General features: G+C 40.8%; 94 protein-coding genes, 2 tRNA genes and 2 pseudogenes. 66 read left to right on the top strand and 32 right to left on the bottom strand.

Translation table 11 applies throughout. The annotated features are described in order from the left end of the window. Positions 1-187: 187 nt before the first annotated feature. Positions 188-1,147 carry a Fic family protein gene (locus MMP72_RS12585; protein WP_241317798.1) on the top strand — a complete coding sequence of 320 codons (960 nt, stop codon included), beginning with the start codon at positions 188-190 and terminating at the stop codon, positions 1,145-1,147. Here MMP72_RS12585 and MMP72_RS12580 read toward each other — a convergent pair. Then, the gene (locus MMP72_RS12580) at positions 1,144-1,353 is read right to left on the bottom strand and encodes a hypothetical protein (protein ID WP_241317796.1); all 210 of its coding nucleotides are present in this window, start codon (positions 1,351-1,353) and stop codon (positions 1,144-1,146) included. The genes MMP72_RS12585 and MMP72_RS12580 overlap by 4 nt on opposite strands. A gap of 136 nt (positions 1,354-1,489) precedes the next feature. Between MMP72_RS12580 and MMP72_RS12575 the strand changes: the two are divergent. After that, positions 1,490-1,639 (top strand): annotated as a pseudogene (locus MMP72_RS12575) (ankyrin repeat domain-containing protein); the annotation flags it as partial. A 219-nt stretch (positions 1,640-1,858) separates the two neighbouring features. On the opposite strand, the gene MMP72_RS12570 reads toward MMP72_RS12575, so the two are convergent. The 5 genes from MMP72_RS12570 to ribF all read right to left on the bottom strand — a co-directional run bounded on the left by MMP72_RS12570 (position 1,859) and on the right by ribF (position 7,418). After that, positions 1,859-2,401, bottom strand: a complete 543-nt coding sequence (locus MMP72_RS12570) for an NAD(P)H-dependent oxidoreductase (protein WP_241317794.1) — start codon at positions 2,399-2,401, stop codon at positions 1,859-1,861. A 117-nt stretch (positions 2,402-2,518) separates the two neighbouring features. After that, positions 2,519-3,001 (bottom strand): peptidylprolyl isomerase, encoded by a 483-nt coding sequence (locus MMP72_RS12565; RefSeq protein ID WP_241317792.1) that lies wholly within the window; start codon positions 2,999-3,001, stop codon positions 2,519-2,521. Between the two features lies 1 nt (position 3,002). After that, the gene (lspA, locus tag MMP72_RS12560) at positions 3,003-3,533 is read right to left on the bottom strand and encodes a signal peptidase II (protein ID WP_241317790.1); all 531 of its coding nucleotides are present in this window, start codon (positions 3,531-3,533) and stop codon (positions 3,003-3,005) included. Next, the gene (ileS, locus tag MMP72_RS12555; protein ID WP_241317788.1) at positions 3,526-6,363 is read right to left on the bottom strand and encodes an isoleucine--tRNA ligase; all 2,838 of its coding nucleotides are present in this window, start codon (positions 6,361-6,363) and stop codon (positions 3,526-3,528) included. The genes lspA and ileS overlap by 8 nt, the downstream gene beginning before the upstream one ends. A 53-nt stretch (positions 6,364-6,416) precedes the next feature. Further along, positions 6,417-7,418, bottom strand: a complete 1,002-nt coding sequence (gene ribF, locus MMP72_RS12550) for a riboflavin biosynthesis protein RibF (RefSeq protein WP_241317787.1) — start codon at positions 7,416-7,418, stop codon at positions 6,417-6,419. 207 nt (positions 7,419-7,625) lie between these two features. On the opposite strand from ribF, the gene MMP72_RS12545 reads away from it, so the two are divergent. From MMP72_RS12545 to MMP72_RS12535, 3 genes and pseudogenes are all read left to right on the top strand, one after another. Beyond that, on the top strand, positions 7,626-8,759 hold the full coding sequence (locus MMP72_RS12545; RefSeq protein ID WP_241317785.1) for a TDT family transporter: 1,134 nt from the start codon (positions 7,626-7,628) through the stop codon (positions 8,757-8,759). Between the two features lie 64 nt (positions 8,760-8,823). After that, a pseudogene (locus tag MMP72_RS12540) lies at positions 8,824-9,391 on the top strand (5'-nucleosidase). Between the two features lie 341 nt (positions 9,392-9,732). Continuing rightward, the gene (locus MMP72_RS12535; RefSeq protein WP_241317782.1) at positions 9,733-10,989 is read left to right on the top strand and encodes a hypothetical protein; all 1,257 of its coding nucleotides are present in this window, start codon (positions 9,733-9,735) and stop codon (positions 10,987-10,989) included. Positions 10,990-11,245: 256 nt separating this feature from the next. Here MMP72_RS12535 and MMP72_RS12530 read toward each other — a convergent pair whose 3' ends face one another. From MMP72_RS12530 to ubiG, 11 genes are all read right to left on the bottom strand, one after another. After that, positions 11,246-11,857 carry a TetR/AcrR family transcriptional regulator gene (locus MMP72_RS12530; RefSeq protein ID WP_241317780.1) on the bottom strand — a complete coding sequence of 204 codons (612 nt, stop codon included), beginning with the start codon at positions 11,855-11,857 and terminating at the stop codon, positions 11,246-11,248. A 242-nt stretch (positions 11,858-12,099) separates the two neighbouring features. Beyond that, on the bottom strand, positions 12,100-12,900 hold the full coding sequence (locus MMP72_RS12525; RefSeq protein ID WP_241317778.1) for an ATP-binding cassette domain-containing protein: 801 nt from the start codon (positions 12,898-12,900) through the stop codon (positions 12,100-12,102). A gap of 13 nt (positions 12,901-12,913) precedes the next feature. After that, positions 12,914-13,717 (bottom strand): aliphatic sulfonate ABC transporter permease SsuC, encoded by an 804-nt coding sequence (gene ssuC / locus MMP72_RS12520; protein ID WP_241317777.1) that lies wholly within the window; start codon positions 13,715-13,717, stop codon positions 12,914-12,916. Further along, the gene (gene ssuD, locus MMP72_RS12515; RefSeq protein ID WP_241317775.1) at positions 13,714-14,889 is read right to left on the bottom strand and encodes an FMNH2-dependent alkanesulfonate monooxygenase; all 1,176 of its coding nucleotides are present in this window, start codon (positions 14,887-14,889) and stop codon (positions 13,714-13,716) included. Before ssuD ends, ssuC begins: the two co-directional genes overlap by 4 nt. 32 nt (positions 14,890-14,921) lie before the next feature. After that, positions 14,922-15,908 carry an aliphatic sulfonate ABC transporter substrate-binding protein gene (locus tag MMP72_RS12510; protein WP_241317773.1) on the bottom strand — a complete coding sequence of 329 codons (987 nt, stop codon included), beginning with the start codon at positions 15,906-15,908 and terminating at the stop codon, positions 14,922-14,924. A 12-nt stretch (positions 15,909-15,920) separates the two neighbouring features. Further along, positions 15,921-16,898, bottom strand: coding sequence for a sulfonate ABC transporter substrate-binding protein (locus MMP72_RS12505; RefSeq protein WP_241317771.1), 978 nt, complete (start codon positions 16,896-16,898; stop codon positions 15,921-15,923). Between the two features lie 292 nt (positions 16,899-17,190). Further along, the gene (gene argA, locus MMP72_RS12500) at positions 17,191-18,546 is read right to left on the bottom strand and encodes an amino-acid N-acetyltransferase (RefSeq protein WP_241317769.1); all 1,356 of its coding nucleotides are present in this window, start codon (positions 18,544-18,546) and stop codon (positions 17,191-17,193) included. Positions 18,547-18,657: 111 nt separating this feature from the next. Then, positions 18,658-19,044 carry an RcnB family protein gene (locus MMP72_RS12495; protein WP_241317767.1) on the bottom strand — a complete coding sequence of 129 codons (387 nt, stop codon included), beginning with the start codon at positions 19,042-19,044 and terminating at the stop codon, positions 18,658-18,660. Positions 19,045-19,219: 175 nt separating this feature from the next. Further along, positions 19,220-19,966 carry a YciK family oxidoreductase gene (locus MMP72_RS12490; protein WP_241317765.1) on the bottom strand — a complete coding sequence of 249 codons (747 nt, stop codon included), beginning with the start codon at positions 19,964-19,966 and terminating at the stop codon, positions 19,220-19,222. A gap of 27 nt (positions 19,967-19,993) precedes the next feature. Further along, positions 19,994-20,692: an HAD-IA family hydrolase gene (locus MMP72_RS12485; RefSeq protein WP_241317763.1), complete on the bottom strand. Its 699-nt coding sequence runs from the start codon at positions 20,690-20,692 to the stop codon at positions 19,994-19,996. Next, complete coding sequence (gene ubiG, locus MMP72_RS12480; RefSeq protein WP_241317761.1) at positions 20,692-21,405, bottom strand: bifunctional 2-polyprenyl-6-hydroxyphenol methylase/3-demethylubiquinol 3-O-methyltransferase UbiG; 714 nt, start codon at positions 21,403-21,405, stop codon at positions 20,692-20,694. Before ubiG ends, MMP72_RS12485 begins: the two co-directional genes overlap by 1 nt. Positions 21,406-21,662: 257 nt before the next feature. Here ubiG and MMP72_RS12475 point away from each other — a divergent pair, with 257 nt between their 5' ends. Continuing rightward, positions 21,663-22,283, top strand: a complete 621-nt coding sequence (locus MMP72_RS12475; protein ID WP_241317759.1) for a thiol:disulfide interchange protein DsbA/DsbL — start codon at positions 21,663-21,665, stop codon at positions 22,281-22,283. Between the two features lie 55 nt (positions 22,284-22,338). On the opposite strand, the gene MMP72_RS12470 is transcribed toward MMP72_RS12475, so the two are convergent. Both MMP72_RS12470 and MMP72_RS12465 read right to left on the bottom strand, forming a co-directional pair. Then, positions 22,339-22,968: a TetR/AcrR family transcriptional regulator gene (locus tag MMP72_RS12470; protein ID WP_241317757.1), complete on the bottom strand. Its 630-nt coding sequence runs from the start codon at positions 22,966-22,968 to the stop codon at positions 22,339-22,341. A gap of 106 nt (positions 22,969-23,074) precedes the next feature. Next, entirely contained in the window at positions 23,075-23,725 is a 651-nt protein-coding gene (locus MMP72_RS12465; RefSeq protein WP_241317755.1) for a TetR family transcriptional regulator, read from the bottom strand. Positions 23,726-24,037: 312 nt separating this feature from the next. Between MMP72_RS12465 and MMP72_RS12460 the strand changes: the two genes are divergently transcribed. From MMP72_RS12460 to MMP72_RS12440, 5 genes are all read left to right on the top strand, one after another. Further along, positions 24,038-25,078, top strand: a complete 1,041-nt coding sequence (locus MMP72_RS12460; protein ID WP_241317753.1) for a ferredoxin reductase — start codon at positions 24,038-24,040, stop codon at positions 25,076-25,078. A gap of 29 nt (positions 25,079-25,107) precedes the next feature. Then, entirely contained in the window at positions 25,108-26,298 is a 1,191-nt protein-coding gene (locus MMP72_RS12455) for an acyl-CoA desaturase (RefSeq protein WP_241317751.1), read from the top strand. 124 nt (positions 26,299-26,422) lie between these two features. Further along, entirely contained in the window at positions 26,423-27,139 is a 717-nt protein-coding gene (gene rph / locus MMP72_RS12450; RefSeq protein WP_241317749.1) for a ribonuclease PH, read from the top strand. A gap of 313 nt (positions 27,140-27,452) precedes the next feature. Further along, positions 27,453-29,633, top strand: a complete 2,181-nt coding sequence (locus MMP72_RS12445) for a phospholipase C, phosphocholine-specific (protein WP_241317747.1) — start codon at positions 27,453-27,455, stop codon at positions 29,631-29,633. A 238-nt stretch (positions 29,634-29,871) separates the two neighbouring features. Continuing rightward, positions 29,872-30,039 (top strand): hypothetical protein, encoded by a 168-nt coding sequence (locus MMP72_RS12440; RefSeq protein WP_241317741.1) that lies wholly within the window; start codon positions 29,872-29,874, stop codon positions 30,037-30,039. Here MMP72_RS12440 and nadC read toward each other — a convergent pair. Beyond that, entirely contained in the window at positions 30,036-30,881 is an 846-nt protein-coding gene (nadC, locus tag MMP72_RS12435) for a carboxylating nicotinate-nucleotide diphosphorylase (RefSeq protein WP_241317739.1), read from the bottom strand. The two genes, MMP72_RS12440 and nadC, sit on opposite strands and share 4 nt — an antisense overlap. Before the next feature lie 145 nt (positions 30,882-31,026). On the opposite strand from nadC, the gene ampD reads away from it, so the two are divergent. Together ampD and murJ are read left to right on the top strand one after the other, a co-directional pair. Then, positions 31,027-31,593: a 1,6-anhydro-N-acetylmuramyl-L-alanine amidase AmpD gene (ampD, locus tag MMP72_RS12430; RefSeq protein ID WP_241317737.1), complete on the top strand. Its 567-nt coding sequence runs from the start codon at positions 31,027-31,029 to the stop codon at positions 31,591-31,593. A gap of 88 nt (positions 31,594-31,681) precedes the next feature. Further along, positions 31,682-33,232: a murein biosynthesis integral membrane protein MurJ gene (gene murJ, locus MMP72_RS12425; protein ID WP_241317735.1), complete on the top strand. Its 1,551-nt coding sequence runs from the start codon at positions 31,682-31,684 to the stop codon at positions 33,230-33,232. Positions 33,233-33,302: 70 nt separating this feature from the next. Here murJ and MMP72_RS12420 read toward each other — a convergent pair whose 3' ends face one another. From MMP72_RS12420 to MMP72_RS12400, 5 genes are all read right to left on the bottom strand, one after another. Further along, a complete protein-coding gene (locus MMP72_RS12420; protein WP_241317733.1) occupies positions 33,303-33,986 on the bottom strand; it encodes an FKBP-type peptidyl-prolyl cis-trans isomerase in 684 nt (227 codons plus the stop codon). A 61-nt stretch (positions 33,987-34,047) separates the two neighbouring features. Then, positions 34,048-34,755 (bottom strand): FKBP-type peptidyl-prolyl cis-trans isomerase, encoded by a 708-nt coding sequence (locus tag MMP72_RS12415; RefSeq protein WP_241317731.1) that lies wholly within the window; start codon positions 34,753-34,755, stop codon positions 34,048-34,050. A 189-nt stretch (positions 34,756-34,944) separates the two neighbouring features. Next, positions 34,945-37,128: a polysaccharide biosynthesis tyrosine autokinase gene (locus MMP72_RS12410; RefSeq protein ID WP_241317729.1), complete on the bottom strand. Its 2,184-nt coding sequence runs from the start codon at positions 37,126-37,128 to the stop codon at positions 34,945-34,947. Positions 37,129-37,145: 17 nt separating this feature from the next. Next, positions 37,146-37,574 (bottom strand): low molecular weight protein-tyrosine-phosphatase, encoded by a 429-nt coding sequence (locus MMP72_RS12405; RefSeq protein WP_121930426.1) that lies wholly within the window; start codon positions 37,572-37,574, stop codon positions 37,146-37,148. Continuing rightward, positions 37,574-38,674, bottom strand: coding sequence for a polysaccharide biosynthesis/export family protein (locus MMP72_RS12400; RefSeq protein WP_121930425.1), 1,101 nt, complete (start codon positions 38,672-38,674; stop codon positions 37,574-37,576). The genes MMP72_RS12405 and MMP72_RS12400 overlap by 1 nt, the downstream gene beginning before the upstream one ends. Before the next feature lie 315 nt (positions 38,675-38,989). On the opposite strand from MMP72_RS12400, the gene MMP72_RS12395 reads away from it, so the two are divergent. The 18 genes from MMP72_RS12395 (at position 38,990) to pgi (ending at position 58,726) form a co-directional block, all read left to right on the top strand. Continuing rightward, positions 38,990-40,288 carry a nucleotide sugar dehydrogenase gene (locus tag MMP72_RS12395; RefSeq protein ID WP_121930424.1) on the top strand — a complete coding sequence of 433 codons (1,299 nt, stop codon included), beginning with the start codon at positions 38,990-38,992 and terminating at the stop codon, positions 40,286-40,288. A 31-nt stretch (positions 40,289-40,319) separates the two neighbouring features. Further along, positions 40,320-41,270: a Gfo/Idh/MocA family oxidoreductase gene (locus tag MMP72_RS12390; RefSeq protein ID WP_121930459.1), complete on the top strand. Its 951-nt coding sequence runs from the start codon at positions 40,320-40,322 to the stop codon at positions 41,268-41,270. Further along, positions 41,267-41,845: an acyltransferase gene (gene wbpD, locus MMP72_RS12385; protein WP_241317727.1), complete on the top strand. Its 579-nt coding sequence runs from the start codon at positions 41,267-41,269 to the stop codon at positions 41,843-41,845. Before MMP72_RS12390 ends, wbpD begins: the two co-directional genes overlap by 4 nt. A gap of 1 nt (position 41,846) precedes the next feature. Beyond that, entirely contained in the window at positions 41,847-42,929 is a 1,083-nt protein-coding gene (locus MMP72_RS12380; RefSeq protein WP_241317725.1) for a DegT/DnrJ/EryC1/StrS family aminotransferase, read from the top strand. Positions 42,930-42,932: 3 nt separating this feature from the next. Further along, complete coding sequence (locus MMP72_RS12375) at positions 42,933-44,300, top strand: oligosaccharide flippase family protein (RefSeq protein WP_241317723.1); 1,368 nt, start codon at positions 42,933-42,935, stop codon at positions 44,298-44,300. Then, entirely contained in the window at positions 44,287-44,877 is a 591-nt protein-coding gene (locus MMP72_RS12370; protein ID WP_241317721.1) for a hypothetical protein, read from the top strand. The genes MMP72_RS12375 and MMP72_RS12370 overlap by 14 nt, the downstream gene beginning before the upstream one ends. After that, positions 44,864-45,877, top strand: coding sequence for a hypothetical protein (locus MMP72_RS12365; RefSeq protein ID WP_241317719.1), 1,014 nt, complete (start codon positions 44,864-44,866; stop codon positions 45,875-45,877). The genes MMP72_RS12370 and MMP72_RS12365 overlap by 14 nt, the downstream gene beginning before the upstream one ends. Positions 45,878-45,961: 84 nt before the next feature. Beyond that, positions 45,962-47,302, top strand: a complete 1,341-nt coding sequence (locus tag MMP72_RS12360; protein ID WP_241317717.1) for a polysaccharide deacetylase family protein — start codon at positions 45,962-45,964, stop codon at positions 47,300-47,302. Next, entirely contained in the window at positions 47,303-48,628 is a 1,326-nt protein-coding gene (locus MMP72_RS12355) for a hypothetical protein (RefSeq protein WP_241317716.1), read from the top strand. A 6-nt stretch (positions 48,629-48,634) separates the two neighbouring features. After that, positions 48,635-49,615, top strand: coding sequence for a hypothetical protein (locus tag MMP72_RS12350; protein WP_241317714.1), 981 nt, complete (start codon positions 48,635-48,637; stop codon positions 49,613-49,615). Further along, positions 49,599-50,351, top strand: a complete 753-nt coding sequence (locus MMP72_RS12345) for a glycosyltransferase family 2 protein (protein WP_121930415.1) — start codon at positions 49,599-49,601, stop codon at positions 50,349-50,351. Before MMP72_RS12350 ends, MMP72_RS12345 begins: the two co-directional genes overlap by 17 nt. 3 nt (positions 50,352-50,354) lie before the next feature. Continuing rightward, entirely contained in the window at positions 50,355-51,305 is a 951-nt protein-coding gene (locus MMP72_RS12340; protein ID WP_121930414.1) for an NAD-dependent epimerase/dehydratase family protein, read from the top strand. Positions 51,306-51,312: 7 nt separating this feature from the next. After that, on the top strand, positions 51,313-52,329 hold the full coding sequence (locus tag MMP72_RS12335; protein ID WP_241317712.1) for a glycosyltransferase family 4 protein: 1,017 nt from the start codon (positions 51,313-51,315) through the stop codon (positions 52,327-52,329). Then, positions 52,322-52,849: an acetyltransferase gene (locus MMP72_RS12330; RefSeq protein ID WP_241317710.1), complete on the top strand. Its 528-nt coding sequence runs from the start codon at positions 52,322-52,324 to the stop codon at positions 52,847-52,849. The genes MMP72_RS12335 and MMP72_RS12330 overlap by 8 nt, the downstream gene beginning before the upstream one ends. Before the next feature lie 163 nt (positions 52,850-53,012). Further along, positions 53,013-54,887 carry a nucleoside-diphosphate sugar epimerase/dehydratase gene (locus tag MMP72_RS12325; RefSeq protein ID WP_241317708.1) on the top strand — a complete coding sequence of 625 codons (1,875 nt, stop codon included), beginning with the start codon at positions 53,013-53,015 and terminating at the stop codon, positions 54,885-54,887. A 13-nt stretch (positions 54,888-54,900) separates the two neighbouring features. Then, the gene (gene galU / locus MMP72_RS12320) at positions 54,901-55,779 is read left to right on the top strand and encodes a UTP--glucose-1-phosphate uridylyltransferase GalU (RefSeq protein ID WP_241317706.1); all 879 of its coding nucleotides are present in this window, start codon (positions 54,901-54,903) and stop codon (positions 55,777-55,779) included. An 11-nt stretch (positions 55,780-55,790) separates the two neighbouring features. After that, entirely contained in the window at positions 55,791-57,050 is a 1,260-nt protein-coding gene (locus MMP72_RS12315) for a nucleotide sugar dehydrogenase (protein WP_241317704.1), read from the top strand. Between the two features lie 2 nt (positions 57,051-57,052). Then, positions 57,053-58,726: a glucose-6-phosphate isomerase gene (gene pgi, locus MMP72_RS12310; RefSeq protein WP_241317700.1), complete on the top strand. Its 1,674-nt coding sequence runs from the start codon at positions 57,053-57,055 to the stop codon at positions 58,724-58,726. A gap of 65 nt (positions 58,727-58,791) precedes the next feature. Here pgi and MMP72_RS12305 read toward each other — a convergent pair whose 3' ends face one another. Further along, complete coding sequence (locus MMP72_RS12305) at positions 58,792-60,162, bottom strand: phosphomannomutase CpsG (RefSeq protein WP_241317698.1); 1,371 nt, start codon at positions 60,160-60,162, stop codon at positions 58,792-58,794. A gap of 112 nt (positions 60,163-60,274) precedes the next feature. After that, positions 60,275-61,480 (bottom strand): amino acid aminotransferase, encoded by a 1,206-nt coding sequence (locus tag MMP72_RS12300; RefSeq protein ID WP_241317696.1) that lies wholly within the window; start codon positions 61,478-61,480, stop codon positions 60,275-60,277. Positions 61,481-61,907: 427 nt separating this feature from the next. Between MMP72_RS12300 and MMP72_RS12295 the strand changes: the two genes are divergently transcribed. The 17 genes from MMP72_RS12295 to MMP72_RS12215 all read left to right on the top strand — a co-directional run bounded on the left by MMP72_RS12295 (position 61,908) and on the right by MMP72_RS12215 (position 77,237). Then, positions 61,908-62,618 (top strand): GntR family transcriptional regulator, encoded by a 711-nt coding sequence (locus MMP72_RS12295; protein WP_241317800.1) that lies wholly within the window; start codon positions 61,908-61,910, stop codon positions 62,616-62,618. After that, the gene (gene prpB, locus MMP72_RS12290) at positions 62,611-63,492 is read left to right on the top strand and encodes a methylisocitrate lyase (protein ID WP_241317694.1); all 882 of its coding nucleotides are present in this window, start codon (positions 62,611-62,613) and stop codon (positions 63,490-63,492) included. The genes MMP72_RS12295 and prpB overlap by 8 nt, the downstream gene beginning before the upstream one ends. A gap of 297 nt (positions 63,493-63,789) precedes the next feature. Next, positions 63,790-64,950, top strand: coding sequence for a 2-methylcitrate synthase (prpC, locus tag MMP72_RS12285; protein WP_241317692.1), 1,161 nt, complete (start codon positions 63,790-63,792; stop codon positions 64,948-64,950). 1 nt (position 64,951) lies between these two features. Continuing rightward, positions 64,952-67,573 (top strand): Fe/S-dependent 2-methylisocitrate dehydratase AcnD, encoded by a 2,622-nt coding sequence (gene acnD, locus MMP72_RS12280; protein WP_241317690.1) that lies wholly within the window; start codon positions 64,952-64,954, stop codon positions 67,571-67,573. 74 nt (positions 67,574-67,647) lie between these two features. Beyond that, positions 67,648-67,818, top strand: coding sequence for an acetyltransferase (locus tag MMP72_RS12275; protein ID WP_241317688.1), 171 nt, complete (start codon positions 67,648-67,650; stop codon positions 67,816-67,818). Further along, positions 67,818-68,210: a type II toxin-antitoxin system death-on-curing family toxin gene (locus tag MMP72_RS12270; protein ID WP_241317686.1), complete on the top strand. Its 393-nt coding sequence runs from the start codon at positions 67,818-67,820 to the stop codon at positions 68,208-68,210. Before MMP72_RS12275 ends, MMP72_RS12270 begins: the two co-directional genes overlap by 1 nt. Before the next feature lie 253 nt (positions 68,211-68,463). After that, positions 68,464-69,006, top strand: coding sequence for a hypothetical protein (locus MMP72_RS12265; protein ID WP_241317684.1), 543 nt, complete (start codon positions 68,464-68,466; stop codon positions 69,004-69,006). Between the two features lie 115 nt (positions 69,007-69,121). Further along, the gene (locus MMP72_RS12260; RefSeq protein WP_241317682.1) at positions 69,122-69,268 is read left to right on the top strand and encodes a hypothetical protein; all 147 of its coding nucleotides are present in this window, start codon (positions 69,122-69,124) and stop codon (positions 69,266-69,268) included. Between the two features lie 205 nt (positions 69,269-69,473). Continuing rightward, positions 69,474-70,643: a hypothetical protein gene (locus MMP72_RS12255; RefSeq protein ID WP_241317680.1), complete on the top strand. Its 1,170-nt coding sequence runs from the start codon at positions 69,474-69,476 to the stop codon at positions 70,641-70,643. Between the two features lie 260 nt (positions 70,644-70,903). Beyond that, entirely contained in the window at positions 70,904-71,047 is a 144-nt protein-coding gene (locus MMP72_RS12250) for a hypothetical protein (RefSeq protein WP_109441497.1), read from the top strand. A 124-nt stretch (positions 71,048-71,171) separates the two neighbouring features. Next, on the top strand, positions 71,172-71,747 hold the full coding sequence (locus tag MMP72_RS12245) for a DUF4126 domain-containing protein (RefSeq protein WP_241317678.1): 576 nt from the start codon (positions 71,172-71,174) through the stop codon (positions 71,745-71,747). Between the two features lie 148 nt (positions 71,748-71,895). Beyond that, complete coding sequence (locus MMP72_RS12240; RefSeq protein WP_241317676.1) at positions 71,896-72,852, top strand: carbon-nitrogen hydrolase family protein; 957 nt, start codon at positions 71,896-71,898, stop codon at positions 72,850-72,852. Positions 72,853-73,020: 168 nt separating this feature from the next. Then, the gene (locus tag MMP72_RS12235; protein WP_241317674.1) at positions 73,021-73,908 is read left to right on the top strand and encodes a DMT family transporter; all 888 of its coding nucleotides are present in this window, start codon (positions 73,021-73,023) and stop codon (positions 73,906-73,908) included. Positions 73,909-74,644: 736 nt separating this feature from the next. After that, positions 74,645-75,436, top strand: coding sequence for a dihydrodipicolinate reductase C-terminal domain-containing protein (locus MMP72_RS12230; protein ID WP_241317672.1), 792 nt, complete (start codon positions 74,645-74,647; stop codon positions 75,434-75,436). Between the two features lie 133 nt (positions 75,437-75,569). Beyond that, entirely contained in the window at positions 75,570-76,235 is a 666-nt protein-coding gene (locus tag MMP72_RS12225; protein WP_241317670.1) for an RluA family pseudouridine synthase, read from the top strand. Between the two features lie 24 nt (positions 76,236-76,259). Then, on the top strand, positions 76,260-76,745 hold the full coding sequence (locus tag MMP72_RS12220) for a GNAT family N-acetyltransferase (RefSeq protein WP_241317669.1): 486 nt from the start codon (positions 76,260-76,262) through the stop codon (positions 76,743-76,745). Between the two features lie 126 nt (positions 76,746-76,871). Further along, a complete protein-coding gene (locus MMP72_RS12215) occupies positions 76,872-77,237 on the top strand; it encodes a ribonuclease E inhibitor RraB (RefSeq protein WP_241317667.1) in 366 nt (121 codons plus the stop codon). Positions 77,238-77,307: 70 nt separating this feature from the next. On the opposite strand, the gene MMP72_RS12210 is transcribed toward MMP72_RS12215, so the two are convergent. Then, the gene (locus MMP72_RS12210) at positions 77,308-77,775 is read right to left on the bottom strand and encodes an Lrp/AsnC ligand binding domain-containing protein (RefSeq protein WP_241317665.1); all 468 of its coding nucleotides are present in this window, start codon (positions 77,773-77,775) and stop codon (positions 77,308-77,310) included. Positions 77,776-77,912: 137 nt separating this feature from the next. Here MMP72_RS12210 and MMP72_RS12205 point away from each other — a divergent pair, with 137 nt between their 5' ends. From MMP72_RS12205 to MMP72_RS12190, 4 genes are all read left to right on the top strand, one after another. Beyond that, positions 77,913-79,169: a D-amino acid dehydrogenase gene (locus MMP72_RS12205; protein ID WP_241317663.1), complete on the top strand. Its 1,257-nt coding sequence runs from the start codon at positions 77,913-77,915 to the stop codon at positions 79,167-79,169. Between the two features lie 24 nt (positions 79,170-79,193). Continuing rightward, on the top strand, positions 79,194-80,297 hold the full coding sequence (gene alr / locus MMP72_RS12200; protein ID WP_241317661.1) for an alanine racemase: 1,104 nt from the start codon (positions 79,194-79,196) through the stop codon (positions 80,295-80,297). Between the two features lie 10 nt (positions 80,298-80,307). Beyond that, positions 80,308-80,667 (top strand): RidA family protein, encoded by a 360-nt coding sequence (locus tag MMP72_RS12195; protein WP_241317659.1) that lies wholly within the window; start codon positions 80,308-80,310, stop codon positions 80,665-80,667. Between the two features lie 190 nt (positions 80,668-80,857). Further along, the gene (locus MMP72_RS12190; RefSeq protein WP_241317657.1) at positions 80,858-82,291 is read left to right on the top strand and encodes an amino acid permease; all 1,434 of its coding nucleotides are present in this window, start codon (positions 80,858-80,860) and stop codon (positions 82,289-82,291) included. A 74-nt stretch (positions 82,292-82,365) separates the two neighbouring features. On the opposite strand, the gene MMP72_RS12185 is transcribed toward MMP72_RS12190, so the two are convergent. Further along, complete coding sequence (locus tag MMP72_RS12185) at positions 82,366-83,247, bottom strand: LysR family transcriptional regulator (RefSeq protein WP_241317655.1); 882 nt, start codon at positions 83,245-83,247, stop codon at positions 82,366-82,368. A gap of 166 nt (positions 83,248-83,413) precedes the next feature. Between MMP72_RS12185 and MMP72_RS12180 the strand changes: the two genes are divergently transcribed. The 7 genes from MMP72_RS12180 to MMP72_RS12150 all read left to right on the top strand — a co-directional run bounded on the left by MMP72_RS12180 (position 83,414) and on the right by MMP72_RS12150 (position 92,016). After that, complete coding sequence (locus MMP72_RS12180) at positions 83,414-84,931, top strand: CoA-acylating methylmalonate-semialdehyde dehydrogenase (RefSeq protein ID WP_241317654.1); 1,518 nt, start codon at positions 83,414-83,416, stop codon at positions 84,929-84,931. A gap of 11 nt (positions 84,932-84,942) precedes the next feature. Continuing rightward, complete coding sequence (gene mmsB / locus MMP72_RS12175) at positions 84,943-85,833, top strand: 3-hydroxyisobutyrate dehydrogenase (protein WP_241317652.1); 891 nt, start codon at positions 84,943-84,945, stop codon at positions 85,831-85,833. 77 nt (positions 85,834-85,910) lie between these two features. Further along, on the top strand, positions 85,911-87,560 hold the full coding sequence (locus MMP72_RS12170; RefSeq protein WP_241317650.1) for an AMP-binding protein: 1,650 nt from the start codon (positions 85,911-85,913) through the stop codon (positions 87,558-87,560). An 11-nt stretch (positions 87,561-87,571) separates the two neighbouring features. Continuing rightward, positions 87,572-88,699: an acyl-CoA dehydrogenase family protein gene (locus tag MMP72_RS12165; protein WP_241317649.1), complete on the top strand. Its 1,128-nt coding sequence runs from the start codon at positions 87,572-87,574 to the stop codon at positions 88,697-88,699. 22 nt (positions 88,700-88,721) lie between these two features. After that, positions 88,722-89,495, top strand: coding sequence for an enoyl-CoA hydratase (locus tag MMP72_RS12160; RefSeq protein ID WP_241317647.1), 774 nt, complete (start codon positions 88,722-88,724; stop codon positions 89,493-89,495). A gap of 13 nt (positions 89,496-89,508) precedes the next feature. Beyond that, positions 89,509-90,534: an enoyl-CoA hydratase/isomerase family protein gene (locus MMP72_RS12155; protein ID WP_241317645.1), complete on the top strand. Its 1,026-nt coding sequence runs from the start codon at positions 89,509-89,511 to the stop codon at positions 90,532-90,534. A gap of 120 nt (positions 90,535-90,654) precedes the next feature. After that, the gene (locus MMP72_RS12150; protein ID WP_241317643.1) at positions 90,655-92,016 is read left to right on the top strand and encodes an MFS transporter; all 1,362 of its coding nucleotides are present in this window, start codon (positions 90,655-90,657) and stop codon (positions 92,014-92,016) included. Positions 92,017-92,074: 58 nt separating this feature from the next. Here the strand turns inward: MMP72_RS12150 and MMP72_RS12145 are convergent. Both MMP72_RS12145 and MMP72_RS12140 read right to left on the bottom strand, forming a co-directional pair. Beyond that, positions 92,075-92,150 (bottom strand) — tRNA-Gly (locus MMP72_RS12145). A 41-nt stretch (positions 92,151-92,191) separates the two neighbouring features. Next, a tRNA-Gly gene (locus MMP72_RS12140) sits at positions 92,192-92,264 on the bottom strand. A gap of 189 nt (positions 92,265-92,453) precedes the next feature. Between MMP72_RS12140 and MMP72_RS12135 the strand changes: the two genes are divergently transcribed. The 5 genes from MMP72_RS12135 (at position 92,454) to MMP72_RS12115 (ending at position 95,288) form a co-directional block, all read left to right on the top strand. Then, positions 92,454-92,762, top strand: coding sequence for a BolA family protein (locus tag MMP72_RS12135; protein ID WP_241317641.1), 309 nt, complete (start codon positions 92,454-92,456; stop codon positions 92,760-92,762). A gap of 9 nt (positions 92,763-92,771) precedes the next feature. Then, a complete protein-coding gene (locus MMP72_RS12130; RefSeq protein ID WP_241317639.1) occupies positions 92,772-93,164 on the top strand; it encodes a SirB2 family protein in 393 nt (130 codons plus the stop codon). Between the two features lie 82 nt (positions 93,165-93,246). Continuing rightward, positions 93,247-94,089, top strand: coding sequence for a ParA family protein (locus MMP72_RS12125; protein ID WP_241317637.1), 843 nt, complete (start codon positions 93,247-93,249; stop codon positions 94,087-94,089). Positions 94,090-94,098: 9 nt separating this feature from the next. After that, complete coding sequence (locus MMP72_RS12120; RefSeq protein ID WP_241317635.1) at positions 94,099-94,488, top strand: hypothetical protein; 390 nt, start codon at positions 94,099-94,101, stop codon at positions 94,486-94,488. Between the two features lie 209 nt (positions 94,489-94,697). After that, complete coding sequence (locus MMP72_RS12115) at positions 94,698-95,288, top strand: LysE family transporter (RefSeq protein WP_241317633.1); 591 nt, start codon at positions 94,698-94,700, stop codon at positions 95,286-95,288. Positions 95,289-95,311: 23 nt separating this feature from the next. Here MMP72_RS12115 and MMP72_RS12110 read toward each other — a convergent pair whose 3' ends face one another. After that, entirely contained in the window at positions 95,312-95,947 is a 636-nt protein-coding gene (locus tag MMP72_RS12110; protein ID WP_241317628.1) for a DedA family protein, read from the bottom strand. Positions 95,948-96,164: 217 nt separating this feature from the next. On the opposite strand from MMP72_RS12110, the gene MMP72_RS12105 reads away from it, so the two are divergent. Together MMP72_RS12105 and MMP72_RS12100 are read left to right on the top strand one after the other, a co-directional pair. Next, complete coding sequence (locus tag MMP72_RS12105) at positions 96,165-96,581, top strand: DoxX family protein (RefSeq protein ID WP_241317625.1); 417 nt, start codon at positions 96,165-96,167, stop codon at positions 96,579-96,581. Between the two features lie 133 nt (positions 96,582-96,714). After that, positions 96,715-97,083 (top strand): NirD/YgiW/YdeI family stress tolerance protein, encoded by a 369-nt coding sequence (locus tag MMP72_RS12100; protein ID WP_241317623.1) that lies wholly within the window; start codon positions 96,715-96,717, stop codon positions 97,081-97,083. Positions 97,084-97,226: the final 143 nt, after the last annotated feature.

Genomic DNA, 97,226 nt, shown 5'->3' with positions numbered 1-97,226 from the left:
CTCAGAAGTGAAACCTCTTCGCGCTGATGGTAGTGTGGCACTTGCCATGTGAGAGTAAGTCATCGCCAGCTTTTAAATTAAAAACACCCCTTAACCTAACAGTTAAGGGGTGTTTTTTATTGCACGGTTGAAAAATTAAATATACAATTACATTTAGATCATATTTTAATAAAATGAAATACTAATAATGAATCATATTCTAAGTCAAATAAACTTGCACTCAATGATTCATATTAAGACGGCACCTCATAAACACGGTATTAAACATTGGTTTTGGCATAAAAAAAGAGGTATGGTGATTGGAAAATCGGGTTTAATTAAGCCTTTTCCTAAACTTGATTTTATACAAATTTGTGAATTACCAACAGAAGCTATTGATAGGCAAGAAATTCAAATAGGTGATACTTGTTGTATAAAATTTAAAGAATATGATGATTTTATATTTGTATCTGTGATAGGTTTTGATGGAAATGCATTTATTTTCCAAAATAAAAATAGGGAAATTATAGAAAATTTAAAGATCGAATTTTATGAGGTAATTAGTAATAATATCAGCCAAGTTAATGTTCCTCCTGAGGAGAATTTAGTGGGTGCTGAAATAAAAGAAGAGTTGATTTTTTTAGAAAAAATAAATTATCAGAATGCCTCGAACCAATTATTAGGGCATGTATTTGACCCTGATTATTCTATTACTAGAGCAACTTTTTTAAAAATACATTTAATGATTTTTGATGGTATATACAAATGGGCTGGTCAAATTAGATCTAGAGAAGGTGAAGAGCTCGTCATTGGAAATAAGCAATATCCTACGATGAATCCTTTAAGCATAAATACAGCATTAAATGAATTATTTGATGAGGTTCAGGAGATTAATCAAAAAGAAGAAATGGGCAAACATGAACTTGTAATTTTATTAGCAAAAGTCCATACTAGATTAGCATGGATACATCCTTTTAAAGATGGTAATGGGCGCACTATCAGATTATTTTGTCAGTTTATAGCTTTGAAATTTGAATATCTTTTTCATGTGGAAAATATTACTAGAAAAAGAAGATGTTATTATATTTATGCTGTTAGGTCTTCTGTTAATAATAAAAGAAGACCTTTATGTAATTTAATAAATGATAATTTAGAGAAAATTTTTTAATTCAAACTTCTTAATCTAGCAAATTTAGCAACATTATTCCATTGTCTATCAGATGTATCAGAAAACTCTATTTCGAATGAAGCTTTTCCTGAGCGATTGAAACTATTTTTAATTTTTCTATTAATTGAATTAACTTTAACTTGCTCAACAAAGGTCGAGGCCGTATTGCTAAAATTAGATGAATAGCGAATCTTATAAATTTTCATGAAACTCACCAACGATATCGTACATCTTACGATCATATAATTACCCTAATATAGTAGCAAGATACTTTATTAAATTTTTTGTAATTTGAATAGGATTTAGGGTATGAAATTCAATTCTTTCCCTCCATTCCCTGAAGATGATGAAGGCTATAGTGCACTATAAGCAGCGGCTGAGAATGACAATTTAGCTGTAGTAAAGTTACTGAGTATAGGTGCAAACGTGGCATATAAAGGCGAATATATGGCTGAGCATACAGACGTGATTGCATATTTCAAAAGTCTTTAAATTGAAAAATAGAACCTACAGATAAAAAAAGCCCCATCATCCTGACGGGGCTTCTTCATATTTAGTTTATTGTCGTTTATTTCCTATAAACAACCACTTCCTGTGTGTTTTGTTATTCTGAATGAGACTTCCTGTCTCTCTATGATTTGTATATTAAAGCTAAAATTGGGGGCAGTATATTCGTCAATGACCCCGATCACTGTACGCTCAAGCTTACAGTTAAGCTACATGATATTTCTGTAGTTTCTCAATCAGGACTTTCAACCCTTTAATCTCAAATTCATTTGCTTCAAACATTTCTCCTTGATTACGTTTGAAAATATCCCGAATTTCTAGCGTCGCATTGGAATCAATCAGGCCAATTTGTGTACCTACCTGACGGATTTGATCAATTGAGCGAGAGCCATTGGTTGAGCCATAGCCGATGTAGGCAGCAGGTTTACCTTGCCATTCCTTACCTATGTAATCCAATGCATTTTTAAGCGCTGGGCTATAACCATGATTATATTCAGGACTAATCAAGAGAAAAGCATCAGCAGTTGCAATTTTATCGGCCCACTGTTGTTGTTTTGGTTGATCATAAATCCCTGATGCAGGAGGGTGAGCCCCTGCAAAAATAGGAAGATCCCATTCTTTTAAATCGACAATTTCTGTTTGAACGTCCGTTAATTTAAAATCTGTAATCGCTTGGTCTAGCCAATTTGCGATTTTAATCGCAGTGCGTCCTTCACGAACACTGCCAACAATAATATAAATGAGCATGTATGAATTCCTATAATTTATTTGTTTGATGATTTAATTTTTACGAAAATGAGGAGTCTGAATCATCTTATACTTATCTTGAGTGATAAAAAAAGCTCTCATTTGAGAGCTTTTGTATTACATCAGTTTAATGCCTTGCTGACCAGCAGGGGTAACTTTAAAGATTTCAACTTCAAAGGTAATATTTTTACCTGCGAGTGGATGGTTAAAATCAATCTCGGTGATGTCATCATTGACTGATTTTACGATCCCAAACAAGGTTGCTTTGGCCTTGTCTTCGAACTCAATCATATGCCCAACAATCGGACGTTGTTCAAATTTAACGGTATCAAAGGTCTGGATATTTTCAGGGTTCCAAGGACCAAAAGCATCTTCCGGCGGCAAATGTACAGTACGACGGTCGCCTGCACGTAAGCCAAACAAAGCCTTTTCAAACCCAGGTAGCAAATTACCATCACCAATCACAAGACTAACTGGCTCTTCGCGGCCGCGTGTATTGTCAATTTCAACGCCATTTTCAATTGAAACAGAAAAATGCAAATCGACCTTTGATCCATCTTGGATACGCGTTTCTTCGTTTGGTTGGATAATTTCAGTCATGTTATGCATCCTTGTTTTGGTTGCGTTTCTTTTCAAGGAAGAAGGTATCAATTAGCAATAAAATTGTGCCTAGCGTAATCGCACTGTCTGCAATATTGAAGGCTGGGAAGTGGCTGTTTTGATAGTAAACATGGATAAAGTCCACCACATAGCCCAAGCTGACGCGGTCAATTAGATTGCCAAGTGCACCACCCAAAATCAATGCAATTGCCATCGGTAAAATGATCATCTTCTTCGGCATACGCATCAGCCAGAAAATGAAAATGATTGAGACTAAACTCGCCAACGAGGTAAAGAAATAGCGCTGCCATCCACCTGCATCCGATAAGAAGCTAAATGCAGCACCATAATTATGCAGTAATGTCCAATTGAGGAAAGGCAGTACAGGAACAGGATCCGCATAATTTAAATGCGAGCTTGCAATCCATTTTGTCCATTGATCCAACACAATGGCAAGGACGGAAAGTCCAAGCCACAGTAAGTTGTGTGGATAGAATTGAAACAAGCCTGTTTTTGCTTGTGTATTAGGCATACTTTCTCACTTCGCCACAACCAGTGACGTTGACGATACAACGCGCGCATAAACCCGCATGACCAACATGTGTATTTACATCAGGCAATACATGCCAGCAACGTACACATTTTTCACCATCTGCCGCTGAGACTTGGACACGTAAACCTGAAAGGTCTGTGCTTTCACCTTGTTCTGCATAAGGGTGAACGATGACTTGAGAGGTGATCAAGACAAAACGTAATTCATCAGCCAATTGGTTTAACAATGTTTGTAATGCTTCATCTGCCCAAAGCTCTACTTTTGCAGATAAGTTACTACCGATGAGTTTAGCGTTACGCGCTGCTTCAATCTGTTTATTTACTGCTGATTTTACGCTAATCAATGTTTGCCAATCTGCTTCAGACAGTAAGTTTGCTGTTGATGCTGTTGGAATGTCATACCATTCAGACGTAAAGACATATTTTTCAGTTTGTTCTGGAATCAATGGCCAAGCTTCTTGTGCGGTAAAGCTTAAAATGGGTGACATCCAACGAACAAAAGCTTGCACGATATGATACAACGCTGTTTGTGCAGAATGACGTGCTTGCGAATCTGCTTTGGTGGTGTACTGACGATCTTTGATGATGTCGAGATAGAAACCACCTAAGTCATTAATACAGAAGTTGGTGAGTGCATTGGTGACAATATGGAAGTTCATCTCTTCGTAAGCTTGCTGGATGGTTTTTTGTACCTCAGCAGCACGTTGCAGGATATATTGATCTAATGCAATCAGTTGGTCTATAGGTAGCGCATCTGTTGATGGTTTGAAGCCATTGAGGTTCGCCAGCAAGAAACGTAAAGTATTACGAATACGACGATAACCATCTGATGCACGGCTAAAGATTTCCTTACCAGCCGTCATTTCATAACGATAGTCGGCAGAAGCGATCCAGAAGCGTAAGCCATCCGCACCCATATCTTTAATAATGTCTTGTGGGGTAATGATATTGCCCAATGATTTAGACATCTTACGGCCTTTCTCATCGACCACAAAACCGTGGGTGAGTAAGCCTTTATATGGCGCACGTTCATTGATTGCAATTGAGGTGAGCAATGACGACTGGAACCAACCACGATGTTGATCTGAACCTTCGAGATACAAGTCCGCAGGATCTTGTAGATCTTCACGTTCACGCAACACGGCGTAGTGTGTTGTCCCAGAGTCAAACCAAACATCTAAGGTGTCACGAATAGCATTGTAGTGTTCAGCATCTGCACCAATGAAATCACTGGCTTCACGGTTGTACCAGCCGTCAATACCTTCTTGTTCAATCAGTTTAGCCACTTCTTCGATCAATTCAGGCGTACGCGGGTGCAATGCATTGGTGTCTTTGTGCACAAAGAACGGGATAGGTACACCCCATGTACGTTGACGTGAGATACACCAATCAGGGCGACCTTCAACCATGGATTGAATACGGCTTTTACCCCAATCAGGGACAAATTCGATATCATTCTCGATGGCGTTCAAGGCATTTTGACGTAAACCATTGGCATCCATGCTGATAAACCATTGTGGTGTCGCACGGAAGATAATCGGTGTTTTATGGCGCCAGCAGTGTGGATAGCTGTGTTTAATCGGTTGATGTGCCCACAGACGACCAACTGCACCCAATGCCTCAATGATTTGAGGGTTGGCTTTATAGATGTGCTCACCTGCAAAAATTGGCGCTGTTGGTAAATAAACACCATTACCACCTACAGGGTTTTCAACTTTCAATTGATAAAGCAAACCGACTTTATAATCGTCTACACCATGACCTGGTGCAGTGTGAACGGCACCTGTACCACTGGTGGCAATGACGTGCTCACCCAAAATCACAGGCACTTGGCGATCTGTCAGGAGAGGATGTTGCAATAATAGATTTTCGATTGCTGAACCAGTGAAATCAGCGAGTACCACTGGATTTTCCAGCTTGTAACGTTCAATTGCAGACTCAACCAGCTCTTTGGCAAGAATAAAGTTTTGCTTACCGCGTTCAGTGGTTACCTGTACTAACTGATAGTCGATTTCAGCATGGAGCGCCACCGCTTGGTTGGCAGGGAGTGTCCACGGTGTCGTGGTCCAGATCACGATATCGGTCACGTCTTGAACGTCAATCGCAAGACGCGCGCTTAAATCTTTGAGGTCAACCACTGTGAAGCCAACATCAATCGCATCTGATTTTTTGTCTTCGTATTCAACTTCAGCTTCAGCCAGTGAAGAACCACAGTCCATACACCAGTTCACAGGTTTTAAACCGGGTTCGATATGACCTGCTTTGGCAATCGCACCGAGCGCACGGACAATGTCTGCTTCTTGCTTGAAGTTCATGGTGAGGTATGGGTTGTCCCAGTCACCAAACACACCCATACGCACGAAGTCTTTCTTTTGTAGCTCGACTTGGGTGTAGGCATATTCACGGCATGCTTTACGGAAGGTGGAGGCATCCACTTTAACGCCAACTTTTCCGACTTTTTCTTCAACTTTAAGTTCGATCGGCAGACCATGACAGTCCCAACCCGGCACATATGGTGCATCGAAGCCATCTAGGATGCGGCTTTTAATAATGATGTCTTTTAAGACTTTATTGACTGCATGGCCTAAATGGATTTGACCATTGGCATATGGAGGGCCATCATGAAGTACATACTTTTTCTTACCAATACGCGATGTACGAATCTGCTGATAAATGTTGTCGGCATACCACTCTTCTAACCATTTGGCTTCACGCACAGCCAAATTTGCTTTCATGGCAAATTCAGTATGAGGCAAATTGAGTGTGGCTTTATAATCCACTGCATTTTCAGGAGTTTGCTTATCGCTCATGCAAGTTGTCTTCCAGTTTGATCAGTCTAAACTGACAGGTTTTACAATTAAATTTAAAAAGGAAATTCAGGGGTACGATTACGATAATCTCGTAATTGTTGCACATCATCATCAATTCCAGCTTTGAGTGCTTCAAGCGAAGGGTAGTTCAGTTCACCATGTAAATAGTGAAGGAAGGTTACCCGCATCAATAAGCCATACAGATTAGCAGAAACATCAGGGAAATGTACTTCTAATCGCCATTCAGGTTGGGCTTGTTCAATGGCAGGGCGTGTCCCCACATGACCTGCACCAAACAAACTGTCACTTTGGTATCCTGCAATACCCTTTAAGGCGGGATCTGCATGTTTTATTGTGGCTGTGAGTGAAGCATTTTCACACAATACATCAACCGCATAAATGCCATTTAAACAAGGTTTATGACGGTTTAAACGGACATTAATGGTTGGAAAATCAAGGGTACGCCCAATCTGGTCGCCATATTGTACACGGCCTGTGATGCTATAAGAGCGGCCCAATAGTTTTGCCGCTAATGCCAGATCACCCTCTTGAAGGACTTGACGAATGCGGGTTGAACTGACTCGTTCACCATTTAGGGCAATGGTATTTAAATTGGTCACATCAAAGCCATAATCGCGTAAAAATTCGCTATTCCCTTGTCGATCTTTACCAAAATGAAAGTCATCGCCTAAAACGAGGCTTTGTGCATTGAGTTTTAATTTGAGTAGGTCAGCGAATTCTGTGGCATTTAAACTTCTAAAATAATGATCAAACTTTGCAACAGCAATGTAGTCGACCCCCAGCTCTGTTAGATATTCTACTTTTTCACGTAAAGAGCTAATGCGTGGGGGAGCATCATAACCTTTAAAGAATTCAAGCGGTTGTGGCTCAAAAATCATCACTAATGTTTTTAAGCCTTTGGCAGCAGCCAATGTTTTGAGTTGAGCAATCATCGCTTGATGGCCTAAATGGACACCATCAAAATTGCCAATGGTTACCGCAGTTGGAGGTAACTGAAAATTTGGCGATAATGCGTTGAGACGAAGCAACTTCATGGGCGTTAAATACAGTGAATTTTGCAAAGGCTATATATTGCCATATTCTCAGCGTTTCGTCTTGTTGTTGTGTTTTTACGCAGGAAATTTTCAATATTTAAGCCCTGTATATCAATTTATTTGATTCATTAAATAAAAATAAATCAATTTTTCTTATTTAAGAACTCAACTAAGATAACCTCATTGTCGCTTTATATAGAGATAGAGATGAAAAAACCATTTTACCAGCTAGAACAGACGAGAGATGTGATTCGTCATTTTACGCCGAACTGGTTTACCGCAACGATGGGAACAGGTGTGGTTGCTATGATTTTAGCACAGCTTCCTTTCGCATCATCTCTATTGTTTATGCTGGCAACCAAATTGTGGCAATTCAATATCTTGTTATTTAGCATTTTCAGTCTTTTATATATCTTACGTTGGGTGTTGTTTCCAGCAGAAGCCAAGCAGATTTTTACGCATCCCAATATGAGTTTGTTTTTGGGTGCGATTCCGATGGGTCTAGCGACCATTGCCAATGGTTTTCTGAGTTTTGGTACACATCTATACGGTGATATTGCGGTCCAAATTGCAACATATCTTTGGTATATCGATGTGTTTCTGGCGGTGGTGATCGCGTGGATTGTGCCATTCTGTATGTTTAGTTGCCAAGACCATCAGTTACAGCGTATGACCGCAGTTTGGTTGTTACCCATTGTGGCGTGTGAGGTGGCTGCTAGCTCTGCGGGTTTGTTATTACAACATTTAGCGGCTGATCAACATGCGTTATATATTTTGATTACAGGCTATGTGTTGTGGGGGATTTCTGTTTTACCTGCTTTTGCGATCTTAACGATTTTAATGTTGCGTCTAGCCCTGCACCAATTGCCTGAGAAAGAGGTCGCGATTTCGAGCTGGTTATGCTTAGGACCAATTGGGACAGGTGCATTGGCTCTATTGTTATTGGGTGAGCAAGCACCACGTATTATGCAAGCCATGGGCTTTGAAGGGTTAGCGATGTTATTGCCAGCCTTAGGCATTGTGGGGAGTTTGGTACTGTTAGGCTTTGGGGTATGGTGGTTTGGGATTGCGATTTTAACCACACTGCGACATGCACGAACTGGCATTCCATTTAACTTAGGCTGGTGGGGACTGACTTTTCCATTCGGTGTCTTTATCTTAGCCATCTTTAATTTAGCGCATCAGTTACATCTTGATTTTCTACAGTACGTTGCTGTGGTTTTAAGTCTGTTGTTGGTTGGTTTATGGGCATTGGTGATGAAGAAAACGTTGGCAGGAGCGTATAGCGGTCAATTATTTTTCTCTCCCTGTTTGGTCGCCTTACAGCAGAAGATGCAATAATATTTAAGGTGTGCGTAAGCACACTTTTTTTGTGTTTCTATTTTTATTTGAACGAGTCTTTTTTATGAATGCTGATATTGCTCTGATTATGGCTTTGCCGAATGAATCCAAAGGTCTGTTTGAACAGGCGGGGATTGATGTTCATTACAGCGGAATAGGTAAGATTAATGCGGCATTCAAAGCCTTTGATGTGATTCAGAAAACAGGCTGTAAGACGCTCATCAATTTAGGCAGTGCTGGAAGTTCACATTTTGATGCGCATAGTTTGGTTGAAGTGACCACATTTGTGCAGCGAGATATGGATGTCTCCCCCTTTAGGTTTTGCGGTTGGTGTTACCCCAATGGATGATGATATTTCTGCGGAGATTTATGCTCAGCCTCATTTTGAATCTCTTCCTAAAGGGATCTGTGGCACGGGGGATTCCTTCGAAACAGGACAACCCAAAGTCAGCTGTAATTTAGTGGATATGGAAGCCTATGCCTTAGCAAAAGTCTGCCGTAAGTTGGATGTGCGTTTGATTTCAGTCAAATATATTACCGATGGCGCGAATGATACAGCTCATTTGGATTGGGAAGAGAACCTGTTACTGGGGGCACAAAAATTATTAGCGTTGTATCAGGCACATTTTTAAATGCAAAGGTTTAATGTAGTTATGTGTATGGATAAAATAGCGAATATGCTTAAGTTTTGGAAACTAAAGTGTTATTTCGTTTGGTTTCGCATAAGAGATTTTATGTTAAATAACCCGAATCGCGGATAAGGATTTTTCTTTAAAATCATAAGATAAATGTAATTTTATGATTAATTTTTAGTGCTATCAGTCCAAAGCATAGACTTTTTTATGCTAAAAATGATGGATAAGTCTCAAGATGAATAGTGTCATTTCCTTAAGCAGGATTCGGGTTAAATAATTTATTTATTTTTATTTTAAAACCAGTATATTGAATTAAATTTTTTAAAATTCATTATATTATGGAAAAATCCAATAGTATTCATGATGTATTTTCCACAAACACTATCCCACTTAATTATATCGAAAGAAATATTGATAGTATTTTTATTGAAAATATAACTCATGGAAATCATGTAGTTGTTTATGGATCTTCAAAGCAAGGGAAGACTTCATTACGTAAGTATAATTTAAAACCAGACGAGTATATTTCTTTAAATTGTATAAATACATGGTCTTTAGAGGATGTATTTAAAGCAATTTTAAAGGCAGTTGGTTTTGTACAAGATACAGAAGTCAAAACACAAAAAACATCAAAGGCTAGCGGAGGTTTCAATTTTTGGAAAGTTAAAGCAGACGTGGCTAATGAACGCCAAGTAGCAAGAATTGGAAAAGTCTTAGAAATTAATACTCAAGACCCAAATGACATTGTTTCTGTTCTAAAAGAAAGTGGCTTTGATCAAAAAATTATATCAATTGACGATTTTCACTATTTATCAGAAGAGGTTCAAAAAAGTTTTTCTACAGCTTTAAAAGTTTTTCATGATAACAGCCAAATTAAATTTCTTATTACTGCAGTCTGGTCAGGTGATCGCTTATCTATTTTGAATGGGGATTTACAGGGACGAATAACTGCGATAAATGCAGATGTATGGAGTCAGGCTGATTTAAGAGAACTTATAAGCGTTAGTGAAAGCCTCCTGAATATTAAATTTGATGAAAATGCTATCAATGATTTGATTGAAAAAAGTGATGGATTTGTACATATGGTGCAAGCTATTGCACATAATATTTGCTCGCAAGAAGGTATATTCAGAACATTACCTATTTTTAAAAATATTGGTGCATCTACCTCTATCGAACATGAATGTTTATTATATGTGAATGCTAGTTCTAGTCGATATAGACGACTTTTTGAGGAACTCTGTACTTATACGAGTGATACAGAACATGACTTATACCGTTGGCTAATATTTATTTTGGTTTCTAAAATTGAAGAAAAATATTTAAAAAGTGGGCTGTATTACAAAGCAATCTATAGACTCTTAGAAGACAATCATCCTAATTCTTCAACTTTTACAGGTACTACCAAACGTAAGTTTAGAAGTCTATTAGAAAAAATTGTTGAAGTTCAAACTAAGATTAATATTAGCCCTATTGTATTTGATTATGATGAGAATGTTGAAAAATTAGAGATCGTAGATAAATCATTTCTCTTATGGCTTAAGCATCAAGAGAAAGATAGCCTACTAGACTGTATTGATATGTCTCATATGTAGTAAAGTGATTTTGATAATTAAGAATCACTAAAATTAACATAATACGCCTTAAGTGAGATAATTGAAATTTTCTTTTTATATCAATGTTTTAATGTGGGGTGTTCTAGAGTTTAGCGCACTGGAACGATTTTTTCGTGTCCCATAATTTTGTGTAGGCCAACTCAATAACATTCTCACGCATTGAATAAAAAAGCGACTTTGCTAGTCGCTTTTTAGTGTATTTCAATCGCTAAAACTCAGGCTTTTAGAAGAAAATTTAACGAGGCAACACGCCGTACAACATCAAATGAACGGTATGCTCAATGCTACGCTGATACATACTTCGATTGCGTAGGGTTTTACCTGTCACCATTTCCATTTGTGTTGAAAAATCTGCGTAATTCTGAGTAATTGCCCAAATATTAATGATTAATAAATCGGGATCAACTTGCTTGGATAATTTACCCTGTTCTTGCCAAGTCTGAATCACTTTGGTTTTGCGCTTAAATAACTTTTTCAAAGGTCCTTTTAAGATCGGCAAAATGTGCGGTGCGCCTTGAATAATCTCAAGGGCAAATAACCGCGAGGCTTTAGGTTGGTCACGAGAACTCTCGATCTTCTGAATTAAATAGTGAGTCAATGCTTCCGTTGGTTCAAGTTCTGCTTCTAAGGTTTGTAGCGGAGCCAGCCATTTTTGTAAAACGGTGGTGAGCACTTCAACATAAAGAGACTCTTTATTTTCATAGTAGTAAAAGATATTGGACTTATGCATATTAGCGAGCTGTGCAATCTCATCCAAACTGGCACCACTGAACCCATAGACGGAAAAAACATCTAGGGCAGCATTCAGCAGTTGATTGCGCTTTTGTGTACTTTTTTTCTGTTCCATCTGCGAGCTTGATTCAAAAAATGTCTTTGACATTGTAAGATAAATTGTTGGATTTGTGCACAATAACACCATTTTTTTATCGAAAAATGTGTAGTTGTTAGACCAATGGTGACGATGTATTTGATAATTCTTGAAATCTAAAAATACCACTACATATTTTGTAAACAATTCTTTGCTGAATTAAGTCCATAAATGCCATTGTTGATAGATTTTGAGGGTGATCTCATGCCTAAAATGCAGTTTTAGGTCGCTAAAACTGCATCAAGGACTTGTTGTTCCAGCTGCGCAAAGGCAATACTTTTCTTACGTGGACGGGGTAGATTCACCTGAAAACTGTGTGCGATATGCCCTTGATCCAGCAGAATAATCCGATCAGCCAGTTGAACTGCCTCACTGACATCATGGGTGACCAGAATCGCGGTAAAACCTTGCTCTTTCCAGAGACGTTCAATCAGACTTTGCATCTCCAAACGGGTGAGTGCATCTAAAGCACCCAAGGGCTCATCGAGTAATAAGATTCGTGGAGTATGGGATAAGGCGCGTGCCAACGCTGCACGTTGGCGTTGTCCACCCGACAGCTGAGTCGGCCATTGCGTTGCTTTGTCTTTTAAACCCACTTTTTCTAAAAGTGTTTCTGCGAGATGATGCTGGGTTTTGGCTAAACCCAATTGCACGTTTTGCAAAATACTTTTCCAAGGCAGTAAGCGTGGGTCCTGAAACATGACTCGAATGTCATCATTGGTAATGCCTTCACGAAAATGGCGAGCAGACTGAAATTTAATTTCGCCGTAGCTGGCTTTTTCAAGCTGAGCAATCAGACGCAATAGGGTACTTTTGCCACATCCGCTACGCCCTACAATGGCGACAAATTCACCTGCTTGAATATTCAGATCTAAATCTTTTAAAACTTTAACCTCACCATAAAATTTATACAGTTGTTCGATTAGGATATCAGCACCATTTGCAGGAGCGGTTGAGGTTTCTGGTTCGGTAACAGGCTGGACCAAGCTGTCATCATAGAAATTTAAATTTAAGTTACTCATATTGATGTCCTTTTTATTTTTGATAGCCTGCATGCCAGCGCAATAAATAGTGCTCTAACGCTTGAGCGAGTACATCTGCTAATTTGCCAAGCAAGGCATAGAGTAGGATGCCGACCAAGACGATATCCGTTTGTAAGAACTCTCGTGCATTCATGGTCATATAACCAATACCAGACTGGGCAGAAATCGTTTCAGCAACGATCAACAGCACCCACACCAAACCTAAAGAAAAACGCAGACCGACCAGAATAGAAGGCATTGCACCCGGTAAAATAATATCTTTATATAACTGCCAGCGGGTCAGCCCATAGCTTTTACCCATTTCAATCAGTTGCGGATCTACCGAGCGAATACCATGATAGGTGTTGATATAAATTGGGAAAAATACTCCAACAGCAACCAGAAATAGCTTGGCCGTTTCATCGATGCCAAACCATAAAATCACCAAAGGAATTAAGGCCAGCGCAGGGATGTTACGAATCATCTGTAAGGTGGTATCGAGTAAGGTCGAGGCAATACGAGATGAGCCATTAAGCAAACCTAAAATTAGCCCTAAACCACCACCGATCAATAAACCCAGCAAAGCTCGACCCGCGCTGACTTTGACATGTTGCCAAAGCTCACCACTGATCAATAAATGCCAAAAAGCACTGACCACAGCAGTCGGTGCGGGGAGAACCCGACTTTGTAACAAGCCAGTGATCGAGGTGATTTGCCAGATAATGATCAGTAAAATGGGGAAAAGCCAAGGCAATAGACCTTTCCCTAGCGTTTTTGTTCCACGTGAAACATCACCGAAGAGGGTTCTTGCACTCATGCTGTCTCCTTAACGACGGTTTTGGAGTTTTTGACCTCAGGCACGTAGTTATTGGCAATAATTTCTCCGAACGGTCCGGTTAAATGTGGTTGTGCCAGTTTTTCTCGTGTTTGAATCGGTAGTAGTGGGAAGACCAATTCGGCAAAACGAATGGATTCTTCTAAATGTGGGTAGCCAGAGAAGATAAAGGTATCAATGCCTAAGTCTGCATATTCCTGAATTCGTGCAGCCACTGTTTCAGGATCACCGACTAAAGCCGTTCCTGCGCCACCGCGGACTAAACCAATGCCTGCCCAAAGGTTGGGTGAAACTTCAAGTTGATCTTTACGTCCACCATGCAGGGCAGCCATACGTTGTTGACCGACCGAATCCATTTGCGCAAATTTTTTCTGTGCTGCAGCAATGGTGGCATCATCAAGGTATTGAATCAGTTCATCCGCAGCCGCCCAAGCTTGCTCATTGGTTTCACGCACAATCACGTGCAGACGAATACCATAATTCAACGTGCGTCCTTTGGCCGCTGCTTTTGCACGTAAGTGTTCGATTTTTTCTTTCACTGCGGCAGGTGGTTCACCCCACGTTAAATAAGTATCCACTTGCTCAGCGGCAAGCTCAGTTGCTGCCTCTGATGAGCCGCCAAACCATAAAGGCGGATAGGGTTGTTGTATCGGTGGATAGAGCAGCTTGGCTTCATCAACGCTGAGACGTTCGCCATGAAAGGTAAATGATTCACCTATATGCGAGCGGGTGAGAATTTCACGCCAGATTTTTACATATTCTGATGCTGTTTGATAACGGGTACTGTGATCCTCATACAGACCATCACCTTTTAATTCTTGTTCATCTCCGCCTGTGACAAGGTTGAGTAGAATACGACCATTCGACAAGCGATCGAAGGTTGCAGCCATACGGGCAGCGAGTGAGGGTGTGGTGAGACCTGGACGTAGTGCAACAAGGAATTTAAGATTCTGGGTTGCATCGATTAAGCTGGCTGCCGTGATCCAAGGGTCTTCACAAGAACGACCTGTAGGAATCAGCACACCTGCATAACCTAAATTATCGACTGCAACCGCAATTTGTTTCATATAAGCATGATCGACCTGACGAGCACCCTTGCTGGTGCCTAAATAACGACTGTCACCATGAGTGGGGATAAACCAGAAAATATTCATGTCGATGTTCCTTATGAAAATACAATAAGTGATTATTGGGCAGACCAAACACTGTGTTGGATATCAATCTGCGCTGGAATGAGTTGCTCTTGTTTAAATAAATCAGCGATTTGTTGCTGACTCTCTACCACCTCAGTGGTGAGTGTATGCACAGGAGAGGGTTTAGGACGTTTGTCTAGAACACGTTGGGCAACAGGGATGCTCAATCCCGTACTCTGAGCGTAAATCTGTAATGCTTGATCTTGGTGTTGCACAATCCATTGATCTGCAACATTGACACTATTAATCAGTTTCTGAGCTGAATCAGGATGTTTCTGAATGAAGTCAGGGTTGCCAATGTAAAAAGAATAGGTGGTTGGAAAAGCAGTACCATCAACCAAGACCTTGGTATGACCTTGTATTTCTGCTGTACCTAAATAGGGTTCCCAAATGGCCCATGCATCAACGGCTTGTTTATCAAAAGCTGCGCGAGCATCGGCAGGAGGTAACCAAATCGGTTGAATGTCTTGCCACGTCAGACCTGTTTTTTGTAAGGTTTTGGCTAAAAGTTCATGGGCACTTGAGCCTTTTTGGACAGCAACACGTTTGCCTTTTAAGTCCTGAAGTGAATTGATCTTGCCATCTACATGGGTGAGAACGGCTTGTCCAGTTGGTGCCACCACTTCATAAGCCACATAGCTCAACGGCTTTGTTGCCGCTTGGGCGAAAATTGGAGGGGTATTACCGACATAGCCAAAATCGACTGCACCCACGGACAGTGCTTCCAGCATTTGTGGACCTGCTGGAAATTCTCTCCACTCAATTTTGGCATTTGGAAATGCCTGTTCAAACAGCTTTTGTTGTTTGACCACCAATAAATTGAGTGATGACTTTTGAAATCCGATTGACAGTGTTTTGATGCTTTGGTTTTCAGTGGATGAAGTTGTCTTTCCTGTCGTTTGTTCTGGTTTTTGGCATCCACTGAGGGTAAAAGCGGTGATGACTAAACCAATAACTGAAACTTTAGCGAACAACTTCATACTGATCTCCTATTATTTCACTTGGTTTTTTAATACAGCGTCTTGGATGACTAACTGATTCGGAATGAGTTTTTGGGCATAGAACGCATCAGCAACAGCTTGTTGTTCTTGGGCAACCTTTTCAGAAATGGGTTGTACACCAAAGCCCATTCGTGAGATCGACGCTTTTAACACCTCAAGTTCAAGTCCTGTTGGTTTTTCGAGTAACTTCGCGGCATCGTCTGGTGAGTTTTTAACCCAGTCAGTGGTTTGGTTGAGTGTTTGAACAATGGTGTCTAAAACTTCAGGATGACTTTCAGCAAATTTGCGATCTGCTAAGTAGAATTGATAATTGTTGACCAACTGCTCGCCATTGGCGATCACGCGTGCTTGAATTTGATGTTCTGCTGCGGCAAAGAAGGGATCCCAAATGACCCATGCATCCACTGCACCTTTTTCAAAGGCAGCACGTGCATCTGAAGGCGGAAGATAAATCGGTTGGATGTCATTTAAAGTGAGGTTATTGGCTTCTAAAAGTTTGAGTAACAGGTAATGGACGTTTGATCCTTTATTGAGGGCGATACGTTTGCCTTTCAGGTCTTGTATAGATTGAATTGGAGAATTTTTTTGTACAATCAATGCTTCCGCAGCGGGTGCTGGTGGTTGGTTCGCAACATAAACCAAGTTTGAATTGGCCGCCTGAGCAAAAATAGGAGGGGCTTCGCCTGCTTCACCGAATGCTACGCTACCTACATTTAAACCTTCTAACAGTTGAGGGCCTGCTGGAAACTCAACCCATCTTACATTAACGCCTTGAGCAGCAAGGTTTTTTTCTAATTCACCTTTTGCTTTAACAATCGGCAAGATGCCATACTTTTGAAAGCCGATATTGAGTGTTGTGGTTTCTTGCTGCTCAGTTTTTTTTGCACAACCAGCAGCACCCACCATGCCTGCAAGACTTGCAGCAATGAGGGTATGTTTTGCCCATGAACGATTGATAGAAATAGCCATGTTGGTGGTGCTCCCCGCAAAATCAAAAGATTTAAATAAGATGAGCAACTAAACTAAAACTTTTTTTATTGCATAAAAAATAAATAATCAGGCTTTATTTATCTAAAAAAATGCAAAACAGAATAATGAATATGGTTATCGTGATACGGAATGATTAAATGGCTTTATTTATTTTTAAGCTATTGTTTATATATGAATTATTTTTAATGAGGTATTTACTATTCAAGTTGGATATGCAAAAAAGAGCAGTTTGGAGATATCTTTAGCAAAAATAAAAATATCTCCGTTTGTGTTAGGCCAGCACTTTTTTAAAGACCAGCGAGTTACGTTGGTAGTTATAGAGTGCTTGGCGGGCATTCGGTAAATCATCAATATGGGCAGGTACAAAACCATGCTCTAAAAACCAGTGCGCTGTTCGTGTTGTTAATACGAAGAGCTGTTGAATCCCTTGCTGTTTGGCTTTGTTTTCTAAAAATTGTAAGATTTGACTGCCACGATTTGATTTTCGGTAGCTGGAATCAACGGCAACGCAGGCAATCTCAGCCGAACGCGTTTCATTCGGGGCTGATGAAATGGGGTAGAGTGCTGCACATGCCAAGATCATCCCATCGCGTTCAATCACCGCAAATTGTTCGATTTCACTTTCAAGCAGTTCGCGAGAGCGATACACCAAAATGCCTTCTTGCTCGAGTGGGCGAAGTAAATTAATTAAGCCGCCGACATCATTAATATTGGCAATACGCACGTCTTCATAATGTGCATCGGTGATCATGGTGCCAATCCCATCACGGGTAAATAGCTCTTCAATCAATGCGCCATCGTAAGTATAAGAAATCAAATGGACGCGATGCACGCCAGACAAAGACGCCTGTTGTGCTTGTTTGAGATGCAAGGCAAATTCTGGGTAGTTTGGTTGATATTGTTGGATATAGGATTCAAGTTGGCGAGGGCTTAATTCACGCAATAATTGCTGCTTTTCATTCATTAGGCCTTGTTTTTCACCTAAGAAAATCAGCTTATCTGCGTTTAATGCCGTCGCAGTTTTGGTTGCGACTTCTTCTGCCAATAGATTGAAGACTTCCCCAGTGGTTGAGTAGCCTGTTGGCCCCAATAATACGATGTTGTGGTTGTCCAAATGTCGCTGAATCGCATCGGTATCAATTGAACGAACTTCACCTGTCAATTGGAAGTCAACACCGTCACGAATACCATACGGTTTCGCCGTGACAAAATTACCTGAAACCACATCAATGCGAGCGCCGTACATTGGGGAGTTGGCCAATCCCATAGAAAGGAGTGCTTCAATTTCTAAACGAATAGAACCCACTGCATTCATCACAGCAGGCAATGATTCACGAGTGGTCACGCGACGATTGTGATGGAAAGGCGTTTCAATCTTTCTTTCAAACAGGTTTTGATTGATTTGAGGGCGTGCGCCATACACCAAGATCAATCGAATACCGAGAGAATGCAATAGCGCAATATCATGAATGATATGTTGGAAGTTTTGGTGTTGGACGGCTTCACCACTAAACATCAGCACAAAAGTTTTATGGCGATGCGCATTGATGTAGGGTGCAGAATGGCGAAACCAATGTACATAATCTTGCGTTGTACTTTGTGAAGTTTCAGTGAGTTGATTCGCCATGTTGATCTCAGATATACATCAATGAATCTGATTCTAACTAAAAAAACCAAAAGATAAACTGATTCCTAAAACAACAGCTCAATTTTCTTTAGTTTAACAAGTGTAAAGCACCTAGAAACCCATGATACGTACAATACTATTATCATTCGAGTTGACTAATATATAGTCATTATTGATTTTATACCATTGTTGGTCGCGCTCTGGTTTTGGTAGGTTGTTCTCTTTATAATCAACCTTATAGCCATTTCCTCGATAGTGTTGAGGCATGACATAACCTGCTTGCCAGCGATGTTGTTTTAACCGCTCCACGCCACGTTCTTCACGCATACGTCGTTCACGCATACGATTGTCATTATCTGGACGTTCAAAATTGCGACCGTGTTTGTGTTTATTCTCACGTGAATCATCATCACGATCAAAATTTGGACCTGCAAAACTCACCATGCTACTCAACAAGGTGGCTGAACCTAAGACGAAGATAATGAAAAAATTTTTCATGATGCACCTAATATCGGATGTCTCTCATGTGAAAACTGTACCTTAAAAATGCAGAGAAACTGTGAAGACCGATTCATTATTCCATTAAAAAGATGAAGGATCTCTACTCATTTCTCTCAAAAAAGCATGTTAAGGTCAGTGTTCAATGTTATTTAAAATTATTGTAATGAATGAATTACGCTTGAGCATCAATACTTTGCCCATTCATCTCTAAACTATCGTCACCCATGAGGTAAAGATAAGCAGGCATGATGCTATCTGGTGTTGGCAACACTTTAGGATCTTCATCTGGATACGCTTTGGCACGCATTGCGGTACGCGTTCCACCCGGATTAATACAATTAAAGCGAATATTGGGATAACTGTTTTCTAAAGCAAAGATTTTGCTCATGGCTTCAGTTGCAACTTTAGAAACTGAATAAGCGCCCCACAATGCACGCGCTTCACGGCCCACACCTGAACTGGTAAAGATCACAGAAGCATGTTCAGATTTTTCGAGTAATGGTAGTAACGCTTGGGTCATTGCGAAGGGTGCACGTAAATTCACCGCCATAACATCATCCCAAACATCGACAGGATAATTTGCCAGCTCAACGCGATCGCCTAACATCCCTGCATTATGCAAAATACCATCTAAACGTCCGAATTGTTGTTGCAGCGTATCGACCAAAAGCTCATAGTCATGGCTAGATGCTGTAGAAAGTTGCAAAGGCAAAATCGCAGGTTGTGGTGCGCCTAAACCTTCGATTTCATCATAGATGACTTCGAGTTTATTGAGGGTTCGACCATGCAAAACAACCGTTGCACCGTGTAGGGCATAACTCATCGCAGCAGCTCGCCCAATACCATCACCCGCACCAGTAATCAGGATAATACGATCTTTGAGTAGATCTGGACGAGGTTGATATTCTGAATATTTCATTGTTATGCCTCCTTTTGTCTTGCCTATTTAACTCATCATACCCTGATTTTCTGACAACACCGTGATTTTCTGTTTGAGGAGTTGATGTAGTTCAGGGACGGTTTGAATAATTGCATCTGCTTGCCAAGCAACAAGATCATCTCGTGATTCGACAGGTAAATAACCATATGCAGCCAAGATGGTATACATATTCGCATTGCGGCCTGCATCAATGTCGCGTGGATGATCACCGATGTAAATAATCTCTTTTGCATCGAGCTTGAGCTGCTTTGCGGCTAGGTACATCGGTTCAGGATCAGGTTTGGTTTTACTGACATCTTCTGGACACACCAGCACCGCACAACGTTCTGTTAGCTGTAGGGCTGCGAGTAATAATTCACTTAAACCACGCGGTTTATTGGTCACAATGCCCCAAGGAATTTGATGTGCTTCTAATTCCTCTAGCAAAGGGTACATGCCTGCGAATAGATCGGTATCGACTACGATATTGTCACCATAGGCATCTAAAAAGCGTTGGCGGTGTGTGAGAAACACTGGATCAGTGACATCCAATTCAGGATAAACCAATTTCACCATAGCGCGCGCACCCTCAGAAACCTGAGTACGAATGGCTTCTGCATCGACAACTGGACGTTGTTCATCCCGACACATTTGCTGAATAATACGAATAAAGTCTGCAGCGGTGTCGATGAGTGTGCCATCAAGATCAAATAAAACAGCCTTCATTACGCACCTGTATTCGTGGTATGAACCATGTAGTTGACATCAACATTCGGTGCTAACCAATAATGTTTGGTGATCGGGTTGTAATGCAAACCCGTCATCTCTTTTAGGGTGAGACCCGCGTTACGAATATCATGCGCCATTTCTGAGGGACGAATGAATTTATGGTAGTCATGTGTGCCTTTAGGCAGTAAACGCAACACATATTCCGCTCCAATAATCGCGAATAAATAGGATTTTGGATTACGGTTAATGGTGGAGAAGAACACGTGTCCACCAGGTTTTACCAGTGTTTGACAGGCTTTTACGATGGATGCTGGATCTGGTACATGTTCCATCATCTCCATACAAGTCACTACATCGTATTGACCTGCTTGTTCTTGCGCCAGTTGTTCCACAGGAATTTGACGATATTCGATATTTTGCACATTGTCTTGTTGCGCATGTAAGCGGCCAACAGCAAGTGGCGCTTCACCCATATCAATCCCTAATACTTCTGCACCACGACGTGCCATGCTTTCTGCCAAGATGCCACCTCCACAGCCGACATCCAGTACTTTCTTGCTTGCTAAGCCGCCTACGCGTTCATCAACCCAATTTAAACGTAAAGGGTTGATTTGATGCAGTGGACGGAACTCAGAATGTTGATCCCACCATTTGGCAGCCAATGCTTCAAATTTTGCGATTTCTTGCGGGTCAACATTCAGTTGCGACATGGAAGTACCTCAATCAATATTTTATGGAGATGTAGTGTTGGCCGAATTCCTAGAATCTTAGACCAAGCAGAGTCTTACCGAGTTCTCATCCAATTTCAGAGCGTATTTTGATGCTGAACTTAGCTTAGTGTAGCGATTCTGGGAAAAAAAGCGATAAATCCAATAAAAAACTTCACAGAAGCAAAACGAATTGCTCGTGTTTGATTTATATTTAGCATATAAACTGATGAAAAATACTTAGAGGAAAAACAAAGGCAATGAAAAAGTTAGTATTCGGTGTTTTAAGCACGGCTGTTCTCTCATTTTCTATGAATGCAATGGCTGCCGATTTCGTGGCAGGCAAAGATTATACTGTCGTGGCGAATCCAGTGAAGACCGTGGCACCTGCTGGTCAACTCGAAGTGCGAGAGTTCTTTTGGTACGGTTGTGGGCACTGTTTTAACCTTGAACCACATATGCAAACATGGCTCAAGAAAATTCCAAAAGATGTCTATTTCCTCCGTACTCCAGCAGCCATGAATAAAGTATGGGAACAGGGTGCGCGTGGTTACTATGCATCAGAAGCGTTAGGTGTGCGTAAGAAAACCCATATTCCACTGTTCCATGCCATCCATGACGGCGGTCAGCAAATCTTTGATCAAGCATCTCAAGCGAAATTCTTTGCGCGTTACGGTGTGCCAGAACAGAAATTTAATAGCATGTTTAACTCTTTTCCGATTACTGCAAAAATCGCTGAGTCAAATCAATTGGCTCAACAGTACCAGTTGACTGGTGTTCCTGCGGTGGTGGTGAACGGTAAATATGTGGTACAGGGTGAAGACGCCAAGGTTACTCAAGTGGTTGATTATTTATTAGAAAAAGAGCGTAAAGCCAAATAATTTACCCACTTCTTGCGTAAAAAAGGACTGTATAAACAGTCCTTTTTGCTTAGGATTAATCCAGTTGGAAGTCTTTTAAGTCGATCTGAACCTTTTCTGTGGGTAAGGACAGTGCTTGGTTGACATAAAGGTTAATCAGTTTTTCACGTGAGCCAATTGAACGCTGGTAATAGCTTGAGTTGAGTAATAACGCTGCGCCGTAAGTCAGCGACCAGATATAAGATAAATAATCACGAATCGACATATCATAATTTTGTGATTTTAAATATTTTTCGGTCATGTCTTTCAGTGAAACAATCCGTTGCTGACGAATCTCATAGAGTTCATCAAATAGATGTTTTAGCTTTGACTCGGTCATGGTCAGATGTTCTTCTAGCTGATGCAACAAGATCGTACGACTTGGTGACGTTAAATGGTAAAGCATATAACGTGGTGCGTACTCTTTGACATCAGTATTGTATTTATCTGAAATTTTTAAAATTTCTTTTTCATTTTGAATAATAAGTTCAAGTAATAACTCATTTTTACTACGGAAATGCTTGTATAAGGTACCTTTGGCAATGTCCAATTCGGCAACCAGTTCATCGAGGGTCATTTCTTGGTTATTTTCTAATAATAACTTTTCAGCAACCTGTAAAATTTTTTCTTTACGAATTAAGAACTGAGTATGACGATCAGGATTCATGATGCTTATAAGCTCCTCATAGTGTTCTAAACGGCATCGCATTATTGTCTAATGCATAATAACGCTAAGCAATGCTTTTATATATCAAACTGAGAATTCGATATGGTCAAGCGTTTTGTGGTTCCCAGTTGGAGATACCACGAAATAGCAAACGCACCTGAGTGGTTGCATTGTCAATAAACAAATTTTGTTGTTCTAATAAATCATCAATCGTAAATTGTTTGGGAAGATTGATCCACGTCATCGCCCATGTAAATGACATATTGATCAAGATGGTTGATAAGACTTGTAGATACTTGTCTTCTTTAATGTGCTTAAAGGTGTCAAGTTTGTATAAATCAACCGCCAAATCTTCAATCAAAAATTCAATTTCACGTGCAATTGCAATGCGTACTGTTTCAGAGCCACCCCAACGTTCCGCAATCATAAACTGCCATTGTTGTGGGCTATGATTCACCGCTTGTACAAAAAGTTCAATGCTGGTGCGCGTTTTGGCTGCGCCACTGTGTTGTAAATAGCTCTGACCCAATTGATGAATCAAGCTTTTGAGATGTAACGACACCTGATCAACCAGTTCTTGTCCCAGTGCCTCCATATCTTGGAAATGACGATAAAACGCTGTCGGTACTAAACCAACTTCGCGAGCAACTTCGCGCAAACTAATACTACTAAATGAGCGTCCAGAGGTACTGAGATGGAGCGCTGCATCAAGTAGAGCCTGACGACTCTGTTGTTTTCGTTCATCTCTAATCGACATGAATAAGATCCATAAAATTTATACTGTAGAGTCTAGCAAAAAAAATAGGTTTTTTTTAGTCTTAATCGATTGCTAAATCAGACAGATTCTAGCGTTTTTGCAATCAATGGCTCTGTTTCATGCATGAAGATGATCTGTGTTCTGCTTATTTCCTCATTATTTTTAATTATTTAAAAAAAAGCTGAAAAATTAATCAAAAAATTAGTGAACAAGTGTTGACTCAGTGAACACAAATAAATATAGTGTACACATGTTCACTATACGAACAGTTGTTCACTCAATATAAATAGCCAGATACAAAACGAGGAACGTATGAGCGCACAGTTAAGTTATCAGCCACATTGGGTTAGAGAAGATTTTGTTGATTTTATCCTTGCAAAGGTTAACCCGATGTGGACTTTGCGCCGCATTATGGCAAAAATCGAAGCGATTGAACCTATTGCAGATGAAATGATCAAGGTCACTTTAAGCAGTAACAATAAATTTACAACCTATCAGCCTGGTCAATTTGTGATGGTGACGGTTCGTATTGATGGTGTGCAGCATCAACGAGCGTATAGCTTGGTGAGTTCACCAAGTCACGACAAATTGGTGTTAGGTATCAAAAAACAAGGTTGTGTATCTAACTATTTAGCTAACAGCGCACGTGCTGGTGATGTGATTGAAATTACTCAGGCGATGGGCGAATTTACGCTAAAAGACTTCGATACAGAAGAAGGTAAACAACCGATTCTTTTGGTGTCTGCGGGTAGTGGTATTACGCCGATTATTCCGATTGCGAAAGAGGCATTAGCACGTTCAAATCAACCTGTGACGTTGATTTATTACTCACGTGATCCAGCGTTCCGTACTGAATTGGAAACACTGGCAGCAGAATATCCGCACTTTAACCTACACATTATTGTCGATAGTGCTGAACAACCTGCTTATTTTGATGAAGAAGCTTTGGACCGTTTGTGTGCCGATGCTGTTAAACGTCAAACCTATGTGTGTGCTGCTCCAGGTTTGATGAAAGCGACACGTCAAATCTGGACGAAACGTGGTTGGTTAGACCGTTTAACGCAAGAAAGCTTCTTGCCAGTGACGATGGATGTGGATGCTCAAATCCAACCGGTCAATTTCCGTCGCAGTATGCAAGAGTTTGAAGGCCGTGGCAACCTGTTGGCCAGTGCTGAAGCTGCGGGTTTGAAACCATCTTTTGGTTGCCGTATGGGGATTTGTAATACCTGTGTTTGTACCAAGGTCAGTGGTGCAGTGAAAAATCAACTTACAGGTGAAATCGATAACCAAAACAATGTGCAAATTAAGTTGTGTGTGAGTGAAGCAGTGAGTCCCGTTGAGATTGACCTTTAATTCATATTGACCAGATAGAGTATAATATTATGAACATGATGACAGTAAATCCGACTAAAACGATTCCTCCAATCAAATTTGGCGGTAACACAAGCCGTGCATTAACACCAGAAGAAGTACAAGAGTTTGGCCGTAAGATTGATGCCATCCGTACTGAAACCATGGCTAAAATTGGCAAAGAAGATTCTGATTATATCTATAAAGTACGTAACTTTGTACGCTACACCGAAATTGCGTCGCGTGGCATGTTGATGTTTGGTGGTTGGATTCCACCCGTATGGTTATTGGGTACCGTTATGCTAGGCGTATCTAAAATCGTTGAAAACATGGAGCTTGGTCATAACGTGATGCACGGTCAGTTTGATTGGTTAAACGATCCAACGCTTAACGGTGCAACCTATGACTGGGATACGGTGTGTACTGGTGAAGACTGGAAATATACCCATAACTATAAGCACCATACCTATACCAATGTGTACGGCATGGATCATGACATTAGTGGTTATGGCGTGATGCGTATGAGCCGTGAGCAAAAGTGGGAACCTCGCTTTTTATTTAACGTACCAACGGGTTTTGTATTATCTACGGGTTTTGAATGGCTACTGGCTTTACAACGTCTTGAGATGGAAAAAGTATTGTTTGATGGCACCAAAACCTGGAAAGAAGTGTATGTAGAATCCAAAAATCTACGTAAAAAGATGGTACGTCAGTTTGGTAAAGATTATGTGCTGTTCCCATTGATCGCGGGCCCAATGTTCTTGCCAGTATTAGCAGGTAACTTTGTTGCCAACTTGATCCGTAACTACTGGGCATCGACCGTGATTTATTGTGGTCACTTCACAGAAGATTCTGAAATTATCACTGACAACATTGATAATGAAACCAAAGCAGAGTGGTACTTGCGTCAGATTCGTGGTTCAGCAAACTTTACTGGCGGTAAAATCATGCATTTCTTGAGCGGTAACTTGAGCCATCAAATCGAACATCACTTGTTTCCTGATGTACCTGCCAACCGTTATAAAGAGATGGCGCCTAAAGTACGTGAAGTCTGTGCAGAGTATGGTCAACAATACAATACCGCTCCGTTTGGATCTCAGATTGTGAGTGTGTATAAACGTCTGGCTGTTCACTCTTTGCCTGACAATGTGGTCGATCGTTTGGTGGCGACCAAACGTACCTTTACTGAGGCGGTGAAAGGCATGTTTGGTAAAGCTGCTTAATCAAGATAGAGCATCGTTTGAGCCATCAAGCGATGCTCGTCACCAATAAGTAAAAGGGAAAGTGCGTGTAATTGAGATATACTATGGTGCAATTATATTTGTGCCATCGTTTTAAGGAATCATTATGCGTATTGACCAAAGAGCATTAGACCAGTTACGTGAAGTAAAAATTACCCGTAATTATACCCGTTACGCAGAAGGTTCAGTTCTGGTTGAGTTTGGTCATACCAAAGTATTGTGTACTGCGAGTATCGATAATTCGGTTCCACGCTTTTTAAAAGGCAAAGGACAGGGCTGGGTCACTGCTGAATATGGCATGTTACCGCGCTCAACCCATACCCGTAGTGACCGTGAAGCAGCGCGTGGTAAACAGTCGGGTCGGACACAGGAAATCCAACGTTTGATTGGTCGTAGCCTCCGAGCGATGGTTGATCTGAAAAAACTTGGTGAAAACACCATCACCATTGATTGTGATGTGATTCAAGCCGATGGCGGAACACGTACCGCAGCGATTACAGGTGCAGCCGTGGCATTGATTGATGCGATGAATGTATTACTGAGCAACAAAAAAATTAAACAAGATCCGTTAAAAGGTCTAGTGGCAGCCATCTCGGTAGGGATGTATCAAGATGAAGTTCACCTCGACTTGTGCTACGAAGAAGATTCAAACTGCCAAACCGATTTAAATGTGGTGATGACACAAGCAGGCGAATTTATTGAAATTCAAGGAACGGCAGAAGATAAACCGTTTACTCGCCAACAGTGCAATGCCATGTTAGAACTTGCTGAAAAAGGAATCGCGGAATTGATTCTAAAGCAACAGCAGGCACTCGGTTGGTAAGCTCCAGTTGATAGTGCGGGCGGTCTGGTATATTTAGACCGCCTTTTTTTTGTCTTTTTTCTGTCATCGAATTGCTATTAAACCATCATCGAACTGTCATTTATTTTGTATTGACTATCTGCACTGATATTTAACGGATAGCCAAATGCGAAATTTCCTTTTAGCGTTGCTTAGCAGCAGTTGCTTATTACTCAGTGCCTGTAACGACAGTGATGGCGATAACAATAATAATCCTACGCCAAATCCAAAGCCGCCAACATCTACATGCAAAGTTCACTGCGCGCCATAAACATAACAATAAGGAAATAAATCAATGAACCGTCGTGACTTTTTATTAAATACAACCAAAGCTTTGTTTGGTACGGCCGCACTCAGCAGTTTTCCATTGAGTATTCAGAAAGCACTTGCGATTGATGCCAAGGTCGAGACAGGAACCATTAAAGACGTTAAACATGTGGTGATTTTGACGCAAGAAAACCGTTCTTTTGACAATTATTTCGGAACTTTGAAAGGGGTACGTGGCTTTGGTGATCGTTTTACCATCCCTTTAAGCCAAGGCCGTACCGTGTGGGAACAATATGATGCAACCAAGAACAAAGTTTATCCTTATCATTTAGATAGTAGCCGTGGCAATGCCCAACGTGTCAGTGGCACACCGCATTCATGGACGGATGGTCAATTTGCTTGGGATCATGGACGCATGGGCAATTGGGTGCAATATAAGCAACCTCAATCAATGGGTTATTACAAGCAACAAGAGGTTGAATTTCAATTCGCATTAGCCAATGCCTTTACCCTCTGTGATGCATATCACTGTGCCATGCATACAGGCACCAACTCAAATCGTATGTTTATCTGGACTGGCACCAATGGTCCAACAGGTGCCAACGTTGCCAGTGTGGTGAATGATCTCGACAACATCGGAGCATCTACGAAAGGGTATGAATGGACGACATATCCTGAACGCTTACAACAAGCAGGGGTGACGTGGAAAGTTTATCAAAACATGCCTGATAATTTTACCGACAATCCTTTGGCTGGTTTCAAACAATATCGCCGTGCCAATGAGTTATCGGGCAAGCCTGTCAATAACAGCACCATTTGTCCTGCTTATGATCCAGCCATTGATGTAACTCAGCCTTTGTATAAAGGTATTGCCAATACCATGCCAGATGGCGGTTTTTTAGGATCTTTTAAAGATGATATTGCGCAAGGACAGTTACCCCAAGTGAGTTGGTTGGTTGCACCAGCAACCTATAGTGAGCATCCAGGACCTTCTAGCCCAGTGCAAGGTGCGTGGTATATTCAAGAGGTATTAAATGCGTTAACCGAGCGCCCAGAACTCTGGAGCCAAACTGTTTTCTTAATCAATTTTGATGAAAATGATGGCTTCTTTGACCATATACCGTCACCAAGTGCTCCGTCGATGGATGCTTCAGGTAGCGTCCATGGAAAGTCCACTTTAAGTACAGAGCAGATGTCCTACGAGTATGCGACACATGCCAAAGCCTCTGAGGGGCAGCCAAACTTTACTGATCCAAAAGTGAGTAATGGCATAGGTGTTTATGGCCCTGGTGTTCGTGTGCCGATGTATATCATTTCTCCTTGGAGTCGTGGTGGGTGGGTCAATTCACAAGTATTTGATCATTCTTCGGTGATTCGTTTCTTGGAGCAATGCTTTGGAGTAGAAGAACCCAATATTAGTCCGTATCGTCGTGCGGTTTGTGGTGACTTAAGTTCGGCGTTTAATTTTAAAACACCAAATCTTTTACCTTTGCCTGATCTCACAGGAAAAAAGACCAAAGAAGAAGCTGATGCGATCCGTAAAGCACAAGAACGCTTGGCACAGGTCAGTCGTCCTTTAAGTCAAACTTATCCTGTGCAAGACATGGGAATTCGACCATCACGTGCATTGCCATATATCTTGCATAGCAGTGCCAAAGTTGATGCGGTCGCGAAAACGGTTAAATTGATGTTCTCCAATACAGGAACTCAGGCCGCGGTATTTCATGTCTATGACAAATTGAATTTAGATGCGATTCCACGCCGTTACATGGTTGAAGCAGGTAAGCAATTGGACGATGTTTGGCAGACCAAAGATCATCAGTACGATCTCTGGGTGTTGGGACCGAATGGTTTTCATCGCAGTTTTACTGGGGACTTGGCACAAGCCATACAGTTAGAGGCGCTTCCTGAAATTCGCGTGTGTATGGAGGAGTGTGATCCTAAACTGCTCTTAAAAGTACGTCATGATGCAGCACAGACAGCTCAGTTGGTTGTGAAAGCCAATGCTTATTTACCCAATAAAACATGGCAAATAGACACTGCCGCGAGTGAAAAAGAATTGAGTTGGGATATGTCTGACTCTGGTGGATGGTATGATTTCACCGTGACCATTCAAAACGAGCCAAGTTATAGTCGCCGTTTTGCTGGTCGTATTGAAACCAATGAAGATTCTATTTCTGATCCATATATGGGATTTATTGAATCATAACTGCGCTCAATTGGATTGAAATAAGCAGTCTGGGTCGATCTAGGCTGCTTCTGATGTAAAAGCTCACGAAAAAGAGCCAGTAAATACAACATAAAAGAATAAACAGCTCAGTGAGAAAGTCGATATAAATCGTATCTTAAACATAAGCATACTGAGTCTTTGCAAATTGTAACAGGATATGCAAATTCACCCCATTTTGCTTTGCTATATTGAGAACACTGAAAGAAAAGAGACAACGATGTTACAAGTTTTTTTGATATTTCTCACTGCTGTCACTTTTATTTTAATGGCAGTTGACCCACGATCGAGCCAATCGACTGAAGCGAAATCGGCATGGCAAGAGACGGAAGCTCAGGCATTGGATTCGCAGCAATCGATTCAGCAGCAAAAAGATAAACAGGTTTAAGCATTAAAGCGCATAGATAAATCTATAGCGCGAACATCTTTGGTCAAAACACCCATCGAAATATAATCTACACCTGTGCTGGCAACTTCACGTAAATTTTCAATGGTGATATTGCCTGAGGCCTCTAATTTACAACGCCCTGCGATATGTTTCACCGCATCAATCATTTGTTGTTGGCTAAAATTATCCAACATCACAATATCTGCACCTGCTTCAAGTGCTTGATTCAGTTCATCCCATGTTTCAACTTCAACTTCGACTGGTTTTCCGGGTGCAATCTGATGCGCTTGAGCAATAGCCTGAACGATGCCACCCGCAGCCATAATGTGATTTTCTTTAATCAGAAAGGCATCAAATAAACCAAGGCGATGATTTTGACCACCACCGATCGCAACCGCATATTTTTGCGCGATACGTAAACCAGGTAAGGTTTTACGCGTATCAAGCAATTTGGTGTGTAGACCATCGAGCTGTTTCACGTAGCTGGCTGTTTTGGTGGCCACAGCAGAAAGAGTTTGTACAAAGTTTAACGCTGGGCGTTCTACTGTTAATAAACTACGCGCTGAACCCGCAAGTTTTAAAAAAGCTTCATTGGCCGCAACCACATCACCTTCTTGTTTTAACCATGTGATTTGTACTGAGCTGTCATAAGCCTGAATTAAAGCATTGACCCAAGGTTGGCCTGCCAAGACCATATCTTCACGGGTGATAATGGTGGCTGTGGCTTGTTCATCCGCAGGTGAGAGCATGGCGGTAATATCGCCGTCCCCAATATCTTCTTGTAATGCTTGTTGAATATTGATTTGAATAGATTGTTCAAGCAAAGATTGTGGGATGCTCATACTCTTTCCAGTAGATTTTTGACCAAAAAACGTGTGCATTATATTAGCACCGTCCTCGTAAAAAATAAGTATTTGATCTCGATTATTGCGAATAAAGCATGTCAGAATGGGAAATATTAATATTAAATTGCTGATTCGAGTGACAATGCCGCAATCTAGATTTACTCAAGTTCGAGATGGAATATTACAAGGTGCAATGCAAATTGCTTCACCTAACTTTAATGCGCGTCCTGCCGAGACAGACATTCAACTGATTGTGATTCACAATATTAGTTTACCGCCGTCGCAATTTGGTGGGGGGTATATCCAGCAATTCTTTCAGAATCAGTTGGATTGGTCGGTACATCCTTATTTTCAAAGCATTGAAGGCATGCAAGTTTCAGCCCATCTACTGATTTTACGCACAGGTGAGGTGATTCAGTTTGTCAATTTTAATGATCGTTCTTGGCATGCGGGTCGATCCAGTTATTTGGCTCAACCAGAATGTAATGATTATTCGATTGGCATTGAGCTAGAGGGAAGTGATGATTTGCCGTTTGAACCAGAACAATATCAGGCGCTGATCGAGGTGGTAAAAATATTACGTCAAACTTACCCCAAAATCCAAAATCATATCGCGGGTCATTCTGATATTGCGCCTAAGCGTAAAACAGATCCTGGGTTATATTTTGATTGGCCCTTGTTCCGTCATTTGCTATCAGCTAAAACATGATCTAAAAAAACATCAATGAATTTATGATTTCACAACGAAATCTATTTTTACTTTCATTACAATAACGCTTTTGAAATATAAACCGTAGGTGAGTGCGATGGCATTGTGGCGATCGACTATAATTGTCAGTGCAATGACGATGTTATCTCGAGTTTTGGGATTGGTGCGTGATATCGTACTGCTGAATGTGTTTGGGGCAGGCAAGGACTTTGATACCTTTGTGGTTGCCTTTCGTATCCCCAACTTTTTTCGGCGTCTGTTTGCTGAAGGGGCATTTTCACAAGCTTTTATTCCTGTTCTGACGGAATATAAAACCAGTCGCGCTCATGCAGAAGTTCAAATTCTGATTAGTCGGGTTTTTGGTTGTTTGTTGACGGCAATGACATTGCTCACCTTTGTGGCGATGGTCGCAGCACCAGTAATTATTTATATCTATGCGCCTGGTTTCCACAGCGATACCGAGAAGTTTACTCTAGCTGTTGATTTATTTCGTTTGACCATTCCTTATCTGATGTTTATGTCACTGACGGCTTTTGCCAGCAGTATCCTAAATAGTTATGGTTCATTTGCTTCACCTGCATTTTCCCCAGTATTGCTGAATATTGCTATGATTGCTGGGGCGTGGTGGTTAACGCCTTATATGGCAGAACCGATCATGGCGCTTGGATGGGCTGTGGTGGTTGCAGGTGTTTTGCAACTGGCCATTCAAATTCCTGAGTTATGGAAGAAAAACTTACTGATTCCACCAAAAGTTGATTTTAAACATGAAGGTGTAAATCGTATTCTAAAGTTGATGCTGCCTGCCTTATTCGGCGTGTCAGTCACGCAAATTAACTTATTACTAAATACGATCTGGGCATCCTTTATGCAGGATGGTTCAGTGTCATGGCTATACAGTGCAGAACGTATGACTGAACTACCACTGGGATTGATTGGGGTTGCGATCGGGACGGTGATCCTGCCATCACTTTCAGCACGCCATGCTGAACAAGATCAGAGTAAATTTAGAGGTATGTTGGATTGGGCTGCTAAAATCATCATGCTGGTAGGGATTCCAGCCAGTATTGCTTTATTTATGCTGTCCACACCGATTATTCAAGCGCTTTTTCAACGTGGTGAATTTACTTTAGAAGATACACAAATGACTGCTTTGGCGTTGCAGTGTATGAGTGCTGGCGTGATCTCTTTTATGTTGATTAAGGTGTTTGCCCCGGGTTTTTATGCCCAGCAGGACACCAAAACACCAGTACGGGTCGGGTTAATCGCGGTAGCGACCAATGCGATTTTAAACGTGATATTTATTGGTATCTTTAAGTTGAATGGTTGGCAAGCAGAGCATATGGCGCTGGCTATGGCCTCTTCAGGTTCAGCTTTGGTCAATGCAGGTCTACTTTATTTCTATTTACACAAACGCAATATCTATCGCTTTGGCGCGCATTGGAAAAAACTGGCATTCCAGTTTGCAGTGGCCAATCTCATCATGATTTTAGCGTTATGGTATGGCCTTACGTGGTATCAAGGTGATATTTCTCAATGGCTACGTGTGGCTGAAGTTGCTGGTTTGTGTGTGCTTGGTGTGGTGGCGTATGTTGTCGGATTATTGCTAACAGGATTTAGACCGAGACATTTAAAGCATTGAATTTGAGCGTTTCCCCCTCCTTTTTAAAGGATGAGCTGCGGTTATCGCAGTGCAAGGAGGGGGATTTAAATTATTTTATTTCCAGTAATTCAATATCAAAAATCAGGGTGCTATTTGGACCAATTCCATCACCAGCACCCACCTCACCATAGGCGAGATTGGCTGGGATAAAGAAACGGCTTTTACCACCTACCTTCATGGTTTGAACGCCTTCAGTCCAACCTGCGATTACTTGATTCAATTGAAACTCGACAGGATGGTTGCGTGCGATCGAACTATCAAACACGGTTCCATCAAGTAAACGCCCTTCATAATTGACTTTAACCGTAGAGCTCGCTCTCGGTGATTTACCTTTGCCCGCTTGAAGGACTTGGTACTGTAAGCCTGATTTAGTGGTCACAATATTGGCTTTTTTCGCATTTTCAGCTAAAAAGGCTTTTCCTGCTTGATCATTCTTTTGAGCAATTTCCTGAAATTCAATCAGTTGCTTTGCTTCCATACGCTTTTTATATTGGTTGAGCACATTTGCCATCTCTTCATCTGTCAAAGATGCTGCTTTTCCCTGTGTCGCTTCTTTTAAGCCTTGCACGAAAGCATCAATATCTAAATCTTTTAGGGTATTGGCATTGCCTTTACCCATCAAATAACCGTAACTGTAACCCAACTGCTCTTGTTGTGGGCTTTTTAAGGTAATGGGTGCTGCGTAAGCAGTACCAATCATGGATGTCATTAAAATAAGACTTAATTTTTTCATTATTTCTTCCAAAACGCTTTTCTAAAAAAATAAAGGAGAGCATATGCTCTCCCTATATCCGTTATTTTACCGCGATGAGTTCGACATCAAAAACTAGAGTACTATTCGGTGGAATAGACCCAGGTACACCTTGTTCGCCATAACCTAAGTTAGCAGGAATATAAAGTGTTGCTTTGCTTCCTTCTTTCATTAACTGTAAGCCTTCAGTCCAACCAGGAATCACTTGATTAAGCGGGAACTCGATTGGTTCACCACGATCATAGGAACTGTCAAATACAGTGCCATCGGTCAATTGACCTTTATAATGGACTTTAACAACTGATTCGGCCTTTGGTTGTTTGCCTGTTCCTGCTGTAATGATTTTATATTGCAATCCTGAAGCGGTGGTTTTAACGCCTTCTTTTTTCGCATTTTCAGCTAAGAAGGTGTTACCTGTTGCTTCTGCTTTCTGGGTTTCTTCGATTTGCTTTTGTTGTAACTCTTGTTGGAATGCGACATAAGCAGCTTGTAGTTCTTCCTCAGTATAGGCAGCAGGTTTTTCTGCATGACCATCGCGGAAACCCGTGATGAACGCAACTGTTTCTAGTTCGGGCGGCGTTTGTTTCGCAACTTCATAACCTAAGGCATAACTGATTTTTGCGCCAGGTCCTGCATTTTTGTCCGCTTTTGCGCCAAGTTCAGTAGTAGGGTGTTGAGTTGCATAATAAATCGGTACAAGGGCTGCTCCGCCTAAAACGGCTGCGACAATAACAGGTAAAGCTTTACTCATGAGATGTCCAAAAGTGAGATTTTAGTAAAAAATATGGCATTGATCTTAGCATGTCTATGCTTCAGCATTGAATAACTGATCTGAAAAATGCGTGTATTTTTTATAGGGTTTATGTTTGTTGAATTTTCAAGATAAGTGTAAAAAGCCAGATCATGAGATCTGGCTTTTATGCTCATGTTTGCAGACTAATTAATCATCTTTCTGTGCTTTGTAAGCATACGCATAGTTATATCCATAGCCATATCCAGCACTTGCACGTTGGATATCATTAAGAATAAAGCCATTCACTTTAACGCCAGCCTGCTCAAAGCGATTTAAGCTGAGTTCAAGCTCTTTCATTTGTGATTTAGCATAACGAGCAACCAACAAATTGACGCCGACATATTGCGAAATGATAATTCCATCAGTAACTGCTAAAATAGGTGGCGTATCAATAATGATATGGTCATATTCAGAACTGAGTTTTTCGAGTAAAGCTTTAAACTGCTCAGAACCTAAAATCTCAGAAGGATTTGTTGGGTTTTTCCCTCGAGTAATCATACTTAAACCAGCGACTTCAGTTTCATGAATCACTTGACCGAGCTCAGCTTGGCTACTTAACAACTCAGATAATCCTGGTTTAACGTCTAAATTAAAATACTTATGCAAATAACCACGACGTAGATCCGCATCAATCAATAAAACCTTTTTATTGCTTTGGGCAAAGATGGTTGCAAGGTTGGTGGAAATAAAAGACTTACCGACCTCAGGTGATGGACCTGCGATCATAATAATATTATTTTTTGCATTACTTAGTGCAAAATGGATCGCGGTACGAATACTACGTAAGCTTTCAATCGCAATATCATCACTGTTTTTAACCGCAAGAATAGGAATATTCTTCTTCTTCTTCAGAATACTCATACGAGTTTCTTGAACTGGGGAGCGGGGAACAGTTGCATAGACAGGTAGATCAAGTTCTCGCTCGATTTGACTGGAGTCTTTAATCCCTGTGCGTAACATATTGCGTAGTAGGGCAATTAAAGTACCGACGAAGCCACCTAAGAAAACCGCAAGAATGAGAATAAGCAATTTTTTCGGCTTGATTGGTTGAACAGGTTCAATTGCGGTATCGACAATACGGACATTGCCGATCTCCCCTGCATTGGCGATTCTAAGCTGCTGATAGGAATTTAAAAGCGCCGTATAGAGTTGAGTTTTAACTTCAACCTCACGATACAATTGTAAATATCGTCTTTGTAAATCAGGCAATTGTTTTAAGGTACTATTAAGTTCACCAATCATTTTATTTAATGCTGTAATTTGAGCATTAATCTCACGCATCGCAGGGTGTTCAGCGGTATATTTGGCTGAGATATCCGCCTGTTGCTGCTGTAATTCAATTTTTTTCGTTTCTAAGGTAATACTTTGGGTCAGATATAACTCCGACTCTTTGGTGACATCAACAGTATTATATTCTTGGCGGAATTTATTGAATTCGCGCTCAGCCACGTCAAGTTGTTGTTTCAGCTCTGGAAGTTGTTCATCAAGAAATTTAAGCGTTTGTGCAGTTTCTGCGGATTTGCGTGCTACATTTTGTGCGCTATAAGCAGATAGGATTGCATTGAGTACTTTGGTAATATGCTCTTTATCTTGACCTTGATAATTTAAACCCAATATACCAGTCAACTTGCCTTTTTCAGCCACTGAATAGTTTTCCCTAACTGCTGTTACTGCAGCAGGTAAAGATCGTTTGAGGATCTCATAATCTGTATTGAATTGGTCTTTTGTGGCGATGTTGATTTTCCATACACCATAACGATTTGACAGTTGATTAAGCTGATTTAACGGTGCTGTTAATAGGATTTCATCGGTTTTGCTATCGATTAATTGGAATTTTCCTTCGTTTAACTTTAAACGTAGCGTTTTATCGAGGAAGTTTTGTGGCACCTCAAACTGACGAAATTCAAGTGCTTTTTCAGCGTCACGGAAAATGACCGCTTTGGGTAAGTACTCTGTGGCATAACTGGGTTTGCTGAGTAAACGCTGAGCAAAAGTATCTTCGACACTGGAAATACTGAGGTCAAGGTGCAATGCTTCAATCACTGAACCTAACACTAAGCGTGATTTTAAGATTTCGATCTCAGATTGAGCAGGAGACTTTTGATCGATCATTTGTGAAAGATCACCCAACAGCGCAGCAGAAGCACCTTTGCTGTTTTCAACCTGTACTAGGGCATCAACTGCGTATGTATTTGGTGTCGTGCGCAAATACAATAATGCACATACAAGACTCAGGATGACGCATAGCGCAATAAGCTTCCATTGCGCGAGCAAGGAGAAGAACAGTTCTTTTAGGTCAATTGTATCTTCAGTATTGGTATTTTGGCTCATAATCTTAAATCTAAAAGTTAAATGTAATTTTTCCAATCAGTCACACACTGCTGAATCAGCTGGCATGTACTATCAAAAAAAGCTTGATCGTGTTGATAGGGATCAGACACATTTTTATTTTGCCAATGTCCGAGGCGGAAGACTTTACCTTTAGCAAAGGGCCAGGTCTGCTCAATATGTTTTTGCTGATTTTGACTCATTACTAACACTAAATCCGCTTTTTTAAGATGCTCTGCGGTGAGTTTTTTGGCGATATGTGCACTCATGTCAATATTGAGTGTGCGCATACAGTATTGCGCTTTTTCATCCGCTGGATGGCCAGTCAGACCAGCGATACCAGCAGACTCAATATCGAGCTGGGGATGAGCTTGTTTCAGCAAATACTCTGCCATCGGGCTGCGACAGATATTTCCCACACAAATCACCAAAATACTTTTAATCTGCATCAGTTCCCCAAACGATCAATATTATATAAGGCGTTGGAGAAAGGAATGACTTGATTGATGACACGTTGCCAACGCGTTAAACCTGTTGCATCAACATACACAATATCATTGCTACGTAACTTAAACTGATTGGCCAAGCCAAAATCACCCAAGCTCATCAAGTTCATATGATAGAGCGCGGTGCTACGATCATTTGGATTACTTCTAAGTACATAGATCCGACTAGCACTGGCAGAGTTTGGATTGATGCCTAAACTTTCACCTAAGGCATCACTGAGGGTCATACCTTGATCACGCATTGGCAAGGCTTGGTTTTTACCAGACTCACCCATAACATAAATTTTTTGATTTTCTTTGGTGCTGACATAAATGGTGTCATTGGACTGGACCAAAAGCTTATGCAGTGAATAGCCAGCCTTTTCAAGTTCGATGGTGTTGAGATCGTAGGTTCGACCATTGCGAATCAACTGGATATAAGTATTTGCACCTTTATCATTGATACCACCTGCCATACCGAGTGCTGTATAAATACTGGTCGGTTGATCATTTAAATAGAATTGTCCACCTCTAAGTACACTACCCTGTACCGAATAGCGCTGTCCTTGGTATGACAAGACGCGAACAATCACATCAGGTGTTTTTACATACCGTGCAAACTGGTTGCGTAGTTCAGTATTGAGTTGAGCCAAGCTTTTTCCAGCGGCTTTATAGCGTCCAACTAAGGGGAGTTGAATATAACCGCTCGCATCAATTGGGTAGCCCAAAGCCTGAACAGCTTGTTCGTTGTTGACCGTTGTGGTCGGTGGGGTAATTTCTGGATATGCCCAAAGCTGGATCGAAAGTACATCACCAGCACTTAAACGATAGCCTGTTTGTTGTTTTTGAAATAGTGCTTTGTAGTCGTGCTGGTAGTCAACTTGCGCTGGTTGTACTGCATACATATTTTCTTGGTCAATTTTAATGACATTCACGGTTGTCCCAAGATCGGTGGTATACACCCCTTCAGTTGGAATATCATAGGTTTGCAAACCAGAGGTAACAGCACAACTTGTAGCAGCAATACTTATGCTAAGAATAGAAAAAAGCTGATAGTACTTCACACACGACCCTTGGATTATTTATATCTAATTAATATCAGTCGCCAAAACGATTCGTCTTGAGGCCCAGAATTTGTCCAATTCTAGCTGAAAAGTAGCAAAAAAGCATTGAGAAATGTCTTGGCTTTGTATGTTTAGTATTTCTAAAAAGAAATCCACACAAATGGGCTTTTGACTAAAATGTGAACCAGTACACAGCTTGTTAACACATTCATACAATTGAAATGTGGTAGTAATAAATATTCTGATATAGTACGCGCAAATATTCATGACTGTTTATATAAACAGCGAAAAATTGTAAGGATCAAGGCTTTATTTATGCTAACACTTGCCGAATTAAAAATAGCAATTATTGGTTTAGGATATGTTGGACTGCCGCTAGCAGTTGAATTTGGGAAAAAATTTCCTGTTGTTGGTTTTGATATTCATCAAAAACGTGTAGATGAACTTAAGAGTGGACAAGATCATACGTTGGAAGTTTCTCCTGAAGGTCTAAAGCAAGCAGAGTATCTCACCTATACAGCAAATCTAGATGACTTAAAAGACTGTAATTTTTTTATTGTCACCGTTCCTACACCTGTTGATCATGTGAATCGTCCAGATCTTAGCCCTTTGAAAAAAGCGAGTGAGAGCCTCGGTAAGGTGCTAAGCAAAGGCGATATTGTGGTTTATGAATCCACTGTCTATCCTGGCGCAACCGAAGAGGTATGTATTCCTGTATTAGAACAAGTATCGGGTTTGAAGTTTAATCAGGACTTTTTTGCAGGTTATAGTCCCGAGCGCATTAATCCTGGTGATAAAGTTAATACATTAACTAAAATTACAAAGATCACCAGTGGTAGTACTCCTGAAGTGGCGGATTTTGTTGATCAAGTTTATGCCAGCATCATTACTGCTGGAACGCATAAAGCTTCGAGTATTAAAGTGGCTGAAGCGGCTAAGGTGATTGAAAACACCCAACGCGATTTGAATATTGCTTTGGTGAATGAACTCTCTGTAATCTTTGATCGGATTGGCATTGATACTCTAGATGTACTTGAAGCTGCTGGTAGTAAATGGAACTTTTTACCTTTCCGCCCAGGTTTGGTGGGTGGACATTGCATTGGTGTAGACCCATATTATTTAACCCATAAAGCCGAAGAAGTTGGTTACCATCCGCAAGTGATTTTGGCTGGACGTCGTATTAATGACAATATGGCGCGTTACGTTGCACGTAATACGATTAAGCTCATGTTGCAAAATGGAATTGATGTGCCACGTGCTAGAGTTGGCGTCTTGGGTGTTACTTTTAAGGAAAACTGTCCAGATATTCGTAACAGTAAAGTCTCAGATTTAATTAAAGAGTTTGAGTTGTGGGGAACTCAGGTTGTTGTTGCTGACCCATGGGCAGATGCAAACGAAGTGAAGAGTGAATATGGCATCGAATTGGGAATTGTGGACGCAGATCATCCTGTCGATAGCCTAGTGGTTGCTGTAGGGCATAATGAGTTTCGCTCACTATCAGCAGCAGAACTTAAGTCATATGTCAACAGCGCAAAACCAGTATTGGCGGATGTGAAATGTTTGTTTGACCGCGAAGAGATGGCAGATCAAGGCTTTACTGTATTCCGCCTCTAACTGATAACGATTGAATTAAATGGTTTTAAATATGAAAAAATTTGCCCTTATTGGTGCTGCTGGATATATTGCACCACGTCATTTGAAAGCGATTAAAGAAACTGGAAACACATTAGCTGTTGCCATGGATGTAAATGACTCAGTTGGAATTATGGATAGCCACTTCCCAGAAGCGGAATTCTTTACTGAATTTGAAGAGTTTGAGGCATATGTCGAAGACCAAAAACTCAAAGGTGAAAAGCTGGATTATGTCGCGATTTGCTCTCCGAACTACTTGCATGCACCACATATGAAATATGCTTTAAAAAATGGCATTGATGTGATTTGTGAAAAACCATTGGTATTGACATCGGAAGACCTTGACCTTTTATCAACCTATGAAAAACAATATGGTGCAAAAGTAAATTCAATTTTACAGTTACGTTTACACCCTTCAATTATTGCCTTGCGTGATAAAGTGCAATCTGCGCCAGCAGGTAAAATTTTTGATGTTGATTTAACGTATTTAACTTCACGTGGTAAATGGTATTTAAAATCATGGAAAGGAGTAGACAATAAATCAGGTGGTGTAGCAACCAATATCGGTGTGCATTTTTACGATATGCTGCATTTTATTTTTGGCAAAATTGTAAAAAATGAAGTGCATTTCCGTGATGAAAAAACAGCATCTGGTTACTTAGAGTATGAGCGTGCTCGTGTGCGTTGGTTCTTGTCTATTGATGCGAATAACTTACCAGAGAATGCAGTGCAAGGTGAAAAACTGACTTATCGCAGTATTACCATTGAGAATGAAGAATTAGAATTCTCGGGTGGTTTCACCGATTTGCATACACAAAGTTACCAACGTATTTTAGAAGGTAAAGGTTACGGTGTAGAAGAAAATCGTGCAGCGATTGAAACTGTTGAAGTGATTCGCGTATCTCCAATTGTTGAAAACCCTGCGAATCCTCATCCACTTATGGCGAAGGTGAAGCAAAGATGAGTTTCTACAAGCATGACAGTGCAATCGTCGATGATGGTGCGCAGATTGGTGAAGACTCCCGAGTTTGGCACTTTGTTCACGTGTGTGGTGGCGCCAAAATTGGTAAGGGTGTATCCCTAGGACAAAACGTCTTTGTTGGTAATAAGGTCGTGATTGGCGACTATTGTAAAGTACAGAACAATGTTTCTGTTTACGATAATGTGACTTTAGAAGAAGGTGTCTTTTGTGGACCAAGTATGGTCTTTACTAATGTCTATAACCCTCGTTCGCTCATTGAGCGCAAGGATCAATATAGGAATACATTGGTGGAAAAGGGTGCCACGCTTGGGGCAAACTGCACCATTGTGTGTGGTGTAACGATAGGTGCTTATGCTTTCGTTGGGGCAGGGGCTGTCGTAAATAAAGATGTTCCTGCCTATGCACTTATGGTTGGTGTTCCTGCAAAACAAATCGGCTGGATGAGTGATTTTGGTGAACAACTTGATCTGCCATTACAGGGGCAAGCACAGTCAGTATGTCAACATACAGGTGCAATTTATCATTTAAATGGAACAACGCTGACTAAGCAGGCTTAATATGATTGAGTTTATTGATTTAAAAGCACAGCAAAGCAGAATAAAAACCAAAATTGATGCTGGAATTCAAAAGGTTCTTACGCATGGACAATACATTTTGGGTCCAGAGGTTACAGAACTAGAAGAAAAGCTAGCTATATACGTAGGTGCAAAATATTGCATCACATGTGCCAATGGTACAGATGCTTTGCAGATTGCCCAAATGGCTTTTGGTATAGGCATGGGGGATGAAGTGATTACCCCAGGATTTACCTATATCGCTACCGCTGAAACGGTTGCACTGCTAGGCGCAACACCAGTATATGTTGATGTTAACCCTAAAACCTATAACCTTGATGTAGAAAAACTGGAAGCAGCAATTACACCACGTACCAAAGCGATTATTCCTGTAAGTTTATATGGTCAGTGTGCGGATTTAGATGCTATTAATGCAATCGCTGCAAAATATAATATTCCAGTAATCGAAGATGCAGCGCAAAGTTTTGGGGCAACCTATAAAGGCAGAAAGAGTTGTAATCTAAGTACAGTGGCTTGTACCAGCTTCTTCCCAAGCAAACCTTTAGGTTGTTATGGGGATGGTGGTGCTATTTTTACCAACGATGATGAGCTGGCTAAAGTGATTCGTCAGATTGCACGTCATGGTCAAGATAGGCGTTATCATCATGTTCGTGTTGGTGTGAACAGCCGTCTTGATACGTTACAAGCCGCAATTTTGTTACCAAAATTAGAAATTTTGGATGATGAAATGCAGGCACGTCAAAAAGTAGCTGAAGTTTATAATCAGTTATTTTATCAAGCAGGTATTCATACGATACCATACCTTGAGTCGCATAATACCAGTGCATGGGCGCAATATACGATTCAAGTCGATAACCGCGCAGAGGTCCAAGAGAAATTAAAAGCTGAAGGTATCCCAACGGCAGTACATTATCCAATTCCTCTGAATAAACAACCTGCTGTGGCGGATGTAAATGCGATGTTACCTGTAGGTGATGCCGTTTCGGAAAAAGTGATGAGTTTGCCGATGCATCCTTATTTAACTATTGAGGCTCAAGAAAAAATTGTTGCTGCTTTAGGTAAATAATACGTGAAAAGCCTTCTTGAAAAAATTAATTCGAAATTAAATGCGCAAGGAGGCTTGTTGAAGTCAGTTGGCTTATTAGTCGGTGGAACTGCTGGAGCGCAATTACTTTTGGTTGCTGCAACACCTTTACTCACTAGATTGTATTCGCCGAGTGATTTTGGTTTGTTAGCAGCCTTTGTTTCTTTACTGGCTTTTTTAACTGTTATTGCAAGTGCTAGGTATGAATTAGCAATCCATTTGCCTGAAAAAATTGAGGAAACTGTTGCAGTGACAGTTTTATCCTTTATTTTTCTAGTTTTAACTACCGTTGTAACGGTAATATTTACTATTTTATTTGCTGAGTCTATATCAGCTTTGCTTAAGGCTCCTGAACTAGCCTCCTATTTATGGTTGTTGCCATTAGCAGTTTTTTTTGTTGGTTTATACCAAATATGTAATGCGTGGTGTGTAAGGCAGAAAGAATATAAGGCGATTGCAAGTACGAAACTCATACAATCAATCGTAACTTTACTAATCCAACTTAGTACATTTAAATGGGCTGCTTTGGGCCTTGTTCTTGGGCAAGCATTTGGTCAGGGTGCTGGTAGTTTAAAGCTATCTCTACAAGCTATTAGAAATACCAAAGAGTTTCGCAAGGTTCAGTTTGTTCAGATCAAAGCTGTTGCGAAACGCTATAAAAGTTTTCCGATTTATTCTACGTGGACGGGTTTATTCAACACAGCAAGTCTACAATTGGCTCCACTTGTTTTTTTAAGTTTGTTTGGTGCAACTATAGCAGGGTTATATGCCCTCACTTTAAAACTAGTCTCATTACCTGTAAGTCTCATTGGTCAAGCAATGGGAAGTGTTTTTTTATCAGAAGCACCAAAAGCTCATCGCGAAGGTCGTTTAAATACTCTCGTTTTACAGTTTAATAAAAAACTGCTTCAAATGGGGTGTTTACCTACTGCAGTCCTAATAGTCTTTGGTCCCGAATTATTTGCTTTTGTGCTTGGAGAACAATGGTATAAAGCAGGAGAATATGCTCAGTGGCTAGCACCATGGATATTTTTACAGTTCCAATGGTCTCCACTTTCTAATCTAACTGTAGTTTTAGAGCTACAAAAAGAAGCTTTAGTTTCACAACTGCTAACTTTTTTTGCAAGATTTGGTGCATTATTTGCTGCAATTAGTTTGGGGCTAGGTGCAGATAGGGCGATTCAGCTTTTTGCTGTTGTAAGTGCAATAGTTTATTTTCTTAGAATGATATGGTTTTTAAATAGGGCAAAGGTCTCATTAACACCTATCCTAATGAGTAGTTTCGTCTATCTTTCTGTTGCAATACTATTTAGCTATATGATTCGTTGGGGAGGAATATATGTCATTAATTAAATTTGTTAATAGTTATATATTCAAGAAAAGATTAATTTATTTTTATGCGTTAGATCGTGTAGAAAGTAAAAATGATTATGTATTTAATTTTAATTTAAATAACTTGGATCATGAGTTTTTTTTAAAAGAAAAAATATGCTCTAATCAGTTTCTTTTATTGTTAGATAAGAGAAAATTTAGCCCAGACTGGCAAATTTTTATTTACTTAGATAATGATACAGTACAAGGTTACTCTTTTTTACATATTCCTCAAGAATCGGTATGGCATGACTCGTTACCTACAGGAAAAGATGAGGCAAGGACGGTCTCTTCTTTTGTAGAACCCGCTTTTAGAGGGCGTGGTATTAGAGGTGAGTTATTAAAAAGTCAAAAAAACTTTTGTATTAAAAATAATAAGGCTTTGTGGTGTGTTATAGAGAGTACGAATATATCTTCTATTAGGGCAACACAAAAATCTAAAATTGTAATGATTAGGACAAACTACCTTCTGAAACTCATAGGTAGAAACGTATTCTCTATATTAACTAATCCTTTTAAGTTTTTTTTGCTTTGGGGGAATAAACGTGTATCAAGATAAAGAAGCTCAACAGTATATGACTTATTATGTTCTACAGCCATTCCATGAGCAAGCAATTGCAATTGCTTGCTTTATTAAAAAAAATACTAAGAAACGGTTGGTAGCAGTTCTACTAAACACTGAGCGATATAGTAGTCATCCAATATATGATGAAATTCTTATCGTAAATACATACTCTCAGATTCCTATGGATATCGGGAATATTATTCCAACAGGGGCCCAGTCTACTGAAATAATGTTGAGATTAGGGGGGCTGCGGCTTAATAATATTTGGATGGCTGAAAAGAATTTAATGGTGTTTGATAAGATTTCGTTTTTCAATCATTGTCTAAATAATAACTTACCTATTCCCAAGCAATTTGAATATGAAGAATTAGATGAATTTTCATTTCCAATTTTTTATAAACAAAAATGTGAGAAAGGGGGAGGTGTAAGGGGGCGAGCTAATAGTTTTAATGACTTAGTGAATGTATCCAAAGACGAGTTGGTTTTTCAAGAGTTGATAGATAGCCCAGGTACATATGGTGTAGCTTTTCTTGCAAAGAATGGTGGGATAGTTACTTCCTTTGCGCATTATGAAGTAGAAAGTTATCCAATTTCTGGTGGATCAGCGACAGTTATAAAGGAAACTCAAAATGCTCGACTAGAAGAACTTACCAAAAATTTTGTTAAATCATTTGGCTACGAAGGTTGGGGGTTGGCTGAGTACAAATATTGTCCCAAAAGAAAAGATTTTGTATTCATGGAAGTAAATGCAAAGTTTTGGGCATCCTGCTACTTCAGCTTCAATAATAATCCAGTTTTTTTGAAAGAGCTATTTTCTATAGAAATGGAGCGAGAACCTATAGAAATATTGATATTTATTAATCGTTTATTGAATACCGGCTTGTTTAACACAATTAAAACATTGCTTAAATATAGAAAAGCAAAGACCATAGTGGAGTCATCAATATTGAAATCATTATGTAGAGCATTATTGTCGGATATTAAGCTTAGGTAATATAACTAAATTAAGAGTTTTGTGCACAGTATTTAGAATACAAGGTTTTATCTTTTTGGATTAATAGTTCTAACATAGGTGAGTATGTCTTTTTCACAAGATCAATTAGACTGGTTTAAACAAATTTTCTTTGAACGCTTTGGGATAGGCTTTATCTTTGAGTGTGCTGAGGATACTGTTTTATTAAGGGTTGATGGAAGTGAAAAAATAATCACTTTTTCTAATATTGACATAGCATTTTATAAGTTTGGGGAAACAAACTTAAATTGTTATGAGTGGGATGCAAAAAAAGAGAGTTATCAAGGTGCTATAGCATCTATTCTTAGAGCACCTTCCACTAAAGAGTTGATGCTGCCTATCATAAATTTGCATGCCAATGGTGCTGTAATCAATTACGATATATTAGGTTTAGCCTACTGGATGTTGAATCGGCTAGAAGAAGTAGGTCGAACTGATTTAGATAACCATGAGCGTTTTTCGGCAAAATCTTCACACGCTTGGAAAAATAATTATTTGAATAGACCTATCGTAGATGAATGGTTAGAAATATTAAAGCAAGTAATACAACATGTTTGGCCGAACCTAAAAATAAAAGAACATAAATTTCAGTTAAATATTACACATGATGTAGATCGTCCCGCACGTTTTGGTTTTGCAAATCCAATAAACTTAGTTAAGTCGGTACTAGGAGATGTTATAAAGCGAAAAGATCTGAGTAGCTTATTTTTAGGTCCCTATATTCGCTTTAATACGGAAAAAGAATTACATACCAAAGATCCATTTAATACATTTGAATGGATTATGGATGTTTCAGAACGTAACTCAGTGAAAAGTGCGTTTTATTTCATTTGTGGAAGTACAGATCAAACAAAAGATGCAGACTATACTTTGCAGCATCCAGCTATTCAGAAATTATTAATGGATATCCATGCTAGAGGCCATGAAATCGGATTACACCCTAGCTATAATTGTTATAAAAACAAAGAGGCTTTAGCACAAGAGTTTACCAATTTAAAAGAAACATGTCGTCATCTTGGTATCCAACAGAGTGAATGGGGTGGACGCATGCATTTTTTACGTTGGAAGCATCCTGAAACAATGTTGTATTGGAACGAGTGTGGATTGAGTTATGACAGCACACTAGGATATGCTGACTATGCAGGGTTTCGTGCTGGTAGTTGTCATGAATATACAGCTTTCGATCCAGTTGGTCATAAAGTACTGAATTTGAAAATTAAACCTTTGATTGCTATGGAGTGTACTGTCTTACATGATAGATATATGGCGATAGATGAAAACCCTTTAGAAGTATTTTTGGAGCTAAAGGAAAAGTGTCAAAAGGTTAATGGTGTTTTTACGCTGTTATGGCATAACTCTGAATTTACTAAAGAAGCTTATCGTAGTATATATCAAGGTGTATTTTAGATGTTTTATGAAGTAGCAATTCTTGGACTGCTTACAATTAGTATCTTATTTATTTTTTTATATTTGTTGAAAGACACTATATTTGGAATAAATTTTTCTAGGAAGAATTATAATGGAATCCTTCTAAGTAGAGCATTTTTAGTTGTTATTTTATTTGGGGTTTGGAGTGTTTATTTTCTAGGGGTGGATAGCATCCCTGTTTTTTTTGTAAAACCTGAATCTATATTTTACTCATCTTTTATTATTCTATCTACATTTAATTTTTTTCTAATTTCTTTGGTTTTTTTTAGTAAGTTGTTTTTTCATAAATATTTCTTAGTAGAAGATAGTCAGTTAGATCTTAGAAATGGTAAATTTGTATTAATAATTTTCTCAGTTGCCTTATTGTTTTGTGTTTTACTAATGCATGCTTTAGGTGCAAAGCATGCTGTTATAGCAAGTGCATTAACAGGCAATGACTTGTTAAATGTTCGTATGGAAAATCGCTATGCGTCGAATGTTCCAACAATGCTAGCATCTTACTTGAAATTTCTATATATTCTTGTTGCGGCATTGTTGGCAATAAATTTTAAGAATACTAAAATTTCTTTATATAATAAAATTGCTATATTTCTATTAATTTGTTATTCAAGCACGTTATATGGAGGTAAGGCACCTCTTATTAATTGCTTTCTTATTTTTCTTTTTGGGTATTTATACAGTACAAACCAACATATAAATTTTTGGAAGTTATTTAAATATTCAACTCCAATTGTTCTGATTGGGTCTTATATATTATATTATCTTACCAAAATACAGTTTACTGACCTTGAACCTGGACAAGTAATTGAATACCTTTTATTGAGGATATCTACAGGACAAATGATGGGTGTTTATGAACAGTTGGATCTTAGAATTCATGATTTTGAATATATTTGGAGATCTGTTCCATTTGCTAATATTTTTTTAGAGTATAAAGAATACAGTAAAGATCTGATGATGTACACTTGGGGTAGTTATAAAGATGCAGAAGAAGTAGGGGTTATGAACTCTTATTTTATTGGTGAGGCGTATGCTATTGGAGGGATGTTATTTATGCTCATATCTCCAATAGTATTTGGTTTAAATTACTGCATTTCAATATTTGTTTTAATTTTCATTCTGCATAGAATCTTTGGTTTAGAGAAAAACTGCTCTGTTAAAGTAATTGGCTTATCAATGGCTTTTTTATTTCCTTTAACAGGGGATATAGCAGGTATGATTTTCTTTAAACAGATAATAATGTATATAGTTTTTTTAATCCCATTAATATTTGTTGTTGAAGTTTTTAGGTCGAATAAAGGGTAAGTTCTAATGGCGATATATCATGTTACTAAAGTTCCTTTAGAAAAGTCATCTAGAGTTTTATCACAATTAAATATTTTTCCAGATAATTCGCATGTCATAGAGTTGAGAAATCTGAGAGAAACATTAAAATACCTTTCAGTGTTACGTGGTGAAACTATTATATTTCATCAACAAGCCTCATTAGTATGCATGTTATTGTTTATTTTTTTTAATTTTATTAATAAAAGAGAAAATAGAATAATTTATGATATGCATGATTTAGTTATATTTGATTATTCTGGTTTATTTAGAAGAGTGAGAGCCTGTTTAATCTATGTTTTGGAATTTATTGTCACTAAGTTTGATTTTAAAATTATAACTGTATCGAATGGCTTGGCTAAAACAATAAAAAAAAGATATGGTCGGGATGCATGTGTTGTATATAACTTTCCTTCAGATTATAAGGAAAATAACTTTTCTTTGGATTCCGCTTGTTCTGAAAACAAGAAAATATGTTATTTCGGTATAATCGATGAAAAGAGAATACCTGTAAAACTATTCAAGGAGGTTTCTGAGTTGAATGGAGGAGGTAATATAGATGTGTATGGATATATTAGTCCAGTTTCAAACTTTTCTTTTTCTGGGGTTGAGTTTTTGAGTTATAAAGGGGAGTTTAAACCGAATAACATGTCTTTTTTGAATAACTATAATGTATTGGTGTTTGTTACAGATCAGGAGCTTAACTTAAACTATAAATATTGCATGCCAAATAAGATATTTCAGGCACTGACATATGGAATGGATATTTTAGTTTCTGATTTTTTTGAGGAAATTGTAGAAACATTTTCTGAAGCTAAAGAAGAAAACAATATGTTTGATTCAATTAATGGAGTCAAATATTTACGTGCTGATAAAATGTCTAAGAAGTTAGATCAGCTTTTTATCCAATCTAAAAGTAATTTTATCTCTGTTATTTTAGGTGAAAATGCCAATGCAACAACTGGTTAGTATAATTATGCCTGCTTATAAAGCGGCAAAAACAATTTCAGACTCAATTGAAAGTGTCTTGGCACAAACATATCAAAATTTTGAGTTAATCGTGATTGATGACTGTTCTCCTGATAATACTAGAGATATTGTTAATCAATATGTTAGCTTAGATAATAGAGTGAAATTAATTTCTAAAGAAAATAATCAAGGTGTTGCTGCTGCTAGAAATACAGGGCTGGATATTGTTACAGGTGATTATGTCGCTTTTTTGGATTCTGATGATAAGTGGGATACAAAAAAATTAGAAAAACAAATCCAAGTTTTTAAAAATCAAGATGTTGATGTCATCTTTAGTTCTTACTATCGTTTTAATAGTACAGGAATTAAAAACTTAGTTAGCGTTCCTCTTGCAGTAGACTATTCTCAACTTTTAAAAGGGAACTGTATTGGAAATTTAACAGCTATTTATAAATTTGATCGATTTAGCTCGGTTCGTCAAAAAAAAATTGGTCATGAGGACTATCTTTTCTGGCTGGAAATTTTTTCTAACTCCCCTGCAGTTAAAGGTATTGGAATACAAGAGCCTTTAGCATTTTATAGAGTTTCCGAAGATGGTTCGAATGTTTCAGCAAATAAATTAGAAGCTGCTAAATGGACATGGAATATTTATAGAAAACATTTAAATATTGGTCTTACAAAATCTATATTTTATTTCATTTGCTATGCAATGAAAGCTGTGACTAAACGAGTGTGATAAATGAAGATTCTAGTTACAGGTGCTACAGGTTTTGTTGGTCATGCTCTAATTTCTAATTTAATTAAGAAAGCCGAGTATAAAATATTTATTTTATCTCGAAATTTTGATGAGAGATTTCCTAGTAATGTTGAGCAGATCGTCGGCAACTCTGAAGGAAGTTTTTTTAAGACCTCAGTACCTAAACATATAGATACGATTGTGCATTTAGCCGGAAGAGCACATATTTTAAATGAACAGGTTGATAACCCACTGCATGAGTTTAGAGAAGTTAATGTTGAAGGTACATTGCATCTAGCTCATCAGGCCTTAGAAAATAAAGTGAAACGTTTTATTTTTATGAGTTCGATAGGAGTCAATGGTTCAAGTACAATAGATAAGCCATTTAACGAGTTGGATGAACCGCATCCTCATGCAGACTATGCAGTATCAAAATTAGAAGCAGAACAAGCACTCAAAGAATTATTTAAAAATACTGAAACAGAGTTAGTCATTATTCGTCCGCCTTTGGTTTATGCTTCAAATGCACCGGGAAATTTTGCTCGATTATTAAAGTTAGCATCAACAAATCTCCCACTACCATTTAGTGGAGTAAATAATAAGCGTTCATTTATTGCACTTGATAATCTGGTGGATTTCATTGAATGTTGTATTAAGCATCCTTGTGCTAAGAATGAATTATTTCTAATTTCAGATAATGAGGAATTATCCACAAAGCAATTGGTAACCTACCTTAGACAGGGAATGGCGAAATCACCAAACTTGATTTATGTACCTAATTTTGTCATGAAATTAGGTGCAATTTGCCTTGGAAAAATGAAATTATATGAACAGCTTTTTGGTTCATTAGAAGTTGATGCCTCGAAAGCAAAAACATTGCTAGGCTGGCAACCACCTTTGAACGCAATATCTGCTGTGAGACAAGCAGGTGAGGCATATAGTAAGTTAAAGTGAGTAAAACATGTCAATTCTTTTAATGCCTATAGTGAGCTTTTTGGTTGCATTTTTCTTAGTAGGGTATATGCGAAATTACGCATTAAAAAGAAATATCATAGATAACCCCAACGAGCGAAGTTCACATAGTACCCCGACACCACGAGGCGGAGGTGTTGCAGTTGTTGTTAGCTATCTTTTAGGGCTGATGTTGCTTATTTATCTTGGGTATTTATCTCAACACATTGGCTTAACCCTAATCTCAGCTGGTTTTACAATCGCATTGTTGGGTTTCTTGGACGATCACGGACATATTAATGCTTTGGCGCGATTAGCAGTTCATTTTCTTGTTGCGATTGGTGTCGTGGTGTCTTTAGGTGGTTTTTCTGAAGTCGGATTATTTAATGACAGTCTTCAGTTGGGATGGTTCGCCAATATTATTGCGGTACTTTTTTTAGTTTGGTTACTGAATCTATATAACTTTATGGATGGCATTAACGGTATTGCCAGTATAGAAGCGATCACAGCGACCTTGAGCATCGGTGGCATTTATGTCTTATTTGCATCGGATTTGTCGAGTCAGGCACTTTTTCTATTAGCAGCGTGTACTGCTGGTTTCTTATTATGGAACTTTCCCAAAGCTCGAATTTTTATGGGAGATGCTTGTAGCGGCTTTCTAGGGCTGATTTTGGGTATTCTTGCTTTGATTGCATTAAAACAAGATGTTGCCTTATTTTGTGCTTGGTTAATCTGTTTGGGGATATTCGTCGTTGATGCAACCTTTACTCTGATTCGTCGTGTGATCAATGGTCATAAGATGTATGATGCACATCGAAGCCATGCCTATCAATATGCGTCTAGAAAGTATAATAGTCATACTGTTGTTACTTTGGGTGTTTTGGCATTAAATGTTTTATGGTTATTACCGCTTGCTTATTTAACAACCCAGCATTATTTAATGCCAGAACTCTTAATTTTGATCGCTTATACTCCGTTGGTTTTTCTAGCTGTATATTTCGGTGCAGGTAAGACAGAAAGTGCATAAACAAGATGTTTTATTAATCCTAGGTGCTGGTGGCCATGGAAAATCTGTCGCGGAAGCTGCTTTCCTATCAGGTCAATGGAGCAGTATTGTATTTGCTGATGATAGTTGGCCGCAGAAAACAGAATTGGCTGGCTTTCCGATTGTAGCTAATATAGAGATGATACCAACGCTTATGACTACTATTACCGCAGCAATTCCAGCTGTCGGAAATAATCAGGTCAGACAGGTTTGGTTTCAACAACTAAAAGAATTGGCTATTCCTATCGCCACAGTGATTCATCCGTCTGCGATAATTAGTGCTACTGCTGAACTTGGAGAAGGCGTTTGTATTATGGCAGGATGTATTGTTGGCGTTGATGTCAAAATTGAAGATGGTGTGATTGTAAACCTAGCCTCGGCGATTGATCATGATAGTGAGATAGGAATGTTTTCACATCTCAGTGTTGGGGTTAAAATTACAGGAAATAAAACAGTAGCACCGTTTACTTTTTTAGCAGCGGGTTCAATTCTTGCTCATTAAATATGTAGCTAAAATTGAAAATTAAATCAAAGAAAATAGTGGGATATGAGATATGTATCCTGCTATTTTAAGTATTGCGTATTTGATGTGTAAAAGTTATTTTCAGTTACATTAGAAGTGCGTATAAAGATCAAACTGAATGTGGGATGATTAGAAGATCACTGTGAAAAAGATTATTCATCAATTTGCCTCAGCGCCTAGGCTGTATAAACAATTTTTCCTTGTTATTTTGGATATCTTAGCTTTTCCTGTCATTTTGTGGCTGTGTTATGTCATTCGTTTATTTGATTTGAAAGCAGATGTTGTTTCAGGCATTGATCATGGATCTTTGCTCGTTAGTTTGATTGCGATTAGTTGTCTTGCCGTTACAGGCGTCTATCGTTTTATTGTCCGAACCTTTAATGAAGTCTTTATTGTCAAACTCGCATTGGCTGTTTTTTTGACCATGCTGGCTTTATATGCACTCACATATATCACCAAAGCACATATTCCGATGTCTATTCCGTTTATGTTTGGTTTTATGATGTTTACGTGGGTTTGGACGAGTCGAGCGTTTATTCGTTTCGTGGTCAAAGTTTCATTTTATTCAGAGTTGGGACGCAAACGGATCGCGATTTATGGTGCAGGTGATGCAGGACAACAAATTGCAGCGGCATTACATCGTTCAGATGACCATCTTCCGATCTTTTTTATTGATGATTATGCTTCGTTACAAGGGCAAATCGTTGGCGGTTTAAAGGTTTATTCTGTTGAAAAAGCCTTACAGCGTTTTGAAAAAGAACATATTGATGAAATTTTACTTGCACTTCCTTCGGTTGGGCGAGTACGAAAAACTGAAATTATTCAACAATTTGAATCTTCTGGGTTAAAGATAACTGAATTACCAGGCTTGACCCAGTTAGTTGATGGAGAAATCCGAGTTTCTGATATTCAAGAAGTTGATATTATTGATTTACTCGGGCGTGATCCTATTCCGCCTATTGCCCATCTTTTGGTTAAAAATATTCAAAATAAAGTTGTGATGGTCACTGGTGCAGGTGGTTCGATTGGCTCAGAGCTGTGTCGTCAAATTATTAAGAATCAACCGAAATTATTGGTTTTATATGAGTTAACCGAATTTGCCTTATATAGTATTGATAAGGAATTACGCTTAACTGCAAACTGTGAGATTGTATCGATTTTGGGTACGGTGCAAGATCAACACAAGCTAGAACGAATTATTGAACAATATCAAGTGCAAACGGTCTATCACGCAGCCGCGTATAAACATGTGCCTTTAGTTGAATGTAATCCAATTGCAGGTTTAAAAAATAATGCGATTGGTACTGCAAATAGTTTAAATGCAGCGGTAGAAAAAGGCGTTGAAACATTTGTATTGATTTCGACCGATAAAGCAGTTCGACCGACCAATGTCATGGGAGCATCTAAGCGTATGGCAGAGTTATATTGCCAAGCGGTTGCTGAAACTAAACCCCCTACTCAAATTAGTATTGTCCGTTTTGGGAATGTCCTAGGTTCTTCAGGTTCAGTGGTGCCCTTGTTTAAACAGCAAATCGCAGTGGGCGGTCCGATTACCGTGACTCATCCAGATGTAACGCGTTATTTTATGACCATTCCTGAAGCATCGCAGCTTGTGATTCAAGCGGGAGCATTAGGGTCAGGTGGAGATGTGTTCTTGTTGGACATGGGTGAACCTGTTCGAATTCAAGATTTGGCACGTCAAATGATCAAATTGAGTGGTCTAAAAGTTCGTGAGACTGGTTCAAGCACAGGGGACATTGAAATTGCTTATAGTGGTTTACGCCCAGGTGAAAAGCTATATGAAGAACTTTTGATTGATCAGGATAATACTGAATATACGCAACATACTCGGATTTTACGGTCATTTGAAAAGCATTATCCTTTACAAGAAGTACAAGCGATCTTTGCTAAAATTAATCAAATGACCGCAGTTGACCATGATGTGGATTGGGCTTTAACGCAGCTTGAACATTATGTTGATGGGTATAAACGTAGCGGTGACGTTCGAGTTAACTAAATTGAGAGAGAATATGATTAAAAAAGCCATTTTACCTGTTGCAGGTTTAGGTACACGGTTTTTACCAGCGAGTAAGTCAATTCCAAAGGAAATGGTCACGGTGGTCGATCGTCCAGCAATTGAATATGTGGTTCGGGAAGCGGTCGAGGCAGGTATTGAACAGATTATTTTAGTCACTCACTCCTCCAAGGCTTCGATTGAGAATTATTTTGATCGTAATTTTGAGCTTGAAACCACGCTAGAACAAAAAAAGAAATTTGATTTACTCAAAGAAATTACTGATATTTTACCTAAGCATGTCAGTGTGGTCAGTGTACGCCAGCCCCAACCTTTAGGATTAGGTCATGCAGTATTGTGTGCCAAAGATATTGTGGGTGATGAGGCTTTTGCGGTGTTATTACCCGATGTTTTAGTTAAAAATAATCAGCATACAGAGAATGATCTGTCTTTGATGATTCAGCGATTTCAACACTCTCAAGCGTCCCAGATTATGGTTGAAGCTGTGCCTGATCATTTGGTTGATCAATATGGTATTGTGGATGTTGCCGTTTCACCGAATGAGGGTGAAAGTGTCATCATGCAAGGGATTGTTGAAAAGCCAGCAGTGGGCAGCGCACCCTCGAATTTGTCGGTGGTGGGGCGTTATATTTTGCCAGCGCAAATCATGGCATTGTTAGAAACAACACCACGTGGGGCTGGAAATGAAATTCAATTGACTGATGCGATTGCGGCATTACAGCAGTCACAGACAGTCGAAGCTTATCGTATGAAAGGTCAAACTTTTGATTGCGGGAGCAAGATCGGATATCTCAAAGCGGTATTGCATTATGGTCTTGAACATCCCAAATTGGGTGTAGAGTTTAAGGGCTTAATTCAAGAATTAGCGCTTTAAGGTAAGTAGTTATGAAAGTCGCAATCTTTGGTAATACTTTATATGCAGGGGTAATGTCCGCGTTATTGTCGGAGTCAGGGCATAACGTATATTGGTGTTCGCATCTCCATGTTGCAACGGATGAACTGCAATATTCATTTCATGATGAAAATGTCAGTCATTTATTGGAGAAGCAACGACAAAGCGGTTTTCTAAAGTATAGTGACTTGGAACAAATACCTTTAGATATTGATGCCTACCTGTTTAGTTTTAATCAGACTCAAGAACCGCAAGTTTATCAATTATTAAATGCTCTTAAACAACGTCCGATTATTCATCCAAAATTGATGATCAATGCTTCAACTTTTGGTTTGCATGGCACAGAAAGATTCCTACAGATATTGTCAGATGATGACTGGGTCTATTTACCTGATACCGTTCAGGAAGGAAATGCTTTACAGAGCTTAACAGAGGCAAAACAACTAATCGTTGGATGTATTCAGGTGGATGTGCAAGCCAAAGTGAAAGAGCTGTTAAGACCCTTTTTTCCTTTAGCACAGCATTATTTATTTATGCCGGTTTTAGATGCGGAATTTACTAAGTTGAGTATTTCTGGCATGTTGGCGACACGGATTAGTTATATCAATGATCTTGCGGTTGTGGCAGAAAAGTTAGGCATTGATATTGCTTCAGTCCGTCAGGGAATGGCTGCGGATAATCGGATTGGCACTGCTTATTTAGCGCCTGGTGCTGGTTTTGGTGGTGAAAACTTTTCACATGATATTTTGACGCTTTCCAATACTGTGGCCAATACAGGGGTCAAAAGCCAATTGCTTGCTCAAGTTTGGGAGATCAACGAGCAGCAGAAAGAAATCTTATTCCGTAAGTTTTGGAATTATTACCACGGTGATTTACAAGGCAAAACAGTTGCCATTTGGGGAGCTTCTTTTAAAGAGAATACCTCGAGTATTCAACAGTCCCCGATTCATCAAATGTTGGCTGCACTCTGGGCGCAGGGGGTAACTGTTCAGTTACATGATCCGCAAGCCTTAGAAGAAATTAGTACGATGTATGGTCAGCGAGATGATCTGATTTTATGTGATGATCAATATGAGGCTGTGCAAAATGTACATGGTTTATGTGTCTTAACGGCGTGGAAACAATATTGGAGTCCTGACTTTAAACAATTGGCGCAGTGCATGGCACATCCTCTCATTTTAGATGGACGTAATATTTATGATCCACAGTATGTGAAGGCACAAGGTTTTGCATATATGGGGGTGGGGCGTTAATTATGGTCAATAATCTTCATCCATTTCCTGTCAAGAATCAGCGTGTTGTATTGGAACATTTATCCTCTTTGCAAGAACAGCTTAAAGAGGCTCATCTCAAGCAACTATTTGCAGCAGACGCTTCACGTTTTACCAAGTTTTCTGTGGAATATGACCAAATTGTTTTAGATTTTAGTAAACATCGAATTGATCAAAATATTCTTGACGGTTTGGTTGATTTAGCGCATAGCCAAGATCTCAGTCAATGGATCAAAAAACTATTTTCATCAGAGCAGATTAATTTCACTGAGCATCGTGCTGCGATGCATTGGGCATTGCGCTTACCGAAAACCAATCAGGACTTTTCTGCTGTTAATCAACAAGTTCAAGTACAACTTGAGAAAATGTATGCTTTGGTGGAAAAGATTCATACTGGACAATATCGCGGTGCGACAGGTGAGGTTATTCAGGATGTGGTGAATATTGGAGTCGGGGGGTCTGATTTAGGTCCATTGATGGTGACGCATGCATTGTCAGATTTTAAGGTCAAGACAGCAAAACCCTTGGATGTTCATTTTGTTTCGACCATGGATGGCAGTCAGCTTTCCGCGTTACTGCATCAGCTTCGTCCTGAAACAACCTTATTTATTATTTCGTCAAAATCTTTTGGCACGATTGACACGCTTTCGAATGCTGAAACGGTACGCCAATGGTTAGAAAAAGCCTTGGGCACAGATACAAAAATCTTGAAAAACCATTTTATTGGTGTTTCAACCAAAGCAGAAAAAATGACGGAATGGGGCATTGCCCCTGATAAGCAACTGCTATTGTGGGACTGGGTGGGTGGCCGTTATTCATTGTGGTCATGTATTGGTTTACCCATTGCTTTAATGATTGGTGTAGACGGATTCAAGCAGTTTTTAGCGGGTGCTTATGCGATTGATCAACATTTCCAAACGGCACCGTTTGCTCAAAATATCCCTGTCTTAATGGGACTGTTGGGTGTGTGGAATAATAATTTTCTTGATATTCAGACCCATGCAGTCTTGCCTTATGATGGACGACTTAAATATTTTGCCTCCTATTTGCAACAATTAGAAATGGAGTCCAATGGTAAATCGACCCAACGTAATGGTGAGAAGGTCGCTATGGCCACTTGCCCAATTGTATGGGGCGAAGTAGGACCAAATGCGCAGCATGCGTTCTATCAGTTATTACATCAAGGGACACATTCAGTTAGCTGTGATTTTATTGCTCCAGTTAAGCGCTACAATGCTAATCAGTTTACCTATGTCGAAAGTGCTGATGCATTGGTTGAGCAGCATCATCTCGCATTATCGAATTGTTTAGCGCAATCTCGTTTATTGGCATTTGGCAATCAGGCGCTGGCAGCAGATGAGCTTAAAGATTTACCCGCATACAAGCAATATGAAGGCAATCAGCCAAGTTCGACCATTTTATTAAAAGAGTTGAATCCGTATAGTTTAGGTATGTTGATTGCACTTTATGAGCATAAAGTTTTTGTGCAGTCGGTGTTATGGAATATCAATCCCTTTGATCAATGGGGTGTGGAAAAAGGCAAAGAGATTGCTAATCAGCTTTTGCCGATTTTAAACCGTGAGCAAGAGGATTTATCTATATTTGATGCATCGACACAGGGTCTATTGAAAATATTATTAGGCAAGACAGAAACTTAAAAAGCGATTGTTCTATAGATAGAAGGAAATCTTTTTGGTCTAAAAAGATTTCCTTCTTTTGTTTACTAAGCTGAAATTAGATGCGTCAACTCATCGACATAAACCTGCATCGGTTGTGGATTTTGATCGGCGCGACTTTCAATATTTAAGCGTAGTAATGGCTCGGTATTTGAGGCACGCACATTTAAACGCCAAGCACCGAAATCAAGACTTACCCCATCAGTACGGTCGATCTGTGGATTTTGATCGGCATAGTGATCAAAGATCTTTTGTACCGTTGTCTGAGTATCAGCGACTTTAAAGTTGATCTCACCGCTACATGGAAATTTTTCAATCATATTTTCAACTAAAGTTGAAAGGGTTTGACCTGTTTCAGAGAGTAGGGCAATCGTGAGCAACCAAGGGATCATACCGCTATCGCAATAAGCAAAGTCGCGGAAATAATGATGTGCACTCATTTCGCCGCCGTAAACGGCATTGTGTTCACGCATCACATCTTTAATAAAGGCATGCCCCGATTTTGACTGTACCGCAATCCCTTGATATTTTTCCACAATATCAAAGGTATTCCAAACAAGACGTGGATCATGAACAATTTTCTCCCCTGCTTGTTTGATCAAGAAAGCTTGTGCTAGCAACCCAACGATATAATAGCCTTCTATGAACTGCCCCTTTTCATCAAATAGGAAGCAACGGTCAAAGTCCCCATCCCATGCAATTCCCATATCAGCTTGATGTTTAAGTACAGCATCACGAGTGCTGTCACGGTTTTCGATCAGGATCGGGTTAGGAATACCATTCGGGAAGGTACCATCAGCGTCGTGGTGGATTTTAATAAATTCAATAGGAATGTGTAGTTGTTGGAACTTCTGTTCGATCGCATCAATGACATGACCTGCTGCACCGTTACCTGCATTGACCACCAGTTTAAGTGGTTTAATTTTTTGTGGATCAATATAAGTCAGTAGGTGCTCAATGAATTCAGGCAGAATATTATAGTGTTGTGTGGTGCCGTTCTGTGCGACTTCAACGAACCGCCCCGATTCAGCCAAAGCTTGAATTTCTTTTAAGCCAGTATCAGCACTGATTGGACGTGCATTTTCACGCACCAATTTCATGCCGTTGTAATCCATTGGGTTGTGGCTGGCAGTGATTTCTATACCACCCTGAACATCGAGATGGAATGCACCGAAATACACTTCTTCAGTCCCTGTCATACCTAAATCAAGCACATTGATGCCTGCATCATTTAGACCACGAATGGTGGCTTGTTTTAAGCCTTCGCTGCTTAAACGAATATCACAACCGATCACGATGGTTTTTGGTTGATAGATTTGTCCATAAGCGCGACCAATCTTATAGGCAATTTCTTCATTGAGCTCTGTACCCAGTTTGCCGCGAATGTCATAGGCTTTAAAGCAAGTCAGTTGTGTCATTGGAAGTTACGCTGTTATTTGTCATTGTTGAGCAGTATACAAAGGGATCGTAAAATAAAAAATGGCTGCTTCAATTGAAACAGCCATTTTTGGTAAGGATGTGTAGATGGTGTTAAGCTGATTTTGCTAAAACTTCCGCAACCGCTTTTGCAACTTTATAGACATTATTCATGTTTAAACCCGCAACACAAATACGACCACTACGCACCAGATAGATCGCATAGTCTTCACGTAAAGTATCCACTTGTTCAGCGGTTAAGCCTGTGTAGCTGAACATACCTTTTTGATTCACAAGGTAGCTGAAATCACGTTCTGGCAATGCTTTGGTCAATTCATCTCTCAAGATGCTACGCATTTTAAGGATACGCTCACGCATCTCTTTCACTTCATCTTGCCACTGTTGATTTAGCTCAGCGTCATTTAACACTTGATCTACTAACCACGCACCTGTTGTTGGTGGGCTAGAGTAGATGCGGCGTACAGTCGCTTTTAACTGACCGAATGTGCATTGCGCTGCTTCTGCATCGTCACAAACAAATGTCAAACCACCAACACGCTCACCGTAAAGTGAGAAGATTTTAGAGAATGAATTGCTGACAATGAAGTTTAAGCCCGCTTGGTCTAGTGCGCGAATCGCATAGGCGTCTTGTTCCATACCATCGCCAAAACCTTGGTAAGCGATATCAAGGAATGGAATCAAATTGCCTTGTTTTAATACCGCAATCACTTGATCCCATTGTGCTGGATTCAAATCCGCACCTGTCGGGTTATGGCAGCAAGGATGTAACAACACAATGCTTTGTTCTGGCAATGTTTTTAGCGTAGACAACATGCCATCAAAATCGACACCACGCGTTTCAGCATCGAAGTATGGATAGAAATTACTTTTGATGCCTGCACCATTGAAGATGGCAACATGGTTATCCCAAGTCGGTTGGCTGACCCAAACTTCTGAATTTGGGAAATATGTTTTTAGAAAGTCAGCACCAACTTTCAATGCACCTGAACCACCCAATGTTTGAATCGTCGCAACACGACCTTGTTGAATTGCTGGGCTATTTGCGCCAAACAATAAGGCTTGAATCGCTTCACGGTAAGGTTTGAAACCTTCCATTGGAAGATAAAGCTTGGTTTGCGTATTCTTCGGTGCAATCCGTTTTTGCGCTTCGATAATGGTATCAAGCTGAGGAACGATGCTGTCTTCGTTATAGTACAAACCAATACTGAGGTTCACCTTTTCAGCGCGTGGATCAGCATTGAACTGTTCCATTAATGAAAGAATTGGATCGCCTGCATAAGGTGGGATATGTTGAAACATTAACAATGTCCTTTTATTCAACAAGGGGCATGGAGGTGTTTTTTGAATGCCCAATAATGTACCAATAAAGTGCAGATGAAGCACTCTATTATTTGCATTTCTAGTGCAGTATTTACTTACAAAATCAGTCAAAGACCAACAGATTATCAGGATTGTCTACAATCAAGCTGTCATACCATCGTCGTAGTATAAAAAGAATAAAGTCCATTATGTGGTACAGATCAAATCAATATTTAATTGACTATATTTTATAAGTTTTTGTTTTTACTATATTTAATATGATTTTCGATTTGATTGTTGATTTGCTTAGTCAGGGTGTTTAGCCAATAGGATTGCCAGAGCCTCTATTTTTATTGTCGACAATCCTATTGCATTTTCGCTTGTATTTGGTTATAAAATCATAAAAATGCTAGAGATTGTTGACAATATGCAAGATACCCTTGTTCCACAAGCCATCAGCACAAGTCAGGGAAGAACACTGACGGAACACGTATTTAAGCAAATTCAATCCGCAATCGTCTTGGGGCAGATTCCTGCGGGCAGTAAGATTTCTGAACCTGAACTGGCACGTGTGTATGGGATTAGCCGTGGGCCTTTGCGTGAAGCGATTCATCGTCTTGAAGGACAGAAGTTGGTAGAGCGTACTGCGCATATTGGCGCACGTGTGGTTTCCCTCTCGCTACAACAGTTTCAAGAGCTGTACCAGATTCGTGCTTCTTTAGAAGGCTTGGCTTGTAAACTCGCTGCTCAACATATTGATAAAAAACAAATCTTGGCATTGCGGGATGTATTACGTTTACATGCTGAAGATGAAAATTTTAAAGCAGGAAAAGGCTATTACTTGCAAGAAGGGCAAGATGATTTCCATTACTGCATTATCAAAAGTAGTGGCAATAAAACCCTCGAAAAAATGCTCTGTGATGAGCTTTACCATCTGATTCGGATGTATCGCATCCAGTTTTCAAATACCCCAAATCGACCCAGCAAAGCTTGGGAAGAACATATCCGCATTTTAGATGCGATTGCTGAAGGTGACGGTGAACTTGCCGAAATGCTGATGCATCGTCATATCAATGCATCTTACAAAATTGTTGAGCAAACATTGTTGCAAACTCAAGGAGAACATCAACATGGCTAAATCTGCTGGTCAGCTATTCCGCGACGCGGTCGCAAATGAAAAACCATTACAAGTGGTGGGTGCAATTAATGCGAACCATGCTTTATTGGCAAAGCGTGCAGGTTATAAAGCGATTTATTTATCAGGTGGCGGTGTCGCGGCAGGTTCGTTGGGCTTACCTGATTTAGGCATTAGCAATCTTGATGATGTGCTCACTGATGTCCGTCGTATTACTGATGTTTGTGATTTACCGTTGTTGGTGGATGTGGATACCGGTTTTGGTGCATCTGCATTTAATATCGCGCGTACCACCAAGTCGATGATTAAGTTTGGTGCGGCAGCGATGCATATCGAAGATCAAGTCGGTGCTAAACGTTGTGGTCACCGTCCAAACAAAGCCATCGTGACGCAACAAGAAATGGTTGACCGTATTAAGGCAGCAGTTGATGCGCGCACCGATGAAAACTTTGTGATTATGGCGCGTACGGACGCTTTAGCAGTTGAAGGCCTACAAGCAGCGATTGATCGTGCAGGTGCATATATTGAAGCAGGTGCGGATATGTTATTCCCTGAAGCAATCACTGAGTTGGCCATGTATAAGCAATTTGCTGATCTGACCAAAGTTCCAGTCTTGGCGAACATTACTGAATTTGGTTCTACACCATTGTTCACCACGGAAGAATTGGCTTCTGCTGATGTCAGCATTGCCTTATATCCACTTTCTGCATTCCGCGCGATGAATAAAGCAGCAGAAAATGTCTATGAGACTTTGCGCAAAGAAGGCACGCAGAAGAATGTGGTGGACACCATGCAAACGCGTCAGGAATTGTATGAGCGCATTAACTACCATGCGTTTGAACAATACCTTGATGGAACTTTTGCGAAGAGCAAGTAATTTCCCCCCTCCTAACCTACCCCAGAGGGAGAGGGAATTCACGAATTGAAGACTTTCTAGTGGAGATAAAAAGAGTATTTTTATCAGTTTCATGAAGGTCTTAATGATCGTGAAGGCGGCATGGATGCCGCTACGTTGGGCTGCGGTAGCAAGGACGTACCGTCAGGCCAACAAAGGATTTTTGCTTACTTTTGATCCATCAAAAGTAAGTCCAGCCGAAGGCTTATCCTCAAATAAGATGAGAGTTCGGTATGACACCGCTACGAAATTCACCTAAGGATAAAAAAGGACAATCTTATGAGCAGTAATGAAACGCTAACAACAGGCTTCAAACCAAAAAAATCAGTCGCACTCAGTGGTCAAGTTGCAGGTAATACCGCACTGTGTACCGTAGGCCGCAGCGGTAACGATTTGCACTATCGTGGTTATGACATTCTTGATCTTGCAGTGGGCAGTCAATTTGAAGAAGTGGCGCATTTACTTGTGCATGGCAAATTACCCAACAAAGCTGAACTGAAAGCCTATAAAGCCAAATTAAAAGCACTGCGTGGCTTACCAGCGGCACTCAAAACTGCACTTGAGCAACTTCCTCCATCAGCTCATCCAATGGATGTGATGCGTACAGGGGTATCTGTTCTAGGTTGTTTAACGCCAGAACATGAAGACCACAACGAAGCAGGCGCAAAAGACATTGCTGACAAATTGATGGCAAGCTTAGGCTCAATGTTGTTGTACTGGTATCACTTTAGCAACAATGGTCGCCGTATCGAAGTTGAAACCGATGATGACTCGATTGCCGCGCATTTCTTACATTTGTTGCATGGTGAAAAACCGTCAGAGGAATGGACTGAAGCGATGCACACTTCATTGATTCTGTATGCAGAGCATGAATTCAATGCATCAACATTTACCTCGCGCGTGGTGGCAGGTACAGGTTCAGACATGTACTCAGCGATTACAGGCGGTATTGGTGCGCTACGTGGACCAAAACATGGTGGTGCGAACGAAGTTGCGTTCGTGATTCAACAGCGTTATGACAATGCCGACGAAGCAGAAGCAGACATCCGTAGCCGCGTAGAGAAAAAAGAAGTGATCATTGGTTTTGGTCACCCTGTTTATACGATCTCTGATCCACGTAACGAAGTGATCAAGAAAGTGGCTTATGATCTTGCTGAAGCGCAAGAAAATAACAAAATGTATTTGATTGCTGAACGTCTAGAAGCGGTGATGAAAGAAGTGAAGAACATGTTCCCGAACCTCGATTGGTTTAGTGCAGTGAGCTATCACTTGATGGGTGTTCCTACCGCCATGTTTACGCCATTGTTTGTGATTGCACGTACCGCAGGTTGGTCAGCGCATGTGATTGAGCAACGTCAAGACGGCAAGATCATTCGTCCAAGCGCGAACTATACAGGCCCTGAAAATCTAGAATTCAAACCTTTGGCGGAGCGTGGCTAATATGAATAACACACAATACCGTAAACCGCTGCCAAATTATAATGGCGATACCCAGCTCGAATACTATGACGTGCGTCAAGCCGTTGAAGATATTCAGCCAGGCGCGTACGCGACTTTGCCGTATACCTCGAAAGTATTGGCAGAGCAGTTGGTTCGCCGTTGTGATCCAACGTTGCTCACCGATGCCTTAAAACAATTGATCGAACGTCGTCAGGACATGGATTTTCCTTGGTATCCTGCGCGCGTAGTCTGTCACGACATCTTAGGTCAAACCGCTTTGGTTGACCTTGCAGGCTTGCGTGATGCCATTGCCGAACAAGGTGGTGATCCCTCTAAAGTCAATCCTGTTGTACCAACGCAGTTGATCGTAGACCATTCACTCGCAGTAGAATTTGGCGGTTTTGATCCAGATGCATTTGAAAAAAACCGTGCCATCGAAGATCGTCGTAATGAAGACCGTTTCCATTTTATTGAGTGGACCAAAACCGCCTTTAAAAATGTCGATGTGATTCCTGCGGGCAACGGCATCATGCACCAAATCAACTTGGAGAAAATGTCTCCAGTGATTCAAAACCGTGATGGTTTGGCTTTTCCCGATACTTGTGTCGGTACAGATTCGCATACACCACATACCGATGCGCTTGGTGTGATTTCGATTGGTGTCGGTGGTTTAGAAGCTGAAAATGTGATGTTGGGTCGTGCATCGTGGATGCGCCTACCTGACATTATTGGGGTTGAGTTTGTTGGTCAACGTCAGGCAGGCATTACTGCAACCGATATCGTCTTAGCCTTAACCGAGTTCTTGCGTAAAGAGCGGGTGGTCGGTGCATATCTAGAGTTCTTCGGCGAAGGTGCGGACACCATGTCGATTGGTGATCGTGCCACCATCTCCAACATGACCCCTGAATATGGTGCAACCGCTGCGATGTTCTACATCGACCAAAACACCATTGATTATTTAACCTTGACGGGTCGTGAAGCAGAACAAGTCAAACTGGTTGAACAATACGCCAAAGAAATCGGTCTTTGGGCAACGGATATGACCCAAGCGCAATATCCTCGTGTACTCCGTTTTGATCTTTCAAGCGTAACCCGTAATATCGCAGGGCCATCAAACCCACATGCGCGTGTTTCGACTGCTGATTTGAAAGCCAAAGGTATTGCAGGTGTAGTTGAACATCGTACTGATGGTTTAATGCCTGATGGTGCAATCATCATTGCTGCAATCACCTCATGTACCAATACCTCAAACCCACGTAATACTGTTGCCGCAGGTTTATTGGCACGTAAAGCCAATGAATTGGGCTTAGTGCGTAAGCCTTGGGTGAAATCTTCATTTGCTCCAGGTTCAAAAGCGGCTGCGCTGTACCTTGAAGAAGCAGGCGTACTGAAAGACCTAGAGAAATTAGGCTTTGGTATCGTGGCCTATGCTTGTACGACGTGTAATGGCATGTCAGGTGCACTCGATCCAGTGCTTCAACAAGAAATCATTGACCGTGACTTGTATGCGACCGCAGTGCTTTCTGGTAACCGTAACTTCGATGGTCGTATTCATCCTTATGCCAAACAAGCATTTTTGGCATCGCCACCGCTTGTCGTAGCCTATGCGATTGCAGGAACGATTCGTTTTGACATTGAAAAAGATGCGCTTGGTACAGATAAAGACGGCAATCCAATTTACCTAAAAGACATCTGGCCATCGGATGCTGAAATTGATGCCTTGGTCAAAGAGTCAGTCAAGCCTGAACAGTTCCGTAAAATTTACATTCCAATGTTTGATCTGGGTGTAAATGAAGAAGCGGCAAGTCCACTGTATGACTGGCGACCAATGAGTACTTATATTCGCCGTCCGCCGTATTGGGAAGGGGCATTGGCTGCGCCGCGTACTTTAGCCAATATGCGTCCACTTGCGATCTTGGGTGACAACATTACCACCGATCATTTATCGCCATCAAATGCCATTGTCCTTGATAGTGCGTCTGGTGAGTATTTGGCGAAAATGGGTGTACCTGAGGAAGACTTTAACTCATACGCAACGCATCGTGGCGACCATCTCACCACGCAACGTGCGACATTTGCCAACCCGAAATTGTTTAATGAAATGGTGGTTCGTTCAGACGGCACGATTAAACAAGGTTCAAAAGCGCGTGTAGAGCCTGAAGGCGAAGTAATGCGGATGTGGGAAGCGATTGAAACTTACATGAACCGTAAGCAACCGTTGATCATTGTGGCAGGTGCGGATTATGGTCAGGGTTCTAGTCGTGACTGGGCTGCCAAAGGTGTACGTCTTGCAGGTGTGGAAGCGATCGTGGCAGAGGGCTTTGAGCGCATTCACCGTACTAATTTGGTGGGTATGGGTGTATTACCGCTTGAGTTTAAGCCAGGCGTTAACCGTAAGACCTTAAAGCTAGATGGTACTGAGCTTTATAGTGTGATTGGTAATATCTCACCACGTTCTGACTTAACTTTAGTGATCGAGCGTTCGACTGATGAAGGCAAAGAAGAAATTATTGAAGTAGCTGTGACGTGCCGTCTCGATACAGAAGAAGAAGTTTCTGTGTATGAAGCGGGTGGGGTATTACAGCGTTTTGCACAGGATTTCTTGGAAGGTCAAGTGGCTTGATAATGCTTTAACATTGTAAAAATGACAGGAAAGCTCTATCTTAGGATGGAGCTTTTTTTTATTGGAATTGGTTGATGAATAAAAAAATAGAAAAATATGGTGTTGCTGCGGTTGAACGTCCAAGAATTCAGGCAACGAAGCAATTAGATTTGTCAGGTGAAACTGGTCGTCAGATCGTAAAGTCAGAAACAAAACTAGCATTGCGTACACATAGTAAGACATTTAAGCGCCTTGCAGATATGTAATGAATATTATTTGCTTTCCATTTGAACGTGTAATTGAGATTAATGCTTTTATTTTAGCTACAGAAAAAGGCATGAAAGGTGCAGCGGATGTTGGAAAGCTGCAAGGTGCTTTAGCTCGTGTTGATAATGCGATTGTTTATGAAGGCTTAGACGATGTGTTTGAAATAGCAGCTAAATATGCCTCAAGTATTGCAAATGCTCACGCATTATCTGATGCGAATAAACGGACTGGTTTAGCTGTAGCTTTAGAATATTTGTCTTTGAATGATTATGAACTATTACAAGATAACGAGCTGTTAGCCGATGCTGTCAGAGATTTAGTAATTGGTGAAGTCACTGAAAGTGATTTTGCAGATATTTTGTATGCGCATTATGTGGCAAATGGCGAGTAATTTTTGAAATAATAGAGAAAAATATAGATTCTGCGATAACTTGCCGTTTAGATACAGAAGAAGAAGTTTCTGTGTATGAAGCGGGTGGTGTATTACAGCGTTTTGCACAAGACTTTTTAGAAGGTCAAGTGGCTTAATTTCTTTGTAAAATACATTTTGATTAGTCAAATGTGATTATGCAATCTTTCTCTGCTAGCTCAGAAATAGTTAGCAGAGTATTCTATATTGTTTGAATACAATTGGAGCGATATTAGTGTTAAAGAAAATGTTATGCGTCTTTACAATTTTTGTGGGTTTGTCGGGTTGTGCCACGCTCTATCAGCAAGAACCATTAGAAGCAATCGTAGCAAGTCATATTGATATATCTAACTGGAAAGTTGGATATCAAAAACAATTTGGTGTAGGCAAAGGATATATCCGTGAATTCATTCCTATAAATGATTCGATTGGACAATGGTCAAAAATGCTATCAATTGAATTTTTAGAGGGGAATAAGAGCACACCACAAGAATTTACGGACCAATTCATGGCACAAAGAAAATCTCAATGTCCTTCGACAGAGTTCAAAATTTTAGAATCAGATACAGATAATATTTATTATCAAGCAAATTTTCCTGAATGTATGGGGCATTTAAAGCAATCTGAATTGACTCGTGTTATTCGAGGAAATGACGGTTTGCATCGAATCAGTTATTCTACTAAAGGCGATTTAACCGAAGCAGATACTACAAAATGGTTAAATGAGTTTAAACAAGCAAGACTTGTAAAAGGTCGTGAGAAAGCTATTGTGAGATAATTCACTATTAGGATCACATGTTAAAACATCTGATGTAAATTTAGTAAAAGCTGAACCATATTCTCAATATATTCTAATGTCCTCTTGAAGAATTTAGCAGGAAGCTTGAAACTTAATGCAACTAAACAGTGTAATAGAGAACATTTCGCCACGTTCTGACTTAATTCTGCGGATTGAACGCTCGACGGCTAATGGTCGAAATGAGATTGTTGAAGTGCCAGTGACTTGTCGCTTAGATACAGAGGAATTCTCTGTGTATTAAGTGGGTGGCGTACAACGTTTTGCATAAGACTTTTTAGAAGGTCAAGTGGCTTAGTTTACTGGGTTTTTTGATTCTTATAAAGAAGCTCTATCGCCATGGTAGGGCTTTTTTATAGGTGATTTTAAAAACTAGAATTATTTTTTTGAAATAAAAATACTATAGATTATACTGCACAGTATATTTAACTCCCTAAGATGATATAAAAATGTTTTCTAAACAAAAAATAATACTCCCATTACTTTGTACTGTTTTTCTTACAGCATGTGGTGGCGGTGGAAGCGGTAATTCAAATAATTCCACTGGAAAACCGGAGACAAAACCGGAGACAAAACCGGAGACAAAACCGGAGACAAAACCGGAGACAAAACCGGAGACAAAACCGGAGACAAAACCGGAGACAAAACCAGAAACAAAAGTTGAGTATATTACGTTAAAAGGTAATGCTCGTGCATATGGCAATGTTTTGGATAATATTAAACTGAACGTCACTGCTAAATGTGTGAATGGCGCTGGTTTTGAAGCAGATGTTGTAAGTGATCTCTATGGATCATGGTCTGGTGAGGTAGATCGTAAACAGCTCCCATGTAAGTTAAAAGTCGTTTCAGTAAAAGACACATACTACTCTTATGTATCTGATAAAGACGTCTTTGTTAATGTTAACCCTATTACAACCTTAGTCGTTGCTTTGGCATCTCAGCAAAAATCTGAAGATTGGTTTAACTCTAAATATATTTTTACTCCAATGGATTTAAACAAAGCTAATGAAGTAATAAAACAAGAATTAATTAAGAAAGGCTATGTTCTTGACAAAGACTTGAATCTGATAACAAATGATATGGGGAGTAATGCTTCTTATTATACTGTATTAGAAAAGTTAGAAGAAGCGATTCATGGTGTGACAGGTTTTAAAGATTACTCTGATTTAGTTGATTTAATTGCTAAAGGTCAAGTTGATGCAATTCCACTAATACCAGAGGATTATGCACGTTTAAAAATTAATTATCAGGCTTGTGCAGGGGAACAGTATCTAGGGAGTACCAAGATATTGACGCATTGTTCTTCAGGCTTATTACCTGATTTTAAGTCTAAGAAATTAAGACAAAAAGATAAGCAGGTTTGTGAAATTCAAAAGACAGGAGATCTGCTTTCAATTAAAAGTGGTCAAGTCAATTATCAAGTTAAAATAAATCAGCAAGAAAATGACAAAATTACAGATGGTTATCCAGTCATGAATACCTTATTACTTGCCGAAGGAAATCAGCGAGTAGAAATCCTTTTTCAATATGATTTACTGGTTATGGTGGCTGCATATCACGTAGATAGTAAAGGAGGTCAGATTGATCTTATTTCTTGTGATGGCATATATACACGATAATGAGATCTTGTCGAAGAGGCTGTAAGATGAACGACCATGTATGAAGCGAATAGGATTTACACCGTTTTATACAAAAGAGTTTTAGAAGCTTGAGTGACGTAATACATGCTTTTGTTGAAGGGGGGAAATAAAGCCTCTCAAAGTGTATAAACGATAACCTTCACCTTTCCGCCGCCATTATTCGTCGGAAAGGTCAATAAATAATCAGAACTATCACGCTATAGTATATGTACCATTTCTAAAATCTATGGAGAACAAAGATGGTGACTGCTGGCGAAAGACCCGGAACTGGTTTCTATTTTTGTGTCCAATGCGGACATCGCACTTATTTAGAAATTGGTACTGATCGTTTACCTCCGTGTACCAAATGCCTTGGCAATCAATTCAACAGTAAGATTGCTTAAGCCGCAAACACCAAACAGTTATCCACTGTTTGAATAAAAGCCCTGTCACTTGATGGGGCTTTTTGTTACCTTAAAAACATGAAACAACAAGACCGATCATCGGCATCAAATAAGGAAAACCAACATGGAAACAATATCCGCTTTATGTATTGGCGTAGGCTTAAGCGCTGCCTGTGGTTTTCGTGTCTTTGTTCCTTTATTGGTCATGAGCATTGCGACTTTATTCGGTTGGTATGAACCTGCAAAAGGTTTTGAATGGTTGGCAATGCCCACTGTTTGTGCAGCGCTTGGCTTTGCGACGATCTGTGAAATTGCTGCATACTATGTGCCGTGGGTCGATAATTTATTGGATACGGTCGCAACACCTGCGGCAGTGATTGCTGGAACACTGACCACCATGGCAGTGATAAGTGGGGAACTGTCTCAGTTTGCAACTTGGGCAGCCGCGATTATTGTTGGCGGTGGAACAGCAGGCGCAGTTCAATTAAATACTGTGGCTTTGCGTGGAATATCTACAGCAACAACAGGTGGGTTAGGCAATTTTGTGATTGCGACAGGGGAGTTGATAGGCTCAATCCTGTTGTCCATTTTGGCGTTTGTGATGCCTGTGGTGATTACGGTATTGGTGATTGTCTTTGTTGTGGTGGCTGTACGTTGGGTGCGGGCCAATAAGCGAGAAAATATAAGCCCTTCATTGTAAGTTTATATATGGTGCGATGAATTTAGAGTTTATGGTCATTGCTGGAGTATTAGATAAATAAGCCGAAAATGTATCGAGTAATGTCACAGTTTTTTTAAGATTTAATGCTAATCTTTTGAGAATAAAATTTCGACAAAAAAAGGTTCTCATGAAAATTGTGGCGATTCAACCTGCATTAAAACTTGGACAAGTCGAAGCAAATTTAAAAAAGCTTGAACAACTGATTTTAGCGGCATATCAGGAGCATCAACCTGATGTTATCGTGCTGCCTGAGTCCATGACTTCCCCAAATGTTTATTCACCACTGGCATTGCAGACACCACAACCATTACAAGGCGAACCGTTACAACTGTTAATTCGATTAGCAACGCAGCTCAATGTCGTTATCACAGGCGGATTTGTTGCAATTCGGGATGGGCACGCCTATGGCACTTATATCTTGGTCGAGGCGAATGGTGACTATCATCTGCATGACAAAGATATCCCAACGGCATGGGAGCAAAACTTTTATCGTGGTGGTGTCGATGATGGCATTGTCGATTCAACCACCTTGAAATGCAAAGTTGCTTTAGTGTCAGGGTGGGAGTGGGCACGTTACGGTACTGCGAAACGCATTCGAGCTCAGCGTGCACAATTGATTTTAGGGGGCATGTGTTGGTACTCCATGCCGATCAATTGGTATGGGATGTTAGGTAAGTGGATGCGACACGAACATGAGATCTATAAACAACAAAGTGAAGCTTTGCCTGCCCAAATGGCACGTTTGACAGGCACACCTGTGGTGCATGCCGCACATGTGGGTGAGGTAATGAGTGATATGCCACTGTTACCACATGTGAAATGGTTGACTGAAATGGTGGGTGAGACTCAAATCTGCGATGCATCAGGCAAGGTGTTGGCACGGATGAGTTTGGAGGATGGTGAGGGCTATATTGCCGCCGAAGTTGAAATCGCTGAGCCGCAGCCTTTGGATCAAGTGCAGCCGCGTTACTGGATTCCAGATATGACCGTAACTTCAAAATTGGCGTGGCATCTAGGCAATCTTCATGGTGGCTTAATGTATCGACTCCGACATCGTTTAAAAAAATTTCCGTGGCAGAACTAAGCATAAGCCCGCTATTTTTGATTTTTAGTAGGGATGCAATTTAAGTGATATTTCACTTTAAAATAAGCAATGGAACCGTATCATTCAAGGTGAATTTCCAAACTAATGCTCGAAAAATCACAGTGAAGCGAGTAAATTACACGCATATTAGATTCCGCGCTCAAGCTTATGGCAATCACTTGGATCTTGTTCACCCTCATGGCTGCATTTATGCAGGCTTGGCGCAATGCATTTCAAAAACAACTCAGTACTACCGTTGATGTCTATGGGACAACGCTGGCGCGCTTCCTGTTTGCACCGCTATTTGCCTTTAGTTATCTTGCATTCCTCTATCTACATCAACCTGTAACGACTCAAGTACATTTCTCCAATAAATTTTGGCTGTATGTGGTGATCGCAGGGATCAGTCAGATTTATGCCACAGCATTGATGGTCAAATTGTTCCAACAAAAAAACTATGCGATTGGGGTTGGACTGGCTAAAAGTGAAGCGATCTTGGCGGCATTAGTCGGTGTTCTATTTTTACAAGAACATTTGAGTGCTTGGGGCTGGGTGGGCGTTTCGATTGGTGCTTTGGCAGTTTTTCTACTCAGTAAAGGTCATCAGCACGCCCAATTATCGATCAAAACTTTGATGATCGGTTTAGGTAGCGGACTATGTTTTGCGATTACCTCGTTATTGGTGCGCGAAGCCAGTTTAGAACTGACGATGTTGCCATTTCTACACCGTGCAGCTTGGGTGTTGTGTAGTCTGATTAGCTTTCAATGCATCATTATGCTGCTCTATCTCGGGCTTTTTAGCCGTGAAACCTTGTATAAAATGTGGCAACGCCTTGGGCTAACATTTAAGGTCAGCGTTTGTAGCTTTCTTGCTTCACTGGGCTGGTTTAGTGCCATGAGTATGCAGACGGTGGCGATTGTTAAAACGCTCGGTCAGGTTGAGATTCTATTTAGCTTACTTATTTCGGCGTTTTTCTTTAAAGAGAAATTGGCAAAAACAGATCATCTTGGTTTGTGGTTGGTGATCGTTGCAGCGATTATGGTGATTTGGGCGTAGTGTTTGTTTATTCCGAGAATCTAAGCTTTGCATAGTCATTGAATAGTCTAAATTTCCGTGTAATGTTGAATTTAAGGAATTTAAATGGCTAGGTTAGCTATAGGTTGATAATAATTTCTATTTTAGTTGTGAATATCGAAATATATTTTCAAAAAAATAAAAAAATAGCGGTTCTTAGGAAAACAATCCCACACCGATCCCCCTAAACTATATCGCAAGGGTGTGAAAGGGATCGAAAAGAGTAGCATGCACCGAAGCTTATAAAGCAAGTGTGTACTTACCCAAAAGGTCTTGATTCGGCTTAGGACGCTATAAATCAAAAGTTTATAGGCAAAGGTTATGACTTACAAAGTCATAGGTGTTGAAGTAAACAACATGTTTTCCCTTGATACCCTTAAAAGTTCTGCAAAACAACAATAAATAAGAAACATAAAAAACCATCTCTATTCGCCTCATTGCAAAGCGCCTATCTTCTTAATGTCTATACCTAAGTGATTGATTGTCAATTGCTAAACATCATGTGACATTTTAATAAATTAAATATTTTCAATTGTTTAGTCTGCCTTTCCTCAAGCTTCGTTATGATCCATTGATTGACAGCTTTTAGCTGAGTTGTTAGTTTGGGCCTAATTTTGGCGCTTTGGAGGTTTTTTACACGACTTATGAGATGGTTTAGTTGATAAACCTCTATTAAGGGATCATTGGCGGTCCTTAAATGCATAAAAGGACAATTAAAATGAAAGTGGGTATCATTGGCTTTGGTAAAACAGGCCGTGCAGTTGCATCAGTATTATTAGAGTCACAAAAGACCAATTTACAATGGGTTATTCGTCAGTCGAAACAGCTTGAACATCGATCTGTTCCTGAGTTTTTAGGGGTTGAAGCAGATGACCTAGGCATTATCTATTCAAAAGATGAGTATGCTATCGGTGAGCTTCTAGATCGCTATCCTGTCGATGTGATTGTCGATTTTTCTTCAGAGCAAGGGCTGGATTATTATGGCGAGGAGGCCGCCAAAAGAGCAATTACTATTATTAGTGCTGTATCTCAGTATTCTGATGAAAAAATCAATCAAATTCAGAAACTTGCTGGAAGTACCTGTGTTTTGCATTCACCGAATATTACGATCGGTATTAATTTTTTGATTATTGCTGCCAAAATATTGAAAAATATCGCACCTTATACCGATATTGATGTAATCGAAGAGCATTTCAAAGCCAAAACCGAGGTGTCAGGCACTGCCAAAGTGATTGCACGTGAATTGGACTTAGCAGAAGACACGATTAAATCCGTACGGGCAGGGGGAATTGTGGGGGTGCATGAGATTTTATTTGGCTTCCCCTTTCAGACGGTCAGGCTCAAACATGAATCGATTACCCGTGAAGCGTTCGGCAATGGTATCTTATTTGCGATAGAAAACCTCAAAGATAAGCCTAAGGGGTTTTATAGTATGGAAGCGCTGTTATTGCCATTTTTTAAGTTGGATGAACCTGACACCAGTCTGTTGATCAACTCAAAGCAATCCTGAGCAAAGCTATATTCACTTGTTTCACGTGGAACAAATGATATTTTTGATGTTGTGATCCATCATAAAATGCTTTTGCTGAATGGCGGAAATTTCTTTATGATTTGCGCTCACCTTTTCTCACCATTTTCTCCTCATGCCTTTAAATGACAACTTTATTTATATGCCCCCTCAAGCGCCGCTTGAAATCTTGTATGAAGATGAGGATTTGGTGATTATCGATAAGCCTGCGGGACTTTTATCGGTGATGGGACGTTTACCAGAACATCAAGATAGTGCCTATCTGCGTATTTTAGAAAAATATCCGACAGCCAAAGTAACGCATCGTTTGGATATGGCCACCTCTGGTTTGTTGATGTTTGCCAAGCATCGTGATGCAGAAGTCGCGGTCAGTAAAATGTTCCAAGCGCGAACGGTGAAGAAATATTATCTTGCTTTGGTGCAAGGGCAGATTCAGGCGGAAGGAAGTGTTGAGGTGCCACTGATCACGGATTGGGAAAATCGTCCTCGTCAGATGGTGCATTTTGAATTGGGTAAACCAGCAAAAACTTTATTTCAGTTGCTGGACTATGATGTCACAACCGATCAGAGCCGAGTACGTTTAGAGCCTGTGACGGGTCGTTCGCATCAATTGCGTGTACATATGATGCATATCGGACACCCGATTATGGGGGATAAACTTTATCATCCTGAACCGGCAAAGTTCCATTTAAAACGGATGGCATTGCATGCCGCTTATCTGGCGTTTCAACATCCCTTAAATATGCAGAATGTTGAAATTCATGCTGAGCTAACGTTTTAATCATCACAAGCAAGAGGCAGAACCATGTATCCAGTGCAACATCGGTCGTGGATCACATTATCTGAACAGCAGCAAGCCCAATTAAAGTTGTTGTTATTGGAAGCAGACCCAGATTGGGCGCAAATCTCAAGCTATCTATTACAAGCAGATATTTTTGTGATTTTAGATGAGCAGGATCATCTCATTGCGCAACTTTGTCTCAGTCAGCAAGACCATCAGGCGGAGATTAAAAATCTTGCAGTAGCGCAAAGTGTACAAGGGCAGGGTTTAGCCAAAGCGTTGATTCAATATACGATTGGATATGTCATGCAATTGATGGTTCAGACATTATGGGTGAAAACAGGAAATTCCAGTCTTGATCAACTGGCACTGTATCAAAAATGTGGCTTTCGTATGTCGCATATCGAGCGTGATGTTTTTACCAATTATCCTGAACCCATTTATGAAAATGGCATTCGTTGTCTCGATCAGGTGGTACTTGTAATCGAATTTAATAACCATGCGCTATAATTCACTGCGATGATTTGGCTGAGGTTATGGCTACAATAATTATATTAATGCGTCTAAAAACTGACATAAAAATGGGTTAATCTATAGCCAAATAATTAAACTGAAACGACAATAAAGGATATTGGTATGACACGCGACTATGAACAATTTCCCGATGATGATAATGGCAATCTACTGTGGCAAATGTTTGAAGATGGTAATGACCTGAGCGAACCACATGAGGTGGAGTTTTCGATTGTTTTTGAGAAACAAGAACAGATTGAAAAATGTGCTTTGCATCTTTTATATGCAGAGCAAAAAATCTCCCTGTTTCAAGAAGAACTGCATTCAGATGGTTCGGATATGTGGGTATTGAATATTCATGTCAATATGATGCTTGAACATGAAGATATTGTCGATTTAGAAGAGTGGATGACCCGCATCGCCCAAGAGTTTGACGGTGAATATGATGGTTGGGGTTGTATGAGCTACATCTATGATGAAGATGAGTAAACTATCTTTCTTTTAGAAATTACTCAACCCAAGACCAGAAAGCCCTTATTTGCCAATGAGGGCTTTTGGTTTATATCCTGACATCTAAATATAAAGATTCCTTGACCTCTTCCATCACCACATAGCTATGTGAAGACGCTGAAGCGGGTAGTTTTTTCAATAAATCACCCAATAAGCGTCGATAAGCACTCATTTCTTTGAGTCGAGCTTTCACCAAATAGTCAAACTCACCTGAAATCAAATGGCATTCCAATACTTCAGGAATCTCGACCAAATCACGCGCGACCTGATCAAACACATCGCCTGATTTGGCAGACAATTTAATTTCTAAAAATACCAACAGGCTACGATCAACATGCGCAGGGTTGAGGCGAGCGTAATAGCCCATAATCACACCTTCACGCTCCAATCGTTTCACGCGTTCAGAGCAGGGGGTGGTGGATAAATTGACACGCGAGGCTAACTCACTAATCGCAATTCGTCCTTCACACTGCAAAATCTCTAAGATCAAGCGATCAATACGGTCTAGCTTACGCATAGATTATTTCCTCTTATTTTGATTTTTTCGTGATAAATCCATTAAATTACCTAGATTATAAGCCTGAAAACAGTCAAAAAAACTATTGATACAAAAATATACTAGTTAAATAAACTAGTGGGCGAGAGGGACCTATTATGCGCGTCATCGTTTTAGGAAGTGGTGTGATTGGTGTAGCCAGTGCTTACTACCTTGCACTACAGGGTGCCCAAGTGACTGTACTTGATCGTCAGTCTGGCCCTGCCAAAGAAACCAGTTTTGGTAATGCAGGACAAATCTCGCCAGGCTATTCAACACCGTGGGCTGCGCCTGGTATCCCATTTAAAGCCGTGAAATGGATGTTTCAACATCATGCACCGCTTGCCATTAACATTGATGGCAGTATGTGGCAGCTTCAGTGGATGGCACAAATGCTGAAGAACTGTAACCCACAAAGCTATGCAGTTAACAAAGAACGCATGATGCGGATTGCGGAGTATAGCCGTGATTGTTTACGTGATCTCAGAGCGCAAACAGGCATTCATTATGAAAACCGTTCTAAAGGCACCTTGCAAGTGTTCCGCAATGAAGCTCAGCTTGAAGCCGTACAACGTGATATTCAAGTGTTAAAAGAATGTGGTGTCGATTTCAATTTGCTCAATGCTGAACAACTTGGCAGTGTAGAACCCGCATTGGCACATAGCGATAAATTGGTGGGTGGTTTACATCTGCCGAATGATGAAACAGGTGATTGTTATCTATTTACCAATGCCTTGGCAAAAGTCGCTCAAGACTTGGGTGTCGAATTCAAATTTGATCAAAATGTGGAAAAACTGATTGTTGAAGGTGATCAGATCAAAGGGGTGATGGTCGATGGGGCAATTCTAACGGCTGACCGTTTTGTGTTGGCATTTGGGAGTTATTCACGTGACTTCCTTAAACCACTTGAATTGAATTTACCCGTTTATCCCGTGAAAGGTTATTCGCTCACTGTGCCGATTGTAGATTCGACACTTGCACCACAGTCCACAGTACTGGATGAAACTTACAAAGTTGCGTTGACCCGTTTTGATCAGCGGATTCGTGTGGGGGGAATGGCTGAGTTAAGCGGTTTTAATCTGGGCTTGAATCAGGATCGCCGTGCCACTTTAGAAATGGTGACGCAAGATTTATTCCCAGGCGGAGATTTAGAACAGGCATCGTTCTGGACAGGGTTACGTCCGATGACACCTGATAGTACCCCGATTATTGGTGCAACGCGTTTTAAAAATCTATTTCTCAATACTGGGCACGGAACTTTGGGTTGGACCATGGCCTGTGGTTCAGGCAAATTGATTAGTGATTTGGTGATGAATCATCGTCCAGAGATTAGTACCGACGGTTTATCGATTCAGCGTTATTCGCACGCGGCATAATTCGAGTCTACAAGGAAGTTGTTTATGCCTCGTCTAATAACTGCGGTGATTCATCACCAAGCATTACGTCAAAATCTTGACGTTGTGCGGAAATCTGTACTGAACAGCAAGGTCTTTGCTGTGGTCAAAGCCAATGCCTATGGTCATGGCATTGAACGGGTCTATGCCTCTTTTAAAAGTGCTGATGGTTTTGCCTTACTCGATATTGATGAAGCTAAACGCTTACGTGCATTGGGTTGGACAGGTCCAATCTTATTGCTTGAAGGTATTTTTTCTCCTCAAGACCTATTTGACTGCGCTGAATATCAACTCAGTTTCACGGTTCACAGTGAGCAACAAGTGGAATGGCTACAACAGCATATTTATCCTGCCCAGTTTGATATTTTCCTCAAAATGAACAGTGGTATGAACCGTTTAGGCTTCAAAGCACAGCACTATCGCAAAGTTTGGCAGCATCTTCAGCGTCTGAGCAATGTCGCAAAAGTCACCCATATGATGCATTTTTCCGATGCAGATGGAGAGCGTTTTGGGCAAGTGGGCATTGATTATCAACGCACTGAATTTGAAGAGACCATTCAGGATTTGCCGGGTGAAAGATCGGTCAGTAACAGTGCCGCTATTCTGAGATACCCACATCAACTGCAATCGGACTATGTCCGTGCTGGCATTATGCTCTATGGCAGTTCACCTGATTATCCCAAACATCATATTCAAGACTGGGGGCTTGCTCCAAGCATGAGCCTACGCAGTGAAATTATTGCGATCCAGCAGTTAAATGCCAATGAGAGTGTTGGCTATGGTTCAAGCTTTATAGTGGAACAGCCGATGAGCATTGGCATTGTTGCTTGTGGCTATGCGGACGGTTATCAACGTATGTCACCGACAGGCACACCTATTTTAGTCGATGGCATTCGAACCCGGACCATTGGTCGTGTCAGCATGGATATGTTGGCTGTGGACTTAACGCCTATTCCCCAAGCCAAAATTGGCAGTGAGGTGGTGCTTTGGGGGCAATCAACTACAGGAACTATTTTATCCATTGATGACGTTGCAGCAGCGTCAGGCACCGTTGGCTATGAGCTGATGTGTGGGGTTACTGCACGTGTCACATTTATAAATCAAGACTAAGGAAATCATGATGTCACATTCAGATATACAGAAGATCAACACCAATGAAGTGATGAGTGCGGTGACGGTATTCAATCAAGTGGTGTATTTATCTGGGCAAGTCCCTAAAAATGCTGAGCTTGATATTGAAGGACAAACCCGAGACGTGTTGGCGACCATTGAGCAACTTTTAGCTTCGGCAAATACCGATAAATCACGACTCTTGTCAGCACAGCTTTTCCTCAAAGACCTTTCAGATTTTCCAGCGGTCAATGCGATTTGGGTGGACTGGTTAAAAGGTAGTGTTGCGCCATCCCGTGCCACCATTCAGGCAGATTTGGTCAATCCAAACTGGCTGATTGAGATTGCAGTGATTGCAGCACAAAAATGAAGCAAATCGCTTCATTTTTGCTTAAAGAATCGTAAAAAAGAAGAAAAGTAACGTATTTATTGTAGATAAATCAGCAGCAGATGCGTATTTTCTTGCAATGAATATGCGCCAGTCATTTTAAAAGACAGCGAATCATCGCGACAAAATAAAATACTGGCACACGAAGGAATAAGAAAAAGGAACTTTTATTATGACGGTTATGCAACAACAGTCAGAAGGTGAACAAGCACCCAATGACTTGCAACGTAAGCTCTCAAATCGCCATTTGCAACTGATAGCCATTGGTGGCGCAATTGGTACTGGACTGTTTATGGGTTCAGGCAAAACCATCTCGCTTGCTGGTCCATCGATCTTATTTATTTATATGATCATTGGGACCATGTTCTTCTTTTTGATGCGAGCAATGGGTGAGTTATTGCTTGCCAATTTGAAATATAAATCTTTCGTGGATATGGCGCATGATTTGATTGGTCCATGGGCAGGTTACTATATTGGCTGGACCTATTGGCTCGGCTGGGTGTTGGTCGGGATTGCAGACTTAGCTGCCGTGATCAACTATCTTGGCTTTTGGTTGCCTGCTGGGGAGTCATTTACCCCAATGGGGCAAGCCTTGATTAGTGCAGGTTGTGTCTTGTTTGTACTGGGTCTTAACCTGCTGACAGTACGGTTGTTTGGTGAAGTTGAGTTTTGGTTTGCCCTGATTAAGATTATTGCGATTATTGCCTTGATCGGTGTCGGTGGCTATATGATTTTTAGCCATTTTCAGGCACCTCAAGGCGCAGTTGCTTCGCTGAGTAATGTCTGGTCGCATGGTGGGATGTTCCCCAAAGGATTGGATGGATTCCTTGCGGGCTTCCAAATCGCCGTCTTTGCCTTTGTCGGGGTAGAGTTGGTTGGAACCACTGCGGCTGAAACCAAAGATCCACATAAGAATCTCCCGAAAGCGATCAATGCTATCCCGATCCGTATTATCTTGTTCTACGTATTGGCGCTATTGGTGGTGATGGCAGTTACGCCGTGGGATAGTATCCGTGCTGATAAAAGTCCATTCGTTGAACTATTCCTCAATGCTGGGATTGTCACCTCTGCAATTATCATGAATTTGGTGGTGTTATCTTCAGTGATGTCTTCGATGAACAGTGGGGTTTTCTCTACCAGTAGAATGTTGTTTGGTTTATCTAAAGATGGTCAAGCACCTGCGGCATTGGGACGTTTGTCTAAAAAAGCTGTACCTGCCAATGGCTTGTTTTTCTCCTGTGTCTTTATCATGGGCGGTGCAGTGCTACAGTACTTCGTACCAAACACGCTGGAAGCGTTTACCTTGGCGAGTGCCTTGTGTGTGATTCTGTTTATTAGTGTCTGGAGCTTAATTATGGTGTGCTATATCCGCTACCGTAAGTTACGTCCTGAGTTACACTTGCAGTCGAATTTTAAAATGCCGGGTGGGGTCTGGATGTCGTATCTTGTGATCGCATTCTTGTTGTTTGCCTTGGTGATTTTGGCACTGGAACCTGATACCTTGAAAGCACTCTACGTCAGCCCACTGTGGTTGGTGATTTTAGCGGTGACGTATCAAATGGTGTATAAACCACGTATGCGAAAACTGGAACGTGAGTTGGTCTAATCCACCTTGTAACCTTCTATAAAAGAGAGCTGATCCTAATGGATTGGCTCTTTTTGTATGGGTTTCTGCAACGCCTAATCCACCAATAAGTGTTGATATTGATCTGCTTGTTGGCGTAAGTAATCCCAAACCAATTTAATACGGGGTTCATGCTGTAAATCGACAAAGGTCAGCATCCAAAAGGTATGATTAAAACGAACCTGCTGCTCCAAGACTTCCTCAAGTTCAGGTTTATCATCTGCTAAAAACTTGGGTAAAATCGCCAGTCCTGCACCCGCACTGACTGCAATTTGTTGCGCTAAAATACTGCTACTGCGGAAGTTGGCGCTGAGTTTTAACGGTAAGCGTTCCAAACAATACAGTTCAGGGCTATACACCAGATCATCAATATAATTGACAAAGCGATGCTGGGTTAAATCCTCCAGCCGACGGATCGGTGGGTTTTGTGACAGATAGTTTTTGCTGGCATAAATCTTTAAACAATAATCGGATAGACGCGTAATGATATAAGGCCCTGAGGTTGGGCGGTCAATTGAGACCACAATATCGGCTTCACGATGTGAAAGCTTAATCATTTTCGGAACAGGGATCAGGTCGATGGTCAGTAGCGGATATCGAATGGAAAACTCTGCCAACAAACGTGCCAGAAATGCCGTACCAAAGCCTTCAGGTGTGCCAATTCGCACACGCCCCTGTAAAGGTTGGTTGGGCTTCTCAATTTGCAAGAAGGCTTGTTCCATTTGTTCAACCTGAGGAACAAGTGCCAGCCCCTCAAAGGTCAGTTCATATCCAGTGGCTTCACGTTTAAACAAGGTTGTGCCTAAAGTCTGCTCCAATGCTTGAATACGTCGCGCAACGGTACTGTGTTCGACACCAATAATCCGTGCAGCACTGGTTAAGGTTTTAGTCCGCGCCAAAACCAAAAAAAACTGTAGATGATCCCAATCCACTTTCATTGTTGTTATATCCATTGTGCATATTTGCACACCAATCGTGCATTAATTTGCGTTGGTGGTCAAAGTTTTCTTTGCTAGTCTCAAACAAACGTTAAAAAAAGAAAATACGACGAATCGCTATTTTCGAACATGTGAACACAATAAAAATAGGGCCTATGGAGAGGTTATGAATACAATCCAAAAAATCGAATTGGAAACCGCTAAGTTACTCATTAACGGACAATTCATCGAATCTGAAACACAGCAATGGCAAGACATTGTCAATCCTGCGACTCAGGAGGTAATTGGCCGTGTGCCTTTTGCGACTGTGCAGGAAGTCGATGCCGCTATTCAGGCTGCGCAAGATGCGTTTATTTCTTGGCGTCAAACCCCAATTCAGGCGCGCATGCGTATCATGCTCAAGCTACAAGATTTGATTCGCGCCAATATGAAGGATATTGCACAGGTACTGACCGCTGAACAGGGTAAAACCTTGGCTGATGCCGAAGGTGATATTCAACGTGGTTTGGAAGTGGTTGAGCATGCTTGCTCCGTTGGCACGCTGCAAATGGGTGAATACATCGAAGGTGTGGCACGTGGGGTGGATACTTATACCTTGCAGCAGCCTTTGGGTGTCTGTGCAGGGATTACCCCGTTTAATTTCCCAGCCATGATTCCATTGTGGATGTTCCCAATGGCAATCGTTTGTGGCAATACCTTTGTGTTAAAGCCATCTGAACAAGACCCTTTAAGCACCATGATGTTGGTTGAGCTTGCGATTCAAGCAGGAGTACCAGCGGGCGTACTCAACGTGGTGCATGGCGGGAAAGAAGTGGTTGATCGCCTCTGTACGCATCATCACATTAAAGCGATTTCCTTTGTGGGTTCGACTGCGGTGGGTACGCATGTCTATAACTTGGCTGGGCAACATGGTAAGCGTGTGCAGTCGATGATGGGCGCGAAAAATCATGTGGTGGTGATGCCAGATGCCAACAAAGAACAAACGCTGAATGCCTTGGTTGGCGCTGCATTTGGTGCAGCAGGGCAGCGTTGTATGGCACTCTCAGTTGCGGTGATGGTCGGTGAGAGCAAACAGTGGATTCAAGAGCTGGTTGAAAAAGCCAAAACCCTAAAGGTCAATGCAGGGCATGAACCCAATACTGATATTGGTCCTGTGATTTCACAACGTGCCAAAGCGCGGGTAGTGGACTTGATTAATAGCGGTGTAGAGCAAGGTGCAGAGCTGTTATTGGATGGTCGAGCTGTTCAAGTGCAAGGCTATGAATCTGGTAACTTTGTTGGCGCGACCATTTTTAGTGGCGTCAGCACTGAGATGCGCATTTATAAGGAAGAAATTTTTGGCCCTGTGCTGGCGATTATTTGCGTCGATACTCTGGATGAAGCGATTGCGTTGATCAATGCCAATCCATTTGGTAATGGCGTTGGCTTATTTACCCAAAGCGGTGCGACGGCACGTACTTTCCAAAACTTGATTGATATTGGTCAGGTCGGGATCAATATTCCAATTCCTGTGCCTGTTCCATTCTTTAGCTTTACTGGTTCAAGAGGTTCAAAACTCGGTGATTTAGGACCATACGGTAAGCAAGCAGTTCAGTTCTATACACAAACCAAAACCATTACCAGTCGTTGGTTTGAAGACAGTCATGAAGTCGGCAGTGTCAATACCACCATCAGTTTACGTTAAGGGGATCATGGATGAATATCGCCTTTATCGGTCTCGGAAATATGGGCGGCAGAATGGCCCATAACCTGCTCAAAGCAGGGCTCAATGTCTATGGTTATGATCTTAGTGAAGTGGCAAATCAGCACTTTGCTGAGGCGGGAGGCATCGTTTGTGACAGCCCGCAAGCAGCAGCCAAGCAAGCAGATGTCGTGATCACCATGTTACCAGCAGCCAAGCATGTTAAAGACGTTTATCTCGGTGAAAATGGTGTTTTAGCCGTGCTTAAAGCAGGTAGCTTATGCATTGATAGCAGTACCATTGATCCGCAAAGCATTAAAGACATAGCTGAAGTTGCACAGAGTAAAAACATTAAGATCTGTGATGCCCCTGTTTCAGGTGGCACCATTGGCGCTCAAGCAGGTACTTTAACCTTTATGGTCGGTGCTGATGAGCAGACCTTTAATGCAGTGAAACCTGTGCTTAGCCATATGGGCAAGAACGTGATCCATTGTGGTGAGGTCGGAGCAGGTCAAATTGCCAAAATCTGCAATAACTTGATTCTGGGTATTTCCATGACGGCCGTAGCAGAAGGGATGGCATTGGGTGTGAAACTGGGGATTGATCCAAAAGCCTTGGCAGGCGTGATTAATACCTCGAGTGGACGTTGCTGGAGTTCGGATGTGTGTAACCCTTGGCCGCATATCAATGAAAATGCGCCTGCTTCTCGTGGCTATCAAGATGGTTTCGCTACACAGTTGATGCTGAAAGATTTAGGCCTCGCTGTTGAAGCTGCGGGGCAAGTCAAACAACCGATTTTGTTAGGTGGCATGGTACAACAGCTCTATCAACAGATGTGTATGCGTGGCAATGCACATCTTGACTTTTCCAGCATTATCCAGCAGTACCTCCCAGAAGAGGCTTAAGCACGAAGCCATAGGATGGCTTTAAATCAATGACACTCTGTCGTGAATAACTACAAATCCAGACTGAGGGAATAGAGATGTTAAATTATAAAGATGTGGCGCAAGCTTTTGATTTAGAAAGTACGGCAACGCAAATGTTATCCGGTTCATTAGATGCACTGAATGCCTGTTATGAGTGTTGTGACCGACATGTAGACGGTGAAAAAGTGGCCTTGTACTGGCAAGGTAAAGACGGTCGAAAAGCGCAATATAGCTTTCGTCAGTTACAACAATGGTCCAGTCAATTTGCCAACTTTTTAAAATCACAAGGCGTACAGCAAGGTGATCGTATTTCAGGTTTATTGCCCAGAACACCTGAACTAATTGTCACGATTTTAGCAGCGTGGCGCATTGGTGCAGTGTATCAGCCGCTGTTTACTGCTTTTGGGCCGAAAGCCATTGAGCATCGTATCCAGCTTGCACAAAGTAAACTGGTGGTGACTGATGTAGGCAACCGCAGCAAGCTGGATGAAATTGAGCAATGTCCAGCGATTGTCACGGTTGCCGATGCGCAAGATACATCACTCAAAGTAGGTGATTTTAACTTTTGGGATGAGTTGAATCAGCAACCTGAGCAATGTGAATTGGTCATGCGTAACTCACAAGACCCTTTCCTATTGATGTTTACTTCAGGTACAACGGGGCCTGCGAAACCTTTAGAAGTACCACTCAAAGCCTTGATTGCGTTTGGGCGGTACATGCAAGATGCCATTGGTTTAAGGGAGGAAGATTCCTTTTGGAATATCGCCGATCCGGGTTGGGCCTATGGTTTGTACTATGCGATCACTGGACCGTTATTCTTAGGTCACGCCACCTTGTTTTATGAAGGTGCTTTTAGCACCGACAGCCTGTGCCAAATCGTCAAGGATTATCAAATTACCAATTTGGCTGGCGCACCCACGGCCTATCGCATGATGATGGCGGCTGATCCTGCACAAATGGCAGCGTTAAAAGGACAGTTCCGTGTGGTCAGCAGTGCAGGCGAGCCACTGAATCCCGAAGTGATTCGCTGGTTTAAACAAACTCTAGATGCGCCGATTTTTGACCATTATGGGCAAACTGAAGTGGGTATGGTGGTGTGTAATCATCACGGCCTAAGCCATGAAATCCGTGCAGGTGCAGCAGGTTTTCCAAGTCCGGGCTATCGCGTTGCTGTTGTCAATGAACAAGGCGAAGAACTTCCGCCAGACACCGCAGGAATTTTGGCAGTGGATATCAGTCAATCCCCGATGATGTGGTTTGGGGGCTATCAGGAAACTCGGAAACCCCCTTTTGTTGGTCAGTACTATTTAACCGGAGATACGGCTGAGTTACATGCCGATGGCAGTATGAGTTTTGTGGGGCGTAGTGATGATGTGATCACCACATCGGGCTATCGTATTGGGCCGTTTGATGTGGAAAGTGCATTGTTGGAACACGATGCTGTGATTGAAGCCGCTGTGGTTGGTGTGCCTGATCCAGATCGGACCGAGTTGGTCAAAGCCTTCGTGATCTTAGCGGCAGGTATTCAGCCTACAAATGCATTGATTGAAGAACTGAGCCAATTTGTGAAAAAACGCCTTTCTGCACATGCCTATCCACGCTTGGTTGAATTTGTGACGGAACTGCCGAAAACCCCAAGTGGCAAAATTCAGCGCTTTTTACTCCGCAATCAGGAAATTGCGAAACAACAAGCGAAAGCAGGCTAAAGGACTAAAATATGCAATTGACTGAAGAACAATTACTGATTCGTGATATGGCGAGAAGTTTCGCCCAAGAACAAATCAAACCCCATGCCAGTGATTGGGATCGAGACGGCACCTTTCCAAAAGCTGCTTTAGCGCAAATGGGGCAACTCGGTTTTATGGGCATGCTGGTGCCAGAGCAATGGGGCGGTTCCGATACGGGTAATTTAGCCTATGTACTGGCGTTGGAAGAAGTCGCCGCGGCTGATGGTGCGACCTCGACCATTATGAGTGTACACAACTCGGTCGGTTGTGTACCGATTTTAAAATTTGGCAATGACGAGCAGAAACAGCGCTTCTTAAAACCGTTGGCACAGGGCGACATGATTGGTGCTTTTGCCTTGACTGAACCACACACAGGTTCAGACGCGGCTGCGCTTAAAACCCGTGCGGTCAAAGATGGCGATGATTACATTCTCAATGGTGCGAAACAGTTTATTACTTCGGGCCATAATGCGGGGGTGATTATTGTTTTTGCCGTCACCGACCCGAGTGCAGGCAAAAAGGGTATCAGTGCCTTTTTAGTTCCACGTGATACACCGGGTTATGAAGTGATCCGAGTGGAAGAAAAACTCGGCTTACATGCTTCGGATACCTGCCAGATCGCTTTGACTGATGTTCGTATCCACAAAAGTTTGATGTTGGGTAAAGAAGGTGAGGGGTTAAAAATTGCACTCGCAAATTTGGAAGGTGGCCGTATCGGCATTGCTGCACAAGCGGTGGGCTTAGCACGTGCAGCACTGGAAGAAGCGACGCGTTATGCCAAAGAACGTCTGACTTTTGGTAAACCCATTTTTGAGCATCAAGCGATTGCTTTTCGCTTAGCCAGTATGGCAACTGAAATCGAAGCGGCCAGACAATTGGTGCACTATGCCGCACGCCTCAAAGAAGCAGGTCAGCCCTGTTTGAATGAGGCGTCTATGGCAAAGTTATTTGCTTCTGAAATGACCGAACGTGTCTGTTCCAGCGCCTTACAGGTCTTTGGTGGCTATGGCTATCTCAAAGATTTCCCGATTGAGCGTATTTATCGTGATGCCCGAATTTGTCAGATTTATGAAGGCACCAGTGATATTCAACGTTTAGTGATCGCACGTAGTCTATAAAACCAGAACAAGGAATTTCATGATGGAGTGGCAAACTATTTTATTAGAAAAACGTAATGGTGTTGGGCTGATTACTCTGAATCGTCCTCAGGCGCTAAATGCCTTAAACAGTGAATTGATCAGTGAGGTCAATCAGGCGCTTGATCAATTGGAAAAAGATCGTGAGATTGGCTGCATGGTGTTGGCAGGCTCAGAAAAAGCCTTTGCCGCAGGGGCTGATATCAAGGAAATGGCTGAGCTGAACTTTCCTGAGATTTATTTTGATGATTTTTTTCATCTTTCTGATCGCATTGCCCAACGCCGTAAACCTTTGATTGCTGCGGTGAGTGGTTATGCTCTGGGTGGGGGCTGTGAGTTGGCGTTGATGTGTGACTTTATTTATTGCGCTGACAACGCCAAGTTTGGTTTGCCTGAAGTCACCTTAGGCGTGATCCCTGGCATTGGTGGTACCCAGCGTTTGACCCATGCGATTGGTAAGGCCAAAGCCATGGAAATGTGTTTGACTGCACGACAAATGGGGGCTGTTGAAGCTGAGCAAAGTGGTCTGGTGGCGCGGATTTTGAGTAAAGACGAATTGCTCGAACAAACCTTACAAGCAGCGGAGAAAATCGCGGCACGATCCCTGACAGCCAATATGATGCTAAAAGAAACCATTAACCGTGCCTTTGAAGTGAATCTGACCGAAGGTTTACGTTTTGAACGACGTATGTTCCATTCAATCTTTGCAACCTCCGATCAAAAAGAAGGTATGCAGGCCTTTGTGCAAAAACGACAGGCGAATTTTAAAAATCAATAAGAGATCCACAAACATGAATACAGAACATCACTTAATGATTGAACAAAAGGGTGGCTTAGGCATCATCAGTTTAAATCGAGTGACCCATCTCAATGCGTTATCACTAGAGATGATTGAAGGGATTTGCAGCCAGCTTGAACTGTGGCGAAATGATGCTGCCATTCAGGCGGTGTTGATTAAATCGAATAGCCCTAAAGCATTTTGTGCAGGTGGCGATATTCGTTATCTCTATGACAGTTATAAAAATGGCACGACGGATCACCAAGGTTATTTCAGTGCTGAATATAAAATGCTGACCACGCTACGTGAATATGAAAAAGCTGTGCTGGTGTTGCTTGATGGTTATGTACTCGGTGGTGGTTTTGGCTTGGCACAAGCTTGTCACATTATTGTGAGTAGTGAAAAGTCTCGATTTGCCATGCCTGAAACAGCGATCGGCTTTTTCCCTGATGTCGGTGCCACGCATTTCCTGTCGAGACTGGATGATATCGGTGTCTATATGGCGATTACAGGAGAGCAGATCAGCAGCAGCGATGCACTCTACCTCGATTTAATTGACTACCACGTACCTAGTGAGCAATTACAGGCTTTGCAAGAAGCACTTGTTGATGCACCACAGTTAACCAAACAACACATCGAACATATTGTCAGCCGCTTTATTACGCGTCCTGCTGAAAGTGAATTAAAACAACTGACGGAAGGGATTCGTAAACATTTCGGTTTTCAGTATTTAGATGAAATTGAATCCAGCCTTGAGACTGAACAAGAGCAACAGTTGCAGCCGTGGACCAGCAAAATGCTGAATATTCTGCAACAGCGTTCGTTTGTTGCCAAACAAACCAGTTTAAAGCTGCAACATTTAGGGCGTGGACTTTCGTTGCAACAGTGCATGCAATTGGAGCGTGATTTGCAGGATATCTGGTTTGAACATGGTGACTTTATTGAAGGTGTGCGTGCACTGATTGTCGATAAAGATAAGCAACCACAATGGCAGAAAGCCAACTCAGAACTGGAGCAAATTTTAGAAAAACTGAGCTAAATCACCTTATAAAAATAAAAAAATACTTAGAAATACAGCAAGGCTTGAAATGCTTATGGTCAGGATTGCTCATAAGCAGAAAAACGCAAAAACAAGAAGATTGCAGAAAGGAAGATTGTGATGCAAACAGCATATGAAAACGGTTCACCCCCTAAAAAGTCGTCACATCGATTAGCAGGGATTTCCAGTATGGTCGGTACCACCATTGAGTGGTATGACTTCTTTATCTATGGTGCAGCAGCAGCGCTGATTTTTAATAAATTATTTTTTCCAAATTTAGACCCGCTGACTGGTGTGCTTGCTGCATTTGCCACCTATGCGGTTGGGTTTATTGGGCGACCTTTGGGTGGCTTGGTGTTTGGACATTTTGGTGACAAGATTGGTCGTAAATCTATGTTGCTACTTACCCTGATGTTGATGGGGATTCCGACTGTTCTGATTGGACTGTTACCCACCTATGAATCCATTGGTTATTGGGCTGCGCTGTGTTTGGTGATTTTGCGATTCATCCAAGGTATGGCGATGGGTGGCGAATGGGGTGGTGCTGTTTTGATGGCGGTTGAACACGCCCCTGAAGGAGGGAAAGGCTTTTGGGGCAGTTTGCCTCAAGCCAGTACTGGTGGTGGTTTAATGCTGGCATCTATTGCACTTGGACTGGTCTCATTATTACCTGAACAAGCCCTTTTTAGTTGGGGCTGGCGTTTGCCATTTCTTGCCAGTATTGTTTTACTCGGTGTGGGTTGGTATATCCGTGTCAAAGTACCGGAATCGCCTGACTTTGAAAAAGTAAAACAGCAGTCCGAACAAGTGAAAGTCCCTGCTTTACAAGTGTTTAAGCATCATCCGAAGCAACTCATCACTATTATTGTGGCACGTGCGGCTGAAAATGCATGGTTTTATATTGCCTCGACCTTTACCTTGGCCTATACCACCGCACAACTGGGGATTCCACGACAAGAGATTCTATTCGCCACCATTTGTGGTGCTGCTGTGATCTTGTTTGTAACGCCGCTATGTGGACATCTGTCAGATAAGGTCGGTCAGCGCAATATGTTTATGTTTGGTTTATGCGTGTTGGCACTTTATTGCTATCCATTCTTTAGCATGTTGAATACCAAAGATCCCGTTTGGGTGTGGACCGCGATTGTGCTCGCGATTGGTGTGGTTTTCCCGATTATGTATGCACCACAGGCACAACTGTTTGCGCGGCAGTTCCCCGCAGAAATTCGCTACAGTGGTATCTCAATTTCGGTGCAGTTGGCTGGGGTATTGGGTGGTGGTATAGCGCCACTGATTGCGACCAAGCTGCTGAGTGTTGGGCAGGGCAATCCCTATCTGATTATGATTTATATTGGGTCGATGGCAGTGGTCGCGATTGTTGCCACCACCTTCATGCCACGCGATCGAATTTATCGAGCGGATGATGCGTATATGCAAAAAGAAGATTTAGACTTGAAAACCAAAATCACTGAACATTCTTAATGTGCATCTTCTGAATAGAAAAAAGCCCTAATCTTTCGACTAGGGCTTTTTTTGAATCTGGAGCGGGAAAGGAGACTCGAACTCCCGACCCCAACCTTGGCAAGGTTATGCTCTACCAACTGAGCTATTCCCGCTTATTGAGCAGTTTTTTCTAAAACTTACACTAAAAAATTTGAGCGGGAAAGGAGACTCGAACTCCCGACCCCAACCTTGGCAAGGTTATGCTCTACCAACTGAGCTATTCCCGCATGCCGTGTATAATACATTATGCAAAAATAGGGTCAATAATTTTATGCAAAGAAATTGATTAATTGCATAAAATAAAAGCATTTCTAGTATTAAAAAAAGCAAAAAGCGAAATTTTGTATAAGCGTTTTACTCAAGGGATGCTCATGTATACTAGTGGACTACCTCAATCTGAACCTACAGAGTGACTGATGAACTTAGAACAACAGTTGATTGAACGTTTACAAAGCTTAGCTCCGAGTCACCTTGAAGTGATCAATGAATCGGCGGGTCATGGTGGTTATTTTCCTGGGAAAGAATCACACTTTAAAGTGATTGTGGTCAGTGATGCGTTTCAAGGTTTACGTTTGGTACAACGCCATCAAAAAATTTATGCAGTTGCTGCTGAGCTGATGAGTCCGGGACAGATTCATGCCTTAGCGATTCATGCTTATGTCGCAAGTGAGTGGCAAGGTCAAGCACCTGCAAGCCCTGAATGTGCACATGCACCAAAACCTTAAGGATTGATTATGGATGCACATTTAATCACCAAAATTATTCATATGTCAGCAGTCAGTCTGTTGATTCTGGTCTTTGTTGTTCGCGCAGCGACATTATTTGTGGGGACACAACAGCAACAACCTAGCCCCAAAGCACGTAAAGGTTTTGTGGGCTTACAACATTTGTCACTATCGCTGATTATCATGACTGGCGCAGTATTACTGGTGATGAATAACTTTGAGGTTCAGCCTTGGTTCTACGCCAAAATCATTCTATTTTTTGTACTCTGGTCGTCTATGATTAAAACCTATCGAGAAGATAGCAGTATTTTATTGGTGCAGCGTCGTATCGGTGTTTTGATCGGTGCAGTTGCATTGGTGGGGATTCTTGGCTTGGTGATGATGAAGCCTGTTTTTGGGTAATTGTCTGACATTGTTTTAGTAATTGTTGGGGCACTAGGTTAAACTGTGTGCAATTTGCAAAAAAATCGTGTAGAGGGAAATCATGTTAACTCGTGTGGTATTTAACCAAAAAGGTGGTGTGGGGAAATCAAGTATCACTGTGAATTTAGCGGCGATTAGCGCTAAACAAGGTTTCAGAACCTTAGTGATTGATCTAGATCCACAAGCAAACTCAAGCCAATACCTTTTAGGTGAAGATGCGACATATTCTGCGGATAAAGCAGCATTAGAGCCAAACATTGAAAATTTCTTTGATGATATTTTAGCAACAACACAGCAAAAGGGCTTGATTGGCAATGCCATCGGCTCAATTCTTAAAGCACCACGTAGCAAAGGTTTAGAAAGCTATGTGCATCGTACCTCTTTTGAAAACTTGGATGTGATTCCTGCCAGCCCAAGTTTAGGCACGCTTGAGCATGCCTTGGAAAGCAAGCACAAAATTTATAAGTTACGTGATTCGATTCAGGTCTTGAGTTCGCGTTATGACCGTATTTATATTGATACACCACCCGCATTTAATTTCTTTACTTTATCGGCACTGATTTCGGCACAACGTGTGTTGATTCCATTTGATTGTGATGTGTTTTCAAAACGTGCGTTACAAACTTTGATTGAAAATGTGCTCGAAACCCAAGATGATCATAATGATCGCTTGGAGATTGAGGGAATCGTGGTCAATCAATTCCAGTCTCAGGCAAAATTACCGCGTGAAGTGGTTCAACAGTTAAAAGATGAAGGCTTACCTGTGTTAGCAAGCATGCTGCCACCATCCGTATTAATGAAAGAATCACATCAAAAGAATTTACCCTTGATTCATTTGGCATCTGAACATAAGTTGACCCTTGCTTATGTCACTTTGTTCAATGAGATTGAATCAAAGCAATAAGAGAACGTTATGAAACGCTTATATTGGATGCCTGTTTTGGCTACGAGTATGCTATTGGGTGCTTGTGCATCAACGGTTAAACCCGCTTATGTCTCGCCAACACAGTACCAAGCTTTAAACTGTCAACAACTGCAAGCGGAATACAATCGTGTTCAGCATTATATTGACAATGGTGTGCAAACGCCGAAACGAACTGGTGTTGGCGTGGGTGTTGGACTCGGTGGCGGTTGGGGTAAAGGCGGCTGGGGCTTTGGTCCATCTGTTTCCGTGAATATGGGTCAGTCGATGAATACCAAAAATACCGAGCTAGCAAAAGTTTTGGGCCAGCAAGACGCAATTGTGCAAGCAGCGCAGTTTAAAGGCTGTCCAATTATTGTGAAACCACGACCGAAATCATAGTTTTCTATTGATTATTGCCGTAGTTCGCTGCGGCAATGAAAACTAAATCTTAGCAAAATGTTTCAAGTAAAAAATATAAAAATCAATTTCTTAATGTAATTTACCCCACTGTTTTCCTGATCTTGTCCATTGAAGTAGTCGCTTAAAACTTGTCTATTCCCCCTAAATTCGTTTAAGGTGGCGACCACGCACAGTCATTCGGTATATATATGATAGAGAGTTGGTTTTTTGTTTTGGCAATGTTGGCGGTGTTACTTATTCCCGGTCCAACCAATGCTATGCTTGCCAGTGCAACACACCAACAAGGTGTACCTAAAACACTCACTTTTATCCCGATAGAATGGTTGGGTTATGTATATGGTGTGAGTTTATGGGCATTGTTTATCCATCTTTTCCAACCCATTTGGCCTGCACTCGGGGTGATTCTGCATACGGGTGGTTTAGTCTATGTGCTTTGGATGGCATTTCATCTCTGGAAAAGTTCTCATCTACAAAAGCATGCTCAACATCATCAACATATACGCAAGACACAGTTATTTGTATCTACCTTAAAAAACCCCAAAACGGTGCTGTTAGCAGCAGGAATCTTCCCGCTTGAGACGTGGAATTCGGTACAAAATGCGCTATTGGTGTTTACGATTTTTACACTGGTACTCATCCCAGTTTCTATTTTTTGGATGGTATTCGGACGTGCACTGTTGGCGGGAAGTTTAGCTGGAATTAAAGCCGACCATTTATATAAAGGGTCGGCCATGTTATTGCTGATCTGTATGCTGCCGATGGTGTTCCGTTTCTTCTAAAACCAAAAAACAGCAAATCTTGATTAGGCTTTATGTCGATTCATTCTTTGGCGAATAAAGCCGATAATGCCCGGTAAGATGCTGATAATAATGATGCCAAAAATCAAATAAGTGAAGTTGTCTTTGACGATTGGCATATTTCCAAATAAATAACCCAAAGTGATAAAGGATGCGATCCAGCAGAAAGCACCAATTACATTATAGGTCAGGAAATATTTATAGTTCATGCTGCCTGCGCCCGCGACAAAGGGAGCAAAGGTCCGTGCAAATGGAACAAATCGAGCAAAAATAATGGTTTTTCCACCATGACGTTCAAAAAATTGCTGAGTTTTGAGTAAATGTTGTTTATTGATAAAGCGAGAGTTGCTTTCAAACACACGTGGACCGATATAGTGACCAATATGATAATTAACGGTATCGCCCAATACTGCGGCAATAAATAGTAAAACACCTAACAACCATGGATCCATGGCACCTGTTGAAGCCGCAAGTGCACCAGCAGCAAAAAGCAAACTATCACCAGGTAGAAATGGCATGACCACAAAGCCAGTTTCGACAAAAATAATGAGAAACAAAATGGCATAGATCCATACGCCATAATTGGTGATAAATTCTAAAAGGTGTTCGTCAACGTGCAGAATAAAATCAATGAGTTCCATGAAAATGTTAACACTATAAATTTGAGCTAAATCCTAACAGTGCATGTGTAGAATGTCAGTATAAAAAGCAAATTAATTGGTAACTTTACATGATGTCTAAGGCGGGAGATTTCTGTTGCAAATATAGAACGATGTGTAAACGGATATCATGTTTATTGCAATATAAAACATACATACACTGTTGCTATGTTAAAAAACAAACAGTGTGGAAGTAATTATGTTTAATCCAAATGTTGTGGTCAAAAATATCGTAACACAGACTGGCGTGGCTAATGTCGTAACTCTGATTGCTCGTTTGTTATTGGCTTATATTTTTCTTGTTGCAGGTTGGGGCAAGATCGTAGGCTATGCGGGTACGGTGGGTTATATGGAATCCATGGGTGTTCCAGGTGCTTTATTACCTTTAGTGATCTTGGTTGAGTTTGGTGGTGGCTTGGCTTTATTGTTTGGTTTCCAAACACGATTCGCATCTTTAGGCTTAGGTGTTTTTAGTATTCTTACAGCCTTTATTTTCCATGGTGGTGCAGAAGATGCGATTAACTTTATGAAGAACTTCGCTATGGCGGGTGGCTTCTTTATGTTGATGCTCTATGGTGCAGGTCGTATTAGCCTCGATCATCTTATTGAGAAATAATGATCAAGTCCCCTCAGCCTAATTGGCTGGGGGTGATGCCATGTCAAAGATTTACCAATGATTACAAATGTAAGCCGACATCAGCATAAATTTTTGCTTAGATATTCTTAAGTTAAAAAATAAGGTAGGTAAAATGAAAAAAATCATTGCGGGTTGTGCGATTGGATTGGTGATCGGATTATCCAGCCAGACTTGGGCGGGTAAGGATGATCATGTGCTAATACAAGAAGCCGCAAAAAATGTTGTGACCGTCAGTCAGGCCGCTAAAATGGCGGATGAAACAGGTGTTACTTTGACTGGTCAAATTACCAAACATCTAAAAAGTGATCACTATGAATTTAAAGATAGCAGTGGCACGATCAGTATCGAAGTAGATGATGACATTTGGCGTAAAGCAGGCTTAAAGGTTGGTGATCATGTACGCTTAGTGGGCGAAGTGGATACCCATCGTTATAAACCAACTGACATTGAAGTGATCAAAATTGAGAAACATCAGCACTGATTAAAATGTAAAAAGGAAGCAAGTGCTTCCTTTTTTATTTACTTTAAATGTCCTGTCCTGAAATAAGTTTACACATTAAGAGACTTATTTTATGGAACACGAAAGAGAACAACGAGTTAAGCGCACTCAACGAGATTATAGCT

It is taken from the genome of Acinetobacter sp. NIPH 2699, from assembly GCF_022549355.1.
Taxonomy (GTDB): Bacteria; Pseudomonadota; Gammaproteobacteria; order Pseudomonadales; family Moraxellaceae; genus Acinetobacter.
Note: the sequence above shows the minus strand (reverse complement) of the source record. Positions and strands in the feature narration are given on the sequence as shown.

Excerpts from the sequence above, each read along its gene's own strand:
- MMP72_RS12585 (WP_241317798.1), top strand. The coding sequence starts at position 188 with ATGAATCATATTCTAAGTCAAATAAACTTGCACTCAATGATTCATATT.
- MMP72_RS12580 (WP_241317796.1), bottom strand. The coding sequence starts at position 1,353 with ATGAAAATTTATAAGATTCGCTATTCATCTAATTTTAGCAATACGGCC.
- MMP72_RS12570 (WP_241317794.1), bottom strand. The coding sequence starts at position 2,401 with ATGCTCATTTATATTATTGTTGGCAGTGTTCGTGAAGGACGCACTGCG.
- MMP72_RS12565 (WP_241317792.1), bottom strand. The coding sequence starts at position 3,001 with ATGACTGAAATTATCCAACCAAACGAAGAAACGCGTATCCAAGATGGA.
- lspA (WP_241317790.1), bottom strand. The coding sequence starts at position 3,533 with ATGCCTAATACACAAGCAAAAACAGGCTTGTTTCAATTCTATCCACAC.
- ileS (WP_241317788.1), bottom strand. The coding sequence starts at position 6,363 with ATGAGCGATAAGCAAACTCCTGAAAATGCAGTGGATTATAAAGCCACA.
- ribF (WP_241317787.1), bottom strand. The coding sequence starts at position 7,418 with ATGAAGTTGCTTCGTCTCAACGCATTATCGCCAAATTTTCAGTTACCT.
- MMP72_RS12545 (WP_241317785.1), top strand. The coding sequence starts at position 7,626 with ATGAAAAAACCATTTTACCAGCTAGAACAGACGAGAGATGTGATTCGT.
- MMP72_RS12535 (WP_241317782.1), top strand. The coding sequence starts at position 9,733 with ATGGAAAAATCCAATAGTATTCATGATGTATTTTCCACAAACACTATC.
- MMP72_RS12530 (WP_241317780.1), bottom strand. The coding sequence starts at position 11,857 with ATGGAACAGAAAAAAAGTACACAAAAGCGCAATCAACTGCTGAATGCT.
- MMP72_RS12525 (WP_241317778.1), bottom strand. The coding sequence starts at position 12,900 with ATGAGTAACTTAAATTTAAATTTCTATGATGACAGCTTGGTCCAGCCT.
- ssuC (WP_241317777.1), bottom strand. The coding sequence starts at position 13,717 with ATGAGTGCAAGAACCCTCTTCGGTGATGTTTCACGTGGAACAAAAACG.
- ssuD (WP_241317775.1), bottom strand. The coding sequence starts at position 14,889 with ATGAATATTTTCTGGTTTATCCCCACTCATGGTGACAGTCGTTATTTA.
- MMP72_RS12510 (WP_241317773.1), bottom strand. The coding sequence starts at position 15,908 with ATGAAGTTGTTCGCTAAAGTTTCAGTTATTGGTTTAGTCATCACCGCT.
- MMP72_RS12505 (WP_241317771.1), bottom strand. The coding sequence starts at position 16,898 with ATGGCTATTTCTATCAATCGTTCATGGGCAAAACATACCCTCATTGCT.
- argA (WP_241317769.1), bottom strand. The coding sequence starts at position 18,546 with ATGGCGAATCAACTCACTGAAACTTCACAAAGTACAACGCAAGATTAT.
- MMP72_RS12495 (WP_241317767.1), bottom strand. The coding sequence starts at position 19,044 with ATGAAAAATTTTTTCATTATCTTCGTCTTAGGTTCAGCCACCTTGTTG.
- MMP72_RS12490 (WP_241317765.1), bottom strand. The coding sequence starts at position 19,966 with ATGAAATATTCAGAATATCAACCTCGTCCAGATCTACTCAAAGATCGT.
- MMP72_RS12485 (WP_241317763.1), bottom strand. The coding sequence starts at position 20,692 with ATGAAGGCTGTTTTATTTGATCTTGATGGCACACTCATCGACACCGCT.
- ubiG (WP_241317761.1), bottom strand. The coding sequence starts at position 21,405 with ATGTCGCAACTGAATGTTGACCCGCAAGAAATCGCAAAATTTGAAGCA.
- MMP72_RS12475 (WP_241317759.1), top strand. The coding sequence starts at position 21,663 with ATGAAAAAGTTAGTATTCGGTGTTTTAAGCACGGCTGTTCTCTCATTT.
- MMP72_RS12470 (WP_241317757.1), bottom strand. The coding sequence starts at position 22,968 with ATGAATCCTGATCGTCATACTCAGTTCTTAATTCGTAAAGAAAAAATT.
- MMP72_RS12465 (WP_241317755.1), bottom strand. The coding sequence starts at position 23,725 with ATGTCGATTAGAGATGAACGAAAACAACAGAGTCGTCAGGCTCTACTT.
- MMP72_RS12460 (WP_241317753.1), top strand. The coding sequence starts at position 24,038 with ATGAGCGCACAGTTAAGTTATCAGCCACATTGGGTTAGAGAAGATTTT.
- MMP72_RS12455 (WP_241317751.1), top strand. The coding sequence starts at position 25,108 with ATGAACATGATGACAGTAAATCCGACTAAAACGATTCCTCCAATCAAA.
- rph (WP_241317749.1), top strand. The coding sequence starts at position 26,423 with ATGCGTATTGACCAAAGAGCATTAGACCAGTTACGTGAAGTAAAAATT.
- MMP72_RS12445 (WP_241317747.1), top strand. The coding sequence starts at position 27,453 with ATGAACCGTCGTGACTTTTTATTAAATACAACCAAAGCTTTGTTTGGT.
- MMP72_RS12440 (WP_241317741.1), top strand. The coding sequence starts at position 29,872 with ATGTTACAAGTTTTTTTGATATTTCTCACTGCTGTCACTTTTATTTTA.
- nadC (WP_241317739.1), bottom strand. The coding sequence starts at position 30,881 with ATGAGCATCCCACAATCTTTGCTTGAACAATCTATTCAAATCAATATT.
- ampD (WP_241317737.1), top strand. The coding sequence starts at position 31,027 with ATGCCGCAATCTAGATTTACTCAAGTTCGAGATGGAATATTACAAGGT.
- MMP72_RS12420 (WP_241317733.1), bottom strand. The coding sequence starts at position 33,986 with ATGAAAAAATTAAGTCTTATTTTAATGACATCCATGATTGGTACTGCT.
- MMP72_RS12415 (WP_241317731.1), bottom strand. The coding sequence starts at position 34,755 with ATGAGTAAAGCTTTACCTGTTATTGTCGCAGCCGTTTTAGGCGGAGCA.
- MMP72_RS12410 (WP_241317729.1), bottom strand. The coding sequence starts at position 37,128 with ATGAGCCAAAATACCAATACTGAAGATACAATTGACCTAAAAGAACTG.
- MMP72_RS12405 (WP_121930426.1), bottom strand. The coding sequence starts at position 37,574 with ATGCAGATTAAAAGTATTTTGGTGATTTGTGTGGGAAATATCTGTCGC.
- MMP72_RS12395 (WP_121930424.1), top strand. The coding sequence starts at position 38,990 with ATGCTAACACTTGCCGAATTAAAAATAGCAATTATTGGTTTAGGATAT.
- MMP72_RS12390 (WP_121930459.1), top strand. The coding sequence starts at position 40,320 with ATGAAAAAATTTGCCCTTATTGGTGCTGCTGGATATATTGCACCACGT.
- wbpD (WP_241317727.1), top strand. The coding sequence starts at position 41,267 with ATGAGTTTCTACAAGCATGACAGTGCAATCGTCGATGATGGTGCGCAG.
- MMP72_RS12380 (WP_241317725.1), top strand. The coding sequence starts at position 41,847 with ATGATTGAGTTTATTGATTTAAAAGCACAGCAAAGCAGAATAAAAACC.
- MMP72_RS12370 (WP_241317721.1), top strand. The coding sequence starts at position 44,287 with ATGTCATTAATTAAATTTGTTAATAGTTATATATTCAAGAAAAGATTA.
- MMP72_RS12360 (WP_241317717.1), top strand. The coding sequence starts at position 45,962 with ATGTCTTTTTCACAAGATCAATTAGACTGGTTTAAACAAATTTTCTTT.
- MMP72_RS12355 (WP_241317716.1), top strand. The coding sequence starts at position 47,303 with ATGTTTTATGAAGTAGCAATTCTTGGACTGCTTACAATTAGTATCTTA.
- MMP72_RS12350 (WP_241317714.1), top strand. The coding sequence starts at position 48,635 with ATGGCGATATATCATGTTACTAAAGTTCCTTTAGAAAAGTCATCTAGA.
- MMP72_RS12345 (WP_121930415.1), top strand. The coding sequence starts at position 49,599 with ATGCAACAACTGGTTAGTATAATTATGCCTGCTTATAAAGCGGCAAAA.
- MMP72_RS12340 (WP_121930414.1), top strand. The coding sequence starts at position 50,355 with ATGAAGATTCTAGTTACAGGTGCTACAGGTTTTGTTGGTCATGCTCTA.
- MMP72_RS12335 (WP_241317712.1), top strand. The coding sequence starts at position 51,313 with ATGTCAATTCTTTTAATGCCTATAGTGAGCTTTTTGGTTGCATTTTTC.
- galU (WP_241317706.1), top strand. The coding sequence starts at position 54,901 with ATGATTAAAAAAGCCATTTTACCTGTTGCAGGTTTAGGTACACGGTTT.
- MMP72_RS12315 (WP_241317704.1), top strand. The coding sequence starts at position 55,791 with ATGAAAGTCGCAATCTTTGGTAATACTTTATATGCAGGGGTAATGTCC.
- pgi (WP_241317700.1), top strand. The coding sequence starts at position 57,053 with ATGGTCAATAATCTTCATCCATTTCCTGTCAAGAATCAGCGTGTTGTA.
- MMP72_RS12305 (WP_241317698.1), bottom strand. The coding sequence starts at position 60,162 with ATGACACAACTGACTTGCTTTAAAGCCTATGACATTCGCGGCAAACTG.
- MMP72_RS12300 (WP_241317696.1), bottom strand. The coding sequence starts at position 61,480 with ATGTTTCAACATATCCCACCTTATGCAGGCGATCCAATTCTTTCATTA.
- MMP72_RS12295 (WP_241317800.1), top strand. The coding sequence starts at position 61,908 with ATGCAAGATACCCTTGTTCCACAAGCCATCAGCACAAGTCAGGGAAGA.
- prpB (WP_241317694.1), top strand. The coding sequence starts at position 62,611 with ATGGCTAAATCTGCTGGTCAGCTATTCCGCGACGCGGTCGCAAATGAA.
- prpC (WP_241317692.1), top strand. The coding sequence starts at position 63,790 with ATGAGCAGTAATGAAACGCTAACAACAGGCTTCAAACCAAAAAAATCA.
- acnD (WP_241317690.1), top strand. The coding sequence starts at position 64,952 with ATGAATAACACACAATACCGTAAACCGCTGCCAAATTATAATGGCGAT.
- MMP72_RS12275 (WP_241317688.1), top strand. The coding sequence starts at position 67,648 with ATGAATAAAAAAATAGAAAAATATGGTGTTGCTGCGGTTGAACGTCCA.
- MMP72_RS12270 (WP_241317686.1), top strand. The coding sequence starts at position 67,818 with ATGAATATTATTTGCTTTCCATTTGAACGTGTAATTGAGATTAATGCT.
- MMP72_RS12260 (WP_241317682.1), top strand. The coding sequence starts at position 69,122 with ATGCAACTAAACAGTGTAATAGAGAACATTTCGCCACGTTCTGACTTA.
- MMP72_RS12255 (WP_241317680.1), top strand. The coding sequence starts at position 69,474 with ATGTTTTCTAAACAAAAAATAATACTCCCATTACTTTGTACTGTTTTT.
- MMP72_RS12250 (WP_109441497.1), top strand. The coding sequence starts at position 70,904 with ATGGTGACTGCTGGCGAAAGACCCGGAACTGGTTTCTATTTTTGTGTC.
- MMP72_RS12245 (WP_241317678.1), top strand. The coding sequence starts at position 71,172 with ATGGAAACAATATCCGCTTTATGTATTGGCGTAGGCTTAAGCGCTGCC.
- MMP72_RS12240 (WP_241317676.1), top strand. The coding sequence starts at position 71,896 with ATGAAAATTGTGGCGATTCAACCTGCATTAAAACTTGGACAAGTCGAA.
- MMP72_RS12235 (WP_241317674.1), top strand. The coding sequence starts at position 73,021 with ATGGCAATCACTTGGATCTTGTTCACCCTCATGGCTGCATTTATGCAG.
- MMP72_RS12230 (WP_241317672.1), top strand. The coding sequence starts at position 74,645 with ATGAAAGTGGGTATCATTGGCTTTGGTAAAACAGGCCGTGCAGTTGCA.
- MMP72_RS12225 (WP_241317670.1), top strand. The coding sequence starts at position 75,570 with ATGCCTTTAAATGACAACTTTATTTATATGCCCCCTCAAGCGCCGCTT.
- MMP72_RS12220 (WP_241317669.1), top strand. The coding sequence starts at position 76,260 with ATGTATCCAGTGCAACATCGGTCGTGGATCACATTATCTGAACAGCAG.
- MMP72_RS12215 (WP_241317667.1), top strand. The coding sequence starts at position 76,872 with ATGACACGCGACTATGAACAATTTCCCGATGATGATAATGGCAATCTA.
- MMP72_RS12210 (WP_241317665.1), bottom strand. The coding sequence starts at position 77,775 with ATGCGTAAGCTAGACCGTATTGATCGCTTGATCTTAGAGATTTTGCAG.
- MMP72_RS12205 (WP_241317663.1), top strand. The coding sequence starts at position 77,913 with ATGCGCGTCATCGTTTTAGGAAGTGGTGTGATTGGTGTAGCCAGTGCT.
- alr (WP_241317661.1), top strand. The coding sequence starts at position 79,194 with ATGCCTCGTCTAATAACTGCGGTGATTCATCACCAAGCATTACGTCAA.
- MMP72_RS12195 (WP_241317659.1), top strand. The coding sequence starts at position 80,308 with ATGTCACATTCAGATATACAGAAGATCAACACCAATGAAGTGATGAGT.
- MMP72_RS12190 (WP_241317657.1), top strand. The coding sequence starts at position 80,858 with ATGACGGTTATGCAACAACAGTCAGAAGGTGAACAAGCACCCAATGAC.
- MMP72_RS12185 (WP_241317655.1), bottom strand. The coding sequence starts at position 83,247 with ATGAAAGTGGATTGGGATCATCTACAGTTTTTTTTGGTTTTGGCGCGG.
- MMP72_RS12180 (WP_241317654.1), top strand. The coding sequence starts at position 83,414 with ATGAATACAATCCAAAAAATCGAATTGGAAACCGCTAAGTTACTCATT.
- mmsB (WP_241317652.1), top strand. The coding sequence starts at position 84,943 with ATGAATATCGCCTTTATCGGTCTCGGAAATATGGGCGGCAGAATGGCC.
- MMP72_RS12170 (WP_241317650.1), top strand. The coding sequence starts at position 85,911 with ATGTTAAATTATAAAGATGTGGCGCAAGCTTTTGATTTAGAAAGTACG.
- MMP72_RS12165 (WP_241317649.1), top strand. The coding sequence starts at position 87,572 with ATGCAATTGACTGAAGAACAATTACTGATTCGTGATATGGCGAGAAGT.
- MMP72_RS12160 (WP_241317647.1), top strand. The coding sequence starts at position 88,722 with ATGGAGTGGCAAACTATTTTATTAGAAAAACGTAATGGTGTTGGGCTG.
- MMP72_RS12155 (WP_241317645.1), top strand. The coding sequence starts at position 89,509 with ATGAATACAGAACATCACTTAATGATTGAACAAAAGGGTGGCTTAGGC.
- MMP72_RS12150 (WP_241317643.1), top strand. The coding sequence starts at position 90,655 with ATGCAAACAGCATATGAAAACGGTTCACCCCCTAAAAAGTCGTCACAT.
- MMP72_RS12135 (WP_241317641.1), top strand. The coding sequence starts at position 92,454 with ATGAACTTAGAACAACAGTTGATTGAACGTTTACAAAGCTTAGCTCCG.
- MMP72_RS12130 (WP_241317639.1), top strand. The coding sequence starts at position 92,772 with ATGGATGCACATTTAATCACCAAAATTATTCATATGTCAGCAGTCAGT.
- MMP72_RS12125 (WP_241317637.1), top strand. The coding sequence starts at position 93,247 with ATGTTAACTCGTGTGGTATTTAACCAAAAAGGTGGTGTGGGGAAATCA.
- MMP72_RS12120 (WP_241317635.1), top strand. The coding sequence starts at position 94,099 with ATGAAACGCTTATATTGGATGCCTGTTTTGGCTACGAGTATGCTATTG.
- MMP72_RS12115 (WP_241317633.1), top strand. The coding sequence starts at position 94,698 with ATGATAGAGAGTTGGTTTTTTGTTTTGGCAATGTTGGCGGTGTTACTT.
- MMP72_RS12110 (WP_241317628.1), bottom strand. The coding sequence starts at position 95,947 with ATGGAACTCATTGATTTTATTCTGCACGTTGACGAACACCTTTTAGAA.
- MMP72_RS12105 (WP_241317625.1), top strand. The coding sequence starts at position 96,165 with ATGTTTAATCCAAATGTTGTGGTCAAAAATATCGTAACACAGACTGGC.
- MMP72_RS12100 (WP_241317623.1), top strand. The coding sequence starts at position 96,715 with ATGAAAAAAATCATTGCGGGTTGTGCGATTGGATTGGTGATCGGATTA.